Origin of the sequence: Rathayibacter sp. VKM Ac-2856 (genome assembly GCF_013205055.1) — a bacterium.
Classification (GTDB): domain Bacteria; phylum Actinomycetota; class Actinomycetes; order Actinomycetales; family Microbacteriaceae; genus Rathayibacter.
This window is the reverse complement of the sequence record NZ_JABMLF010000001.1, coordinates 448774-562692: the sequence shown is the minus strand read 5'-3', so window position 1 is coordinate 562692 and position 113919 is coordinate 448774. Positions and strand designations below refer to the sequence as shown.

Below are 113919 nucleotides of genomic sequence, written 5' to 3'. Positions count from 1 at the left end.
GTGCATGCGCTCGCTCGTCGGCGAGGACACCGGCGGCAGACTGGTGCGTCGCCCGCCGTTCGAGAGCCCGCACCACTCCGCCTCCGCCGCAGCGATCGTCGGCGGCGGGAGCGGCAGGATCCGGCCGGGAGCCGTCGCGCGCGCCACCAGGGGAGTGCTGTTCCTCGACGAGGCGCCGGAGTTCTCCGCCGTCGCCCTCGACGCACTGAGGCAGCCGCTCGAGTCTGGGGTGATCCGCATCCATCGCGCGAACGCGGTAGCGGAGTTCCCGGCGCGGGTGCAGCTCGTCCTCGCGGCGAATCCGTGCCCCTGTGGGCGGCACGGCATCCGGGGTGAGGTGTGCACGTGCTCGCCGCCGGTGCGGCGCCGCTACCTGGCGCGACTGAGCGGACCGCTGCTCGACCGCGTCGACATCCGGCTGTCGGTCCGGCGCATCGGAGCGGCGCAGCTCGTCGTCCGCCGCGACGAGCCGGGGCTCTCGACGGCACAGGCTCGAGCGCTGGTGGTGGCCGCCCGCGCCCGCGCCCGCTCGCGACTGGCGCGCACCCCGTGGTCCACGAACGCGGAGGTGTCCGGCGCGTGGCTCCGTGCGAGCCCGCAGCGTCCGACGGCCGAGGAGTCGAGCGCTCTGGACCGAGCCCTGGAGCGCGGACTCGTGACGATGCGCGGCTACGACCGCGTGCTGCGCCTCGCCTGGACCCTGGCCGACCTCGACGAGGTCGAGCGCCCGACCGCGGGGCACCTCGCTCGGGCCCTGGTCCTCCGGGGAGGTGCGTCGTGACGGCCGTCGCCGAGCTCTTCGACCGGACCGAGACGAGACTCGTGCGGCAGCTCCTCCCGGACGACAGCGAGTCGGATCCGGTGGAGGCGCTCGCGCGCGCCGCCTGGTCCTCGCTCGCGGAGCCGGGCGACGCGGTCGCGGGCACGCTGATCGAGCGCCTGGGAGCCGGCGGCGCGCTGGCGCAGGTGGTCGGGACGGCCTCGGCGGGAGCGATCCTCGCGGAGGTGGCGGACGCGGAGGCCCGCGCACTCGATCGCACGTCTCCCGAGGACGCCGCGTCGGCAGAACTCGGACCGTCGAGCTGTCCTGGAGGATCCGGAGACGACAGCGGGAGCGAGGACGCCGACCCGCGGGACGGGACGAGGGTCCTCGCCGCCGGTCTCGCTCGCTGGCGTCCGCGCGTGGACCGCGCTCTGCTGCGTCGCCGCCTGGAGATCGCGCACCGGCTCGACGCGCGGCTGCTGCTGCCGGGCGGTGACGGCTGGCCCGTGCCGGTGAACGATCTGGGGGAGCACGCGCCCTTCGTCCTCTGGAGTCGCGGCGATCCGCTCGCCCTGGCCGCGCCGCTTCGGCTGGCCGTCGTGGGCGCCCGAGCGGCGACCGGCTACGGCGAGCACGTCGCCGCGGACCTCGCCGCCGGCACCGCCGAGCGCGGCGTCCTCATCGTCTCGGGCGCCGCCTTCGGCATCGACGCCGTCGCGCACAAGGCCGCTCTCGGTGCGGGCGGGCGCACCGTCGCCTTCCTGGCCGGCGGCTCGGACCGGCTGTACCCGACGGCGCACACCGACCTCCTGCACCGCGTCATCGCCACGCCCGGCTGCTCTGTCGTGACGGAGGTCCCGCCGGGCACCACGCCGACGCGCTGGCGCTTCCTGCAGCGCAACCGGCTGATCGCCGCGTCGACGGCGGCGACGGTCGTCGTGGAGGCGGGTGCCCGCTCCGGCTCGCTGAACACCGCCGGGCATGCCGCGGCGCTCGGGCGTCCTCTCGGTGCCGTGCCCGGTCCGGTGACGAGCGCGTCCTCGGCGGGCTGCCACCGACTCCTCCGGGAGTACGCCGCGACGTGCGTGACCTCCGCGGAGGAGGTCGTGGAACTGCTCGGCATGTCGGAGGCGCTCGCGTCCCCGCCAGTGGTGTCCGAGGCCGTTCGCCGGATGCTCGACGTCCTCCGCGGGGAGGGGCGGCAGGAGACGGAGGTACTCGCGCGGCGCTCCGGGTTGTCCGTCACCGAGACGCTCGACGTGCTCGGGACGTGCCTCGCGAACGGTCTCGTGCACCGCGACGCGGAGGGGCGGTGGCGGCTCACCCCCTGAGGAGGCGGGGTTCCCGATGGCGGAGAGGGAGACGCCGAGCGTGCTCCGCCCTCGCGGTGGGCCGCCGGTCGCCGAGCCGCCGCGGCGCTGTCGGCGGTGCGCCCTACGCTGTCGATCAAGCAGCGAGGGGAGCCGCATGGGTGACGAGACGACGACGAGGACGCAGCCGGAGCATCCGCACCCGGAGCATCCACAGCTCGGGCACTTCCGGGCCGCCGACCGGGTGATCGCGCACCTCAGCGACACCCACCTCCTCGCGGAGGGGGCGCCGCTCTACGGCCGCGTCAACACCGTCTCGCGGCTCGAGCAGGCCGTCGCGCGGCTCGTCGAGCGCGGGGGGCGCCTCGACGCGATCGTGGTGACCGGGGACGTCGCCGACCGCGGTGAGGAGGACGCATACCGGCGGGTGCGGTCCGTGCTCGACCCCGTGGGGGCGCGGTTCGACTGCCCGATCGTCTGGGTGATGGGCAACCACGACGAGCGCGGAGCGTTCCGCCGCGCGCTGCTCGACGAGGAGCCGGGTGACGCATCGGGCGGCGCCCCGATCGACCAGGTCGTCGACGTCGCCGGACTCCGCCTGATCGCGCTCGACAGCGCGGTGCCGGGGTACCACCACGGAGCGCTGACCGGCGAGCAGCTGGAGGCGCTGGCCGCCGAGCTCGCGACGCCCGCCCCGCTCGGCACGATCCTCGCGCTGCACCACCCGCCGCTGCCGACGCCGCTCGGCGCGATGACCGTGCTGGAGCTCCGCGGGATGGCCGAGCTCGAGGAGGTGGTCCGCGGCACCGACGTGCGCGCGATCCTCGGCGGTCACCTGCACTATCCGACGTCCGCGACCTTCGCCGGCGTCCCCGTCCTCGTCGCCGGCGCGACCAGCTACACGATGGACCTCGGCGCGCCGGAGCGCGAGCTCGCCGGGATCGACGGGGCGCAGAGCTTCTCGCTCGTCCACGTGCATCCGGAGACCGTCGTCACGTCGCTCGTACCCAGTACGACCGCGCCGATCGCCACCCGCTTCGGCACAGACCTGATCGAGAGGCTCGAGGGCCTGGACGAGCAGGGCCGCATCGACCTGTGGTCGCGGATGCCCGGGACCGATGGCTGAGACTCCCGAGACAGCGCAGCCCGCGCGGGGCGAGCCGCTCGCGGCGGCCGTCGAGGACTTCCTCCGCTACGTCCTCGACGAGCGCTCGCTCTCACCCGCGACGGCTCGCGGCTACCGCGGCGACCTCTCCACGCTGATCGACTTCGCCGCGAAGAAGGGGCGGCCGATGCTCGCGCAGCTCGACCTCGAGCTGCTGCGCGACTGGCTCTGGCACGAGTCGCAGACCGGCGTCGCCCGCGCGACGCTCGCCCGGCGCACCGCGGCCGTCCGCTCCTTCTCCTCGTGGGCGCAGCGCTCCGAGCGCCTGCCGATCGACGTCGCCGCCCGCCTGCGCACGCTGAAGGGCGGGCGACCGCTCCCGCGAGTGCTCACGCAGCCGCAGACCGAGCACGTGATCGACCTGGTCGAGGCGCGCGGGGCGACCGAGGACCCGGTGGCGCTGCGCGACCTGGCGATCATCGAGCTGCTCTACGCCTCCGGCATCCGCGTCTCGGAGCTGGTCGCGATCGACGTCGGCGACCTCGACCTCGACCGGCTCACCGTGCTCGTCACCGGCAAGGGGCGCAAGCAGCGCGTCGTGCCCTTCGGCGTGCCGGCGAAGGAGGCGCTCACCGCCTATCTGGAGAAGGCCCGCCCACAGCTGCTGGCCGGCACGAAGGCGAACGGGACCGATGAGGCCGGGACGAGCGACGCAGACACGAGCACGCCCGCCCTCCTGCTCGGCCGCCGCGGCGCCCGCCTCACCCCGCGCACCGTGTACGGGGTGGTCGCCCGGCTGCTCGACGGCGGCCAGGGCTCGGGCCCCTCCGGCCCGCACACGCTCCGCCACACCGCCGCGACGCACCTGCTCGACGGGGGAGCGGACCTCCGCGCGGTGCAGGAGATGCTCGGCCACGCGAGCCTCGGCACCACCCAGATCTACACGCACGTCTCGACCGAGCGGATCCGCGAGGCCTACCGCCTCGCCCACCCGCGCGCCTGAGTCGGCGGCCGCCCCGGCCACCCCGGTCACTCCGTCCATCGGCAGCAGCACCGCCCGGGGGATCCCGCCGAGGAACCGCATCGGATTCACGTACTCGCCGTCCTCACGGGCGCCGAGATGCACGCACGCTGCGTCGCAGTGCCCGCCCGCGCCCACCGTGCCGATGACGTCGCCGGCGCGCACCTCCTGGCCCGCCGCGACGGCAGGCTCGACCGGCTCGACGCTCGACACCAGCCCGTCGGCGTGCGCGATGCTGACGACGCCGCGGTCGACGACGCGACCGGCGAAGGACACCCGCCCGTCCGCGACGGCCCTGACCGGCGACCCGGGTGCCGCGGCGAGGTCGATCCCGCGATGTCCCGCGGCGTAGCGGTGAGCCGGTGCACGCCACGGCGCGACGACGGAGAAGCCGTGGACCGGCGGTGTCCAGAGCATCGGCGCGAGCAGGGCGAGCACCAGGAACACGCCCGGGCGGAGGAGGAGAGGAGCGATCATGCGCCCACCCTCGCCGCCCGTCGAGCGCCGTGGGCGACCCGCGGCCCGATCAGGGGAGAAAGCGGCGGAAGGGTCTGCTGGGGAGGAGTGAGAGGTCAACCCCACCGCGCAAGCCGCCCCGGGACATTCGCAGGCGGGAGTAACGTGCCTGTGATCCGGACCGGGCGCGGAGACACCGCACCCACCGGCGGCGAGAATCGGAGACGACCATGACCAGCGGACGATCTGACACCATCCCGAACCCCTCGGCGGCGAAGCTGAAGAGGAAGGTGATCGGTCTCGCCATCGCGGCGGCGGTCGGCGGCTTCCTCTTCGGCTTCGACTCGTCGGTGGTCAACGGAGCCGTCGAGGCGGTGCAGGGGGAGTTCGACCTCTCGGCCGCACTGATCGGCTTCGCCGTCGCGTCGGCCCTGCTCGGCTGCGCGCTCGGCGCCTACCTCGCCGGTCGCCTCGCCGACCGCTGGGGTCGCATCAAGGTCATGCTGCTCGGCGCCGGACTCTTCTTCGTCTCCTCCATCGGAGCGGGCGCGGCGTTCGCGGTCTGGGACCTCGTCCTCTGGCGCGTCGTCGGCGGCCTGGGCATCGGCATCGCCTCGGTGATCGCCCCCACCTACATCTCCGAGATCGCGCCGAAGGCGATCCGCGGTGCGCTCGCCTCGCTGCAGCAGCTCGCGATCACGCTCGGCATCTTCGCCGCCCTGCTCTCCGACACCCTGATCGCGAACGGCGCCGACGGCGCCTCCGAGCCGTACTGGTTCGGCGTCGCGGCCTGGCGCTGGATGTTCATCGCCTGCGCCGTGCCCGCCGTCATCTACGGACTGCTCGCCCTGACGCTGCCCGAGTCCCCCCGCTACCTCGCGACGCGGGGCCGCTCGGAGGACGCCCGCAAGGTGCTCGCGACGGTGACGCCGCGCGACGAGGTGGACGAGGCGCTGGCCGACATCCAGAAGAAGATCGACGAGGACGCCGAGAACGCGAAGCGCTCGAGCCTGCGCGGGCCGGCGCTCGGCCTGCTGCCCATCGTCTGGATCGGCATCCTGCTGTCGGTGTTCCAGCAGTTCGTCGGCATCAACGTGATCTTCTACTACTCCACCTCGCTCTGGAGCGCGGTCGGCTTCGACGAGTCCAACTCGTTCGCGATCTCGGTCTTCACCTCGGTGGTCAACGTCGTCGTCACCTTCGTCGCGATCTTCCTGGTGGACAAGGTCGGCCGGAAGCCCCTCCTGCTCGTCGGCTCCGCCGGCATGGCGATCTCGCTCGCGCTGATGGCGATCGCCTTCAGCCAGTCGACGATCAGCGGCGAGGACGTCTCGCTCCCTGGTGCCTGGGGCCCGATCGCCCTGGTGTCCGCGAACGCCTTCGTCGTCTTCTTCGGCGCGACCTGGGGCCCGCTGGTGTGGGTCCTGCTCGGCGAGATCTTCCCCAACCGGATCCGCGCGGCGGCCCTCGGACTCGCGGCGTCGGCCCAGTGGATCGCGAACTTCGTGATCACGGTGACCTTCCCGATCCTGTCGCAGGACGTCTCGCTGACCCTCGCCTACGGCCTGTACGCGGCGTTCGCGGCGATCTCGTTCGTCTTCGTCTTCATGTTCGTGCCCGAGACCAAGGGCCGCTCGCTTGAGGAGATGGACACGCTGCACATCCGCACCGTGATGAAGTCGGCGCGCAAGTAGCGCCGACGCCTCCCGCTCCGAGCTTTGGCTCGCGAGAACGCCTCCGGCTCGCCGAACCCGCGCGGTTCTGCGAGCCGGAGGCGTTTCCGCGTGCCGGAGTCGCCCCCACGGGCCGGAGGCGGTCGTCCGGGCCGGAGATGGGCTGCGGGCGGAGCGGACGCGCGGCTCGGGCCGACGGGGGAGCGGGCCCTCCGGGTGCTAGTCTTCTCGGAGCACCTCGCTCGTCGGGGTGACTACGCGCGCCCATTCGGCCAACGCTCCCCACGGTCCCCGTCGCCCAGCGCGACGAGGGCGGGAGCGCGCCGGGCGCCAGGGCGACGTGCCGACCGGCCGTCGCAGACAACCGAACGGGAGTTCGGCGCCGTCGTGCGCCCGAGCCCCAGAGAAGGAGAACGACTCATGGCAGTCGTCACCATGCGCCAGCTGCTCGACAGCGGCGTCCACTTCGGGCACCAGACCCGTCGCTGGAACCCGAAGATGAAGCGCTTCATCCTGACCGAGCGCTCGGGCAGCTACATCATCGACCTCCAGCAGTCGCTGGCCTACATCGACAAGACCTACGACTTCGTCAAGGAGACGGTGGCCCACGGCGGCACCATCCTCTTCGTCGGCACGAAGAAGCAGGCGCAGAACGCGATCTCCGAGCAGGCGACCCGCGTCGGCCAGCCCTACGTCAACCAGCGCTGGCTCGGTGGCCTCCTCACCAACTTCCAGACGGTCTCCAAGCGCCTCGCGCGCATGAAGGAGCTCGAGGAGCTCGACTTCGACGACACCTCGAAGAGCGGCTTCACGAAGAAGGAGCTCCTCATCAAGAAGCGGGAGCTCGACAAGCTGCACAAGTCGCTCGGCGGCATCCGCAACCTCTCGAAGACGCCGTCGGCCCTGTGGGTCGTCGACACCAAGAAGGAGCACCTCGCGATCGACGAGGCCAAGAAGCTGGGCATCCCGGTCATCGGCATCCTCGACACGAACTGCGACCCGGACGAGGTCCAGTACCCGATCCCGGGCAACGACGACGCGATCCGCTCGGTGAGCCTGCTCACCCGCATCGTCGCCGACGCCGCGGCCGAGGGCCTCATCCAGCGCCACCAGAAGCCCGAGGCCGAGGGCAACGTCTCCGCCGTCGAGCCGCTGGCCGAGTGGGAGAAGGAGCTGCTCACCACGAGCGACGACTCCGCCGCCTCGACCGACGCCGCCGCGACGAGCGACTCCGACGTCCAGGAGCCCGCCGAGCAGGCCGGCGCCGAGACCGAGAAGGTCGCCGACGCCGAGCTCGCGACCGCCGACGAGGCCGTCGCCGAGGCCGAGGCGCCCGCCGAGTCGACCGACGAGGCTCCCGCCTCCGTTTGACACCCGTCCTGAGTCGGGGGTCGGACGGGGCGCGCGAGCGTCCGTCCGGCCCCCGCTCATTCGGAGCACGTTCACCACGAAGCAGAACCGCCGACACCCCGGCGTGATGGAGTCCTCGACACCGAGGCCCGTCGCCGCGGGACCGGCAGACCACGACGTCCGGCCGGGCGCGGGTGCTCGAAGCACCGCGTCGACCGGACACAACAGAGGAGTTCGCAGAACCATGGCAAATTTCAGCCTCGCTGACGTCAAGACCCTGCGCGAGCAGCTCGGGACCGGAATGGTCGACACCAAGAACGCGCTCGTCGAGGCCGACGGCGACCTGGACAAGGCGGTCGAGATCCTCCGCCTCAAGGGCGCCAAGGGCAACGCGAAGCGCGCTGACCGCTCCACCAGCGAGGGCCTCGTCGCCGCCGCTGAGAAGGACGGCGTCGCCACCCTGATCGAGCTCGCCTGCGAGACCGACTTCGTCGCCAAGGGCACCAAGTTCATCGCCCTGTCCGAGGGCGTGCTCGACGCGGTCGTCGCCGCCGGCGCGACCACGGTCGAGGAGGCTCTCGCAGCCCCCGCGGGCGACAAGACCGTCGCCGACCTCATCAACGACGAGGCCGCGATCCTCGGCGAGAAGGTCGAGCTGCGCCGCGTCGCCGCCGTCTCCGGCGAGCACTTCGCCGTCTACCTGCACAAGACCAACAAGGACCTGCCCCCGCAGGTCGGCGTGGTCCTGGGCTACGCGGGAGACGACGCGGACACCGCCCGCTCGATCGCGCAGCACATCTCGTTCGCCAACCCCTCCTACCTGTCGCGCGAGGACGTGCCGCAGTCGGAGGTCGACAACGAGCGCCGCATCGTCGAGGAGATCTCGCGCGGCGAGGGCAAGCCCGAGGCCGCCCTGCCGAAGATCATCGAGGGTCGCGTCAACGCGTACTTCAAGCAGGTCGCGCTGCTCGACCAGGACTACGCCAAGGACAACAAGCTGTCCGTGAGCAAGGTCCTCGCGGACGCCGGTCTGACCGTGTCGGGCTTCGCCCGCTTCAAGGTCGGCGCGTAGCACGCACAGCGAGGGGAGTCCGGGTCGTTCAGTCGACCCGGACTCCCTTCGCTCTGCCCGGGGGAGGCGCCCGGGCGTGGTCGCGGGGCGTGCTCCGCGCGGGATAGGTTTGTACGGGTCTACGGGAGGAAACGTCGATGACGGAGACGGATGCGAAGACGACGGGCAAGCGCCGCAGGGTGCTGCTGAAGCTGTCGGGGGAGGCGTTCGGAGCCGGCACTCTCGGGGTGAACCCGGACGTGATCAGCGCTCTGGCGCGTGAGATCGCCGATGCCGCGACGGAGGTCGAGATCTCGGTCGTCGTCGGCGGCGGCAACTTCTTCCGCGGAGCCGAGCTCTCGCAGCGCGGCATGGACCGCGGCCGCGCGGACTACATGGGCATGCTCGGCACGGTGATGAACGCCCTCGCCCTGCAGGACTTCCTCGAGCAGGCCGGCGCGGAGACGCGCGTGCAGTCCGCGATCGCGATGACGCAGGTCGCCGAGCCCTACATCCCCCGCCGGGCGATCCGGCACATGGAGAAGGGCCGCGTCGTCATCTTCGGCGCCGGCGCGGGCCTGCCCTACTTCTCCACCGACACCGTCGCCGCGCAGCGCGCGCTCGAGACGCACGCGGACGTCGTGCTCGTCGCGAAGAACGGCGTCGACGGGGTCTACGACGACGACCCGCGGACGAACCCTGACGCGAAGAAGCTCGACACCCTGACCTACCAGGAGGCGCTGCAGCGCGGCCTCAAGGTCGTCGACTCGACCGCCTTCAGCCTCTGCATGGACAACGGGATGCCGATGCAGGTCTTCGGGATGGAGCCGGCCGGCAACGTCGCGGCGGCCATCCGGGGCGCCCGGCTGGGCACCCTGGTCTCCAACTAGGGCACTCCCGTCTCGAACTAGACTGACCACTTCCCTCTCTTAAGGAGCTCCCTGTGATCTCGGATGTACTGGCCGACGCGACCGTCAAGATGGACAAGGCCGTCGGCGTGGCCAAGGAGGACTTCTCCACGGTGCGCACCGGCCGGGCCAACCCCGGCCTGTTCCAGAAGGTGCTCGTGAGCTACTACGGCACGCCCACCCCGCTGTCGCAGCTCGCGTCGCTGCAGAACATCGAGGCGCGCACGCTCCTCGTCACCCCCTACGACAAGGGCGCCCTGCGGGACATCGAGCAGGCCATCCGGGACATGCCGAACCTCGGCGCGAACCCGACCAACGACGGCTCGGTCATCCGCATCAACCTGCCGGAGCTCACCGCCGAGCGCCGCAAGGAGTTCGTCAAGATCGTCCGCACGAAGGCGGAGGACGCGAAGATCGCCGTCCGCAACATCCGTCGCAGCGCCAAGAGCGACCTCGACGCGCTGAAGGGCGACATCGGCGACGACGAGCTCTCCCGCGGGGAGAAGGAGCTCGAGGCCGTCACCAAGCAGCACGTGGACGCCATCGACGAGGCGCTCAAGCGCAAGGAATCCGAACTGCTCGAGGTGTAGTGCCGTGCCCGTGAACCCCGTGGAACCCGAGAGCAGCGACGACGCTCCGGCGCCGCACGTTCCGGGCGCCCGGGGTTCGCGCATGGTCACCCGCGACGCCCTGCGCGCGCGGGCTCAGCAGGGTCGGGCCGACGTCGAGCGCCAGCTCGAGGCGACCCGGGCCCAGCTCGAGGCGACGAACGAGCGCCTTACCGCCCGATCGGGGCGCAACCTCGTCTCCGCGACCGCCATCGGCCTGCTCGGCGGCGGCGCGATGGTGGTCAGCCTGCTGGTCGTCAAAGAGCTCTTCATGGTGCTCGCCGGCGTGCTGGTGCTGCTGGCGGCGCTCGAGCTGTCGAACGCGCTGCGGCACGCCGGGCGCGACATCCCGCGGATCCCCACCGGCGTCGTCGCCGTCGTGGCCGTCCCCGCGGCCTACTACCTCGGGATGCAGGGCGCGTGGTTCGCCGTCCTCGCCGGCTCGGCGCTCGTCGCCCTCTGGCGGCTGGCGGAGCAGCTCTTCCGGCGGACGCGGTCGAGCGGACGCGAGCTGATGCTCGACGTCGGGCTCGGCGCGTTCGTGCAGATCTACGTCACGTTCCTCGGCGCCTTCGCCATCCGCCTCGTCGCGGAGGAGGGCGGGCAGCTCTGGGCGCTGTCCTTCCTGATCCTGGTGATCGTCGTCGACACCGGCGCCTACGCTAGCGGTCTCACCTGGGGCAAGCACCCCATGGCGCCGCGGATCAGCCCGAAGAAGACCTGGGAGGGGTTCGCGGGAGCCGCGGTGGCCGGCGTCGTCGTCGGCGTCCTGCTCGCGCTCCTGCTCCTCGGCCAGCCCTGGTGGGTCGGCGCCGTGTTCGGCGCGGTCATCCTCCTCACCGCAACGCTCGGCGACCTCGCCGAGTCGCTGATCAAGCGCGACATCGGCATCAAGGACATGAGCTCGTGGCTGCCGGGCCACGGCGGCTTCCTCGACCGGCTCGACTCGATCCTGCCGTCCGCCGCCGCGGCCTACGTGCTCTACTTCGTCTTCGCGCACTGAGCTCCGGCACAGCCCTCGGGCGCGACGCGACGCGCCGCGCCGTCGCCCCGCTCGGGGCCACGTGCTCGACGCGTCGATTCCCGGAGCGGGCCGACGTGTTGGCATGATGTCGGGATGGACGCTCCCTTCCCCCGCGCGCGCGAGTCCCGGCCCGGCTACGACACGGACGAGGTCGACTCGTTCCTCGCGTCGGCACGGGAGGCCTACGCCCAGCTCTCGGGCGGCCCGGCGGACCTGCGTGCCGCGGATCTGCGGCACACCGCCTTCTCCCTGAAGAAGGGCGGCTACTCCGCACCCCACGTCGACGCCGCGCTCGAGCGGCTCGAGGACGCGTTCGCGGTGCGCGAGCGCCAATACGCGATCGCCGCGCAGGGGGAGGAGGCCTGGCTGCAGTCCGCCCGGGACACGGCGCAGGAGATCGTTAACCGCCTGGCCCGTCCGGCCCGCGAGCGGTTCACCCGCGCCGGCGTGCTGACCACCGGCTACAACATCCGCCAGGTCGACGCCTTCTCCGATCGGGTGTCGGGCTACTTCCGCGACGGCTCCGTCCTCACCGTCGACGACGTGCGCACGGTGTCGTTCGCGCCGCAGCGCGGCGGCTACTCCGAGCCCCAGGTCGACCTCGTGCTCGATGCCGTGGTCGACGTGATGCTGGCGGTGCGCTGAGGGGTTCCCCCCGCACTGGCGCTGGCGGAGGGTCTCCGTTATACTTTCGTGATCGTGGGTATGCATCAGAGAACGTCCGTCGCGCAGCCACTCGTCTCCCGATCCTCGGTCGAGACCTCGAAGCGCCCTGCGGCCCGCCGCACCCGGACCCGCCTCCCGCTGGCCTTCCTCGCCTTCGCCGCCTCGATCGGCTTCGTCGCCGTCAGCGCGGTCGATCCCTCCAGCGGCGCGGTCGCGTCGCCGTTCTACCAGGCTCCCGAGCGCTTCAACGGCGACCCCGCCCAGCGTCTCGTGGTCGCCGAGGCCGCCGTCGAGCGCACGGTCCAGCGCGACACCTTCGACGCGCAGGCGAAGCCCACGCCGACCCCCACGCCGACGCCGACTCCGACCCCAACCAAGAGCAAGGCCGCCGTGGTCGAGGACGACGAGGAGGAGGAGGCGGTCGCCGCTCCCGTCGCCCGCTCCGCCGCGCCCGACCCCGGGTCGGCGAAGGCGATCGCCTACGACCAGATCGTGCAGCGCGGCTGGGCCGACAGCGAGTACGACTGCCTCGTGCTGCTGTGGAACCGCGAGTCGGGCTGGAACGTCTACGCCGAGAACAAGTCGAGCGGTGCCTACGGCATCCCGCAGGCGCTCCCCGGCAGCAAGATGGCGACCGTCGGTGGCGACTGGCAGACCAACGCCAGCACCCAGATCACCTGGGGCCTCGGCTACATCTCGGGCCGCTACGGCTCGCCGTGCGGCGCGTGGGCGCACTCCGAGAGCGTCGGCTGGTACTGATCCGGGTCCCGATCCGCTGCGGCGGGAGCGGTCCGGTCGCCCGATAGCCTGAGCGCGTGGATTACGCGCTGCTCGGGGTCGTCGGGATCATCACCGTCGTCACGGTCGCGCGCTTCTCGAGCAGACTCGGCGTCGCGGCGCCGCTGCTCCTCGTCGTCATCGGGATCGGCGCGTCCTATCTGCCCGGTGTCCCGGACATCGAGGTCGAGCCGGAGCTGATCCTGGCCGGTGTGCTGCCGCCACTGCTCTACTCCGCCGCGATCCAGGTGCCGCTTGCCGACTTCCGGCGCAATCTCCGCTCGATCTTCGGGCTGTCGGTGCTGCTCGTCGTGGTCACGGCGCTCGTCGTCGGCTTCTTCCTCTACGCGCTGCTGCCGAACCTCAGCCTCCCGGCCGCGATCGCCCTGGGCGCGGTCGTCAGCCCGACCGATGCGGTCGCCGCCACCTCGATCGGCAAGAAGCTGGGGCTGCCCCCGCGGCTCGTGACCGTGCTCGAGGGCGAGAGCCTGGTCAACGACGCGTCCGCCCTCGTCCTGCTGCGCGCGGCCACGGCGGCGACCGCGGTGGTGGGCGCCTCGGTCTCGAGCGACGCGATCGACGTCGGCGAGGTCGGCGTGCTCTTCGTCTACTCGGTCCTGATGGCGATCGCGCTCGGACTCGTGATGGGGGTGCTGACCGTCTTCGTCCGCTCGAAGCTCCGCGACCCCGTCCTCGACACGGCGGTGTCGTTCGCCGTCCCCTTCCTCGCCTACATCCCGGCGGAGGAGCTCGGCGCCTCGGGCGTGCTCGCGGTCGTCGTGACCGGTATCTACACCGGGCACAACAGCGCGCGGTTCCTCAGCCCGCAGTCTCGGATCAGCGAGCGGGTCAACTGGCGGACCGCGCAGTTCCTGCTCGAGAACGGCGTCTTCCTGCTGATGGGCGCCGAGATCAAGGCGATCATCGGCGAGGTCGAGCCGGGCGGGGTCGGCGTCGACACGGCCGTCTACCTGGGCCTCGCGACGGTCGTGATCCTCATCCTGCTGCGGACCCTCTTCGTCTGGCCGCTGCTGCTCTGGCTGCGCGGCTCCGGCCGGCGGGCCGAGCGGATCAACCGGCGGCTCGCGGTCGGCGTGATGCGGCTGCGCAACAGCGCCAGCACCGACGAGCGGTTCGTCCGGCGGCAGCAGCGGGCGGAGCGGCTGTACCAGCGGCGCGAGACCGACCTCGCGGCGACCACGAGCGAGGCGTTCGGCTGGCGCGGCGGCGTCATCCTCTCCTGGTCGGGGATGCGCGGCGTGGTCACGCTCGCCGCGGCGCAGTCGCTGCCGGAGGAGACGCCGTACCGGTCGCAGCTCATCCTGATCGCCTTCACGGTCGCGGTGGTGACGCTGCTGCTGCAGGGGGCGACGCTGCCCGCCCTGATCCGTGTGACGGGGATCCAGGGGAGCGACGGCGACGCGGACCGCCGCGAGCTCGCCACCCTGCTCGACGAGGTGGCCTCGACGGGCATCCAGGCGCTGCCGGAGGCCGTCGACGAGCTGCCGGCGGGCAGCGTGGAGGAGCGGGTGCTGGAGCGGGTCCGCCGCGACACCCTCACCCGCTCGCAGGTGGCGTGGGAGCAGGTCGAGCGGGAGGACGACGCTCCGCTCGGGCCGCAGGGCCAGTATCTGCACCTGCGCCGCGCGGTGCTGGGCGCCGAGCGCGAGGCGCTGCTGGAGGCGCGCGGACGCGGGGTCTACTCGTCGCGGATCCTGCGGCGGGCGCAGCTGATGCTCGACGCCGAGGAGACGCGGCTCGAGATGGACGACTCCTCGCACTGAGGGGTTCGGAGCACTGACGCGCTGCGGCCGGGGCGCTCGTGCCGACCGGCGGACGGCGGCTCCTAGACTGGAGCAATGCCGCGCAGCAATCGACCCCGCGGACGCGGGCGCGAGGACGACGACGAGCAGCGCGACCTCTCGCAGATGCTCGCCGGCTGGCGCCGCACCGAGACGCGTCGCGGCCGGGAGTGGAACGTCCAGCCCGTCTCCTCGGCCCGCGCCGTCAAGAACTACCTCTGCCCGGGCTGCGGCCAGACGATCGACATCGGCCTCGCCCACGTCGTCGTCTGGCGCGGTGACGGCGCTCTCGGCGACGCGGCGGACCTCGCCGGCCGGCGCCACTGGCACACCCACTGCTGGCGGATCGAAGGAGCCCGATGACGCACGAGATCCGCGGAGGCGTCGTCCTCCCCGCCCGCCGCGAGGACGTCGAACTGCGCACCTCCGACGGGCTGACCCTCGTCGGCGAGCTGGCCGTGCCGCTCGACCGCGAGCCGGTCGCCACCCTGGTCACCCTGCATCCGCTGCCGACGCACGGCGGCTTCATGGACTCGCACATCCTGCGGAAGGCCGCGGCGCGGCTGCCCGCGCTGGCCGGTGTCGCGGTGCTCCGCTTCAACACCCGCGGCACGAGCTCGCCGCGCGGGACGAGCGACGGCGCCTTCGACGGCGGAGCGGCCGAGCGCGCCGACGTCGCCGCGGCGATGGCGCTGGTGGCCGAGCGCGGGCTGCCGCACCCCTGGCTGGTCGGCTGGTCCTTCGGGACCGAGCTGGCGCTGAAGTGGGGGAGGGAGCACCCCGTCGACGGCGCGATCCTGCTCTCGCCGCCCCTGCACCGGGCCACCGCCGAGGAGGTCGCGGCCTGGGGCGAGGACGGGCGGCCGCTCGTGGCGCTCATCCCGGAGTTCGACGACTACCTGCGACCGGACGCGGCCGCCGAGCGGTTCGCCTCGGTGCCCCAGCTCGAGCTCGTGCCGGTGGCCGGCGGCAAGCACCTCTGGGTCGGCGAGGCGCAGACGCGCCGCGTGCTCGACGAGATCGTGCGGGTCGTGGCGCCGGAGTCCTCGCCGCTGCCGACGGAGTGGGCGGGCGAGCTCGGCTGAGCCCGCCCGCTCCGGTCAGCTCCGCTTCGCGGTGCCGCTGTCCTTCGAGGCGCCGTTCTTCGAACCCGCGCCGTCCTTCGAGCCGCTGTCCTTCGAGTCGCCGTCGTCGTCCGACAGGCCGTCGATGTGGCCGATCAGGCCGCGCAGGCCCGTGACGTAGCCGGCGATCGCGTCGCGCTCGGTGCGGATCTCGTCGAGGCGGGACTCCGCGGTGTTCTGCAGCTCGCGGGTGCGCCGCTCGGCGTCCGCGATCATGTCGCGGGCGCGCTCGCGGGCGGAGTCGAGCAGAGCGTCCGACTCGTCCTGGGCGTCGCGGCGGAGCCGGGTGACGTCGTCGAGGGCGTCGCTGCGGAGCGCGTCGGCCTCGAGCCGCTTGTCGTTCGCGCGGCGGATCGCGTCGGCGAGCTGCAGGTTGGACTCGTCGAGGTAGCGCTGGGTCTGGGCCACGGCCTCCTGGTGGCGGAGCAGGTAGTCGCGGTCCGCCTCCTCCCGGCGGGCGGCGAGCTCGACGACGAGGTCGATCCGCGCCTGCTCGACCTCGCGCGAGAGCGCGGCGGCCTCGTCCGACGCGGCGGAGCGCAGAGCGGCGAGCTCGGCGTCCAGGAGCGCGACGGCCTCGGCCCGGTCGCGGGCGAGCTCGGTGCGCAGATCGGCGAGCTCGCGGGCGCCCTCGGCGCGGCCCGTCGCCAGCTCGGCGGCGAGATCGGCGCGGGCCGAGAGGACCTCGGCCTCGACGTCGGCGCGGGCGGCCAGGACCTCGGCCTCGACCGCGGCGCGCGCCTCGGCGACCTCGGCGGTCACGGCGGCGCGCAGGCGGTCGACCTCGGAGGCGACCTCGGCGCGCAGCAGCTCGTTGCTCTGCGCGAGGCGGGCGGCCTCGGCGCGGGCGACCTCGACCTCGCGGGCGGCGACGGCGCGCATCTCGGCGGCCTCGCGGCCCGCCTCGGAGCGGATCGCGGCGGCCTCGCGCTTGGCGGTCGCGCGGGTCTCGGCGGCCTCGGTCGCGACGGTGCCGCGGATCGCCGCCGCCTCGCGGACGGCGTCCTGGGTCATCACGTCGCGGTCGTCGGCGGCCTTGCCGAGGGTCGCCGCGGCCTGCGCCTCCGACTCCTCTCGGGTGCGGTCCGCGCGGCGGCGCGCCTCCGTCACGAGCCGCTCGGCCTCGTCGCGGGCGTCCTGAAGCAGGCCGTCGCGGTCGTCGCGGGTCGAGCGGCGCAGGGCCGAGGCGTCGTTCTCCGCCTGCGCGATGATGCGCTCCGACTGCTCCTCCGCCACGCGGAGCGTGTGCTCGAGCTTGGCGCCGAGGCCCGCGTAGGTGGGCGCGCCGACCTGCTGCAGCTCCTTCTCCAGGCCGTCGATGCGGGAGGCGAGGCGCTTGGCCTCGCGACCGCTCTCGGACGCCTGGGTGTTGGCGTGGATGAGCTCGCGGCGCAGACCCTGGATGGCCTTGTCGACCTCGTCCCGGTCGTAACCACGGAACACCTGGGTGAATTCGGCCTCGTCGCTTGCCACGTCGTCTCCTCCGGAACACGGCCGCGGTGGGGTCGCGGCACTCCAGGGAGTTTAGTCAGCGGGTGCCTCCCGGCCCGGGGCGACACCCGCTTCCCGCGCCGCCCGACGGTGCTCTCGGCCGATCCCTGGGTTCGATCCGAGCCATCCGCTAACCTGGACTGTCTTTGTCTGTTGCCGTCGCGCCCCGGTCCGGCCGTCACCGGAGCCGTCCCGGGCCGCCACCCCCGATCCGGCAACGCAGGAGGAGTTCTTTCGTGCGGTTCGTCTTCGCCATCATCGCCACCGTCTTCGCCGCGGCGCTCATCGCGCTCGGCATCGGTCAGCGGACCGTGTGGGCTCCACCCGAGTCGCTCACCGCCGAGACGGCGCTCGACTCCGCCGCCCCCTACGCCGTCATCGACGGCAGCACCCTCGGGGCCAACCCTGGTCGGCAGACGATCACCGTCGAGGGCGAGGGCGACCTCGTCATGGCGTACGCGCCGACCTCCGACGTTCTGGGCTGGGTCGGCGGCTCCGACTACGACCGGATCGACTACACGAGCACCGAGGACGGGGCCGACGCCCTGTCCGCCGAGCAGGAGACCGGGACCGCGCTCACGCTCGCCTCCGACGTCGCCGAGGCGGACGCCGCCGTCGTCGATCCGCGCGGCTCGGACCTCTGGCTCGAGCAGTTCGAGGGCTCCGGCAGCATCACCGTCGCGCTCGACCTCCCCGAGGACGTCTCGCTGATCGTCGCGACCGACGGCACCGCCCCCGCCGCGAGCGACATCCGCGTCAGCTGGCCGGTCGACACGGCCACGCCGCTGGCCGGCCCGCTGCTGCTCGGCGGCGCGGTGATGCTGCTCGTCGGCCTCGTCCTCTACATCTGGGCGTTCCTCCACCTCCGCCGTCAGCACGGCCCCCGGCGCAAGGGACCGCAGGGCAAGGTGCCGCGCGGCGTCCGCATGCCGCGTGCCCGGGCCGGCATCCAGTCGTCGATCGCCGCGCCCGCGCCGACGCGCCGTCGTCGCCTGCTCGTGCTGCCGCTCGCCCTCGGCACGACCGTGCTCCTCGCCGGCTGCAGCTCCGACTACTGGCCCGACCTCGCCGCCGGAGCCACGGGGACCCCGTCGGCGTCGGCCACCGCGACCGCCGGAGCGGACCCCGTCGCGGCCGAGCCGACCCCGGTCGTGACCACTCAGCAGGCGGAGGCGATCGTCGCCTCGGTCTCCGAGGTCGCCGCCGCGGCGGACGCCGCCCGCGACGCGAACATCCTCGCCGAGCGCTTCCAGGGTGAGTCCCTGACGGAGCGGAAGACGAACTACGAGGTCCTCTCGAAGGGCGGCACCATCGACCCGCCGCAGGCGATCCCCGCCTCGCCGGTCAGCCTCGTGCTGCCGCAGGACACCGACAGCTGGCCCCGCCTCGTCACGGCGGTCGTGCAGAACACCGCCGACGCGACCCAGGCGCCCATCGCCCTGATGCTCAGCCAGGCCAGCCCCCGCGTCGACTACAAGGTCGACTACGCGATCTCGCTCGAGGCCAACGCGCGGATCCCCGACGTCGCCCCGGTCACGGTCGGCACCTCGATCGTCGCGCCCGACTCCAAGCTGATGACGCTCGCGCCCGAGATCGTCGGGACCGCCTACGCGGACATCCTCGCGAACGGCGACTCCAGCCAGTACGCCGGCACCTTCTCGGCCGACGGCGACACGCTCCGCGGCCAGGTCGGCGTCGACAAGAAGAACGCCGACCGGGAGGCGCTGCCGGACACGGCGTCGATCGAGTTCACGAACGCGGCCGGCACCTCGCCCACCATCGCCCTCGCGACGAACGACTCCGGTGCGCTCGTCGCCGCGAGCATCGCCGAGACCGCGACCGTCCGCCCCACCGCCGAGGGGTCGACCGTGTCGACGTCCGGCGCCTCGCAGACCCTGCTCGGCATCGACAAGTCGACCACGGGGATCGCGACCACCTACGGTTATCAGTTGCTGTTCTACGTACCGCCCGTCGGATCGGAGGAGAAGATCGTCATGCTCGGATGGAGCCAAGGACTCGTCTCGGTGGTGCAGCTGCCGTGAGCACCCCCCTGCCCCCGCTGCCCGGAAACCTCCGCGGCGCCGTCGACCTGTCCACCCTGGTGAACCGGCGCACCCCGCCGGCCGCACCCGCCGCGCCCGCCGGCGGCGACGCCCCGCAGGGCTCGCCCGTCGCGAACCCGCTGCTGCTGTCGGCCGGTGACGCCGAGTTCGACCAGGTCGTCCAGCTGTCCTCGCGGGTCCCCGTGATCGTGGACCTCCGCGGCTCCTGGTCCGACCAGAGCCTGAGCATGACCGCCCTGCTCGAGAAGGTCGTGATCTCGTACGCCGGCGCGCTCGTGCTGGTCGGGGTCGACGTCGAGTCGAGTCCGCAGCTCGCGCAGGCGTTCCAGGTGCAGTCCGTGCCGACGATCGCCGCCGTCATCGCCGGCCGACCGGTGCCCATGTTCAACGGCCTCATCACCGAGGAGCAGCTGCGCGACCTGCTCGAGCAGGTCCTCCAGCTCGCCGCCCAGCAGGGCGTCACCGGCACCGTCCCGGTCGACCCGGGTGCGGCCGCGGAGCCGGGCGCCGAGCCCGAGGCCGCGCCGCTTCCGCCGCACCACCAGGAGGCGTACGACGCGATCGACCGCGGCGACTACTCCGCCGCGATCAGCGAGTACGAGACCGCGATCGCGCAGAACCCGCGCGACGACCTCGCCGTCGCCGGACTCGCCCAGGTCAAGCTCCTCGAGCGCCTCCAGGGGCGCACCCTCGACGACATCCGCTCGACCGCGGCCGCCGAGCCCGCGAACCTCGACGCGCAGCTCGCCGTCGCCGACCTCGACGTCTCCGGCGGACACGTCGAGGACGCGTTCGACCGCCTGCTCTCGATGTTCCCGCGCCTCGACGCCGACGGGAAGGCCAGCGTCCGCGCCCGCCTGCTCGAGCTGTTCGAGATCGTCGGCACGACCGACCCGCGCGTGAACAAGGCGCGGGCGCGGCTCACTGGGCTGCTGTACTGATCTGAATTACTGGGACGAGCGCGAGCGCTCGTCCCAGCGCAGTTGGCTGGGTCGGTGGGGGCGTTTCGTGGAGCGTCCTGCGGACGGCTCGCGAAGAACGCTGGCACGCGTTCTCCGCCGAACGCCTTGAAGGCGGTCGGCTGGTTCGGGGGACTCCACCTCCGGTGATCGTGCCTCCCGCGGGCGGTGGGTGGCGGGAAGGTCGGATCCCGAGGAAACGACCTCCCGTCTCCGTGAGACGTGACGCTCCTGCCCATGTTGGTCGAGTAGGCCCGGAGGGCCGTATCGAGACCCACGCTGTCGAGGTGGAGCCAGCCGTGGAGCCGATCCTGCTCGAGATCGCGGTGCGTCAGCCGCTGGCGCAGCCGCGGAATGTCAGCTGTGGCAGGGGTGCTCGGAGCGGGGCGCCGCGATGGTGCGGCGGTGCTCGAGGACCTCGCGCGCCGCGGCGGAGAGCTCCAGTCCGGCCGCGTCCGCGTCGTCGCGCAGGGCGAGGAACGCCAGGTCGGCGGAGATCCGCAGAGTCGCGCTGAGGAAGCCGACGGCCTGGAGGATGCTCGCCTCGGCGTCCGTCACGTCCGGCAGGGACGCCACCCAGGAGACGAACACCCCGTCGCGAGGATCGTCAGGCACGGTGACCGTCGCGGCCGGCCGGCGGGCTGCTGATCTGCGGAGACATCGAGTCCAGTGTCACTGAAACGGTGACATCGCGGAAGGCGCCGTGCCGACGAGGATCGGAACCGAGCGCACCCGCGCGCAGGACGCGCGGACCGCTGCAGCTCCCGGCGATCGGCGCGGCGGTCGGCAGACGCACTGCGAGCACCGCGTCGGCTCCGGCCCGCTCCGCAGCAACGGGGCGCTCCGATGAGGGAGGAAGCGCATGGTGGTCGTCCTGTCGCCGGGGTCCTGGGCATGATCGGAAGATGCTGTTCCGACTGAGAACGTAACTTCTCGTCCGATCACTCCGGCTCGCCGTGCTGTCCGTTCAGCGCACACCTGCCGGTCGCGCTCAGTCGTCACCGCCCGTCTCGTCGTCCGGAGCGCCGACCGCCTTCGACTCCGGTGAGCCGCGCTCGCGGAGACGGACCGAGAGAGCGGCCATGCTGCCCACCGCGAGGAACTCGGACTGCCAGTTCTGCAGCGTGCGGTTCCAGAAGTCGGAGCACGCGAGGTACTCGCCCCACGACAGCGGCGCCGACAGGTCCGTCAGCTGCTGCTCGTCGTAGGCCACGTGCCCCGCGACCGACTGGGCGAGCCAGGATCCGACGAAGACCGTGCCCATCACGAGCAGGAGCGAGTGCGAGTACAGCCACCGCCGCAGGCCGCGCGGGAGCTTCGCGGGGCGGGGCGAGGACTCCTCGGCCCACCGTCCCATCCGCTGCTCCTCCTCCGTGGCCCGGCCCGCGTCGTCCGGGGTCTTCGACTCGGAGGAGCCGCGCTGCACGAACCAGACCGTCGCGGCGATGTAGAGGAAGAACTGCAGGTACTCCGACTGCCAGTTCTCGGCGACGTCGGCGGAGAAGCTCGACGAGGTGAGGTACCGCAGGTAGGTCACCGGCTCCAGGCCCGCCACGCGGAGGTCGTCGAGGTACACGAGGAACCCCGCGATCGACTGGCCGGCGACGGACAGCAGGAAGAGGGCGCCGAAGACGAGCGTCAGCCCGTTGTCCCGCAGGAAGCGGCGATCGGCGGAGCGCTCGCGCTCGGCGCCGCGCGGCCGGGTCGCGGTGCTCATCGGTGCAGCAGCCCCACCGCGAGGAAGAAGACGAGCCCGACCGTGAGGAGGATCAGGCAGCCGGCGAACACAGCGCGCATCACGAACCGTCGATCACGCAGTCGTAGGGGGAGTCCTCGCCGGTGGCGGTGCAGCCCGCCGCGCGGATCCGCCAGCCGTCACCGCTCGCCGCGAGGAAGACGGTGTCGCCCTCGAGCGCGACGACGGCGGCCTGCCCGTAGGCCTCGGCGCGGGGGTCGGCGCTCGAGGCGGGATCGAGGCCGAGGGCGAGGATCGCGTCGGCGCAGGTCGCGGCTCCAGCCGCCACGTCGACGACCGCCTCGGCCGCGCGCGGGGTGAGGGCGGCGCAGGCCGCGGCGCCGTCGCCCGCCGCCAGAGCGTCCGCGAAGGCCGCCGCGGTGCTGCCGGCCGCCGTCGTGTCGGGGGTGAGACCGGCGCAGCCGCAGACGGGCAGCACGAGGGCGGCGAGCAGCAGGGCAGCGCTCCGACGCGACGCCGGACGGGTGTGCGTGCGAGTGCGGATGCGGGACAACGGACGACCTCCTCGCCGGGTGTGACTCCGGCGATCAGGACGCTAGCCCTGCCGCGGAGTCGCCCGCGAGGATCTTGACAGCGGCGCGGGGACGGGCTCTCACTCCGAGGAGCGCGTCCTCACGGGCGGTAGAGCGCCCACTCGTCGCGCGGCAGCTCGCGGAGCTCGTCCACCACGCGCAGCCGCCAGATCGCCGGAGTCTGGCTCTCGAGACGACCGTGCACGGTCTCGCTCGTCCAGCCGTCGCGGGTGCGGGTGTACCGGATGAACCGCACGTGCCGACCGTCGAGAGGTGCGCCGCTGATCGCCATTCCCCGATCGTCCCGGATCGGCGGCGCGGTTATCCGCTCTTGACAATCACGCGGGACGACGGGCGATCTGCCGGCCGGCACGACCTTCGGCACAGCGCTCGACGCGGCCTTCGCCGACGACGAGGCGGCGCCCAGCCGCCCGGTACCACTGCGCGCAGAAGACGATCACGACGACAGCCTCCAGCCACGCGCCCGCGGTGTACATCAGCTCGGCGCCCGCGCGCACGTCGGCGGGCGCGAAGACGGCGGGCGGCGTCGCGTAGAGCTGCTTGGCGAGGATCGCGTGCGACGCCATCGCGACGACGAGCGCGACGGCCTGCGTCACCCGGGCCGGCGGGTGCGGGCGGGGATCGATGCCGATGATCGCGGCGGTGACGAGGCAGCCGGCCAGGAGGAAGTGCGCGATGAGCAGGGCGTGCAGCAGCGGCGCCCCGTGCATCGCCTCGAGCACCGGCGTGCGGTGGATCAGCCAGAGTCCGCCCGCGCTCAGGACGGTCGCGGTGATCGGGTGGGCGAGCACGCGGGCAGGCGCGCTGCGGAGCAGGCGAGAGAGGCGCCGCGCGGGGATCGTGCTCAGCGTCCGCAGCGCGAGGGTGACGGGAGCCGCGAGGACGAGGAGGATCGGCGCGAGCATCCCGGCGAGCAGATGCGCCCCCATGTGCGCGGTGAAGCTCGTCCGGGCGGCGTCGGCGAGCGGATCGACCGCGGCGACCGCGGCGCAGGCGACGCCGCCCGTCCACAGCACGACCCGGTGCAGAGGCCAGGAGCGCCCGCGGCGACGGGACACCTCGACGGCGCCGACGTAGGCGAGGACGGCCGCCGCCGCGAGCAGGAGCAGGATCGGCTCGAGCCCGACGCCCGCGCCGTGCGCGTGGGCGGGGGAGTCGACCGCGGGAACGGTCACGACCCGGCGCCGCTGCGGACCGCGACCCTCCTCGCCCGCACGAGCAGAACCGCCCCGGCGAGGATCAGCACGACGGCGACGATGTTCCAGGCCAGGTCGTAGGGCAGCAGGTCGTCGACCGCGCGGATCTGGTGGAGCCCCAGCAGCTTGTGCTGGATGGTGCCGTCGTAGAGCTGGAACGCGCCGGCGCCGACGAGCACCGCCCCGATCCAGCGCATCGGCTCCAGGGCCCCGCGGCGGCGGAGATCGGCGAAGAGGAAGAGCGCGCCGATCGCGGCGAACCAGCCGACGGCGTGGAAGATCCCGTCCGAGACGAGCCCGAGCTCGGTCGTGCCGAGGTCGTAGAAGTGGTGCCAGTGCAGCAGCTGGTGGAAGACGGTCTCGTCGATGAACGCCGCGAGGCCGAGTCCGAAGAGCCCGCCCGACCAGAGGTTCTGCCCGGTGCGCGACCCCCGGGCACGCTCGGGCGGGTCGACTGCTCGGGAGGCGGGAGTGCGCGATGCGGTCATCCCTCGACGATCCCGTGCCCGCGACCCGGCCGGGCAGGGGGTTGCCACCGGCCAGGCCGTCGGGGCGGATCGGCCGCCGACCCCTAGGGTGAGCGGATGAGCACCGCCGCCCTCTCCCCGAGCGCCCGATTCCATCAGCGCTTCCTCGTCGAGCAGCGGGAGATGACGGCGCCCGCCCGCCGCCGTCTGATGCGCGCGGGCGGAGGGTCGGTCGCCGTCGGGCTCGTGCTCTTCGCCGCCCTGATCGTCCAGGTCGCGACGGACTCGGGCCTGGCCGCGCTCGACCCCGCGGTCTCCGAGTGGTTCCGCGCGAAGCGCTTCGCCGAGGGGACCGTCGTGATGGACACCCTGGCCACGGTGTTCGGGCCGGTCTTCCTGCCGATCATCATCCTCGGCGTGCTCGTGCTGTGGATCGCGCTCGCGCGGCACCTCTGGCGCCCGCTCCTGCTGGCGGGCGGCATGGTGACCGGCATGCTCAGCGTCCAGCTCGCCGCGCATCTGGTGCAGCGGATGAGGCCGCCGGTCGAGTACATGCTCCTCGGCGCCGACGGGACGTTCTCCTTCCCCTCCGGGCACGTCACGGGAGTCTCCGACTTCTTCCTGATCACGACGTTCCTGCTCGCGTCCCGCCGCTCCTCGCCGATCTGGGCGATCGGCGGCTTCGCCCTCTCGCTCGGGATGATCGCGGGCCAGGTGGTCGCCCGGCTCTACCTCGGCTACCACTGGCTGACCGACACCCTCGCGTCGGTGGCGCTCGCGCTCGTCATGCTCGGCTCGGTCGTGCTCATCGACACCTGGCGCACGGCTCGCGTGCGCCCCGCCTCGGACTGACCGGCCCCGAGCCGCGCCTCCCCGCGCCAACGACGACGCCCCCGGCCGCAGGACCGGGGGCGTCATCGTCGAGGCAGGGTGTCGTCAGCCGCCGACGGCCTGGCGTGCGCTGTCGAGGCCGGAGGAGAAGGCCTCCGCCGAGCTCACGTTGCTGGACTCCAGCTCGACCAGGGCGCCGGAGAGCGCCGCGCCGATCACGCCGGTGTCGGGTCCGTTCACGAACGAGGGGAACTCCTCGACCGAGCTCGCGATGACGTCGCCGATCCGCGAGTCGCCGAAGAACGGGTCCGTGTAGGCGCGGACGCTCTCGCTCTCGAGGGCGGCGGTCGCCGCGGGGAAGGTGCCGGACGTGGCGAAGTGGTCCTCCTGGCCCTCGGCCGACATCATCGTCTCGATGTACTGCCAGGCCGCCTCCGGGTGCTCGGCGCGGGCGGGGATCGCGATGACGCTGCCGCCCCAGTTGCCGCCGACGCCGGGGACCGTGGTGACCCGCCAGTTCCCGGCGGTGTCGGGGGCGTCGGTCTTGATGCCCTGCAGGATCCAGGAGGGGGCGATGGTCACCGCGAAGGCGCCGTTCGCCCGCCCGGGTCCCCAGCCCGACGAGAACGCGGCGATGCCGGCGCTGATGCCCGCGTCGTGCGCGCGCACGGCCGTGTCGAAGGCCTCCTCGATCTGCGGGTTGCTGTCGTAGACCAGCTCGCCGTCGGGGGAGTAGTACTTCTCGGTCACCTGGTTGACGGTCGCGTAGAAGACGCTCGTCTCGACGTTGTCGACGAACGGCTTCCCGGTCGCGGTGGTGTACTTCTCGCCGGTCTCGACGAAGCCGTCCCAGTCGCTCCAGAGCGCGGCGACCTCGTCGGGGTCGGTCGGCAGCCCGGCCTGCTCGAACAGGTCGGCGCGGTAGGCGAAGCTCAGTCCGCCGACGTCGGTCGGGATGCCGACGACCGAGCCGTCCGCCGCGGTTCCGGCGTCGGCGGCCCACTCCAGATAGGAGGCGTCGAGGTCGCCGCCGCCGAGCGTGCGCAGGTCGACGAAGTTGGCGCTGTTCTCGACGAAGCGGGGGAGGTCGTCGCCCTGGATCATCACGAGGTCGGGCACCTTCCCACCGGCGAGGGCGGCGGTGAGGGCGGTCGCGGTCTCCTGCGACGAGCCGACCTCGGTCAGCTTGACGCTCGCGTCCGGCTGCTTCGCCAGGTACTCGCTGACGTTGTCCTTCGCCTGGATGCCGGTGAAGGACCAGAACTGGACCTCGGCGTTCGGATCGTCGGACGCGCCGCCGCCTCCGCCGGAGGAGCAGCCGGTCAGGGCGAGGGCGACGGTGGCGGCCGCGGCGGCGGCGGTCAGAATTCTTCTTCTCACGGGGGAGTCCTCTTCGTCGGGGAGTCGCGTGGTGTGCCCGCCGGCGGGCGGGAGAACGATCTCTCCGTCGACGCTAGCCCGTGCTCCGCGGACTGTGCAACACGTGTCGGCCTCGTGAGAGTTCGATCTCCCGCGCCGTGTCGGTCGCGTAGCCCCGAAGGGGCGGATTCAGTCCCGCCGCCCCTCCTATGCCGGTCGAGTAGCCCCGCAGGGGCGTATCGAGACCCACCGTCGCCCGTGCTCAGGTCTGCAGGCCCCGCGTCTCTGCTCCGGTGGATCTCGATACGCCCGCTCTGCGGGCTACTCGATCAGCATGGCCGGGGCTCCCGGGCGCACGGGAAAGGCGGGCGGAGGGACGCCTGTCGCGTCCGCTCCGCCCGCCTTCGGGCGTGCAGCGGGGTCAGTCCTGGTGGCGCAGGTAGAGGGCGCCGAGTGGGGGCAGGATGAGCTCCGCCGAGGCGGGGCGGCCCGCCCACGGCTCGTCGCGTGCCTCGACGGCGCCGAAGTTGCCGATACCGGAGCCGCCGTAGATCTCGGCGTCCGTGTTCAGCAGCTCCTCCCAGCGGCCCGCCTCGGGGAGGCCGACGCGGTAGGCGTGCACCGGCGAGCCGGAGAAGTTGACGATCACGGCGACCGAGCGACCGGCCTTGTCCTTGCGGAGGAAGGAGATGACGTTCGGCGCCGCGGCCCCGCCGTCGATCCACTCGAAGCCGGCCTGGTCGTTGTCGAGCTCGTTCAGCGACGGGACCTCGCGGTAGACGCGATTCAGCTCGCCGACGAGGCTCCACAGGCCGCGGTGGCTCGGCTGGTCGAGGATCCACCAGTCCAGCCCGCGCTCCTCGGACCACTCCGAGTACTGCCCGAACTCCTGGCCCATGAAGAGCAGCTGCTTGCCCGGGTGCGCCCACATGAAGGCGAGGTAGGCCCGGACGTTCGCCAGCTGCTGCCAGTGGTCGCCCGGCATCTTCTGCACCAGCGAGCCCTTGCCGTGCACGACCTCGTCGTGGCTGATCGGCAGGACGAACTGCTCGCTGAACGCGTAGACGAAGGAGAAGGTGATCTCGCCCAGGTGGTACTGGCGCCAGAGCGGGTCGTTCGCCATGTAGCGCAGCGAGTCGTTCATCCAGCCCATGTTCCACTTGAGCCCGAAGCCGAGCCCGCCGGAGACGGTGGGCTGGGTGACGCCGGGCCAGCTGGTGGACTCCTCGGCGATCATCATGATGCCGGGGTTGAGCTTGTAGGCGGTGGCGTTCACCTCCTGCAGGAAGCTGATCGCCTCGAGGTGCTCGCGGCCGCCGTACTGGTTCGGCAGCCACTCGCCCTCCTTGCGGGAGTAGTCGAGGTAGAGCATCGACGCGACGGCGTCCACGCGAAGTCCGTCGACGTGGAACTCCTCGAGCCAGAACAGCGCGTTCGCGACGAGGAAGTTGCGGACCTGGGTGTGCCCGAAGTCGAAGACGTACGTGCCCCAGTCCATCTGCTCGCCGCGGCGCCAGTCCGGGTGCTCGTAGAGCGGCTCGCCGTCGAAGCGGGCGAGGGCGAAGTCGTCCTTCGGGAAGTGCCCGGGCACCCAGTCGACGAGGACGCCGATGCCGGCCTGGTGCAGCCGGTCGATCAGGTACTTGAGGTCGTCGGCGGTGCCGAAGCGGCTCGACGCGGCGTAGTAGCCGGTCACCTGGTAGCCCCAGGAGCCGCCGAACGGGTGCTCGGCGAGCGGCATGAACTCCACGTGCGTGAAGCCGAGCGCGGTGACGTACTCGATCAGCGGATCCGCGAGGTCGCGATAGCCGAGACCGGGCTTCCAGGAGCCGAGGTGCATCTCGTAGACGCTGATCGGCTGGACGTGCGGGTCGACGCTCGCGCGCTTCTCCATCCACGCGGTGTCGTCCCACCGGTGGTGCGAGACGGCGACGCGCGAGGCGGTCGCGGGCGGCACCTCGGTCGCGCGCGCCATCGGGTCGGCCTTGCGCACCCACTGGCCGTCCCGCGAGAGCAGGTCGAACTTGTAGGACGCGCCGGGCTCGACACCGGGGAGGAAGATCTCCCAGACGCCGGTGACGCCGAGATTGCGCAGGGCGTGGCCCTCGCCGTTCCAGTCGTTGAAGTCGCCGACGACGCGGACGGCCTGAGCGTGCGGGGCCCAGACGGCGAACGAGGTGCCCCAGACGCCCTCGTGCTCGCGGTGCCGCGCACCGAGCGCCTCCCAGAGGCGCTCGTGCCGGCCCTCGCCGATCAGGTAGAGGTCGAAGTCGCCGACGGTCTTGGAGAAGCGGTACGGGTCCTCGGCGCTCCAGGTGGAGCCGTCGCCGTAGTGCGCCTCGACGGTGTACGCCTGCGGATCCTCGTCGTGGACGCCCTGCCAGATGCCGTCGTGGAGGTGCTCCAGCTCGACGCGGACACCGCCCGCGAGGACGGCCGTCACGGCGTCGGCGAGCGGGCGGCGGACGCGCACGACGGCGCCGCCGCCGGGGAGCGGGTGCTGGCCGAGGACGTCGTGCGGGAGGGCGTTGCTGCCGGTCGCGAGCTGCTGGAGGACCCACTCGGGGAACTCGGGCAGCGCGTCGACGACGGAGTCCTCCGCCGGGGCGGCGGGGGAGTCGACCGGAGCGACGGGCTCGGGCGGCAGGAGCGGCGCGGGCTCCGGAGTCACCGGCTCCGCCGCGTGTGCTCCGGTCGTCGTCGCCGAGCTCGTGCCCGTGGTGACGACGGTCTCCACGCGCGGCTCGACGCCCGCCGACTCGGCCGGGCTCCCGCTCTCCGCGGGCACGGGGTGCTCGGCGGGAGCAGCGGCGTCCGCGGGTCGCACGGTCTCCGCCGGGCGCATGCCCTCGTTCTTGTCCTCGGGAACCGTCATCGTCCGTCCGCCTTCACGCTCAGGATGTGCACGGGCTCGACGAAGGAGTCGAGCCGCACGTAGTTGTCGCTGCCCCAGGTCCAGACGGCGCCGGTGATCAGGTCCTCGACCTCGTAGGTCGCGCTCCAGTCCAGGCCGAGCGACGGCAGATCGATGTGCACCGTCGTCTCGCGGGCCGAGTGCGGGTCGGTGTTGACCACGACGAGGAGGGTGTCGTCCGCTCCGGTGCCCGTGAAGGCGCGGTCGAGGTGCTTGGAGTAGACGATGATCGCGTCGTCGTCGCTGCCCTGCACCTGGAGGTTGCGGCGCTGCACGAGGGCCGGGTGCGCCCGGCGGATCTCGTTGAGCCGCGTGATGTAGGGGGCGATCGTCGCGCCGGACTCGTCCGCCGCGGCCCAGTCGCGGGTCTTGTACTCGAACTTCTCGTTGTCGATGTTCTCCTCGGCGCCCGGGCGCGCGACGTTCTCGATCAGCTCGTAGCCGGCGTAGACGCCCCAGAGCGGCGAGGCCGTCGCGGCGAGCGCGGCGCGCACCTTGTACGCGGCGCGGCCGCCGTACTGGAGGTACTCGGTGAGGATGTCGGGCGTGTTCACGAACAGGTTCGGCCGCATGTAGTCGGCCGTCTCGTGCGAGATGCTCGTGAAGAACTCCTCGAGCTCCTCCTTCGTGTTGCGCCAGGTGAAGTACGAGTAGGACTGCTGGAAGCCGACCTTGCCGAGCGCGCGCATGATCGCCGGGCGGGTGAACGCCTCCGCCAGGAAGACGACCTCGGGGTTCTCGGCGTTGACCTCGTGGATGATCCACTCCCAGAAGTCGAGCGGCTTCGTGTGCGGGTTGTCGACGCGGAAGATCTTCACGCCGAGCGAGATCCAGTAGCGGAGGACCCGCAGCGCCTCCTGGCGGATGCCCTCCGGATCGTTGTCGAAGTTGATCGGGTAGATGTCCTGGTACTTCTTCGGCGGGTTCTCCGCGTACGCGATCGAGCCGTCGGGGAGCGTCGTGAACCACTCCGGGTGGCTGGTCACCCAGGGGTGGTCGGGCGAGGCCTGCAGTGCGAAGTCGAGCGCGAGCTCGAGACCCGCGGCGGTGACCGCGTCGTGGAAGGCGGTGAAGTCCTCCACCGTGCCGAGGTCGGGGTGGATCGCGTCGTGCCCGCCCTCGGGTGCGCCGATCGCCCACGGCGATCCGGGGTCGCCCGGTCCGGCGTTCAGCGTGTTGTTCGGGCCCTTGCGGAAGTTGCGGCCGATCGGGTGGATCGGCGGGAGGTAGAGCACGTCGAAGCCCATCGCGGCGACGGCCGGGAGCCGGTCGATCGCGGTGCGGAACGAGCCCGAGGTGACGGTGCCGTCCTCGTGGCGGACGGCTCCCTCGGACCGGGGGAAGAACTCGTACCAGGCGCCGACGCCGGCGCGGGTGCGCTCGACGTGGACGGTGCGCGGCTCGGAGACGCTCGCGAGGCTCATCACCGGGCGGGCGGTGAAGGCGCCGTGCACGGCCGGGTCCTCGGCGGCGGCGAGGCGCGCCTCGGGGGAGAGCGACTCGTCGGCCACGGTGGCGGCCGCGTCGGTCAGCAGGGAGCGCTCGGCGTCCGAGCGGCTGTCCTGCTCGGCCGCGGTGCGGAGGAGGCCCTCGCCGATCGCGAAGGTGACGGCGATGTCCAGACTCGCGGGGATCTTCACCTCGGCGGTGTGCAGCCAGGTCGCCCAGTCGTCGGCGAACGCGCGGATCCGGTAGGTCCAGTCGCCCTCGTCGTCGAGGAGGACGAGGCGCCCGTAGCGGTCGGTGCCGGTGGCGATGAGCGCCATTCGGTGCTCCGACTCGGCGCCGGCGGGGGAGGTCAGCAGCAGGTCGACGCCGATGAGGTCGTGTCCCTCGCGGAACGCGGTCGCCGCGAACGGGACGACCTCGCCGACGAAGGCCTTGGCCGGCCAGCGGTCGTCCTCGAGCCTGGGCTGCGGGTCGATGATCGGGATGCGCTCGGCGCGCACCCGGTAGCCGGAGCCGGTGGGAGCCGACTGCTCGGCGGCCGGAGCCGGAGCGTCGGGCGACTGCGCCGCCGAGCCCGGAGCGACGGGCGCCTGCGCGGCCGTCGCGGGAGCCGCGGAGTCCTGGGAGGCGGGGGCCGCGGGAGCCTCGGCCGCCGGAGCCGGACTCGGCGGAGTCTGCTCCGCCGGTGTCTCGTCCCGGGCCGCACCTCCCCGAGCCGCTCGTCGTGCGTCCTTGCCCTGCGAAGCCTTGCCGAAAGGTGTCATAGCCACGTCACGACAGTAGCGACCGCCGGTGCCTTTGGCACGCCGGTTGCGGAGCCGCGCGCGCCTGTGCAAAAGGCGCCCGCGCCACCGTCGCCGGCGCTCGCAGGCACTCGGCTACAGTGTCCGAGCGCGCCCCGGCAGGTCGTCGAGATCAGCAGGTCGTCGCGATGAGCAGAGAGTCGAGGAGTGCCGTGAAGGCCATCCGCCGCTTCACCGTCCGATCCGTCCTCCCGCCCGAGCTGTCCGCGCTCGGCGAGCTGGCGGGCAACCTGCGCTGGGCCTGGCACGAGCCGACCCGGCGCCTGTTCGAGCGGGCCGATCCCGAGCTGTGGCGCCGCGGCAAGGGCGATCCGACCGCCCTCCTCGGCGCGATCGCGCCCGAGCGGCTCGCCGAGCTGGCCCGCGACCAGGGCTTCGTCGACGACGCCTGGCGGCTGCGCGACGAGCTGGAGCGCTACCGCACCGAGCCGCGCTGGTACCAGTCGCTGCCCGAGTCGGCGCCGCGCTCGATCGCCTACTTCTCGCCCGAGTTCGGCATCGCCGCCGCGCTCCCGCAGTACTCCGGCGGCCTCGGCATCCTCGCCGGCGATCACCTCAAGGCCTCCTCGGACCTCGGCGTCCCGCTCACCGGCGTGGGCCTGTTCTACCGCTCGGGCTACTTCGCCCAGGGGCTCTCGGCCGACGGCTGGCAGCTCGAGTCCTATCCCTCGCTCGACCCGGACGGGCTGCCGCTGCGGATGGTGCGGATGGCCGACGGCTCCGCGGCCCGCATCGTGCTCGCCCTGCCCGACGGGCGCGCGCTGTACGCCCGGGTCTGGCGGGCGGAGGTCGGCCGGGTGACCCTGCTGCTCCTCGACACGGACGTGCGCGAGAACGAGGACGCCCTGCGGAGCGTCACCGACCGGCTCTACGGGGGCGGCGGCGAGCACCGGCTCCTGCAGGAGCTGCTGCTGGGGATCGGCGGCGTGCGGGCCCTCGAGCTGTGGGCCGAGGTCTCGGGCACGCCGCTGCCGGAGGTGTTCCACACCAACGAGGGGCACGCGGGCTTCCAGGGCCTCGAGCGGATCTCCGGGCTGATCGGCTCCGGTCTCGACTTCGACCAGGCGCTGCAGGTCGTCCGCGCCAGCACCGTGTTCACCACGCACACGCCGGTGCCGGCGGGGATCGACCGCTTCGACCGCGGGATGATCGAGCAGTACTTCACCACCGAGCTGCTGCCCGGCGTGCAGATCGAGGACGTGCTGGCGCTCGGCTCGGAGTCGCCCTCCGGCGGTGCGGGCGACGTCTTCAACATGGCCTACATGGGGCTGCGGCTCGCCCAGCGCTCCAACGGCGTCTCGAAGCTGCACGGCGACGTCAGCCGCTCGATGTTCTCCGGTCTCTGGCCGGGCTTCGACACGGCGGAGGTGCCGATCGGCTCGGTCACGAACGGCGTGCACGCGGCGACCTGGACGGATCCGATCCTGCGCGACCTCGCCCGCGACCGGCTCGGCACCGACGACACCACCCGGGCCGACTGGGCCTCGGGCGCGCTGAGCGACGGCGACCTCTGGCAGGCGCGGCGCTCGATGCGCGAGCAGCTGGTCCGCGACGCCCGGACCCGAGCCGCGCGCTCCTGGCGCGAGCAGAACCCGGGCGGCCTGACCCCGGCGTGGCTCGACGAGCTGCTCGACCCGGACGTCCTGACGATCGGCTTCGCCCGGCGGGTGCCCACCTACAAGCGGCTCACGCTGATGCTGCACGACCCCGAGCGCCTGCGCGCGCTGCTCACGCACCCCGAGCACCCGATCCAGATCGTCATCGCCGGCAAGTCTCACCCCGCGGACGAGGAGGGGAAGCGGCTCATCCAGAGGCTGGTCCGCTTCGCTCAGGAGCCGGACGTGCGCCGGCGGATCGTCTTCCTGCCCGACTATGACATCGCGATGGCGCAGCTGCTCTACCCGGGCACCGACGTCTGGCTGAACAACCCGCTGCGCCCGCTCGAGGCGTGCGGCACCTCGGGGATGAAGGCCGCGCTGAACGGCTCGCTCAACCTCTCGATCCTCGACGGCTGGTGGAACGAGTACTTCGACGGCGAGAACGGCTGGGCGATCCCGTCCTCCGACCGCGACCTCGACCCGGAGTCGCGCGACACGCTCGAGGCCGACGCGCTCTACGAGCTGCTCGAGAGCGAGGTCGTCCCGCGCTACTACGCACGCGATCACGACGGCGTGCCGCGCCGCTGGGTGCGCTCGATCCGGCACACGCTCGCAACGCTCTCGCCGGAGCTGTCGGCGGAGCGGATGGTGCGCCAGTACGTGGAGGCGCTGTACCAGCCCGCCGCGGAGGCCGGCCGGGAGATCTCGGCCGACCACTTCGAGCCGGCGAAGGAGCTCTCGGCGTGGAAGCGGCGGGTGCGCGCGGGCTGGGCGGGCGTGGCCGTCGCCTCGGTCGAGTCCGGCGGGATCGACGCGGTGCCCCAGCGCGGCGACCGCCTCGCGCTGCGCGCGGGCGTCCGGCTGGGCGAGCTCTCGCCGGACGACGTCACCGTGCAGGTGGTCTCGGGCACGACGGCCGCGGACGGCTCGCTCGTCGACGTCCGCCTGCACGAGCTCGAGGTCACGGAGGAGTCGGGCGCGGTGGTGCCCGCCGACGCGGTCGGCCGGGTGCCCTACGCGGGCGAGATCGTCCTCGACCGCAGCGGCTCCTTCGGCTACACGGTGCGCGTCGTGCCGCGCCACCCGCTGCTCGCCCGCTCGGCCGAGCTCGGCCTGGTCGCGGCCGCCGGCTGACGCGGCGGCACCGCGTTCACCCGCGGCCGAGCAGCGCAGCGCCTCTGCATGCTGGTCGAGTAGCGCGCAGCGCGTATCGAGACCCACCTCCTGCAGAACGGTGGATCTCGATACGCCCGCTGCGCGGGCTACTCGATCAGCACGAAGGGCCGCGCACGCACTTCACGGCAATAAGGGGCGCGCACGCGCTCCATCGCCTGGAGGGGCGCGCACGGCGCCCCGACATCGGTCGAGCAGCGCGCAGCGCGCGTCGAGACCCGCCCGCCGTCAGCGCGCGATGTCGGCGAGCAGCGCGTCCGTCGCGCGCACGAGGTCGGCGGGGGAGAGCTCGATGTCGAAGCCGCGCCGCCCGCCGGAGACGAGCACGGTGTCGTAGAGCTCCGCCGTCTCGTCGACCACGGTCCGGTGCCGCGTCTTCTGCCCGATCGGCGAGATGCCGCCGAGCACGTAGCCGGTGCGCCGCTGCGCGAGGGCGGGATCGGCCATCGCCGCGCGCTTGCCGCCGACCGCCGCCGCGAGCTCCTTCAGCCCCAGCGACCCGGTGACCGGCACCACTCCCACGACCAGCTCGCCGTCGACGTCGACCAGCAGCGTCTTGAAGACCCGCTCGGGCTCGACACCGAGCGCCTCGGCGGCCTCCGCGCCGTAGCTCGCGGCTCCGGGATCGTGCCGGTACTCGCGGGGCGCGAACGCGATCCCCGCCGCGGCGAGGGCGAGCGTCGCCGGCGTCCCCGGCCCTCCCGCCATCAGGACGCGGCGGCCGGGCGCGGGCCGTGCGCGGCGAAGAGCTGCATCGAGGTCCCGGCGACGCGGACGACCTGGCCCGGCTCGAACGACTCGCCGTGCTCGAGCGGCACCGCCTCCTCGCTGCTCCACAGCCGGGTGTAGCCCGTGACGCCCGCGCTCTCGGCGAGAACGACCGACGTGTCCGCCTCGACCCCGTGCACGATCAGCAGGACGCGGTCGAACTCCTCCGTCTCCGGGGTGGACGCCGCCAGGTACTGCAGCGTGCGGTTCTCCGCCGAGGCCCAGTCGTGCTCGGACATCGTCCGCCCGTGCGCGTCGAACCACTGCATGCTCGTGGCGCCCGGCGTCACCGCTCCTCCGCGGCCGTAGCGCGAGGGCCGCAGTGCCGGGTGCTCGCGGCGGAGCCGGATCAGCGTCCTCGCGTGCTCGCGCAGCTCGAGCTGCCGGTCGCTTCGCCCGTCCCAGCGCAGCCAGGTGAGGTCCGAGTCCTGGCAGTAGGCGTTGTTGTTGCCGCGCTGACTGCGGCCGAACTCGTCGCCGGCGGTGATCATCGGCACGCCGGCGGAGAGGAGGAGCGTCCCGAGCAGGTTGCGCATGGCCTTCTGCCGGTCGCGGTCGATTCTCTCGTCGGCGGTCGGCCCCTCGAAGCCGTGATTGAACGAGCGGTTGGTGTCGGCGCCGTCGCGGTTCGACTCGCCGTTGCCGATGTTGTGCTTGACGTTGTACGAGACCAGATCTGCCAGGGTGAAGCCGTCGTGCGCCGTCACGAAGTTGACCGACGCCAGCGGACCGCGCTCGAGCGAGAACGTGTTCGACGAGCCGGAGAGCCGGGTCGCGAAGCCGCCGATCCCCACCGGGGCCGTGCCCGCGCGGCGGGCGTAGTCGATGTCCGAGAGCCAGAAGTTGCGGGCGCGGTCGCGGTAGCGGTCGTTCCACTCCGACCAGCCGTCCGGGAAGTTGCCGGTCTGCCAGCCGCCCATCCCCACGTCCCACGGCTCGGCGATCATCTTCACGTCCGCGAGGGCCGGGTCCTCCACGGCCGCGCGCAGCAGCGGGTGATCGCGCTGGAAGTGCGCGATCTCGTCGCGGCCGAGCGTCGCGGCCAGGTCGAGTCGGAAGCCGTCGACGCCGACCTCCTGGGACCAGTAGCGGAGCGAGTCGAGCACGAGCCGCTGCGCGACCGGCCGGCCGAAGTCGATCGTGTTGCCGCAGCCGGTCACGTCGATGTAGTGGCCCTCGTCGCTCTGGCGGTAGTACGACGCGTCGTCGATGCCGCGCAGGCTCGAGCGCGGACCGTTCGGGCCCTCCTCGGCGGTGTGGTTGTAGACGACGTCGAGGATCACCTCGAGCCCGGCCTCGTGCAGCAGCTTGACCATGCCCTTGAACTCGCGCAGCACCGCCGTCGGCCCGCCGCGCTGGGCGGCGGGGGAGGCGTACGCGGCGTGCGGGCTGAAGAAGTTTAAGGTGTTATATCCCCAGTAGTTGGTGAGGCCCTGGCGCAGCAGGCGCTGCTCCGAGACGAAGGCGTGCACGGGGAGGAGCTCGACCGCGGTCACGCCGAGCTCGAGGAGCGACGAGACGGTCGACTCGTGCGCGAGGCCGGCGTAGCTGCCCCGCAGCTCGACCGGCAGCGCGGGATTGAGCTTGGTCAGGCCCTTCACGTGAGCCTCGTACAGCACGGTGCGGTCCAGCGGCGTGCGCGGCTTCACCGAGGTGCCCCAGTCGAACGAGTCGTCGACGACCACCGAGCGCCACTCGTTCTCGGCGACGCGGTGCAGACCGCGCGAGTACGGCTCGAGCAGGGGGACCCGCGGATCGAAGCGGCCCGGGACCCCGGCGGGTCCGTCCACCTTGATCGCGTAGCGGCGGCCGACGGTGAGCTGGGCCGCACGGGCGGACCAGACAGCGCCGTCACCGCGCGTCAGGGGGACCGTGCGGGTGACCCAGCTCGGGTCCTTCTCGTCGTAGAGCAGCAGGTCGATCGCGCTCGCGTGCTCCGACCAGACCCGCAGCTCGCCGCCCTCCGCGTCCACGGTGACTCCGAGTCGGTCCAGGGAGTCGCGTGTCTGCATGCGACCTACAGTAGTGAGGGGCCGGAGACCTGCTCCGCACCCCGGACGCGGGACGGAGGACGCCATGATCTATCTCGATCACGCCGCGACCACCCCGCTCCGGGCCTCGGCGCTCGCCGCCTTCGCCGAGGCGTCCGCGCGGCCCGGCAACCCGTCCTCCGTGCACGGCACCGGCCAGGAGGCGCGGCGCCGCCTGGAGGACGCCCGCTCGGCGATCGCCCTCGCCCTCGGCTGCGAGCCGATCGAGGTGATCCTCACCGCGGGCGGCACCGAGGCGATCAACCTGGGCCTCAAGGGCCTCTACTGGCAGCGGCGTGCGGAGTCCTCCGGGCGCACGCGCATCCTCGTGCCCGGCGGCGAGCACCACGCCACGATCGACACCGTCGAGTGGCTCGCCGCGCACGAGGGCGCACAGATCGAGTGGCTCGAGCTCGACGCGGAGGGGACCCTGCGACCCGAGACGCTCGAGGCGGGGCTCGCCGCGGATCCGGACTCCGTCGCGCTCGTCAGCGCGCTGTGGGTGAACAACGAGATCGGCACGATCGCGCCGGTCGTCGAGCTGGCCGCGGTCTGCGCGCGCGCCGGTGTGCCGCTGCACCTCGACGCGGTCGCGGCGCTCGGCCACGTGCCGCTCGAGATCGCGGAGGTGCGGCGCGCCTCCGGCTCCCGCGACGGCGCGGGACTCGTCGCGGTCAGCGTCTCGGGGCACAAGGTCGGCGGCCCGATCGCGACCGGCGCGCTGATGCTCGCGCGCGACGCCCGGGTCGTCCCGGTCCTGCACGGCGGCGGGCAGCAGCGCGGGGTCCGCTCGGGCACGCAGGACGTCCCCGGCGCTGCGGCGTTCGCGGCGGCCGTGACGGAGGCGGTCGCGGAGCTGCCCGCGGAGGCGCTCCGGCTCGCAGCCCTCCGCGACCGGCTCGTCGCGGGGATCCTGGCGACGGTGCCGGGCGCGACGCTCACCGGACCGGCCGTCGACTCGGGCCGCCGCGTCGCGAGCAACGCACACATCGCCTTCCCGGGCGCGCAGGGCGACTCCCTCCTCTTCCTCCTCGACATGGCGGGCGTGTCCGTGTCGACCGGCTCGGCCTGCACCGCGGGCATCCCCGAGCCCTCGCACGTGGTGCTGGCCCTCGGCCGCAGCGAGGACGAGGCGCGCGGCGTGCTCCGGATGACGCTCGGCTGGACCACCGCCGACGCCGACGTCGACGCCCTGCTGGCGGCGCTCCCCGCCGCGTACACCCGCGCCGCCCGCGCGGGCCTCTCGAGCCGCGCCGTCCTGCCGGGCTGACCCTCGTCCGCTCTGCAGGTCCTCGTCCGATCTGCAGGTCCTCGCCCGTTCTGCAGGTCCTCGCCTGATCTGCAGGCCCTCGTCCGTTGTGCAGGTCCTCGTCTGATCTGCAGGTCCTCGTCCGTTCTGCAGGTGATCTGCGCGAGGCGTCCGATCCTCCCGGGACGTGTGCTCGGCGATCGTGGCATCGCCTGCAGATCGGACACCTGCAGATCGGACACCTGCAGATCGGACACCTGCAGATCGGACACCTGCAGATCGGACACCTGCAGATCGGACTCACCCCGCGCGGGCGCACGAGCCGTGCTGCCGGGCTGATGCTCGTCCGCTGTGCAGGTGCGCGTCCGATCTGCAGGCGATCGTCGCGAGGCGCTCGATCCTCCCGGGTCGTGTGCTCGGGGGTCGCGGCATCGCCTGCAGATCGGACACCTGCAGATCGGACGCACCCCGAGCGGGTGCACGGGCCGTGCTGCCGGGCTGATGCTCGTCCGTTGTGCAGGTGCGCGTCCGATCTGCAGGCAATCGTCGCGAGGCGCTCGATCCTCCCGGGTCGTGTGCTCGGGGGTCGCGGCATCGCCCGCAGATCGGACACCTGCGGAGCGGACGCACCCCGCACGGGCGCACGGGCCGTGCTGCCGGGCTGATGCTCGTCCGTTGTGCAGGTGCGCGTCTGTTCTGCAGGCGATCTGCGCGAGGCGTTCGATCCTCCCGGGCGCGTGTGCTCGGGGATCGCGGCATCGCCTGCAGATCGGACGCCGACCCGTCCGGCATCACCTGCAGATCGGACGCACCCCGCTCGGGCGCCGCCCGCTCGTAGACTCGGACGGTGAAGGTTCTAGCGGCGATGAGCGGTGGAGTGGACTCGGCGGTGGCCGCGGCCCGCGCGGTGGAGGCGGGGCACGAGGTGGTCGGCGTGCATCTCGCGCTGAGCAGGATGCCCGGCACGCTGCGCACCGGCAGCCGCGGCTGCTGCACGATCGAGGACTCGATGGACGCCCAGCGCGCCGCGAACGTCCTCGGCATCCCCTACTACGTGTGGGACTTCTCGGAGCGGTTCAAGCTCGACGTCGTCGACGACTTCGTGGCCGAGTACGCCGCCGGCCGCACGCCCAACCCCTGCATGCGCTGCAACGAGCGGATCAAGTTCGCCGCCCTGCTCGAGAAGGCGCTCGACCTCGGCTTCGACGCCGTCTGCACCGGCCACTACGCCTCGCTCGAGACCGCGGCCGACGGCAGCCCCGAGCTGCACCGCGCGAGCGACGAGGCGAAGGACCAGTCCTACGTCCTCGGCGTCCTCACCACCGCGCAGCTCGAGCACTCGATGTTCCCGCTCGGCTCGACGCCGTCGAAGGCGGTCGTGCGCGCCGAGGCGGCGCGGCGGGGCCTCAGCGTGGCGAACAAGCCCGACAGCTACGACATCTGCTTCATCCCCGACGGCGACACCCGCGGCTGGCTCTCGGAGCGGGTCGCGCCCGAGACCGGCGCGATCGTCGACCGCGACGGAGCGGTGGTCGGCGCGCACGAGGGCGCCCACGGGTACACCGTCGGCCAGCGCCGCGGACTGCACCTCGGGGTGCCCGCGCCCGACGGCCGGCCCCGCTTCGTGCTCGAGGTGCGGCCGAAGACCAACGAGGTCGTCGTGGGTCCGCGGGAGGCGCTGCGCATCGGCGAGATCGCCGGCTCGCGCTTCACCTGGGCGGGAGCGGCGCCCGAGGACGCGGCGACGCCGTTCCGCTGCGACGTGCAGATCCGCGCTCACGCCGACCCGGTCCCGGCCTCCGCCGTGGTGTCGGAGGTCGATGGGAAGGTGGAGCTCGTGATCACCCCCGACTCGCCGCTCGACGGCGTCGCCCCCGGCCAGACGGCCGTCGTCTACCTCGGCACCCGCGTGCTCGGCCAGTGCACGATCGACCGCACGGTCGCGGCCGACCTCGTCGGCGCCTCGACCGGGGCGGTGCTCTGATGGCCGCGGCGCCCGAGGCGGAGGCGGCGCGTATCGACCCGGCGCAGCGCGTCGACGAGCTGCGCGCGCGGATCCGCTCCGCCAGCGAGGACTACTACGCGGCCGACGCCTCCCCGCTCTCCGACGCCGAGTACGACGCGCTCGTCCGCGAGCTCGCCGAGCTCGAGGAGGAGCACCCCGAGCTCGCCACCGACGACTCGCCGACGCAGACCGTCGGGGGAGTGGTCGGCGCCGGCCTCGACCCGATCGACCACGCCGAGCGGATGCTCTCGCTCGACAACGTCTTCTCCGCGGAGGAGCTGCGCGAGTGGTGCGACAAGACGGTCGCCTCCGCGGCGCGACCCGTCGCCTGGCTCACCGAGCTCAAGATCGACGGCCTCGCCATCTCGCTGCATTACGAGCACGGCCGCCTCGTCACCGCCGCCACCCGCGGCGACGGGCGCACCGGCGAGGACGTCACCGTCAACGCCCTGCGCGTGGCCGGCATCCCGGAGCGGCTGTCCGGCGAGGGGCACCCCGCCCTGGTCGAGGTGCGCGGCGAGGTCTTCATCCCCGTCGCCGAGTTCGCGGCGCTGAACGCCCTGCAGGAGACCCTGCGCGACGAGGCCGTCGAGGAGGCGCGCGAGCGCTGGTCGGCGCGGCCGAGCGCCACCCGCAAGCCGTTCGACGAGGAGCGCGCGCGCGAGAGCGCCCTGCGCCGCTTCCCGACCTTCGCCAACCCGCGGAACGCCGCGAGCGGCGGGCTCCGCCAGCAGCTCGACAAGAAGGCGGGTCTCGACCTCCGCGCCGGCGAGGCGCGGGTCGGCTCGCTCGCCCTCTACGTGCACGGCATCGGCGCCTGGCCCGACCCGCCGGTGCGCAGCCAGTCCGAGGTCTACGGGCTGCTCGCCTCCTGGGGCCTCCCGGTCAGCGGGCACAACCGGGTGTCGGAGTCGGTGGAGGAGGTCCTCGCCTTCGTCGAGCAGTACGGGCGCGAGCGCCACTCGGTCGAGCACGAGATCGACGGCGTCGTCGTCAAGGTCGACGAGCTCGAGCTGCACGACGAGCTCGGCGCCACCAGCCGCGCCCCGCGCTGGGCCATCGCCTACAAGTACCCGCCCGAGGAGGTGCACACGAAGCTCCTCGACATCGTCGTCAGCGTCGGCCGCACCGGCCGGGCCACTCCGTTCGCGCAGATGGAGAAGGTGAAGGTCGCCGGCTCCGAGGTGCGCCAGGCGACCCTGCACAACGCCGACGTCGTGAAGGCGAAGGGCGTGCTCATCGGCGACACCGTCGTCCTGCGCAAGGCGGGCGACGTCATCCCCGAGGTGCTCGGCCCGGTGATCGAGCTGCGCGACGGCTCCGAGCGCGAGTTCGTGATGCCGACGCAGTGCCCCGAGTGCGGCACGACCCTCGCCCCGGCGAAGGAGGGCGACGTCGATCTGCGCTGCCCGAACGCCCGCTCCTGCCCCGCGCAGGTGCGCGGTCGCGTGGAGCACATCGGCAGCCGCGGCGCGCTCGACATCGAGGTGCTCGGCGAGGTGACCGCGGCCGCGCTGACCCAGCCGTTCGTTCCCGCGGAGCCGCCGCTCGACACCGAGGCGGGCCTGTTCGAACTGCGGATCGAGGACGTCTTCCCGATCGAGGTGGTCGTCCGCGACAGCGAGACCGGGCTGCAGAAGCTCGACGACAGGGGCGAGGCGAAGGTCGTCGGCCCGTTCAAGCGCAAGCGGCAGAAGCGCGACGGCCCGTACGACCCCGACGCCGAGACGTTCGCCGGCGACGCCGAGTACGTGCCGTCGACCACGGGTCTCGCGCTGATCGCGAACATCGAGAAGGCGCGGACCTCGCCGCTCTGGCGCTTCCTCGTCTCGCTCAGCATCCGGCACGTCGGCCCGGTGGCGGCTCGAGCGCTGGCCGGCCACTTCGGCTCGCTCGACGCGATCCGCGCGGCGAGCCGGGAGGAGCTCGCCGCCGTCGACGGCGTCGGCGGCATCATCGGCGACGCCGTGCTGGCCTGGTTCGAGGTCGACTGGCACGTCGAGATCGTCGAGCGCTGGGCGGCGGCGGGAGTGCAGTTCGCCACGCCCGGCCACCCCGGTCCGGGTGCGGCCGAGGCCGCGGGCGGCGTGCTCGCCGGGCTGACGGTCGTCGCGACCGGCTCGCTCGAGGGCTACAGCCGCGAGGGGGCGCAGGAGGCGATCCTCGCCGCGGGCGGCAAGGCCGGCTCGAGCGTCTCGAAGAAGACCCACTACGTCGCCGCGGGCCCTGGCGCGGGCAGCAAGCTCGGCAAGGCGGAGGCGCTCGGAGTCCGCATCATCACCGCCGCCGAGTTCCACCTGCTGGTCACCGAGGGTCCCGCCGCGATCGCGCTGCCCGAGGAGTCGGCGGCCGACGACGAGGCAGCCGAGGGGACGTCCGCCGCAGCCGATGCTTCCGCGGCCGATGCACCCGCCGCCGATGCACCCGCCGCCGATGCACCCGCCGCCGAGGAGACCACCGCCGAGGAGACCACCGACGCGGATGCCTGATCGGCCCGGCGAGGAGCGGCGGGCGTTCCTCCGCCGCTCCCTCGCCGAGGTCGCCTCGACCGCGCTGGACGCCGCGGCTCGGGCGGCGCCGCTGAGCGCGCGGGAGCGCGCCGCCGCCGCCGCGCTGGCCCGGATCGACCACCTCGTGGTCCTCTCCTTCGCCGGCCGGCCGCGCCGCCAGATCCTCGGCGCCCTGGACGGTGACCCGGGCGTCGACTTCGCCGGCGGCACCGACGAGGTGATGACCGCCCCCGGTCCCGGCACTCCGGGCGACCGGTTCGACCCCGCGATGCTCCCCGTGCACACCCTGCTCGCGCGCTCGTTCGCCCGCGCGGACCACTGGCGCGCGGACGGCCGCGATCCGCTGCGCTCGCTGCTCGACTCGGCTCGGGACGCGGGCACGCCGTGGTCGCTGGTCGTCGACGACCGCCAGGGCGTGTCGAGCACCCTCCTCGGCGATCCCGACTGGCCGCACCGCGATCCCTCCGCGGTCTCGGACGCCGGAGGGGAGCTCGTCGCGCTCTCCGGTCTCGCGGAGGCGGCTGCCGGCGGCTCCCTCTCGCCGGTCGTCCTGATCGAGCCCCGCTCGCTCGTCGACCCCGCCGACTTCGCCGCCTCGGACGACCCGAGCGCCGAGCGGTCCGCGGATGCGCGCAGCGCCGAGCGGCTGCTGCACGAGACCGTCGACGCGGTCCGGGCCGCCGAGTCGGCCGGCCACCGGGTGCTCCTGCTCGTGACCGCGCGCGGTCGGGCGGATCGGCCGGGCGACGTCCCGGTCCTCCTCGTCGCCTCGAGCGCGCGGCCCGGCGACCGCCTGACGGCCCGGCTCGGCCCGACGACCCCCGCTCTCCTGCACCGCGCCCGCTTCGGCGCGGACCGTCGTGCTCTGGCGGACGACGGCGTGCTCGCCGTCGCCGAGGCGCTGTCCGGAGCCGCCAGGCCGCTCTCGCGCTTCCCGCGCACGGCGCCGGCGTTCGCTCCCGAGAACCGTGAGCGCTCGATCGGCCCGGCTCTCGCCTCCGTCCTCGCCGCGGCGGGCGTCCCCGCGGAGCCCGGCGACGCTGATCACGCCCTCATGCTGCTCCGAGCGGCCGTCCCGGGCGCGTCGCTACACTCCCCGCAGGCACGGATCCGCGGCACGCGGGAAGGGCGGAGCGCATGAGCGGCACCGACGGCGGCGACGACACCAGAGCCGACGTGACCATGGGCACCGACACCACAGGCGACGGCACCACAGGCGCCGACACCACAGCCGACGACACCACGGGCGCCGACGCCGCCTCCTCGGACCACGGCCCCCGCTCCCGCTCGCGCCGCCGCTTCCTCGCCGGCAGCGCCGTCGCCGGCACGGTCGCCGCGGCCGGCCTCACCGGCGGCGCGATCGGCGCCGCTGTCGCCTCGGGCCGCGACCGCGAGGCGGAGTCGCCCCTCCCCGAGCGCAGCGAGCCCGGCTTCGACCACGTCGTCGTCGTGATGTTCGAGAACCGCTCCTTCGACAACATCCTCGGCCGGCTCTACGCGGACGCCGCCCCGCCCGGCGGCGGCACCTTCGAGGGCCTGCAGACCGGCGAGCACTCGAACACCACCGCCGCGGGCGACACGGTCGCCGCGCACGTGTACCAGGGCGCGACCGACACGGTGATGCGCCAGCCCGACCCCGATCCGGGCGAGGAGTACCCGCACGTCAACACCCAGCTCTTCGGCACGATCGACCCGCCGTCCAACGCGGGCGCCTCCGTCGGCGACATGACCGCGCCGTTCAACGCGCCCGCCGACACCTCCGCGCCCACGATGAGCGGGTTCCTCGAGGACTACGTGCAGAACCTCCGCCACCTGAAGAAGGGCGAGGAGCCGACGCGGGAGGAGTACAGCACGATCATGGGCGGCTTCTCGCCCGACATGCTCCCCGTCTTCTCGACCCTCGCGCGCGAGTTCGCCGTCTTCGACCACTGGTTCTGCGCGGTCCCGTCGCAGACCTTCTGCAACCGCTCGTTCTTCCACGCGTCGACCTCGCACGGGTTCGTGACGAACAAGCACGGCGGCGGCTACGAGAAGTGGCTCGCCGACGACCTGGCCGACGCGCCGACGGTGTTCAACCGCCTCGAGGAGGCCGGGAGGAGCTGGCGGGTCTACTACGACGCGCTCCAGGTCGTCTCGTACACCGGCTTCCTGCACGCGCCGGTGCTCGAGAAGTACTGGCGGACGAACTTCGCCCCGATGGAGCAGTTCCACGCCGACGTCGCGAGCGGCGAGCTGCCCGACTACGCCTTCGTCGAGCCGCGGCTGGTCTTCGACCACAACGACATGCACCCGCCGACCGGCGTCCTGCACGAGGACGAGGTGGACGGGCAGCCGCTCTACGACAGCGCCCTCTCCGACGTGCGCGCGGGGGAGCTGCTGCTGCACCAGGTGTACTCGGCGATCCGCGAGAGCGCGTCGCCCACCGGCTCGAACGCGGTGAACACGCTCCTGCTGGTGACCTTCGACGAGCACGGCGGGCTGTACGACCACGTGCCGCCGCCCGCTGCGACCCCGCCCGGCGACGGCCGGGAGGGCGAGATGGGCTTCGCCTTCGACCGCCTCGGCTGCCGCGTGCCCGCCCTCGCGATCTCCGCGTACACCCGGGCGGGCACGGTCGTGCACGACGAGATGCACCACGGCGCGCTGATCCGCACCCTCAGCCGCCTGCACGGGCTCGAGCCGCTCACCGCCCGCGACGCGGACGCCCCCGACCTCTTCGGCGTGCTCACCCTCGACACCCCGCGGCAGATCGACGACTGGCCGACGACCGTGCCGCAGTACCTGCCGCCGAACCCGGAGGCGACGCCGCCCCACCCGGCGAACGTCAACCGGGACAAGCCGCTCAGCCCGCCCGCCCTCGGCCTGATGGGGCTGCTGCTCGCGCGCTACGGCGAGCCGGGCGACGACCTGCCGACGACCTACCAGGGTGCCTACGAGGCGCTGCTGGAGCACGGGACGAGTCTGTTCGGCAGCGGCACGGCGACGGCGACCGCCTCTCCGGCGCCGGCGGGCTGAGCGGGGCCGGTGTCGGCGCCGCTGGCTAGACTGGACGCCGATTCCCACGAACCACCCGACGGAGACGCATGTCCGAGATCACGGCCGACACGGTCGCCCATCTGGCCTCGCTGGCCAGGATCGACCTCACCCCCGAGGAGATCGAGAACCTCACCCGGGAGCTCGGTCAGATCGTCGACTCCGTGGCCGCGGTCCAGGCCGTCGCCACGCCCGACGTGCCGGCCACGAGCCACCCCATCCCGCTCGAGAACGTCTTCCGCCCCGATGTCGTGGGCGAGACGCTGACCCTGGAGCAGGCGCTCTCCGGTGCTCCCGAGCACGACGGCAGCCGCTTCCAGGTCTCCGCGATCCTGGGGGAGGAGCAGTGAGCGCCCACGGCGACGAGCTCGTCCGCCTCAGCGCCTCCGCCCTCTCCGAGCGGCTCGCCGACGGCTCCGTGTCCTCGCGCGAGGCGACGCAGGCGCATCTCGACCGCATCGCGTCGGTCGACGGCGCGGTGCACGCCTTCCTGCACGTCGCGGGCGACGCCGCCACCGCCACGGCCGAGGCGATCGACCGCCGCCGCGCCGAGGGCGAGTCGCTGCATCCGCTCGCCGGCGTCCCGCTCGCCGTCAAGGACGTCATCGTCACCAACGACATGCCGACCACCGCGGGCTCGCGGATCCTCGAGGGCTGGCGCCCGCCCTACGACGCGACCGTGATGCAGAAGGTCCGCGCGGCCGGCCTCGTGCCGATCGGCAAGACCAACATGGACGAGTTCGCGATGGGCTCCACCACCGAGCGCTCGGCCTACGGCCCGACGCACAATCCGTGGGACCTCGACCGCATCCCCGGCGGCTCCGGCGGCGGCTCGGCCGCGGCCGTCGCGAGCTACGAGGCGCCGCTGGCCCTCGGCTCCGACACCGGCGGCTCGATCCGCCAGCCCGCACACGTCACCGGCACCGTCGGCGTCAAGCCGACCTACGGCGGAGTCTCCCGCTACGGCGCCGTCGCGCTCGCCTCGAGCCTCGACCAGATCGGGCCGGTCTCGCGGACGGTCCTCGACGCGGCGCTGCTGCACGACGTGATCGCCGGGCACGACCCGCGCGACTCCACCTCGCTCCGCGACGAGTGGCCCTCCTTCGCCGACGCGGTCCGCCGCGCCGACGTGACGGGCCTGCGCATCGGCGTGCTCAAGGAGCTCGACGGGGGAGAGGGCTTCCAGCCCGGTGTCCTCGCCCGCTTCCACGAGGCGCTCGCGGTGCTCGAGAGGGCCGGCGCCGAGATCGTCGAGGTCAGCGCGCCGAGCATCGAGCACGCCGTCGCCGCCTACTACCTGATCCTCCCCGCGGAGGCGTCGAGCAACCTCGCGAAGTTCGACTCCGTCCGCTTCGGTCTGCGCGTGACGCCGAAGGGCGGCGGCACGGTCGAGCAGGTCATGGCCGCGACCCGCGAGCAGGGCTTCGGGCCCGAGGTCAAGCGCCGCGTCATCCTCGGCACCTACGCGCTCTCCGCGGGCTACTACGACGCCTACTACGGCAGCGCGCAGAAGGTGCGGACCCTGGTGCAGCGCGACTTCGACGCCGCGTTCGCCTCGGTCGACGTCATCGCGTCGCCGACCGCGCCGACCACCGCCTACCGCCTCGGCGAGAAGCTCGACGACCCGCTGGCGATGTACCGCGGCGACATCGCCACGATCCCGGCGAACCTTGCGGGGATCCCCGGCATCTCGGTCCCGGCCGGTCTCGCGGACGAGGACGGCCTGCCGGTGGGCGTGCAGTTCCTCGCGCCCGCCCGCCAGGACGTCCGCCTCTACACCGTCGGCGGCGCGCTCGAGGCGCTCCTGGAGGAGCAGTGGGGCCACCCGCTGCTCTCGCAGGCGCCCGATCTCGCCCCCGCCCAGCTCTCCGCTCCCCAGGAAGGTGCCGTCTGATGGCCTCCGCGCACGCCGCCCCCGAGCTGATGGACTACGACGAGGTCTTCGAGCGCTTCGAGCCGGTCCTCGGCTTCGAGGTGCACATCGAGCTCAACACGAAGACCAAGATGTTCTCCGACGCGCCGAACATCGCCGGCTCCGAGCCCAACACCAACACCACGCCGGTCTGCCTGGGCCTGCCCGGCTCGCTTCCGGTCGTCAACGAGCAGGCCGTCCGCTACTCGATCAGCCTGGGCCTCGCCCTCGGCTGCTCGATCGCGCCGTCCAGCCGCTTCGCGCGGAAGAACTACTTCTACCCCGACATGGCGAAGAACTACCAGATCTCGCAGTACGACGAGCCGATCGCCTTCGAGGGCTCGGTCGAGGTCGAGCTCGCCGACGGCACCGTCGTCGACATCCCGATCGAGCGCGCGCACATGGAGGAGGACGCGGGCAAGCTGACCCACGTCGGCGGCTCCACCGGCCGCATCCAGGGCGCCGAGTACTCGCTGGTCGACTACAACCGCGCCGGCGTGCCGCTGGTCGAGATCGTCACCAAGCCGATCCACGGCGCGGGCAAGAGCGCGCCCGAGTACGCCAAGGCCTACGTCGCCACCATCCGCGACATCGTCCTCGCGCTCGGGATCTCCGACGCGAAGATGGAGCGCGGCAACCTCCGCTGCGACGCGAACGTCTCGCTCAAGCCGATCGGCCAGGAGAAGCTCGGCACCCGCACCGAGACCAAGAACGTCAACTCGCTGCGCTCGGTCGAGCGCGCCGTGCGCTACGAGATCCAGCGCCAGGCGGCGATCCTCGCCGCGGGCGGCACGATCACCCAGGAGACCCGGCACTGGCACGAGGACACCGGCCGCACCTCGGCCGGCCGCCCCAAGAGCGACGCCGACGACTACCGCTACTTCCCCGAGCCCGACCTCCTGCCGGTCGTGCCGAGCCCCGAGCTGATCGAGGAGCTGCGCGCCGCGCTGCCCGAGAAGCCCGCGGCCCGCCGCCGCCGACTGAAGGCCGACTGGGGCTTCACCGACCTCGAGTTCCAGGACGTCGCGAACAGCGGGCTCCTCGCCGAGATCACCGAGACCGTCGCGGCGGGCGCGTCCCCGCAGGCCGCCCGCAAGTGGTGGACCGGTGAGATCGCCCGCCTCGCCAACGCCGCGGGGCAGGACCCGGCCGCGCTCGTCTCGCCCCAGCAGGTCGCCGAGCTCGCCTCGCTCATCGAGGCGGGCACCCTCACCGACCGGCTCGCCCGCGAGGTGCTCCAGGGCGTCATCGCCGGCGAGGGCACCCCGCAGGAGGTCGTCGACGCCCGCGGGCTCGCGGTCGTCTCGGACGACGGAGCCCTCATCGAGGCCATCGACGCGGCTCTCGCGTCGCAGCCCGACGTGCTGGCGAAGATCCGCGACGGCAAGGTCCAGGCCGCCGGCGCGGTCATCGGCGCCGTGATGAAGGCGATGAAGGGCCAGGCCGACGCCGCCCGCGTCCGCGAGCTCGTCCTCGAGCGCGCGGCGGGCTGAGCCGGTGCGCGGGGAACGGAGGCCGGCGTGAGCATCCTGCCCGGCGACGCCGCCGTCCCCGCGCGGCTCGACCTGCCGGGCGGGGCGTTCCTCCGCCCGCTGGTCACGAGCGACGCCGATCTGCTCCACAGCGCGATCGGGCAGCACCGCGACTGGCTCGCCGGGCTGCTGCTCGAGGGCGATCCCGCCGGGCTGCCGTCCGCTTCGCCGGGTGACGACCTCCGGGCGCTGCGGCTGCTCGAGGGCGCGGCTCGCGAGCGGAGCGCCTTCGCGTTCCTCCTGGTCGGCGCGGACTGGACCGAGGTGCTCGGCGCGCTCAGCGTCCGCCCCGCGGACGACGAGGCCGCCGAGGCGTCCTGGTGGGTCGTCCCGGCCCTCGTCGGCTCGCGCCTCGAGGAGGAGCTCGACGCCTACGCGCGGCGCTGGCTGCTGCTGCGCTGGCCGTTCGAGCGGGTGGACACCCCCGACAACCACCCCGAGGAGCCGGCCGCGCTCGCGGGCGCGAACCTGCTGCCGCTGATCCCGGAGGCTCCGGAGCGCACCCCGCTGCCCGAGCCCGACCCGGCCGCCGCCGCCGAGCTCTGGGCCGCCTATCGCGCGCAGGAGCCGGGTCTGCCCGAGGAGCCGGCCCTGGTCGAGGCCTTCGGCGACTCCGTCGAGCAGGCCGACGAGGTGCTCGCCCTGGTCCGGCGGGGCGTCAAGACCGCGACGGCGTCCCTGGCGGGCGACGAGCCCGTTCCCCTCGTGGGCGAGCACTGGGTCGTCTGCGACGGAGCGGGAGTCGCGCGCGCGATCCTGCGGACGACCGAGGTCCGGCTCGGCGCGCTCGACAGCGTCGACGACGCGTTCGCCTGGGACGAGGGCGAGGGCGACCGATCGAGGGAGTCCTGGCTCGCGGGGCACCGCCGCTTCTTCGAGCGCCAGTCGCCGGAGGGGATCGGCACCGTCGTCTTCGAGCGGTTCCGACTTGTCTGGCCGGAGGCGGACGTGCAGAGCGCCGCGGGCTTCTCCCGGCGGATCGCCTCCGAGCGCCAGGGCGGCACCCCCTAGTCCGATCCGGGGGGTTTCCCTGATGCTCCACCCAGCACCGCTGCGACAGAGTGGAGTCATGGCTACTCTCGTGCGCCCCCGTCGGGGCAAGATCATCGCCGGCGTCTGCGCCGGCCTCGCCCACCGCTTCGGCTGGAGCCCTTTCCTCGTGCGGCTCCTCTTCGTGCTCTCCTGCCTGCTCCCCGGGCCGCAGATCATCGCGTACATCGTGATGTGGCTGGTCATTCCGAAGCAGAAGTGATCCCCGCACTCCTCCGCTCGCCCTCCTCCTCCGGGAGCGGCGGCGGGGGAGCGTCGTGGTGTGCGCGGTGAACGTTCACGCGTTCCTTCTCCGCCGTTCTTGACGCGGGTCCCGCGACAGCCGTAGCGTCGTGCGTGAACGTTCACGCCGACGACGCCGCGAAGGGGACCGCATGTCCGACTCCACTCCGTCCGCCACCACCACCGCGCCCGCCGCGACCGTGTCCGCCCCCGGCTGGGCGGTGCTCGGCCCCGGCGGCATCGCCCGCCGCTTCCTCTCCCAGCTCCCCGCGAGCGACCGCGGCGCCCGGCTCGTCGCCGCCGGCAGCTCCGACCGCGGCCGCGCCGCCGCCTTCGCGGCCGAGGCCGTCGAGCACGGCTTCGCGGACGCGACCGCCGGCGACTACGCCACCGTCCTCGCCGACCCGCAGGTCGACGCCGTCTACATCTCGACGGTGCACACCGGACACGCCGCCCTCGTCCTGCAGGCGCTGGAGGCGGGCAAGGCCGTGCTCTGCGAGAAGCCGCTCGCCGTCAACCACGGCACGGCGATGGCCCTCGTCGACGCCGCGCGCAGCGCCGGACTCCCGCTCGTCGAGGCGTACATGTACCGCTTCCACCCGCAGACGGCCGCCCTGCTCGATCTCGTCCGCGACGGCGCGATCGGCGACGTCGTCCACATCGACGCCTCGTTCTCCTTCCGCACCGGCTCCCGCGAGGGCCGTCTCTTCGACACGGCGACGGCGGGCGGCGGCATCCTCGACGTCGGCGGCTACACCGTCACCGCCGCGGCGGCCGTGGTGCAGGCGGCCACGGGCGTCGCCGTCGCCGAGCCCGTCGAGTTCGACGCACAGGGCACCCTCGGTCCCACCGGCGTCGACGAGTGGAGCGTCGCCCGCGCGACCTACCGCGGCGGCATCACCGCGACGCTCCGGACCGGCGTGGCGCTCGACGACGTGAACGCGCTGACGGTGCACGGCACCCGGGGCCGCCTGCACGTGGCCGACCCGTGGTTCGGCGCCGCGGAGTCCGGGATCGAGATCAGCGTCGTCGGCGAGGAGCCGCGGATCATCGCCTTCGAGGGGGAGAGCCCCTACGCGATCGAGGCGGACGCGACGACCGACGCCCTCGCGGCAGGCCTCGTCGAGGCGCCGCAGATGACGCTGGACGAGACCCTGGCGACGGCCCGCACCCTCGACCGCTGGCGCGCCGCGGTCGGTCTCCGCTTCCCGTTCGAGACCGAGACGGCCGACATCCCCACCGTCTCCGGCCGGCCGCTGCGCGTCGCCGCGGACGCCCCGATGCTCTCCGGCGAGATCCCCGGCGTCGGCAAGCGGATGTCGCGGCTCGTGATGGGCGTCGACAACCAGCCCGATCTCGCGCACGCCTCGGCGATCTTCGACGCCTTCGTCGAGCAGGGCGGCACCGCCTTCGACACCGGCTACATCTACGGCGGCGGTGTGCTCGAGGGCCGCCTGGGCCAGTGGATCCGGAACCGAGGCATCCGCGAGGACGTCGTCGTCATCACCAAGGGCGCCCACACGCCCTTCTGCGACCCGGACTCGCTCACCCGGCAGCTGCTCGAGAGCCTCGAGCGCCAGGGCACCGACTACGCCGACATCTACCTGATGCACCGGGACAACCCCGACGTGCCGGTGGGGGAGTTCGTCGACGTGATGGACGAGCACCAGCGCGCCGGGCGGATCCGCGCCTACGGCGTCTCGAACTGGACCCCGGCGCGCTTCGACGAGGCCCAGGAGTACGCACGCGCCAATGGCCGGGCCGGCTTCCAGGCGCTGAGCAACCACTTCGGCCTCGCCGAGGCTTACGACGTCCCGTGGGAGGGCTGCGTGCACGTCACCGACCCCGCGTCGAAGGAGTGGCTGGTCGAACGGCAGATCCCGCTGCTGCCCTGGTCCTCGCAGGCCCGCGGCTTCTTCACCGGCCGCGCCCGCCCCGAGGACACCAGCGACGCCGAGCTCGTGCGCTGCTACTACGGTCCCGACAACTTCGAGCGGCTGCGCCGTGCGGAGCAGCTGGCCGCCGAGCACGGCGTCGGAGCGACGGCGATCGCGCTGGCCTACGTGCTGGCACAGCCCTTCCCGACGTTCCCGCTCTTCGGCCCCCGCACGATCGCCGAGCTGCGCTCGTCGATGCGCGGGCTGTCGATCGAGCTGACTCCGGAGCAGACGGCGTGGCTCGACCTCCGCGCCTGAGCGGGTCCGAGGCGGTCGGCCGCGCGACGATCCACGACGTCGCGGCCGCCGCCGGGGTCTCCCGGCAGACCGTCACCCGGGCGATGAACGGGATGCCGGGCATCAGCGAGGCGACGAAGGAGCGGGTCCTCGAGGCGGCGGAGACGCTCTCGTACCGGCCGTCGCGGTTCGGCCGCGGCCTCGTCACCGGCGGCGATCACCAGCTCGGCCTGGTCGTCGACGACCTGCGGAACCCCTGGTCGCCGGAGCTCGCCTCCGCCGTGGTCCGCGTCGCGGCGGCGCGGGGCTGGAACGTCTCGCTCGCGGACGTGGGCCTGGCGGCCGACTCCGACCGGATGATCCAGGCGCTCGGCGCGCAGACCGACGCCGTGATCGGCACGTTCGGCGACCGGGCGGCGGAGTGGATCGAGCGCCTCGGACCTGTGCCCGTCGTCGAGCTCGACCCCGTGGGCGAGCCGCTGCGGGGAGCGGTGCTGCTCGACCACTCCGAGGCCGTCGATGCGCTCGCGGAGCACCTCGCCGGTGCGGGGGTGCGGCATCCGGTGGTCGTCGACGTCTCGCGGAGCGCACTGCCGAGCAGGCGCGCCGCGCTGCTGGTCCGGGCGCTCACGGAGCACGGGCTGGACGCCTCTGTCGTCCGGGCCGACGCTCCGACCGCGCAGGCCGCGGCGGAGGCGACCGAGCGGATCGTCGCCCGCCCACGGACGGCGGACGCGATCGTCGCCTTCAACGACCTCTGCGCCCTCGGCGTGCTGTCGGCCTGCCGCCGCGCGGGGGTCGACGTCCCGGGCGACGTGCGGGTGATCGGCATCGACGGATTGTCGATCGGGCGCATGCTCGCGCCCACGCTGACGACGCTCGCCGTCGACCTCGACGAGCTCGCCCGGCACGCCCTCGACCTCGCGGTCGCCATGATCGCGGGCGAGCTGCCCCGCACCGGACCGCAGGTGCACCGCACCGTCCGCCACCAGCTCGTCCTCCGCGAGTCCGCCTGAGCCCCCTCCGAGTCGGCGTCACGAGACTCTCTCCCTCCATGCTGGTCGAGTAGCCCCGCAGGGGCGTATCGAGACCCGCACCCCCCGCACCCCCGGAACACCGAGCCCGCTCTGAGTGAACCCTCAGCGATCCGCCCGGCCGGAGGCATAGCGTTGCGCTGTGCGCGCGCGTCCTGCCGCGCCGAGGAGGAGATCATGGGATTCCTGGACCGACTGCTGGGCCGTGAAGAGCGCCCCGAGGACCGTCGCCCCGCCGCCGGCTACCCCGCCCCCGCGGCTGCCGAGCGCCGGGCGGACCGCACCCCGCCCGCCTACGGCACTCCGCCCGCACAGTCCGCGCGCAGCCAGGACGAGATCGCGATCGAGCGCTACCGCTACCTGCTGCGCACGGCCCCGCCCGAGGCGATCGAGCAGGTGCACCGCGAGGCGTTCGAGCAGCTCACGCCCGAGCAGCGCCAGCAGGTCTTCCGCGAGCTGAGCGAGGGCGCCCCCGCCGGTGACGCTCCCCGCGCGGACGACCCCCAGTCGCTCGCGCAGTCCGCGACCCGCAGCGAGCTGCGCCAGCCCGGCTTCATGGAGCGGCGCTTCTCCGGCGGCGGTGCCGGCGGCATGGGCTTCGGCGGAGTGCTCGCGTCGTCGATGCTCGGCACCATCGCCGGCTTCGTCATCGGCTCGGCCATCGCCGACGCCTTCCTCCCCGATGCGGGCGGCGAGGCCGTCCAGGCGGAGGGAGCGGACGGCGGCGACGCCGGTGCCGACGGCGGCGACGCCGGAGCCGGCGACGCGGGCGGAGACGCCGGTGGCGGCGACTTCGGTGGCGGCGGTGACTTCGGTGGCGGAGGCGACTTCGGCGGTGGCGGCGACTTCGGTGGCGGCGACTTCGGCGGCGGCTTCGACTTCTGAGCCGTCGGCTCCACCCCTCGCGGGTCCTGAGGCCGCCGGGCCTCAGGACCCGTCGAGCAGCAGCGCCTTCACCTCGCGGCGCAGCACCTTGCCGATCATGCTCCGCGGCAGCTCGTCGACGACGACCAGGCGCTTGGGCACCTTGTAGGGCGTGAGCGCCTCCCGCACCGTCCGGCGGGCCTCCTCCTCGTCGAGGTGGGCGCCCGGCTCCAGCACGACGGCGGCCGCGACCAGCTCGCCGCTGCGCGCGTCCGGCAGCCCGACCACGGCGACGTCGCGGACGGCGGGCAGCCGCCGCAGCACCTCCTCGACCTCCGACGGCGACACGTTGAAGCCGCCCGTGATGATCAGCTCCTTGATCCGGTCGACGATCGTGACGAAGCCGTCCTCGTCGATCGTCGCGATGTCGCCGGTGCGGAACCAGCCCTCGGCGGTGAAGACGGAAGCGGTCTCGTCGGGCTTGCGGTGGTACCCGCGGAAGACCTGCGGTCCACGGACGACGAGCTCGCCGCGCCCGCCCGGCTCGACCTCGGTCTCCGGGTCCTCCGGATCGACGATCCGGACGTCCGTGCCCGGCAGCGGCAGGCCGACGGTGCCCGCGCGGCGCGCGGTGCTGACCGGGTTCGCCATCAGCACGGGCGAGGTCTCCGAGAGGCCGTAGCCCTCGACGAGGGTGCCTCCGGTGAGCGCCTCGAACGACTCGACCAGATCGGGGTCGAGCGGCATCGCTCCCGAGATCGCGATCTCGATGCCCTGCAGCGAGATGCCGCGCTCCTGTGCGCGGAGGGCGAGGCGCTCCGCGATCGGCGGCACGGCCGGCAGGAAGGTCGCGGGGTGCTTGCGGACGACCTTCAGCACCAGGTCCGGGTCGAACTTCGGGAAGAGCACGAGCCGGGCGCCCATGCTCATCGCGAAGGTGAGGCAGAGCGTGAGGCCGTAGGCGTGGAACATCGGCAGCACCGCGTAGACGACGCAGTCGCCGCGGCGCACCGTGGGCACCCACGCGCGGGACTGCGCGGCGTTGGCCGTCAGGTTGAGGTGCGTCAGCTCGGCGCCCTTGGGCGTGCCCGTGGTGCCGCTGGTGTACTGGATGACGGCCAGGTCGTCGGCCGTCGGCCGCGGGTGCGCCGGGTCGAGGCGGCGGCGCAGCAGGGAGTCCCACTCGATCGCCCCGCGCACCTTGCCGGTCAGGGCGGCGCGCGATTCGCGGGCCTTGCGGATCGGCAGGCGGAGCGCGGCGCGCATCGGCGCGGGCATCGCGCGGGTGAGGTCGACCGAGACGATCGTCTGGACGCCGAGATCCTCGGGCAGGTCCTGCACGAGCGGGACGACGCGGTCCCAGGCGATGGCGACGCGCGCACCGTGGTCCTCGAACTGGTGCCGCAGCTCGCGCGGCGTGTAGAGCGGGTTGTGCTCGACCACGACGGCGCCCAGGCGCAGCACCGCGTAGAACGCGACGACGTGCTGCGGGCAGTTCGGCAGGACCAGGGCGACGGGATCACCGGAGCGCACGCCGAGGCGGCGCAGTCCCTCCGCGGCGCGCTCCACCTCGTCGGCGAGCTGCGCGTAGCTGGTCGAGCGGCCGAAGAACTCCAGGGCGACCTGGTGCGGGTAGCGCTGCGCCGACTCGGCGACGATGTCGACGAGCGATCCGGTCGGGAGCTCCAGCTCCTCCGGCACTCCGTCTGCGTAGCTGCGGATCCAGGGGCGGGGCGGGTGAGTGCTCACCCGCCCCACTCTAGGCGCAGGGCTGCGGGCCCCCGATCGACGGGCGCCGGTGCGAGCCGGGGCTCAGGCGCCCGCGGCGACCGCGTCCTCGATGGGCGTCTCGCCCGAGACGATCTCCCAGGTCGCACCGATCGAGGAGGGGTCGGCCAGCACCGCGATGACGGTAGCGGCGACGTCCTCGCGCGGGATGCTGCCCCTCTCGACGCTCTCGCCCAGCGCGATCAGGCCGGTGCCCTCGTCGTTGGTGAGACCGCCGGGACGCAGGATCGTCCAGTCGAGGTCGGTGCCGCGGAGCGCCGTGTCGGCGTCGCGCTTGGCCTCGACGTAGGCGCGCCAGCCCTCCTCCGTGTCGTCGGCGAGCGGCTCGTCCACGCCGATCGCGCTGATCTGGACGAAGCGGCGGACACCGGCGATCGCGGCCGCCTCCTGGCTGAGGACCGAGGCGCCGAGGTCGACGGTGCGCTTGCGCTCCGGGCCGGAGTCCGGACCCGCGCCGGCGGTGAAGACCAGGGCGTCGACGCCCTCGAGCGCGGCCGCGAAGTCCTCGGCGGTGGAGTGCTCGAGATCGTGGACGAGGGGCTCGCCGCCGAGGCGGACGATGTCCTCCGCGTGGTCCGGGTTGCGGATCACTCCGACCGATTCGTGTCCGGCGTCGTAGAGCAGATGGAGGATCTGCTGGCCGACCTTGCCGTGTGCTCCGATGATGGCGACGCGTGTCATGGTCCGTTCCTCTCCTCGTCGGGGCGTGCGCCCCTCTTCCCGGTCCGGCGGTGACGCGGACGCTCCATCCTGCCGCCGGTCGCCTGGACCCGTTCCCAGGCGGGGCCCGTGCCCGTCGTCAGGCGGCGAGGCGGTCGTCGCGGCCGGTGACCGCGAGGAGCCTGCTCTGCAGCGGTGCCGAGGGGTCGATCGGCACGGGAGCGGCGAAGAGCCCGCTCGCGCGCAGCGTCTCCTCCTGCGGGGCGAAGAGCTCCCAGACGGCGGAGACGAGGCCCTCCTCCATCGTCTCCTCGCTGCCGGTGGCCCGCGCGAGGTCCCAGGTGTGCACGGTGACGTCGGCGACCTGCTCCTGCAGCAGCTCCAGGGCGGTGACCGTGTCGCGGCCGAGGCGCAGGGGAGCGTCCGGGTCGATCGCCCGGGAGACCGCGCGCAGCTGCGTGGTGACGCGAGTCCACTCGGTGCGCAGGTCGGCCGCGACGGACTCGAGCCGGATCGGCGACTCGTCGCCTCCGGAGAGCAGCGTGTGCGCCCGCTGCTGCTCGCGGACGACGTGCAGCACGAGCGCGCGGGTGTCCCACTCGGTGTCGGGGGTCGGCGCCGACCAGTCGACGACGGCGTCGAGACGGACCTCGAACGCGGCGTGGGCGCGGGCCTGGAGGTCGAGCCAGAGGCTCAGGTCGGGGTGGTCGGAGGCGGGCTCGTGCTCGTGCGTCATGTCTTCTCCGGGGAGTCGTCGGGGTGCTCGGGTCAACCGCGGGAGCGGCGGAGCCATTCCCGCCGGCGGCCGTCGCCCGCTCCGCTGCGGTGGAGCGGTGCTGACGGGGGCGGTGTCGGTGGTGCGTGCGACCATGATCCTCGGAAGCATCGCGGTGCGGGCGCGGTGCACCACGAGCGGGAGAGCCCGGCGACGGGCGAGCAGGCAGGACGGCACGTGAGCAAGCAGGACGGCAGCGGGCGGCAGATCACCGCCGAGCCCTTCGACGACCCGCGCGCGAGCATCCTGCACGTCGACATGGACGCGTTCTTCGCCTCCGTCGAGCTGCTCGAGCACCCCGAGCTCCGCGGGAAGCCGGTCGTGGTCGGCCACATCGGCTCGCGCTCCGTGGTCACCGCCGCGACCTACGAGGCGCGCCGGTACGGGATCAACTCGGCCATGCCGATGGCCGTCGCGCTCCGCCGCTGCCCGCACGCGATCGTCCTCGAACCGCACATGGACCGCTACCGCGAGGCCTCGCGCCGGGTGATGGCGATCTTCGACTCCTTCACCCCGCTCGTCGAGCGGCTCAGCATCGACGAGGCGTTCCTCGACGTCGCCGGCGCGCGCCGGATCAGCGGGTCGCCGTGGGCCATCGGCACCGAGATCCGCCGTCGCGTGCACGACGAGCTCGGCCTGACCTGCTCGGTCGGCATCGCCAGCACCAAGTTCGTCGCCAAGCTCGCCTCCGGCCGCTCCAAGCCGGACGGCCTCCTCGTCGTGCCCTCCGACGGTGTCCAGGCCTTCCTCGACCCCCTGCCGGTGAGCGCGCTCTGGGGCGTCGGAGCGAGCACGGAGGAGGCGCTGGTGCGGCGGGGCCTGCGCACCGTGGCCGACGTCGCGACCACTCCGCTCGCCTCGCTCGTCTCCGCCCTCGGCGAGGCCACCGGCCGCCGCCTGCACGCGCTCTCGAACGGCGTCGACCCGCGCCCGGTCGACACCCGCCAGATCGAGAAGAGCGCGGGCCACGAGATCACCTTCGCCGACGACGTCGCCGATCCCGAGCTCGTCCGCCGCGAGCTGCTGCGGCTGTGCGACAAGGTCGCCGTGCGGATGCGCCGCTCCGGCGTCCGCTGCCGCACGGTCGCCGTCAAGGTCCGCTTCGGCGACTTCAGCACGCTGACCCGCTCGCGCACCCTCCCCGAGGCGACCGACGTGGCGCGCGTGCTCTACGACGCCTCGTCGGCGCTCCTCGAGGCGGCGAACCCGCTGCGCAGGCCGGTCCGGCTGATCGGGGTGCGCGGCGAGCAGCTGGTCGAGGGCGACGACGTCGCCTTCTCCCTCTGGAGCGACTCGGACGACTGGCGCGACGCGGAGCTCGCCGTCGACGGCGTCTCGGCGCGCTTCGGCACCGGCGCCGTGCGGCCCGCCTCCCTGCTCTCGCGCTCCGCGCCGGAGTCGGCGAAGGGCATCGACATCAGCGACACGCTCGCTACGCGGAGCCGATCGTCAGACTGATCGGCCGGTGGTCCGAGCCGTTCCGCGGCAGGACCTCCAGAGTCGCGGCGGGCACGCCGTCGGCCAGCGCGTGGTCGAGCGAGACGAGCGGGAGCAGTGCCGGCCAGGTCGCAGGGAAGCCGACGCCCGAGGTCCGGACGAGCCGGGCCTGCTCCAGCACCGGCGCCAGCAGATGATCGTCGGTCGCGGTGTTGAAGTCGCCGACGACGAGCCGGCGGTCGGAGTCGTCCTCGGCGAGGGTCGAGGCGAGTCCGCCGAGCATCGTGTCGCGCTCGGCGTGGTCGCCGAGGCGGAACGACGCGAGGTGCACGACGAAGAGCCGCGTCGTCCCGAGCGGCGTGCCGACGTCGACCGCGAGGGCGCGGTTCCAGTCGAGGCCGAGGTCCAGCGGCTCGCCGTTCGAGAGCTCGGTCCGGCTCCAGAGGCCGACGGTGCCGACCACGTACGAGTGCGGGTACTCGTCCGAGAGCTCGGCGTCGACGGCCTCCCGGGCGTCGCCGTCGAGCTCCTGGAAGGCGAGGACGTCCGGCTCCCGGCTCGCCAGCTCGGCGGCGAGGGCGCCGGCGTCGTCGCCGGTGCCGAGGTTCTGGCTGACGACGGTGAAGGAGCCTGAGCGGACGGCCGGAGCGGGCAGCGCCACGGGGAGCACGAGCACGCCGTAGACCGTGGCGAGCACGGTGACCGCCGCCCCTGCGCCGCGCGAGCGGAGGGCGACCGCGCCCGCCATGAGGAGGAGGACGGCGAGACCCGACCAGGGGATCGCGGTCTCGACGACCGACAGCCAGCCCCCGGCGTCGCCGAGCGCCCGGTGGAAGGCGAGGAACGCCGCCAGCAGCAGGCTCGCGGTCGCGACGACCGCGGCGCGGACCGGTCGACGGCGGCGCGGACGGGACGGCATCCGACGATCATCGCAGCAGACCTCGGGGAGGAGGTGGGGGAGTCCTGTGCGCGCCGGTGCGCCGCTTGTCGCCCGTTCGAGGTGCGGAGTAGCGTCGGGCCATGCCCAACATCGCTGTCTCCCTGGCCGACAAAGTGACCTCCGCGGGTGCCGCGACGAGCTACGGGGAGCCGGTCGAGGTCGACGGCGTGTCGCTCGTGCCCGTCTCGCTGCGCTGGTTCGGCTTCGGCGGCGGCAGCGGCTCGGAGGACGGCCAGGAGGGCGGCGGAGGCGGCGGCGGCGGAGCCGTCATCCCGATCGGCGCCTACATCAAGGACGACCTCGGTCTGCGCTTCCAGCCCAACATCGTCTCGGTCCTCGCCGTCGGCATCCCGCTCGTGTGGGTGTCCGGCAAGGCGCTCGCGCGGATCATCCGCGCTCTCAAGAAGTAGGCGGCGGCCGCCCCGGCGCGGTCTCAGCGCTGGGGCCGCGCCGTGAACCAGGTCTTCTTCGTCCGGCCGAAGCCGACGATCAGCCGCTCCGAGTCGTTCGGGCGGCGCGGGTCGTAGATCACCGCGACCGGCTCGCCCGCCATCCACGCGTCGCCGCGGCGCTGCGGGGTCTTCACCGCGCGCCGCTCCTCGCCGTCCGCGAGACGGTAGGAGACGAGCAGGCGCCCGAGGTCGCGGGCCGCCGCGGCGTCCCCGAGGGTCGGGTCCTGCGCGATCACCCGTCCGGGGACGCGCGTCCCGTAGCTGAGCAGCTCGCGGCGGATCCGGAAGCGGCGACGCCAGAGCATCACCTGGAGCAGCACCACGAGGACCGCGGCGAGGACGAGCACCACCGACCACGACATGCTGTCTATGATTGCTGACGAACACGGGAGTCCGGTGCACCGGGCTGAGAGGAAGGCAGCAGCCTTCGACCGTCGAACCTGATCTGGGTCATGCCAGCGAAGGAACGTTTCGATCTCCTCTTCCATACCCGTGCCCTCGTTTCGCTTCCACGAAAGGGCACGTCAGTGCAGAACAAAGCAGCGCAGAACAACGCAGCGCAGAACACAGCAGCGCAGAACACCTCCTCCTCCGCGGGCCGCGGCTCCTCCGCCGGCCGCCCCCGCGACCTCCGCTGGCGCGTCGTCGACATCGTGGTGGCGAGCGTCGTCGCCGTCGCCGCGGGCATCGTCTTCTGGGCCTGGGGCCTCGCGACCAACGTCATCGGCGTCGCGTTCGACTTCCTCCCCGGACTCGGCGGCATCCTCGGCGGCGGCTGGCTCTTCGCCGGCGTGCTCGGCGGGCTCATCATCCGCAAGCCCGGCGCGGCGCTCTACACCGAGCTGCTCGCGGCGGTCGTCTCCGCGCTGATCGGCACGCAGTGGGGCTTCCTCGTCCTGCTCTCCGGTCTCGTCCAGGGCCTCGGCGCCGAGATCGTCCTCGCCCTCTTCCTCTACCGCAGCGGCCGCCCGCTGGTCGCGATGCTCGCCGGCGCCGGCGCCGGTCTCGCCCTCGCGGTCAACGATCTGCTGATCTACTACCCCGCCGTCGACGATCTCTTCCGGACCGTCTACGTCGTGTCGTCCCTCGTCTCCGGCGCCGTCCTGGCCGGCCTCCTGCCCTGGTTCGCCGTGCGCGGCCTCGCCGCCTCCGGAGCACTGGACCGCTTCGTGTCCGGCCGGGAGGGCCGTGTGGTCGAGGGGGCGGGTGCGGGCGCTCGATGACCGGCGCCTCGATCCGGGCCCGTGGCTGGAGCTGGCAGCACGCGGGCCGGTCGAGTGCGGCCGTCCGAGGTCTCGACCTCGACGTGCAGCCGGGCGAGCGCGTCCTGCTGCTCGGGCCCTCCGGCGCGGGCAAGAGCACGCTGCTGCACGCGCTGGCCGGCGTCCTCGGCGGTGAGGAGGACGGCGCCGACGACGGCGAGCTGAGCATCGACGGCGCGGGCCCCCGCGAGCGCCGCGGTGTCGCCGGTCTCGTGCTCCAGGACCCGGACACGCAGGCCGTCCTGGCCCGCGTCGGCGACGACGTCGGCTTCGCCTGCGAGAACCTCGGCGTCCCGCGGGCGGAGATCCCGGCGCGTGTGAGGCGCGCCCTCGACGACGTCGGGCTCGATCTCGCACTCGACCGGTCGACGTCCGCGCTGTCCGGCGGGCAGAAGCAGCGGCTCGCCCTCGCGGGTGTCCTCGCGATGCAACCGCGGCTCCTGCTGCTCGACGAGCCGACCGCCAATCTCGACCCCCGCGGTGTCGAGGAGGTGCGCTCGGCGGTCGAGCGGACCACGGCCCGCACCGGCGCCACCCTGATCGTGGTCGAGCACCGCGTCGACGTCTGGATCGACCTCGTCGACCGGATCGTCGTGCTCGGCTCCGACGGGACGGTCGTGGCCGACGGCGAGCCGCGGCCCGTCCTCGAGCGCGCGCGCGAGGTCCTCGTCGCCGCCGGTGTCTGGCTCCCCGGCGGGCACCCCGGTCGGCGCTCCGAGGCGGCCGGCCCGTCGTCCCCCGCGCTCACGGCCGAGGCCCTGGACCTCGCCCGCCCGGTCTTCGGCCGCCGCACGCCGCCGCTGATCGCCCGCGGTCTCGACCTCGCGATCGAGGCGGGCCGGGTCACCGCCGTCCTCGGTCCGAACGGCGCCGGCAAGTCCACGCTCGCCCTGACCCTCGCGGGACTGCTGCCGCCGGCCGGCGGCGAGGTCGTCGCCTCTCCCTCAGTGCGCGACGGCGCGTCGCCGCACCCGCACCGGTGGAGCTCCCGGCAGCTCGCCGACCGGGTCGCGATGGTCTTCCAGGAGCCCGAGCACCAGTTCCTCACCGCGCGCGTGCGCCAGGAGCTGCACCTCGGCGTCCGCGACGAGCTGGAGCGCCGCCGGGCGGACGAGCTGCTCGAGCGGCTCGGTCTGGCGCACCTCGCCGAGGCGAATCCCTTCACCCTCTCCGGCGGCGAGAAGCGGCGGCTCGCCGTCGCCTCGGCCCTGGTGCGGCGTCCGGCCGTCGTCGTGCTCGACGAGCCGACGTTCGGCCAGGACCGGCGGACCTGGGACGTGGTCGTCGATCTCCTGGCCGAGCTGCGGGACGAGGGCCGCGCCGTCCTGGCAGTCACCCACGACGAGCACCTGGTGTCGGCCCTCGCCGACGCCGTCGTGCGCCTGGGCGAGCCCACGGTGGTGACCGGATGACGCTGCTCGACGCCGTTCCCGCCCGCGGGCGCATCGCGCGCGCCAACCCGGTCGCGAAGCTCGTGGCGAGCCTCGTCATCGCCGTCGTCCTCGTGCTGACGGTCGACGTCGTCTCGGCCGCGACCGCGCTCGTCCTCGAGCTGCTCGTGCTGCCGTTCGCCGGTCTGCGGCTGGGCGATCTGGTGCGGCGCACCGCCCCGATCTGGATCGCGGCGCCGCTCGCCGGCGTCACGACCGTGCTCTACGGGCGCGACAGCGGCGCGGTGCTCGGGCAGTTCCTCTTCGTCTCGGTGACGGAGGGATCCGCCGCGCTCGGCGCCGCGATCGCCCTGCGCGTGCTCGCGATCGGCCTGCCGAGCGTGGTGCTGATCGCGACGACCGACCCGACCGACCTCGCGGACGGCCTCGCGCAGATCCTGCGACTCCCGGCGCGGTTCGTCCTCGGCGGACTCGCCGGCATGCGCCTCGTCGGCCTGCTCACCGAGGACTGGCGCACCCTCGCGATGGCCCGGCGCGCCCGCGGCGTGGCCGACGGCCGCGGACCGGTCGCCGCCCTGCGGAGCCTCGGCGCCCGCAGCTTCTCCCTGCTCGTGCTGGCGATCCGGCGCGGCAGCCGCCTGGCCACCGCGATGGAGGCGAAGGGCTTCGGCGCGGACACGCCGCGCAGCTGGGCTCGCGAGTCCCGCCTGGGCGGCTTCGACGTACTGCTGATGCTGGGTGGAGTCGGGATCGCGGCCGTCGCGGTCGCCGTCTCCGTCGCCACAGGGGCCTGGAGCTTCGTGCTGCATGGCTGAGTCGCGGCCGCAGCCGCTGACCGCGGCGACCGTCCGGACGCTCGCGCGCCGCCTGCTCGGCCGTCGGGCGCGCACGGTACTGCTCGACGGCCCGAGCGGCTCGGGGAAGTCGACCTTCGCTCTGGCTCTCCTCGCGGAGCTCCGGCGCACGGCCGGGGCCCCCGAGGCGGCGCTGGTGCGGATGGACGACGTCTACCCGGGCTGGAGCGGCCTGGAGCGCTCCGTCGTCATCGCGACGGAGCGGATCGTCCGTCCGCACGCCCTCGGGCTCGGCGCGCAGTGGCAGGCCTGGAACTGGGCGAGCGGGACGACCGCCGGGCCGCGCGCGGTCCGAGCCCCGCTGCTCCTGGTGGAGGGCTGCGGCGCGGCGGGGGAGCGGAGCCGGCGCCTCGCCGATCTCACGATCTGGATCGAGGCGGACGACGCACAGCGCAAGCGCCGCGCACTCACCCGCGACGGCGCGCTCTTCGAGCCGCACTGGGACTCCTGGGACGAGCAGTTCCGGCGCTACTGCGCCCGGGAGCGGCCGCGGGAGGGCGCCGACCTGATCCTCGACTCCAGCGACCCGGAGGGCGCACCGCGGGACTGACGCCCGTGCTCAGGCCCAGCCGAGCTCGTGCAGCCGCTCGTCGTCGATGCCGTAGTAGTGGGCGATCTCGTGGACGAGGGTGACGTGGATCTCGTCGCGCAGCTCGTCGAGCGTCTCGCACGCCGCGAGGTGCGGCTCGCGGTACAGGATGATCCGGTCCGGCATCTCGCCGAACCCGTAGCGCTCGCGCTCGGTCAGTGCCACGCCGTCGTAGAGCCCGAGCAGATCGAGCGAGCCGTCCTCGGGGCGGCCCTCGACCACGAAGACGACGTTCTCGAGCCCGTCGACCATGTCGTCGGGGAGCTCGTCGAGCTCGGCGACGACCAGCGTCTCGAACTCGGACTCGTCGAGGGTGAGCATCGGCGGCCTCTCGTCGTCGGTCGGTCTCGTCGTCGGTCGGGCGCAGCGGCAGGAAGACGGAAGGCCCGGAGTCGACGACTCCGGGCCTTCCGAACTGGGGTGAGTAACGGGGCTCGAACCCGCGACCTCCTAGACCACAACCAGGCGCTCTGCCAACTGAGCTATACCCACCAGGACGGTGTTCCGCGGGGCGAACCCGCGAAGCAACTGTACGAGAGTACTACATCCGCGAGGCGAACTCGTCCACGACGGCGGCTGAGACGGCCTGCACCTCGGCCGTGGTGGGGCCGGGCTCGCTGACGAAGACGGCCCGTCGGTAGTAGCGCAGCTCGCGGATGCTCTCGAGGATGTCCGCGAGGGCGCGGTGCCCGCCGTGCTTGGCGGGAGCGTTGAAGTAGATGCGCGGGAACCAGCGGCGGGCCAGCTCCTTCACCGTCGACACGTCGACGTTGCGGTAGTGCAGGTGCGAGTCCAGCCGCGGCATGTACTTGACCAGGAAGGCGCGGTCGGTGCCGATCGAGTTGCCGGCGAGCGGCGCCTGCTGCTCGGCGGGCACGTGCTTGAGCACGTACTCGAGGACCTCGTACTCGGCCTCGGCGACGCTGACGCCGTTCGGGATCTCCTCGAGCAGGCCCGAGGTCTCGTGCATCGTCCGGACGAAGTCGCCCATGTTCTCCAGCGCCGTGGCGTCGGGGCGGATGACGATCGACAGTCCCTCGTCGAGGGGCTCGAGATCGAAGTCGGTGACGATCACGGCGATCTCGACGAGTTCGTCGACGGCGAGGTCGAGTCCCGTCATCTCGCAGTCGATCCAGACAAGACGGTCGGGCGCGCTACTCATGCGCCGAAGTCTAGCCGCGGCCACCGACACGGCCGCGGCGGCGGGGGAGCGCCTCCTAGACTCGATCCCCGTGATGATCCTCGTCTGCGTGCTGCTGATCGCCAACGCCGTCTGGAACGCCGTCGTCTGGCCGCCGTTCCTCCGCCGGGTGCGGAAGGACCCGCGGGCCCGCGACGCCTCGGGCCGCGCGACGACCTTCCTCCGCGTCCACACGATCCTGATCGGGATCTCGCTGGTGCTCGCCGCGGTGTCCCTGGTCGTCGGCGTGCTGGGGCTCGTGCAGGGCGCCTGACGCCCTCCGGCCACCGGCGCCGTGGCGACGCCGCCCGCCCGAGGCCCCGTAGTACCCTGGCGGGACGCCCCCGTAGCTCAGCGGATAGAGCAGCAGCCTTCTAATCTGACGGTCGCAGGTTCGAGTCCTGCCGGGGGCACTTCCGTGCCGTCGACGTCCTCGCCGGCGCTCGTCGGCTCCTCTCTCACGAGCGCGAGACGCAGATCGGCGCTGCTCTGAAGTGTCCGCTCCGTCGTCCCTCGGAAGCGGGGCACCTCGTCCCCCGGACGCGGGCTCGCGACTCCTCGGCCGCTAGCACACGTGATTTCGCTGAGCAACACCGGCGTGTTTGCCCGCATCCGCCGTTCCGCCCGTGCAGCGGCCCCTAAGCTGACCCTGCACCGGAATTACAACGACGTAAGAAACGGAGGTACGACCATGTTGCTCCTCGCCATCCTCGGCGGAATCGCCGTCGCGTGGACGATCATCGCGGCGCCCCTCGCTGTGCTGGTCGGTCGAGTCGCTCGTGCTCGAGATGCGCACGTCTGAGACGTGCGGACTGCACCACGGAGAAGGCCCCGATCGCACTCGCGATCGGGGCCTTCTCTCCTGGACGGCTCGGCCGTCCGGGCTGCTCTACTCCGCGGGCCGCGCGGCGGGGGTGCCGGACTCGCGCTCCGCAGGGGCCTCATCGGGCTCCTCCGCGGGCGCTGACGGCGTGCTCGACGCGGGCTGCTCGACGGGCGGCAGCTCCTCGACCGGGCGCTCGCGCGACGGCACGTCGAGGCGGTCCACGTCCGCCAGAAGTCGGCGCGTTTCGTCGTTGTGCGAGCCCTCCGCGACGGGCGGCAGCACGATGGTCGGCGTGGACGAGCGCTCGAAGGCGACGGTGGGCTCTCCGGACCCGGACTTCGACCCGGACCCCGAGCCGGCGCCGACGACGACCGGGGTCGACGCGGCGGCCGCGGGGGCGGGACGGGCGGGCTCCGTGGAGCGCTCGCTCGAGCCCTCCGTCGAGGCACTCGACTTCGGCGTCTCGGGGCGCGAGGTCTCCGAGAAGCGCCAGCGCTCGAGGTCGGCGAGGAAGGCCTTGCGGGCGCGCCCGGGCTTGTCGCGCCAGAGCACGAGGCGGTCGCGGAACTCGCCGACGCTGGCCTGGGTCTGGTAACCGCCGGTCGACGAGGTGTGCTTGAGGTCGGCGAGCTCGTGCGCAGCCCAGTTGGCGGCGACTCCGGAGCCCTTGACCGGCAGCAGCCGGAGGTGCGTCTCGGCCTGTGCCGCGGCACGGTCGCTGAGGATGCGCTCGGACTGGCTGAGCACGTTCCACGCCGAGGCGTCGACCGCCGCGTCGATGAGCGTCGCGATGACGGCGTTCTTGCGCTCGTGCTCCTGCTGCCGGATGAGGCGCGCGATCGCCGAGCGGAGCACGAGCGCGGCCACGATCACCCCGACGATCAGGGCGAGGAGGACGAGTGCGGCGACGAACGCCGACTGGCGCCCCTCGGCCGTCTGGACCCAGGTCACGAATTCGTTCCACCACTGCATGAGCCGAACGTTAGCCCGGGCTCCGGCGGCGGGAGGGTCAGGCGCGCCGACCCCGGGGGGATCGGCGCGCCGACCAGCCGCTCAGGCGACGCGGAAGACCTCGATCGCGTCCTCGACGCTCCAGAACTCGCCGATCTCGGGGCCGGAGGGCATGCCCGCGCGGAGCAGCCGGGCGCGGTACCTCTCGCCCTGCGGGCCCTCGACGAGCTCGACGTGGCCGACGATCGAGCCCTCGCCGGTGGACACCCGCCAGAGACGGGCGTTCACCCGGGTGAGGGTCGGCGGGACGCGGGTGGCGTGAAGGGTGGTGAGGGACACTGCTTCCTCCTGCTGGTCGCTGCTGTTCGAGCCGCACCCCGGGACGGGGGCGGGAGCACCCACCGGCCGAGTGCTCTCGCAGACTACGAGCGACCACCGACATCGCTGCCGGCCCGTCGGGGTCAGGTCAGCGACGTCCCGTGCACCGCGAACTCCTCGATGGCGGCGGTCTCCGACTCGGTCAGCGGACCGGCCTCGAGGGCCGCGACGTTCTGCTCGAGCTGCGCGACGCTCGACGCGCCGATGATCGCGCTGGTGACCGTCGGCACCCGGAGCACCCAGGTCAGCGCGAGCTGCGCGAGGGTCTGCCCCCGGCCCTCGGCGATCGCGTTCAGGCCGCGGGCGCGCTCGAGGTACTTCTCGTCGATCCGATCGGAGGAGAGGAAGCGCGAGGTCGCCGCGCGGGAGCCGGCCGGGACCGTGCCGTCGAGGTAGCGGTCGGTCAGCAGCCCCTGGGCCAGGGGGGAGAAGACGATGCAGCCGGTGCCGATCTCGTCCAGGACCGGGAACAGGCCGTCCTCGATGTGGCGGTCGAAGAGGGAGTAGCGCGGCTGGTGCAGCAGCAGGTGCACCCCGCTGCCGGCCAGGGCCGCCTCGGCCGCGCGCGTCTGCTCGGGGCTGTAGTTCGAGATGCCGACGTAGAGCGCCTTGCCCTGCTCGACGGCCGAGACCAGCGCGCCCATCGTCTCCTCGATCGGCGTCTCGGGGTCCGGCCGGTGCGAGTAGAAGACGTCGACGTAGTCGAGACCCAGGCGGGTCAGGCTCTGATCGAGCGAGGAGAGCAGGTACTTGCGCGAGCCCCCGTCGCCGTAGGGGCCGGGCCACATGTCGTAGCCGGCCTTCGAGGAGATGATCATCTCGTCGCGGTACGGGCGGAAGTCCTCGGCGAAGAGGCGGCCGAACGCGGTCTCCGCGGCGCCGTAGGGCGGGCCGTAGTTGTTCGCGAGGTCGAAGTGGGTGATGCCCAGATCGAAGGCGCGGCGCAGGATCGCGCGCTGCGTGTCGAGGGGGCGGTCGGATCCGAAGTTGTGCCAGAGGCCGAGCGAGAGGGCGGGCAGCGTCAGGCCGCTCCGTCCTGCACGTCGGTAGTCCATGGCGTCGTAGCGGGTGGGGACGGCGTCGTAGCTCACCCGGCGACTCTATTCCAGGGGTCCGCCCGGTGGAATGCGGACGGCCCGGAGGGTGTTGGATCGAGTGACGTGCCCGGCACCCCGGCCGCGTCGATGCGACAGGAAGTGAGTCACACGCAATGCGCACATTCGTACTCGCCGGAGGATGCTTCTGGTGTCTGGACGCCGTCTACCGCGTCCTCGACGGCGTGACCGACGTCGTCTCCGGCTACACCGGCGGCTCCACCCCGAACCCCGACTACGAGGCCGTCTGCACGGGCCGCACCGGGCACGCGGAGGCCGTCGCCGTCACCTTCGACCCCGAGGTCATCCCCGAGCAGGTCATCCTCGACGTGTTCTTCACCCTGCACGACCCGCGCCAGCTGAACCGCCAGGGCAACGACGTCGGCACCCAGTACCGCTCGGCGATGTACTACTCCTCCGAGGAGGAGAAGGAGCTGTTCGAGGCCGCTCGCGACCGCGCGTCCGAGTGGTGGGACGGGTCGATCGTCACCGAGATCTCGCCGCTGGGCGTCTATCACGAGGCCGAGGACTACCACCAGGACTTCTTCGCCAAGAACCCCGGCCAGGGCTACTGCCTCGCCGTGGCGCTGCCCAAGGTGAACAAGATCCGCAAGTCGTACTCGAAGTACATCCTCGCGTCCTAGCGCTCCTCCCCAGGCGATGATCTCGCCGGGTCTCCACCGAAGGGCCCGCCTCCACCCCGGAGGCGGGCCCTTCGTCGCGATGCTGTCCCTGCGTCGCCCGGACGGCTCCAGCCCCTTCCGTCCGGGCGGCGTCCCGACCGCACTCGCGGCGGGGAGGAGGGCGCCGCGGACCGCGGCGACCGAGGAGAGGACAGCAGCATGACCGACACCCTGACCGTCATCGGAGTCATCGGCACCGAGCCGCGGAGCATCGGCACGACGAGCGGCACCGCGATGACGACGTTCCGGCTCGCGTCCGCTCAGCGGCGCTACGACCGCGCGACGCAGCGCTGGGTCGACGGAGCGACCAACTGGTACACCGTCACCGCGTTCAACGGCCTCGCCGGCAACGCTCTCGCCTCGCTGTCCCGCGGCGACCGCGTCCTGGTCACCGGCCGGCTCTCGATCCGCTCCTGGGAGTCGGGAGGCAAAGCGGGGACGGAGGTGGGCGTGATCGCCGAAGGGCTCGGCCACGACCTGGCGTGGGGCACGACGAGCTACACGAGGGCGGCGGCGCGGTCGACGACGGCGGCTCCCGAGACGGTCGCGGCGGAGCCGTCCGGGTGGAGTCCGGAGGCGCCGGCGAGCACCGAGGGGTCGTCCGGCGCCGACTGGGCGACGGGTCCCGCCCCGGCGCCGAGCGCGACCGAGCCGTCGTTAGAATCGGCGGACACCCCGTTCTGATGCGGTGTCCGGCGTGCGTCCTGCCGCCGTGGGAGGGATTCGAGTGAGCGCAGTCCGAGTGAGCCCGGATCGACAGGGAACGAGGTCCGTCGTCCGCGTCGGCCTCCGAACGGGTGCGGTGCTCGCACTCCTGGCGGGGCTGAGCGGCTGCACGGCTCCCGCCGCGCCGCCCACGAGCGAGAGCCCGTCCGCCTCCTCCGCCCCCGCCGCACCGGAGTCGGCCGCGCCCGTCGTCCTCGTGCCCGGAGGCACCGCCGAGGAGAACCTGCCCTACTTCCGCCAGATCGTGACCGCGACCGCCGGCTCCGACCCCGAGACGACCGGCCGCAGCGTCGTCGACGCCCTCGTGGCCGGCGGCTTCGCGAAGGAGTCGATGCAGCTCACCGCCGACGAGACGTCGGTCGGCCTCGAGGCCGACTCCGTGCAGGTCTCGGTCAAGGCGAGCGACGCGTGCCTGATCGGCCAGTACGGCCCGAAGGTGGAGGGCGTCCGCGCCGTCGTCGCGGCGCCGATCGCGACCGGCGCCTGCCTCATCGGCAGCACCGTCCCGCTCGACGGCTGAGCCCGCGGCACCCGCTCCTGCGCGGGGCCGAACGCGCGGCGCGTCCAGCCGGTATCCTCGGAACCGGCCCGGCCTCCGACCTTCCCGCCCGCGCTCCCGCGTGCGGTGGTCGATCACCGGCGACATTCCGGCCGAGGGGCACCCGACGAACGGGACGCCCCCGGCGGAGAGCGGGGCTCCGAGAACGTACGAGCGGTTGAGGGACTGAAGTGGCTGAATACATTTACTCGATGGTGCGCGCCCGCAAGGCGGTCGGCGACAAGCTGATCCTGGACGACGTGACGATGTCGTTCCTGCCGGGGGCGAAGATCGGCGTGGTCGGCCCGAACGGCGCCGGCAAGTCGACGATCCTCAAGATCATGGCGGGGCTCGACACGCCCAGCAACGGCGAGGCGCGGCTGAGCCCGGGCTACACCGTCGGCATCCTGATGCAGGAGCCGGAGCTCGACGAGACCAAGACGGTGCTCGAGAACGTCCAGGAGGGCGTCGGCGAGATCAAGGGCAAGATCGACCGGTTCAACGAGATCTCGCTGGCGATGGCCGACCCGGACGCCGACTTCGACAGCCTCCTGGCCGAGATGGGGACCCTGCAGGAGGCCATCGACGCCGCCGACGCCTGGGACCTCGACTCGCAGCTCGAGCAGGCGATGGACGCGCTGCGCACCCCGCCGGGCGACTCGCCCGTCACCAGCCTCTCCGGTGGTGAGAAGCGCCGCGTCGCGCTGACCAAGCTCCTGCTGCAGAAGCCCGACCTGCTGCTGCTCGACGAGCCCACCAACCACCTCGACGCCGAGAGCGTCCTCTGGCTCGAGCAGTTCCTCTCCAAGTACCCCGGCGCGGTCCTCGCCGTGACCCACGACCGGTACTTCCTCGACAACGTCGCGGAGTGGATCGCCGAGGTCGACCGCGGTCACCTCTACCCCTACGAGGGCAACTACTCGACCTACCTCGAGAAGAAGAGCGCCCGCCTCGAGGTCCAGGGCAAGAAGGACGCGAAGCTCGCCAAGCGCCTGACCACCGAGCTCGAGTGGGTGCGCAGCAACGCCAAGGGCCGCCAGACCAAGTCGAAGTCGCGCCTGGCGCGCTACGAGGAGATGGCGGCGGAGGCCGAGAAGACGCGCGTGCTCGACTTCGAGGAGATCGTCATCCCCGTCGGCCCGCGCTTGGGCTCGCAGGTCATCGACGCGAAGAAGCTGCACAAGTCTTTCGGCGACCGCGTCCTCATCGACGACCTCAGCTTCACCCTGCCGCGCAACGGCATCGTCGGCGTCATCGGCCCGAACGGCGTCGGCAAGACCACGCTCTTCAAGACGATCGTCGGCTTCGAGCCGCTCGACTCCGGCGACCTCAAGATCGGCGAGACGGTCGACATCTCCTACGTCGACCAGACCCGCGGCGGCATCGACCCGAACAAGAACCTGTGGGAGGTCGTCTCCGACGGGCACGACTACATCCAGGTCGGCAAGACGGAGATCCCCTCGCGCGCCTACGTCTCGCAGTTCGGCTTCAAGGGACCGGACCAGCAGAAGCGGGCCGGCATCCTCTCCGGTGGCGAGCGCAACCGCCTCAACCTGGCGCTGACGCTCAAGCAGGGCGGCAACCTGCTCCTGCTCGACGAGCCCACCAACGACCTCGACATCGAGACGCTGGGCAGCCTCGAGAACGCGCTGCTCGAGTTCCCCGGCTGCGCCGTGGTGATCACCCACGATCGCTGGTTCCTCGACCGGATCGCGACGCACATCCTGTCCTACGAGGGCACCGAGGAGGACCCGGCGAACTGGTACTGGTTCGAGGGCAACTTCGAGTCCTACGAGCAGAACAAGATCGAGCGGCTCGGCCCCGACGCCGCGAAGCCGCACCGCTCCGCGTACCGCAAGCTCACCCGCGACTGATGCGCCTGCACGTCGCCATCCCGCTGCGCTGGTCGGACTTCGACGCCTACGCGCACGTCAACAACGCCGAGATGCTGCGCCTGCTCGAGGAGGCGCGCATCCAGGCCTTCTGGCGGCCCGACTCCCCGGAGACGGCCGGGATGGCGACGGCGGTGCTCGACGCCCGCCCGGGCGCTCGGACCATCAGCCTGATCGCCCGGCAGGAGATCGAGTACCTGGCGCCGATCCCGTACATGCGGGCCCCGCTCGACATCGAGATGTGGATCGGGCGGATCGGCGGCGCCAGCCTCGAGGTCTGCTACGAGCTGTACTCGCCGGCCGGAGTCGCGCCCCGCGTGCTCTACACGAAGGCCGCGACGACGCTCGTCATGGTGACCGCCGCGACCGGTCGGCCCGAGCGCATCCCGGACGAGCTCCGCGAGGTGTGGACGCCCTACGTCGAGGAGCCCGTCGCCTTCTCCAAGCGCAGCTGACGGCGCCCCCGTCCGGCGGGTGGACCGGTGGGCGGGCCTCGGCCCTCCCGGTCCGTCCGCCCGCCGGGCGATCCGCTCAGCCGAGCGGGACGCGGACCATGCCCTCCTGCGCGACGCTCGCCACCAGGCGGCCGTCGCGCGAGTAGATGCGTCCGAGTGACAGGCCGCGGCCGCCCGAGGCGCTCGGCGACTCCTGCACGTAGAGCAGCCACTCGTCGACGCGGGCCGGACGGTGCCACCACATCGCGTGGTCGAGGCTCGCGATCCGCAGCCCGGGGGTGATCCAGGCCGCACCGTGCCGGCGCAGCGTCGACTCGAGGATCGTGTAGTCGCTCGCGTAGGCCAGCGCGGCGCGGTGCAGGAGCGCGTCGTCGGGCAGCGGGCCGAGCGCGCGCATCCAGACGCACTGGTGCGCGGTGCGGCTCGGATCGGCACGGAGGTAGACCGGCTGCTCGACGTGCCGGACGTCGAAGGGCCGCTGGGTGGCCCAGAAGCTGCCGACGGGGTGGTCGACGCCCTTCAGGACCTCGGCCGTGCTGGGCAGCGACTCGGGATCGGGCACGCCCTCGGGCATCGGCGTCTGGTGGTCCAGGCCCTCGTCCTCCGTCTGGAACGAGGCGATCATCGAGAGGATCGGCGCGCCGTTCTGGTAGGCCTGCGTGCGACGGGTGGCGAACGAGCGGCCGTCGTGGATCCGGTCGACCGAGAAGGTGATCGGCAGCGACACGTCGCCCGGCCGGAGGAAGTAGCCGTGCATCGAGTGCACGCTGCGGTCCTCGACGGTGCGACCGGCGGCGATCAGCGACTGCGCCAGCACCTGCCCGCCGAACACCCGCCCCTCGGGCATCCACTGCGACGGACCGGTCGAGATGTCCTCGCTGGTGCGGGCGCCCGTGTCGACGAGATCGAGGGCGGTGAGGAAGGACGAGAGGGGATCGGACACGGTGCCTCCGGGGTGTCTGCCGTTCAGGGGAGCGGCCTCGGGTAAGTTTATCGACGCGATGATGTCGTCCTTCTCCCTGGCGGATCCGCCCAGCCTCTCCGATCTCCGCGTGTTCCTCGGCCGGTCCGCGCGCGTCGAGGACGGCGCCGTGCGCCTCCTCGCTCAGGACCACGTCCTGGCGGCCTACACGGCGATCCTCCAGCCGCGCGGCCTGCTCGACCGGTCCTCGACGGTGCTGGGCCTGCGCGTCTTCGCGCTCGACCAGCCCGCCGGCTTCGATCGCGTGGTGCCGATCCGCGCCCTCTCCGACCGGCTCGCCCGCCTGCAGTGGGAGCCGGGGGGAGCCGACGGCAAGCCGGTCGTGCTGCCCGACGGCGACGACGCCACGGCGGGCGCCTGGGCGGGCATCTCGCCGCCGCGCGGAGGCTGGGCCCGTCGCGAGCCGGTCGACCCGGCCTTCCTCGAGCGGGTCGCCCGCGAGGGCATCGACGAGATCGCGGCCGCGGTGGGCTCCCAGACCGGCGAGCAGATCGTCGGGCGCGTGCGCTCCTCCGTCTGGGGGCGCCCGCTCGACGGCCTCGAGGACGTGCCGGCCGGCGCCGCCTTCGCGCTCTTCGCGCTCGGCTTCCTCGGCGCCGACGACCCGGTCGCCCTGCTCGAGAGCGGGCAGTGGCGGCGGCTGACGTCCAAGCGCGGCCACGTGCTCGTCCGCACCCCCGCCTGAGCGGGAGAGGCCCCGGGGCGAACGTCGGCGCTGCGCCTCGGCTACTCCTCGAAGGTGTTGACCATCGCGTGCGCCGCGCGCTCCAGGTAGTCCCAGAGCATCGCGTCGTCCGCCGGGGCGAGCTCGAGCTCGTCCACCGCGACGCGCATGTGCGCGAGCCAGTGGTCGCGGGCCTCCGGGTTCACCTTGAACGGCTGGTGGCGCATCCGCAGTCGCGGGTGCCCGCGCTCCTGACTGTAGGTGCCGGGGCCGCCCCAGTACTGCTCGAGGAAGCCGGTGAGCCGCTGGATCGCACCCTCGAGGTCGTGCTCGGGATACATCGGCCAGAGGACCTCGTCCTCGCGGACGCCCTCGTAGAAGCGGCGGACCAGGCGCTCGAAGGTGGGCCGGCCGCCGAGGTGCTCCCAGAAGGAGCGCATCGGGGGAGTCCCGCCGATCTGCAGCCCGCTCACGAGCGCGGTCCCTGCTGGGGCGGCACGGAGCCGCCGCCGTCCTGGGGACGCTGCTCCGGAGGCGCCGACGGCTCTGCCGCCTTCGGCCGGCGCAGGGTGCGCGGCAGGCGCACGGGCTTGCCGTGCTCGGTGGTGACGGTGGCGGTCGGCGTGGTGCGCGGACCCTTCACCCCGCCGACGCTCGTCGCGCCCTCGAAGCCGCTGAGCACCACCGCGCTGAGCGAGGGCAGCTTCACGTCGAGGGAGTCCAGAGCGCGCTTCAGGCGGATGCGGAGCTCGCGCGCCACGTCGTCCTTCGCCGTCGTGCGGGTCTTCAGCACCACCCGGATGACCAGCGCGTCGTCGGCGATCGACTCGAGGCCCCACAGCTCGGGCTTGTCGATGATGCGGGCGCGCCAGCGGCTGCTCGAGGCGAGCTCGTTCGCGGTGCTGAGAACGGTGCTCTGGACCGACTCGAGGTCGGTCTCGTAGGGCACGGCGAGGTCGATGATGACCCGCGACCAGCCCTGCGACATGTTGCCCACCCGCACGATCTCGCCGTTCCGCACGAACCACAGGGTGCCGTTCACGTCGCGGATCTGGGTGATGCGGACACCGACGTTCTCGACCACTCCGGTCGCCTGCCCGGTGTCGACGACGTCGCCGACGCCGAGCTGGTCCTCCGCGACCATGAAGAGGCCGTTGAGCACGTCCTTGACGATGTTCTGCGCGCCGAAGCCGAGGCCGGCGCCGAGCGCGGCCGTCAGCAGCGCGAACGAGCCGATCAGCGTGTTGTCGATGGTGTTCACGATCATCACGACGGCGATGACGACGATCAGGATCGAGCTGATGTTGTTGAGGATCGAGCCCAGGGTCCTCGTGCGCTGGACGACCCGGACCGCAGCCAGGGGAGAGGCGGCGATCGCCTGGGTGTCCTCGACGCGCTGGCGCCGCTTCACGCCGGAGACGATCTGATCGACGACACGGCCCACGACGAAGTGCGCGATGACGCGCGCCAGCAGCGCGCCGAGCACGATCGCGAGGACGGCGACGCTCTTCCAGAAGAGCTCGGAGTCGAAGAAGGAGATGGTCGCGGCGACGGGGTCTGGGGTGGAGGTGTCGAGAAGCAGCATCCCGTCCAGGCTAAGGGACGCCCGCCTGCGAGTCCCGGCGACGCCGCCGCGCCACCGCCCGGTCGCGGGGGATAGATTCGACGAGGGCCTGCCCGGGCCCCGAACTCCGCACCAGGGGAAGGACGCCCGAATGCTCCACTCCACCCGGACTCCCGCCGAGAAGCGCCGCCTCTTCCGCGAGCGGCTCGCGACGGGCGAGCTGCTGCAGCTGCCGGGGGCGTTCACCCCGCTCTCGGCGCGGCTGATCGAGGAGAAGGGCTTCGACGGCGTGTACGTCTCGGGCGCGGTGCTCTCGGCCGAGCTCGGCCTGCCGGACATCGGGCTGACCACGTTGAGCGAGGTCGCGGGGCGCGGCCAGCAGATCGCGCGGATGACCGATCTGCCCGTCCTGATCGACGCCGACACCGGCTTCGGCGAGCCCCTCAACGTCGCGCGCACCGTGCAGATGCTCGAGGACGCCGGAGTCACGGCGCTGCACATCGAGGACCAGGTGAACCCCAAGCGCTGCGGGCACCTCGACGGGAAGGCCGTCGTGGACGAGAAGACCTCCGTCCGGCGCATCGCGGCCGCGGTCGACGCCCGCCGCGATCCGGGCCTCGTGATCATGGCCCGCACCGACATCCGCGCCCTCGACGGGCTCCCGGCCGCGATCGACCGGGCGAAGCGGCTCGTCGACGCCGGAGCCGACGCGATCTTCCCCGAGGCGATGCGCGACCTCGGCGAGTTCGAGGCCGTCCGCGACGCGATCGACGTGCCGATCCTGGCGAACATGACCGAGTTCGGGAAGAGCGAGCTCTTCACGGCGCGCCGGCTCGCCGACGTCGGCGTGAACATCGTCATCTACCCCGTGTCGCTGCTGCGCATCGCGATGGGCGCGGCGATGCGCGCGCTCGACACGCTCAAGGCGGAGGGCTCGCTGCAGTCCGAGGTGGCGGGCATGCAGACGCGCGCCGAGCTCTACGAGCTGCTGGACTACTCCGCCTACAGCCGCTTCGACGAGGGAGTCTTCGACTTCAGCCTCGACGGCCACCACGGCGCCTGACCGACCTGGGACAGACCGACCCGGGACCGATCCACCCAGGATCGGACCACCCCTGGCACCGCCCTCTCGGGAGGCGCCGCCGCCGGCACGATCGCGAAGGAGCGAGCGATGAGCACCACCGAGCAGGACATCCGCAAGGGACTCGTGGGGGTCGTCGTCGACACCACGGCGATCTCGAAGGTCGATCCGGAGTCGAACTCGCTGCTGTACCGCGGCTATCCCGTGCAGGAGCTCGCGGCGGACCGATCGTTCGAGGAGGTCGCCTGGCTGCTGTGGAAGGGCGAGCTGCCGACCGAGGCGGAGGCGGAGCAGCTGCGCGCCTTCGAGCGGGCCCACCGCGAGCCGGCGCCCGAGGTGCGCGCGGTGGTGGACATGCTGCCGGTCACCGCGCATCCGATGGACGTGGTGCGGACGGCGGTCAGCGTGCTCGGCGCGCTCGAGGCCGACCCGGACGACGAGTCCCCGGAGGCGGTGCTGGAGCGCTCGATGCGGCTCTGGGCGGTGCTGCCCGCGGTGGTCGCCTCGATCCAGCGCCGCAGGCACGGGCAGGAGCCGATCGCTGCGCGCGACGATCTGGACTACTCCGAGAACTTCCTCTGGATGACGTTCGGCGAGCTGCCTGATCCCGTGGTCGTCGACGCCTTCCGGGTGTCGCTCGTGCTGTACGCCGAGCACTCCTTCAACGCCTCGACCTTCACCGCCCGGGTCGTCACCTCGACGCTGTCGGACGTGCACTCCGCCGTGACGGCGGCCGTCGGGGCGCTGAAGGGTCCGCTGCACGGCGGCGCGAACGAGGCCGTGCTGCACGTCTTCGACGAGATCGGGATCGGCGCGGACGCCGGGCCGCGCGCGCGGACGTGGTTGGCGGAGGCCCTCGCGGGCAAGCGCAAGGTGATGGGCTTCGGGCACCGCGTCTACAAGTCCGGCGACTCGCGCGTGCCGACGATGGACGCCGCGCTCCGGCGCGTGGCGGAGCAGGCCGACGCGGCCGACATGCTCGAGCTCTACGACGCGCTGGCGGCCGAGATGGCGGAGCGGACGGGGATCCTGCCGAACCTCGACTACCCCTCCGGACCGGTGTACCGGCTGATGGGCTTCGACACGGAGCTGTTCACGCCGCTCTTCGTCGCGGCCCGCGTCGTCGGCTGGACGGCGCACGTGCTCGAGCAGCGCGCGGCGAACGCGCTGATCCGCCCGCTGTCGGCCTACGACGGCCCGGCGCGCCGCTCGGTCCCCGAGCGCTGACGACGGCGGATCTCGATACGCCGGCTGCGCATGCTGGTCGATCAGCATGGTGCGCCTCCGGCGAGCGGCGCATGCAGAGCATGCTGGTCGAGCAGCCGCGGAGCGGCGTATCGAGACCCGCCCTCCCGGTGGCGGCGGATCTCGATACGCCGGCGTCGCCGGCTACTCGATCAGCATGTCGTGCCGGCCGCGCCGGCTACTCGATCACGTGAGGCGCCGGCAGGCCGTGCTCAGAGCGCCGCGTCGCGCTCCTGTGCGCGAAGGGCGCGCTCGACACCGGCAAGGTTCTCGATCACGAGGCGGCGGAGCGCCGGGACCTCCGGGTTCGCGTCGAGCCAGGCGCGGGTGGCGTCGACGATCGCCTGCGAGGGGGTCGCCGCCGGGTAGAACCCGACGACGAGGTACTCGGCGATCTTGTAGCTCTTCGCGTCCCACAGCGTGCGGAGGGCGCCGAAGTACACCGGCACCATCGCCTCCAGCACGGCGGGGTCGCTGGTGCGCTGGAAGCCGAGACCCGTCGCGCGCACGATGGTGTTCGGCGCGGAGTCGTCCAGTGTGACCGAGTCCCAGGCGGCGCGCTTGGCCTCCGCCGTCGGGATCGCGGCGCGGGCGTTCGCCGCGGACTGCGCTCCCGTGGCCGTGTTGTCGGCCGCGAGCGCGGCGTCGATCTCCGACGCGTCCGCGCGCCCGCCGGCGACGAGCGCGATCAGCAGCTCCCAGGAGAGGTCGGTGTCCACCTCGAGACCCGCGAGGGTCGTCGTCCCGTCACGCAGCGCCTGGATCGCGTCCAGGTGAGCCGGGGTCGACGCCACGGCGGCGAAGACCTTGACGAACTGGAACTGGGCGTCGCTGCCGGCCTCCGCGCCCTGCGCGAGCGACCAGAGCCGGTCGCCCACCTCCTCGAGCACGGCGTCGCGGTGCTCGGGCGCGACGTACTGCGTGGCCGTGCTGACGAGCTGGCCGAGGACCGTGCGCAGCGTCGTCGACTCGGTCTCGGTCGCGATGTTGCCGAGGACCAGGCGGACGAAGTCGCGCGGAGCCGACTCGGCGTCGCGGGTGGCGTCCCAGACCGAGCCCCAGACCAGCGAGCGCGCGAGCGGGCTGGAGATGCTCGCGAGGTGCTCGATCGCGACGGCGAGCGAGGCGTCGTCGAGGCGGATCTTCGCGTAGGCGAGGTCGTCGTCGTTGAGCAGCACCAGCGCGGGGCGGGTGCGGCCGATCAGCTCGGGCACCTCGGTGCGCTCGCCGTCCACGTCGAGCTCGAGCCGGTCGACGCGCACGAGGCGGTCGCCCTCGAAGTCGTAGAGGCCGATCGCGAGGCGGTGCGGGCGGATCGTCGGGTGCTCCGCGACCGCGGACTGCACGATCGCGAACGAGGCGATCGCGCCGTCCTCGTCGACCGCGATCTCGGGACGCAGCGTGTTGACGCCGGCCGTCTCGAGCCACTGCGCCGACCACTCGGTCAGGTCGCGCCCGCTCGTCGCCTCGAGCTCGACCAGCAGGTCGCTGAGCTCGGTGTTCGAGAAGGCGTGCTTGACGAAGTACTCGTGCACGCCGGCCAGGAACTCCTTCTCGCCGACCCAGGCCACCAGCTGCTTGAGCACCGAGGCGCCCTTCGCGTAGGTGATGCCGTCGAAGTTGACCTGGACGTCCTCGAGGTCGTTGATCGTCGCGACGATCGGGTGCGTCGAGGGCAGCTGGTCCTGGCGGTAGGCCCAGCTCTTCTCCATCGCGGCGAAGGTCGTCCAGGCCTCGGTCCACTCGGTCGCCTCGGCGGTCGCGAGGGTGGAGGCGTACTCGGCGAACGACTCGTTCAGCCAGAGGTCGTTCCACCACTTCATCGTGACCAGGTCGCCGAACCACATGTGCGCGAGCTCGTGCAGGATCGTGACGACCCGGCGCTCCTTGACCGCGTCGGTCACCTTGGATCGGAAGACGTAGGTCTCGGTGAAGGTGACGGCTCCCGCGTTCTCCATCGCGCCCGCGTTGAACTCGGGGACGAAGAGCTGGTCGTACTTCGCGAACGGGTACGGCACCCCGAACTTCTCCTCGTAGAAGGCGAAGCCCTGCTTGGTCTTCTCGAAGACGTAGTCCGCGTCGAGGAACGGCGCGAGCGAGGCGCGCGCGAACACTCCGAGCGGGACGGTGCGGCCGTCGGAGGAGACCAGCGAGTCGGTCTCGACGACGTAGGGGCCGGCGATGAGCGCGGTGATGTAGGAGGAGATCCGCGGGGTGGGCTCGAAGCTCCAGGTCGCGACGCCGTCGCCCGCGGGGACGGGCTCGGGGGTCGGCTGGTTCGAGACGACCTGCCAGGAGGCGGGCGCGGTCACCGTGAAGGAGAAGGCCGCCTTGAGGTCGGGCTGCTCGAACACCGCGAAGACGCGGCGCGAGTCGGGGACCTCGAACTGCGAGTACAGGTAGACCTCGCCGTCGACCGGGTCGACGAAGCGGTGCAGGCCCTCGCCGGTGTTCGTGTAGAGCGCGTCGGCGTCGACCCGCAGCTCGTTCTCCGCCGCGAGCGAGTCGAGGCGGATGCGCACGCCGTCGGCCACGTCGGCCGGGTCGAGCTCCACGCCGTTGAGGGTCACGGAGTGCACGGTCTTCGTGATCGCGTCGATGAAGGAGGAGGCCCCCTCCTGCGCGGTGAAGCGCACGGTCGTCGTGCTGCGGAAGGTCTCGGCCCCCCGCGTGAGGTCGAGGGCGACGTCGTACGCGTCGACCTGGATCAGCGAGGCGCGCTCCTGCGCTTCGCTCCGGGTGAGGTTGTCTCCAGGCACAGGGTGCTCCATCCGTTCGTCTCGGCACTGCCGCTTCGGCGCCGGGGTGCGGGCGCCACCGATCCACCCTAGGGCCGCGTCGGGCCCGCGCACCCGGGAGGCTCCGAGAGGCGTAGCGTGGCCTTCATGACCGCCGTTGACTTCTGGTTCGATCCCTCCTGCCCCTGGGCCTGGATGACCTCGCGATTCGTGGACGAGGTGACGGAGGGGCGCGACCTCGACGTCACCTGGCACATCATGAGCCTCGCCGTGCTCAACGAGGACCAGGACGTGAGCGACGACTACCGCGCGTTCTTCCCGCGGGCCCTGCGCTACACCCGCCTGGTCGCCGCCGTCGCCGAGCGCGCGGGCCAGGAGAAGGTCAAGCCGCTCTACGACGCCCTCGGCACGCGGATCCACAACGGCGGACGCACGGACGTGGACGCGGTCATCGCCGAGTCGCTCGCCGAGGTCGGTCTCGACGCCGGTCTGGCCGCCTACGCCGACACCGACGAGCACGACGCTCCGATGCGCGCCTCGCACTTCGACGGCATCGGCCGGGTCGGCCAGGACGTCGGCACGCCCGTCATCGCGATCGGCGACGTCGCCTTCTTCGGACCGGTGATCTCCCCGATCCCGCGCGGCGAGCAGGCGCTCTCGCTCTGGGACGGTCTCGTCGCCGTCGCGTCCTACGACGGCTTCTTCGAGCTCAAGCGCTCGCGGACCCGCGACCCGATCTTCGACTGAGCAGCGATCCGCGGACGGGCGGCGGCCACCGGCCGCGGCCCGTCCGTCGGCCGAGCCCCGATCCTCGGCCGATCACCGGGGTGCCGCGCGGGCGGTACCCTGACTCCCGGCCCCGGATCCACGGGCCACGAACGGCATTCCGGAGGACGAGCGCGTGCGCATCCACATCGCAACGGACCACGCCGGGCTGGACTTCAGCCGGCACCTGATCGAGCACCTCGGTGCCGCCGGGCACGAGGTGCTCGACCACGGCCCGACCTCGTACGACCCGCTCGACGACTACCCCTCGTTCTGCATCAACGCGGCCGCCGCGGTCGTGCGCGACCAGGAGGCCGGCGTCGAGGCGCTCGGCGTCGTGTTCGGCGGGTCCGGCAACGGCGAGCAGATCGCCGCGAACAAGGTCGCCGGCGTCCGCGCGGCCCTGGTCTGGAGCCTCAGCACCGCCGTGCTCGCCCGCCAGCACAACGACGCCAACGTCATCTCGATCGGTGCCCGCCAGCACTCGGTCGAGGAGGCGACGGAGTTCATCGACGCCTTCGTCGCCGAGCCGTTCTCGTTCGAGGAGCGCCACGTCCGCCGCATCGCGCAGCTCGCGGAGTACGAGGCGACGGGCGACATCGCCGGCCGCGCCGTCGACTCCGCCGCGAACGGCCGCTAGGTGCCCGAGGGCCACTCCGTCCACCGCATCGCGCTGCAGTTCGAGCGCGACGTCGTCGGCCACCGCGTCGCGACGAGCAGCCCGCAGGGCCGCTTCACCGAGGGCGCCGCGCTGCTGGACGGGCGCACCGTCCTCGAGTCGACCGCGGTCGGCAAGCACCTGCTGCTGCGCTTCGAGGGCGACGCGACGCTGCACGTGCATCTCGGCCTCTACGGGGCCTGGGACTTCCTCGGCCACGTCTCACCGCTGTTCGACGACGGCAGGGCCGGCAGCAGCATCGGCGCCCCGCGGCGTCGCCGCGCCGTCCGGCTGTCCGAGACCGAGCACGAGACCGACAGCGATCTCGAGGAGTTCCCGCCGCCGCCCGTCGGCGCCGTCCGGGTGCGCATCCAGACGGAGGAGACGGTCGCCGACCTGCGCGGCCCGACCGCCTGCGAGGTGATGGATCCCACTCAGGTGGAGGCGCTGCTCGCCCGGCTCGGTCCCGACCCGGCCGCGGACGACTCCGACGAGGCGCGCGACCGCTTCGTGAACCGGCTGCGCAAGACGGCCACTCCCGTCGGCCTGGTGCTGATGGACCAGTCGGTGGTCAGCGGCATCGGCAACATCTACCGCGCCGAGCTGCTCTACCGCGCCGGGCTCGACCCGCACACGCCGGGCAAGCTGGTGCCGCTCGAGCTCGCCCGCGAGCTCTGGGCCGACTGGGCGCTCCTGCTCGAGGACGGCATCCGGACCGGGATGATGATCACCCGCCGGGGCCTGACGAAGACGCAGCGCTCCGCCGCCGTCCGCAGCCGGGCCGAGCGCAACTACGTCTACAAGCGCGAGGGGCTGCCCTGCCGCGTCTGCGGCACGAACGTCCTGCTCGAGGAGATCGGCGCGCGCAAGCTCTACTGGTGCCCGGTGTGCCAGTCGTGACCCCCTGACCGGGACGCCGATCGTCCGATGACCGAGAGGACGCCGTGCGCGTGACTCCCACCCTGCTGCTCCGCACCGCGCGGCTCCTCGGCCGCGACGAACCGGTGTCGGTGCTGATCCGCGACGGGCGGATCGACGCGATCGCCCCCGACGGCGCCCCGGAGGTGCGCGACCCGGGCGGAACCGAGGTGCGCGACCTCGACGGGCGCTGGCTGCTGCCCGGCCTCTGGGACGAGCACGTGCACTTCTCCCAGTGGGCGATGACGGCGCCGCGCCTGGACGTCTCCACGGCGTCCTCGGCGGCGGAGACGGTCGAGGCGGTCCGCGCGCGGCTCGCCCTCGCGCCGGACTCGCCGGCGACCCTCGTCGGCTTCGGCTTCCGCGACGGGCTCTGGCCCGATCTGCCGACGACGGCTCTGCTCGACGCGGTGGCGCCCGAGCGGCCCGTGGTGCTGGTCAGCGGCGACCTGCACTGCGCCTGGGTCAACTCGGCCGCGCTGCGCCGCTACGGCTTCGACCCGCAGGACGACATCCTCCGCGAGGAGCCCTGCTTCCGTCTCGTCACGGCGCTCGGCGCCCTCACGGACGACGAGCTCGACGACCTGGCCGACGAGGCGGCGCGGCGCGCGGCCGCCCGGGGAGTCGTCGGAGTCGTGGACCTCGAGATGCGCTGGAACACCGGTGACTGGACGCGGCGGATCGCCCGCGGCACCCGCTCGCTCCGCGTCGACGCGGGCGTCTACCGCGACCACCTGGACCGGGCGATCGCCGAGGGGCTGCGCACGGGGGACGAGATCGCCGGTGGGGAGGGGCTGCTCCGGATGGGCCCGCTCAAGGTGCTGATCGACGGCTCCCTCAACACCAGGACCGCCTACTGCGCGCACCCCTACGACGGGCACGACGGGCGCGGCGTCCTCACGGTCGATCCGGCCGAGCTCGACCGGCTGCTCGCCCGCGCGGCGGCGGCGGGGATCCGCCCGACGGTGCACGCGATCGGCGACGCGGCCGCGACGGTCGCGCTCGATGCGCTCGCGAAGGTGGGCGGCGGACGGATCGAGCACGCGCAGCTGCTCTCCGACGCGGATGTGCCGCGCTTCGCCGCGCTCGGTGTCGTCGCGGGGGTGCAGCCCGCTCACGCCCTGGACGACCGGGAGGTCGCCGACCGCTACTGGTCGGGCCGCACGGGTCGGGCCTTCGCGCTGCGCTCGCTGATCGACTCCGGGGCGACGGTGGTGCTCGGCTCGGACGCCCCGGTCGCCCCGCTGGACCCGTGGGTGGCGATCGCGGCGGCCGTCGCGCGCGCCCGGGGCGGCGACGATCCCTGGCACCCGGAGCAGCGCGTCACGGTCGAGGAGGCGCTCGTCGCCTCGACGCGGGTCCGTCGGCCGGCCCCCGAGCCGGGCGACGCCGCCGACCTGGTCGTCGTCGAGCGCGATCCGCTCGCCTCCGACGGGGAGCAGCTGCGCTCGATGCCGGTCGCCACGACGCTGCTCGCGGGTCGCGTGACGCACGGGGACTGACCCGGCGCGCCGGCCGGAACGGGAGACGGCCCGTCGGATCCGGGGATCCGACGGGCCGCCGCTGCGCAGTGGGCGCGTGCTCAGCTCTCGCTGACGTGGGCGAAGAGGAACCAGCGGTCCTTCTCGAGGCTGCGGCCGATCTCGATCGCGACGTCCTGGCTGCTCGCGTCGATGTCGGCGAGCTCGGCGATGGCGGTGTTGACCGTGGTGATCGCGACGTCCATCAGGCCGATGACCTCGACGATGGCGTTCTCGGAGCGCTGGAAGCCCGGGGTGAGCGGGGCGGTCTGCGTGGCCGACGCCACGGTCTGGATGCGGGCGTCGACGGGGAGGCCGAGGGCCACGACGCGCTCGGCGGCCAGGTCGGCCCACTCGATCGCGTGGCCGACGACGACGTCGAGCAGCTCGTGCACGCCGATGAAGTTGGCGCCGCGCACGTGCCAGTGCGCCTGCTTGCTGTTGACGGCCAGGGCGGTCATCTCGACGACGACCGGGCTGAGGAACTGGGCGACTCCGGATGCGACATCCGGGTTCGACGAGGTGAGCGACGTGACGGATGCAGTGGACATCGTCTGTTCCTTTCGAGAGGGGGTGACTGATCGTCAACACTACGCCGCAGCCCAGTCCTCGCAAGGAAGTGCAGGCTCGGCTAAGGCGGGCGAAGGGCAGCCTGGCCTGTGCCGGAGGGGCGTCCGCGGGGCCTCCCGAGCAGCGCTTCCGGCTCCTCGATCCGGGGGTCAGCCCCCGCGTCGCGATGGGTCCGCGCCGGTAGTCTCGAGACGATGTCCGCCAGCGCGGCGGGCCGGGGGAGGAGGCTCGCGTGGCCGCAGCGCCGACCGCCCTCAGCGAGGCCTCCGCCGCCTACCTGCGACTCTGGCGCGATCTGCCCCGCGAGGCGCTGTCGCTCCTGCTCGCCGTGCCGCTCGCCCTGACCGGCGCGTTCGCGACCGGTATCGCGCTCGCGCTCGGGCTCGGGCTGATCGGCGTGCTGATCGGGGCGGTCTTCCTGCCGCTGGCGCTGCACACCGCCCGCGGCTTCGCGAGGGCGTCGCGCGCCCTGGACCGTCTCGCCGGGCGTCCGCGGATCGCCGAGCCGCAGTGGCGGCGCCCGCCCGCGAGCGTCGCTCCCGCCACGTTCGCGCTCTACGGTCCCGTCGTGGACGGGCACTACTGGCTCGCGCTCCTGCACGCACTCGTGGTCGCGCCCCTGCTCTCCCTCGTCTTCGGCGCGGTCCTCGGGGTCTGGGGCTGGGCCGGCATCGGCTCGCTGCTGGCGCTGATCGGCGGGGAGCCCTCCGGGATCGTCCGCCTCGTCTCGGGGCAGTCCCGTGCCGTGCTCGGCGTCCCCGGGCCGCCGGCCGCGCTCCTCGTGCTGGCCGACGTCGCGCTGCTCGCCCTGTTCGTCTCGACGCTGCCGTTCGTCACCCGCGGGCTCACCCTCGCCCGCTTCCTCGTCGATCGTCTCCTGCTCGGGCCGTGGGGGTCGGAGGCGCTGCAGCGGGAGGTGGCGGAGCTCAGCGCGTCCCGCGGCGCCGCGGTGGCCGCCGAGGACCGGGCGCTGCGCCGCCTGGAGCGCGACATCCACGACGGGCCGCAGCAGCGGCTGATCCGGGTGCAGATGGACCTCGGGTCGGCGCGGAACCGGGTGCGGTCCGATCCGGAGTCCGCGGCGGCGCTGATCGAGGAGGCGCGGGAGCACGTCGGCGCGGCGCTCGACGAGCTGCGCGCGCTGTCCCGGGGAGTGGCGCCGCCGATCCTGCAGGACCGCGGCTTCACGGCGGCGGTGCACTCGCTCGCGGTGATGAGCCCGGTGCCGGTCGAGGTGCTCGTCGAGCACCCGGTCGCCGACGTGCCGCCGGAGGTCGAGCGGAGCGTCTACTTCGTGGTGGCGGAGCTGCTGGCGAACGCGTCGAAGCACTCCTCGGCCCGCTCGATCCGCGTGCACCTCGACGTGCGCGCCGCCGGAGGTGCGGGGGAGCGCTGGCTGGACGTCTGGGTGATCGACGACGGCGTGGGCGGAGCGTCCGCGGTGCCGGGTCACGGTCTGGAGGGGATCGCGGGTCGCGTCAGCGGACTGCGCGGCCTGCTCACCGTCGAGTCGCCTCCCGGCGGGCCGACGACGATCGGCGTGCACGTGCCGTTCCGCCCCTCGGCGCCGCCCGCCCTAGTCTGAAGGCGTGCCGCCCGCCTCACCGATCCGCGTCGCCCTCGCCGAGGACTCCGTCCTCTTGCGCGAGGGCCTGGTCCGACTGTTCGAGGACGCCGGGTTCGCCGTCGCCGGAGCCTTCGGGGACGCGGAGGGGCTCCTCGCGGCGGTCGACGCCGACCCGGCCTCCGTCGATGTCGCCGTCCTGGACGTGCGGATGCCGCCGACGTTCCGCGACGAGGGCGTCCGCGCGGCGCTCGACCTGCGGCGCCGGCACCCGCGCGTCGCCGTGCTGCTGCTCAGCCAGTACGTCGAGGTGACCTACGCGCACGAGCTGCTCGGCTCGGGCGAGGGCGGCATGGGCTACCTGCTCAAGGACCGGGTCGCCTCGGTCGAGGAGCTGCGGGACGCCGTCGAGCGGGTCGCCGCGGGCGGGACCGTGCTCGATCCGCAGGTCGTCGCCTCGCTCCTCCAGCGCAACCGCGATCCGCTGGCCCTGCTGACCCCGCGCGAGCGCGAGGTGCTCGAGGCGATGGCGGAGGGCCGCACGAACGCCGGGATCGCCGCCTCGCTCTTCATCGGGGTCGGAGCGGTCGAGAAGAACGTCACCTCGATCTTCCAGAAGCTCGGCCTCGAGGACTCCGGCTCGGACCACCGCCGCGTCCTGGCCGTCCTCACCTGGCTCCGCGCGGGCTGAGCTGCTGCGGGCCCGCTCGCTCTCGCGACCGGGCTCGCTCCGTTCTCCTCGTTCCTCGTCGAACGTCGCGCGGTCGGCCTCTCGAGACGGTGCGGCTCACTTCAGGGCGGTGCGCTCCGAGTCGTAGAGGGCCTTGACCTGGTCGGCGGTCAGCGCGCGGTCCCAGACCCGGATCTTCGCGAAGGTGCCCTTCGCGTAGTTGCCGGGGCCCGAGGTCAGCTCGACCGCGCCGACGGTGAAGTCCCCGGCGTTCGGGTTCAGTCCCTCGGTGAACAGGTACGGGTTCTTCGCGTAGGTCGCACCCTTGTTGTCGACGAAGCGCGGGTAGGCGACCGAGGTGCCGTTCAGGTACGAGATCGCGTAGGTGCCGTCGTACGTGCCGACGTGCAGCTGCCAGGTGTACCGGGCGAATTTGTCGCCCGAGGCGGAGTAGTCCCGCGAGTAGGGGTAGCCGGGGGTCGGGCCGCCGGTGCGCGAGACGTGGAAGTTCGTCCGCTCGTCACCGCCGTAGAGGCCGAGGTCGTAGAACAGGCCGTAGGAGCGGCCCGCCCGCTCGCCGTGCTCGTTCCAGGCGCCCGCGACGTAGCCCGTGCTGTCGTCGGTCATGTAGACCCAGCTCGCCACGGTGACCGCGTTGCCGGTCGCGCCGATCGTCAGTCGTCCCGCGGACTCGAGCGGCACCCGGAGGAAGCTCGAGCCGGTCATGGTGATGCCGGAGCCCCAGGGGGTCGAGGCGGTCGTGGCCTTCGTCTTGCCGGCCTGCAGCAGCGGGAGGTCGTTCGCCGTGGAGTAGTACGGGGCGGCCGGCTGGGTGAAGTCCCACTGCGCCAGCGGTGCCGGGATCCCGGGGACCGTCGGCGGAGTCGTCGGCGGCGCGGTCGGGGTCGGAGTGGCGGTGGGAGTGGCGGTCGGCGTCACCGTGGGAGTCGCGGTGGGGGTGGCGGTCGCGGTCGGCGTGGGCGTCGGGGTCGCGGTGGCCACCGGCGGCGTCGTCGGCGCGGTGGCCGAGACGGTGAGCGCGATCGAGCCGCTGCTGCCGATGTTGCCCACCGCGTCGCGCGCCTTCGCGATCACGACGTGGGAGCCGAGGGCGAGGCTGGAGGTGGTGAGCGCCCAGTCGCCGGACGCCTGCTGCACCGCGTTGCCGATCCGGGTGGTGCCCGACCAGAACGAGAGGTTGGTGACGGCGACGTCGTCCGACGCGGTGGCGACGAGCGTGACGGTCCGCGGGACGGTGCTCCCGGTGGCGGGCGAGGTGATCCGCGCGGTCGGCTTCGCGGTGTCGGGACGCGGCGAGCCGGTGGCGGTCGGCGTGGCGGTGGGGCTCGGCGCGGTCGTCGGCTGCGCCGTCGCCGTGGCGGTCGCGGTGGGCGTCGCCGTCGGGACGGGGGTCGACGTGGGGGAGGGGCTCGCCGTGGGAGTGGCGGTGGGCGTGGGGGTGGCCGTGGGGGTCGGCGTCGTGCCCGAGTTCTGCACGGTCACGCGGGAGGCCGCGCTGTTGCCGATGTTGCCCGCGGCGTCCTTCCCCTTCGCGACGAAGACGTGCGAGCCCTCGGCCAGGGTGCGGGTGTCGAGCGGCAGCGACCAGACGCCCGCCTGCACGGTCGCGTAGCCGAGGCGCCGGGTGCCCTCCCAGAACGAGAGCTGGGTCGTCCCGACCGCGTCGGTGGACGTCGCCTGCAGGGACACCGTGCCCGAGACCGTGGATCCGCCGACCGGAGCCGTGAGCACGACGACCGGCTTGACGGTGTCGGCGGCGGCGCTCGCCGCGCTGCTCGGTGCGGTGACCGCCATCGGCACCAGGAGCAGCGCCGCGAGCCCGCCCAGCATCGATGCCCGTGTCGTTCGTCGTCCCATTGCGTCCCCCGGATCCGTCGCCACGGAGATCCCCCCTTAGCGGGGACAGCCTAGGACGTGGTGTCTCCTCCGCGCGTGCCCCGGACGGGGACACTTCGCTCCCGGGCCTCGACGTTCCGCCAGGATGCGCCCTCCCGTGGCGATCGAGAGCCCTGCGAGACTGGACGCCGGTCGCCGTCGACGGCACGGTGCCGAGGAGGAGGACCGATCGCCATGACGCCAGGAGCGCACCCGGACGCCCGCCTGATCACCCTGCCGGGAGGAGCCGCTCCCGTCGTCGCCGACTCGGCCTGGGTCGCGCCGGGCGCGACTCTCGTCGGTGCGGTCGAGCTCGAGGAGGAGTCGAGCGTCTGGTACGGCGCGGTCCTCCGAGCGGAGAAGGCGCGCATCCGGATCGGGCGGGGCAGCAATCTGCAGGACGGCGTGATCGTGCACGTGGACGAGGGCTTCGACGCGATCCTCGGCGAGGGGGTCTCGGTGGGGCACAACGCCGTGCTGCACGGCTGCACCCTCGAGTCCGACGTGCTCGTCGGCATGACCGCGACCGTGCTCAACGGGGCCGTGATCGGCTCCGGATCGCTCGTGGCGGCCGGCGCCGTCGTGCTCGAGGGCACGGTCGTGCCTCCGGGGTCGCTCGTCGCCGGGGTTCCGGCGAAGGTGCGCCGAGAGCTCTCCGAGCAGGAGCGCGACGGGATCCGGGGCAACGCCGCCTCCTACCTCGAGCTGTCCGCGCTCCATCGGGGAGCGACGGCGGTCGACGGCGCGGCCTGAGGCCGTCCCACGCGGTCGTCGGGAGCGGCCGAGACGTGCCAACGGACTGATCGACGCCAGAAACTTCGAAGGCGGCGAGGGCCGCCCCTAGGGTGCGGGGACAGGTTCCACCGACGCCGTGCGTGCTCGGTCGCCGCCCTCGGACCGGAGAGTCACGTCTCGGTCGGACACCTCAGACCCCTGCCCCCGTCGTCGCTGCTCCGCGGCGCCGTTCCTGAGGAGATCCATGTCCGTCCTCCGTCCCCGCCGGCTCCGCGCGAGCCTTCTCGGTTCCGCACTGGCGCTCGTCGCCGCTCTCAGTGCAGGTGGCGCGGTCGCGCCCGTCGCCGCAGCCGCCGACAGCGCTCCCACTCCCGTGCTGTCCTACGCCGCCTTCGGTGACTCCCTCACCCGCGCGGCCGCGACCTGCGGGCACTCGGAGGCCGACTGCCCCGAGAACTCCTGGGCGACCGGGACCTCGCCCCAGGTGCACTCGATCGCCGCGCGCCTCCAGCAGGCGAACCCCGGTCGGATCGTGCAGGCCGACAACTTCGCGAAGTCGGGCAGCCGGATCGCCGACGTCGCGGAGGCCGTCGACCTCGCGCGGGCGTCGGGGGCCTCGCCCGAGCTCGTCACCGTGCTCGTCGGCGGCAACGACCTCTGTAGCCCCGACGTGCCGGCCGGTCCCGACGGCTACGCGATGACCCCCGCGGCCGACTTCTCCGCCTCGGCCACGCGCCTCCTCGAGCAGATCACGGTGACCTGGCCGAGAGCGAAGGTGCTCGTCGCGTCCGTCCCGGACATCGCGTCCGAGTGGCAGGCGGTGAAGGGCGGCTCCGGTGAGCTGATCTGGCGCCTGTTCTCGGTCTGCCGGACCACTCGTGGAGCGGATGCGGCCAACCACGCGCAGACCGGCGCCGCCTACACGGCGGCGGTCGGCGCCGCTGCGGAGAGGACGACGCAGTACAACGAGGCGCTCGCCGACGCCTGCTCGGCCGCGGGTCCGCGCTGCGTCTGGGACGGCGGCGCCCTCGCCCGCACCGCGATCTCGAGTGACCTGCTCTCGACGGTCGACTGGTTCCACCCGAACGTGCGCGGTCAGGCTCTGATCGCCGAGGTGGTCTGGGGTGCGAGGGCGGTGCGCGACTGGGCGGTCCCGCCCTCCTCCTCCGCTCCGGCCGCGATCCGCGGCGCGGCCCCGGCCACCGATCCGGACGTCGACGCGTCACCCGAGAAGCGACGCGAGATCGGCATGCCGGAGAACGTCACCGAGAGGGTGAGGCTCGGCCGCCCCTCGGTTCCGGCGGTCGATGCCGGCTAGCCCCCGGCGGGCAGGGCGACGGCGGGCGCGCGCCGGCTGTCCACTCGTCGATTCGTGACAGACCGTCAGTGAGCGACAGAAGAGCAAGTCACGCCAGGTGATTGATCCGTGCCAGTTGATGGAGCGCGGCGGAGGGGCGGAATTACCGTTCACCACGAGGTTCCGCCGCCGCACACGGTCGTCGGTTCCGTGGTCGTTCGACCGATCGAGCCGAGGATCCACCGATCCCGCTCGGCCCTCCTTCCTCACCGCCCTGAGATGAGCCATGTCACTCCGTTCCCGCCTGTCCACGATCGCCCTCACCGCACTGCTGCTCGCCGGGGTCGCTGCCGCGCCGTCCGCGTCGGCGGCGGAGTCGCCCGCGCTCTCCGTCGCCTCCTTCGGCGACTCGATCACGCGCGCCGCCACGACCTGCGGCGGACGGGGGGACTGCCCGGTCAACTCCTGGGCGACCGGCTCCGCACCCGCCGTGCACTCCATCGCGACCCGCCTGCAGGAGCTGGACCCGGATCGCACGGTCACGGCGTCGAACTACGCGAAGTCCGGCAGCCGCGTCTCCGGCGTCGCCGCCGCGGTGATGGCGGCAGCGGCAGCGGGGGCTCGACCCGACGTCGTGACCCTGCTGATCGGCGGCAACGACCTGTGCCACCCCGACCTCCGAGCGGGAGCCGACGGCTACGCGATGACGTCCGCCGAGTCCTTCGCCGCCTCCGCGACGACCGCGCTCCAGCGGATCAGCGCGGCGTGGCCGGACGCCACCGTCCTCGTCGGCTCGGTCCCGGACGTCGCGTCCGAATGGGACGCGGTCCGGACCGGCGCCGGCGGGAGGATCTGGCCCGCGAACAAGCTGTGCCGGACGACCCGCGGGGCGCTGGCGGACAACGTCGTGCAGACCGGCGATGCCTCCACCGCCACGGTGGCGGCCGCGGCCGAGCGCTCGCAGCAGTACGACGCCGCCCTCGCGTCCGCCTGCGCCGCGGTCGGCCCGCACTGCGTCTGGGACGGCGGCGCCCTCGGCAGGACGACGATCCGACCCGAGATCGTCTCGAGCGTCGACTCCTTCCACCCGAACGTGCAGGGCCAGGCACTGATCGCCGGGGTCTTCTGGGGCCCCGACGCGGTGCCGGCCTGGGCCGCTCGCCTCGGCTCCGCTCGCGTTCCGACGGGAGCGACTCCGGCGGCGACCAGCACGGCACCGACCGTCGCGCCGGCACCGACCGTCGCGCCCGCACCGACCGTCACGCCGGCACCGACCACCACGCCTGCGCCGTCCACGGCCCGCCGGGCGCCGACGCCCGCGGCGTCCGCTCGTCCCGCTCCCGCATCCCCCGCAGCACCGTCCTCCCGCCGGACGCCGGTCGCCGTGAAGGACACGACCGCTCCGACCGTGCGGATCACCGGCCCGGTCGACGGCGGCGCCGTAACGGGGAGGGCCTCGCTGACCGCCGTCTCGGACGCCGACTCCGCCTCGGTCGTCTTCTCCAGCGAGGGCGTCCGCCTCGGCTCGGCGAAGCCTGCCGCGAACGGCGCCTGGTCGCTGACCGTCTCGACGCGCGGCTTCCCCCGCGGCCAGCACGAGCTGGTGGCCACCGCCGTCGATCGGGCGGGCAACACCGGGACGAGCGACGCGATCACCGTCACGGTCCGCTGACCCCTCCCGGTCGGCGACGCCCACCCGGGGCGCGCCGGTCCTCGGCGTGAGCGGGCGGATCGAGGTGCCGAAGGATTCGAGCCGCCCGGCGCCTCACCAATGGGGGGCCCGACGGACCCGTCACGCCACCGTGCGCCCGCCACCGGTCGGCCAAGCTCGGATCAGCCGGCCCCGCCGGACGGAGCAGGCCACGCGGTCGACTCCTCACGGATGGGATCGGGTCCTTTCCCCTCCCCGTCCCTCGGCCGCCCGGACCGAGCCCGCGCCCGTCGCGGTGCTCGTCGTCCGCGGCGCCCCGTCGCCCCACGAGAGCAGTGTCATGCCCCCGCGCCCGGCCCGCCGTTCCCCTCTGTCCACCCTCGTCCCCCTCCTCGTGCTCCTGCTCGTCGGCGGCGCCGCGACCCCCGCCGCGGCCGCCGAGCCCGTCCCCACCCTCTCGGTCGCCTCCTTCGGCGACTCGATCACCCGCGGTGCCTCGAGCTGCGGCACGCGGGCCGACTGCCCGATCAACTCCTGGTCGACCGGCTCCGCCAGCACCGTGCGGTCGATCGCCACCCGGCTGCAGGAGGTGAATCCCGGAAGCGTCGTCACCACGTCGAACTACGCGAAGTCGGGCAGCCGGATCGCCGCCGTGGCCTCGACGGTGACGGCCGCGGCCACCGCGGGCGCCGACCCCGACGTCGTGACCCTCCTCATCGGCGGCAACGACCTGTGCCACCCCGACCTCACCGCCGCGGCAGACGGCTACGCGATGACCCCCGCCGCCTCCTTCGCCTCGTCGGCGTCGAGCCTGCTCCGGCAGATCGGCTCGACCTGGCCCGAGGCGACCGTCCTCCTCGGCTCGATGCCGGACATCGCGTCCGAGTGGGCAGGCCTGCGCGGCAGCCCCGCGGAGGCGGGCTGGCCGGCGAACCGGCTCTGCCGGACCACCCGCGGCGCCACGGCCGACAACGTCGTGCAGACCGGCGACGCCTACACCGCGGCCGTCGCGGCCGCCGCCCTGCGCACCCAGCAGTTCAACGACTCCCTCGCCTCCGCGTGCTCGGCCGTCGGCCCCCGCTGCGTCTGGGACGACGGCGCCTTCACTGCTGCGACCGTCCCCGTCGACATCGTCTCGACCGTCGACTACTTCCACCCCAACGTCCGCGGGCAGGCCATGATCGCCGACATCCTCTGGGGCCCGGAGCCCGTGCCGGCCTGGGCCGCGCCGGACGCGACCCCGACGCCGAGCGCCACGCCGACACCACTGCCGACTGCGACTGCGGCGCCGAGCGCCGCGCCGGCGCCGACCGCCACGCCGACGCCGACCGCCACGCCGACGCCCGCGGCCACCACTGCGCCGATCGCGACACCGGCTGCCACGCCGACCGCTACCGCTGCTCCGAGTGCGACACCGACGGCGTCGCCCTCCTCCACGCCGACGCCGACGCCGACGCCGACCCCGACGCCGACGCCCACTGCGACGCCGACGCCCACCGCCACACCGGCGCCGACCCCCACCGCCACGGCAGCGCCGACCCCCACGCGCACGCCCACGCCGACCCCCGCCCGCGACACGTCGGCACCGTCGTCGCGGATCACCAGCCCGACCGCGGGCAGCACCGTCGTCGGGACGACCACCCTGATCGCGGTCGCGGACGCAGACACCACGGCGCTCGTGTTCTGGACGGGCAGCACCCGGATCGGCACGGCCAAGCAGGCCGCCGACGGCACCTGGAGGCTGACCGTCTCGACCAAGGGCTTCCCGAAGGGCGAGCACCAGGTGGTGGCGAAGGCGTCGGACGCCGCCGGCAACACCGGGACGAGCGCCCCGGTCCCGGTCACGGTCCGCTAGGCCGCCGATCGGGCGGCAGGCTCCCGAACGCATCGGGATCCGCGGTCACCGCCGCGTCGGCCTCGGGCCGTCGTCGGCGGGACCGCGGATCCCGGCGCGCCCGGTCACCAGCGGCAGAGGCCACCGGGGATGCGCTCGATCCGCCGGATATAGGCGGAGAGCGGAGTGAGAAGTATGGAGGGGCTGACGAGAATCGAACTCGCATCATCTGTTTGGAAGACAGAGGCTTTACCACTAAGCTACAGCCCCGAATCGGCGGCTCCGGTGCTTCCGCACCCCGCCTCGGGCCGCTCTCGCGAGCGGGGCCCGTCGTCTCGACCGGGCACCAGGACACTGTAGTACACGACGGGAAGCGGCGGCGACGTCGGGCACCCCGCGCGCCGCGCGAGCGTGTTCCGGCCGCAGGAGTGCGGTGCAGTACACTTGCGAAGGCCATTTCGGCGTGTCGCGCCAGTGACCGTGCAGGAAGGGCTCGACGAGAGTCCTCATCGGCACGGTGCACAGCCCGCGCAACCGGGGCGTAGCTCAGCTTGGCTAGAGCGCCCGCTTTGGGAGCGGGAGGTCGCAGGTTCGAATCCTGTCGCCCCGACCACGAGTACTCATCGTGACGACATCGACCCGTGACGACCGGTCACACGGCGCCGACACCAACCAGCACAGGAGATCCCCTCACGTGAAGACCACGGTAGAAAAGCTGAGCCCGACCCGCGTCAAGCTCGCGATTTCGGTCACCCCGGACGAGCTCGGCCCCAGCATCACCCACGCCTACGGCCACATCGCCGAGCAGATCAACGTCCCCGGCTTCCGCAAGGGCAAGGTCCCGCCGGCGATCGTCGACCAGCGGGTCGGCAAGGCCGCCGTACTCGAGCACGCGGTCAACGAGGGGCTCGACGGGTTCTATCGCGAGGCCGTCCGCGAGACCGAGGTGCGCCCGCTGGGCCGCCCGCAGGCCGACATCGTCGCCTGGCCGAGCGACAAGGACTTCACCGGCGACCTCGAGCTCGCCATCGAGGTCGACGTCCGCCCCGAGATCACCGTCCCGGACTACGACGGCCTCGAGCTCACGGTCGATGCGGCCGAGGTGACCGACGCCGACGTCGACGCCGAGCTCGACAAGCTGCGCAGCCGCTTCGGCACGCTCGTCACGGTCGACCGCCCCGCCACCACCGGCGACTTCGCGCAGATCGACCTGGTCGCCACCATCGACGGCGTCGAGGTCGACACCGCGAACGCCATCTCCTACGAGCTCGGCTCGGGCGAGCTGATCGAGGGCATCGACGAGGCGCTCGAGTCGCTCACCGCCGGTGAGAGCACCACCTTCACCGCGCCGCTGCTCGGTGGCGACCACGCCGGCCAGCAGGCCGAGATCGCCGTCGCGCTCACCGCCGTCAAGGAGCGCGAGCTCCCCGACGCCGACGACGACTTCGCGCAGATCGCCAGCGAGTTCGACACCATCGCCGAGCTGCGCGACTCGCTCAAGGAGCAGGCCGCCCAGCAGAAGACCTTCGGTCAGGGCGGGCAGGCGCGCGAGAAGCTCGTCGAGGCCCTCCTGGGACTCGTCGAGGTCCCCGTCCCCGCCTCGCTCGTCGAGGACGAGGTGCACCGCCACCTCGAGGGCGAGAACCGCCTCGAGGACGCCGAGCACCGCGCCGAGGTCACCGAGGCGAGCGAGAAGACCTTCAAGACCCAGATCCTCCTCGACCACGTCGTCGAGCAGGAGAAGGTCCAGGTCAGCCAGGACGAGCTCACGCAGTACCTCATCCAGGGTGCGGCGCAGTACGGCATGGAGCCGAACGAGTTCATCAAGATCCTGTCCGAGAACAACCAGATCGGCCAGATGGTCGGCGAGGTCGCCCGCAACAAGGCGCTCGCGATCGTTCTCGGCAAGGCGAAGGTCACCGACACCGAGGGCAAGGCCGTCGATCTGACCGCCTTCACCGCCGTGCCCGGTGACGACGCCGACGAGACCGCGACCGACGACGCCGCGGCCGACGAGGCCGCGACCGCCGAGGTCGACGCTCCCGCCGCCGAGGCCGTCGAGGAGGCCGTCGCCGAGGAGGCGCCCGCCGCCGCCGAGGAGCCCGTCGTCGCCGAGGAGCCCGCTCCGGCCCCCAAGAAGAAGCGCGCCCCCGCGAAGAAGAAGGCTCCGGCCGCCGAGGAGACCCCGGCCGCCGAGTAGTCCTCGACGCAGAACGACCAGAGCCGCTCCCGGATCACCGGGGGCGGCTCTCGTCGTCCGGGCCCGAGTCCGCCCCCGGCGAACACGGACCGCTCCGGCTCCGCCCCCGGCGAACACGGCGGAGTCGCCCGGGTGCCGTCCGATAGATTCGCCTCCGAAGCGACAACTGAAACGGAGCGACACATGGCCGATATGGCGATGCCCAACAGTGTTTTCGACCGCCTGCTCAAGGACCGGATCATCTGGCTCGGTTCTGAGGTGCGCGACGAGAACGCGAACGAGATCGCAGCGAAGCTCCTGCTCCTCGCGGCCGAGGACGCCGAGAAGGACATCTTCCTGTACATCAACTCGCCCGGCGGCTCGATCACCGCGGGAATGGCGATCTACGACACGATGCAGTTCGTCCCGAACGACATCGTCACGGTCGGCATCGGCATGGCGGCGTCCATGGGTCAGCTCCTGCTCACCGCGGGGACCCAGGGCAAGCGCTACATCACGCCGAACGCCCGCGTCCTGCTGCACCAGCCGCACGGCGGGTTCGGCGGCACCGCGTCCGACATCCAGACCCAGGCGCAGCTCATCCTCGACATGAAGAAGCGCCTCGCCGAGATCACCGCGAAGGCGACCGGCAAGACCGTCGAGCAGGTCAACGAGGACGGCGACCGCGACCGCTGGTTCAGTGCCGAGGAGGCACTCGCCTACGGCTTCGTCGACCACATCCGCTCCTCGGCGACCGACGTCGCCGGCGGCGGCGGAACCGCCACCGACAGCTGAGCCACCGACGCGCCGAGAGATCAGGAAGAGACAATGAACACACCCACCTTCGGCGGGACGGCCTTCGGCTCCGGAGCCGCGCCCTCCTCCCGCTACATCCTCCCCACGTTCGAGGAGCGCACGGCCTACGGCTACAAGCGCCAGGACCCCTACGCGAAGCTCTTCGAGGACCGCATCATCTTCCTCGGCGTGCAGGTCGACGACGCGTCGGCGGACGACATCATGGCCCAGCTCCTCGTGCTCGAGAGCCAGGACCCGGACCGCGACATCGTGATGTACATCAACTCGCCCGGTGGCTCCTTCACCGCGATGACGGCGATCTACGACACGATGCAGTACATCCGCCCGCACATCCAGACGGTCGTCCTCGGTCAGGCCGCGTCGGCCGCAGCGGTGCTCACCGCCGCCGGCACACCGGGCAAGCGCCTGGCGCTGCCGAACGCGCGGATCCTCATCCACCAGCCCGCCGTGCAGCAGGGCGGGGGCCAGGCCTCGGACATCGAGATCCAGGCCGCCGAGATCATGCGCATGCGCGAGTGGCTCGAGAAGACGCTGTCCTTCCACTCCAACCGCTCCCCGGAGCAGGTCAAGAAGGACATCGACCGCGACAAGATCCTCGGCGCCGACGACGCGCTCGAGTACGGACTGATCGACCAGATCCTGACCAGCCGCAAGGGCGTTCCCGCCCTCACGGTCTAGGCCGGGAGACCGACCGATCGTCGAAGGGCCGGGAGGCGGAGCGATCCGCCGCCCGGCCCTTCCGCGTGCCGGGGGCCGATCCGCGCCCCCGTCACGTAGCAAACCGACACGCGGGAGGCAATGGCCCGCCGATCCGGCCCGCCTGCCGAGCCCTCTCTCCTCAGCGGCTAGGCTCGGACACGAGTTCGGTGGTTCCGCATGACCGTCGGCGCTCTGCGAGTCGCCCGGGGGCACCGTCGCCCGAGGGCCGTGGAATCCGCCGGAATCGACGCGCGACACGACCGAGGCACGACAAGACCGACGCACGACAAGGAAGTGGGGCATCCCCGTGGCACGTATTGGCGAAAGCGCCGACCTGCTGAAGTGCTCGTTCTGCGGCAAGAGCCAGAAGCAGGTCCAGCAGCTCATCGCCGGTCCCGGCGTCTACATCTGCGACGAGTGCGTCGAGCTGTGCAACGAGATCATCGAGGAGCGCCTCTCCGAGTCGAGCGAGGAGACGAGCCACGAGTTCGACCTCCCGAAGCCGAAGGAGATCTTCGGTTTCCTCGAGGAGTACGTGATCGGCCAGGAGCAGGCCAAGCGCGCCCTCGCCGTCGCGGTCTACAACCACTACAAGCGCGTGCGGGTGCGCAACACCATCACCGCCGCGGATGCGATCCACGACGAGATCGAGATCGCCAAGAGCAACATCCTGCTGATCGGCCCGACCGGCTGCGGCAAGACCTACCTGGCGCAGACGCTCGCCAAGCGGCTGAACGTCCCGTTCGCGGTGGCCGACGCGACCGCGCTGACCGAGGCGGGCTACGTCGGCGAGGACGTCGAGAACATCCTCCTCAAGCTCATCCAGGCCGCGGACTACGACGTCAAGCGCGCCGAGACCGGCATCATCTACATCGACGAGGTCGACAAGATCGCCCGCAAGGCCGAGAACCCCTCCATCACCCGCGACGTCTCGGGCGAGGGCGTGCAGCAGGCGCTGCTCAAGATCCTCGAGGGCACCGTCGCCTCGGTGCCGCCGCAGGGCGGGCGCAAGCACCCGCACCAGGAGTTCATCCAGATCGACACGACGAACGTGCTGTTCATCGTGGCGGGCGCCTTCGCCGGCCTGGAGGACATCATCTCCTCGCGCGCCGGCAAGCGCGGCATCGGCTTCGGCGCCCCGCTGCACAACAAGCAGGACGAGATCAACATCTTCAGCGAGGTCCTCCCCGAGGACCTGCACAAGTTCGGTCTGATCCCGGAGTTCATCGGTCGCCTCCCCGTGGTCACGACGGTCACCCAGCTCGACCAGGTCGCGCTGATGCAGATCCTGACCGAGCCGCGCAACGCGCTGGTGAAGCAGTACCAGCGGATGTTCGAGATCGACGGCGTCGAGCTCGAGTTCGACCGCGGGGCGCTCGAGGCGATCGCCGACCTGGCCGTCCTCCGGCAGACCGGTGCCCGCGGCCTCCGCGCCATCCTCGAGGAGGTGCTCGGGCCGATCATGTTCGAGGTCCCGTCCTCTGAGGAGGTGGCCCGCGTGGTCGTCACCCGCGCCGCCGTGCTCGACAACGCCGCGCCGACGATCGTGCCTCACGCGCCGCGCCGCCAGGAGAAGAGCGCCTGAGCTTCGTGCTCTGACGCTGCGGACTGACGCGGCGCGCGACCAGTTCGCGCGGATTGGCCCGGAGTTCCGGCGCTCGGCCGAGGCGGGGTTCCCTACTCTGGCGGAGCGCGTCGCCGATGCGCCCACCGGGGTCGTTCTCCGGGCGGATCAGCGACCGGAGGCACTCCCATCGTCCAGCCGCTCCTCGCCGGGATCGTCGCCGCGCTCACCGGCTTCTCGTCCTCGTTCGCGATCGTCCTTGCGGGGGTCGTCGCCGTCGGCGCGACCGACGCGCAGGCGGCGTCCGGCCTCCTCGCCGTCTGCGTGCTGCAGGGCGTGCTCTGCATCGTCCTGAGCCTGCGCTACCGCGTGCCGATGACCTTCGCCTGGAGCACCCCGGGCGCCGCGCTGCTCGCCGCCACCGCGACGCTGCCGGGCGGCTTCGATCGTGCGGTCGGCGCCTTCCTCGTCGCGTCGGCGCTGATCGTGGTGACCGGTCTGTGGCCGGCCCTCGGGAGGCTCGTGGCGCGGATCCCGCGGCCGCTCGCCAACGCGATGCTCGCGGGCATCCTCTTCCCGCTCGTGCTCGCGCCGGTGCGGGCCGCCGTCGCCATCCCGCTGCTCGCGCTGCCGGTCATCGCGCTCTGGCTGATCCTGCTGCGCCTCCTGCCGCGCTGGGCGGTGCCGGCGTCGATCGCCCTCGCGATCGTGCTGCTGCTCGTCACGGACGGCGCGGCGCTGGCGGGAGCGCCGCTGCTGCCGGTGCCCGAGTTCGTGCCCCCGGTCTTCGAGATCGGCGCGATCGTCGGCATCGGCCTGCCGCTCTACGTCGTCACGATGGCGGGGCAGAACATCCCGGGGATCGCCGTGCTGTCGAGCTTCGGCTTCGAGACGCACTCGCGCCCGGCGATCGTCTCGACCGGGTTCGCGTCGGGCGTCTCCGCGGTGTTCGGGGGAGTGCCCGTCAACTACGCGGCGCTGAGCGCGGCTCTCACCGCGGGGCCGGAGGCGTCCCCGGAGCCGGAGCGGCGCTGGATCGCCTCGGTGTCGGCGGGCGCCTCCTACCTCGTGCTCGGCGCCGTCGCCGGGGCCGCCGCGGCGCTCGTCTCGTCGGCGAGCCCGCTGCTGATCGAGGCGGTCGCGGGGCTGGCTCTGCTCGGCGTGTTCGTGTCGTCGGTCCAGGCCGCGGTCGAGGACGCGCGCCTGCGCCTGCCCGCGGCGGCGACCCTGCTCGTCACGGCGTCGGGCATCGCGGTCGCCGGCATCGGCTCCGCGTTCTGGGGCCTCGTGGTGGGACTGATCGTCCTGGCCTGGCTGCGTCCGCGCCGGGCCGCCCGGCATGGCTGACCCGACGAGGGCCGCCATTGCGCGGCCTGTCAGCGGGACGGTGCTCCTCGCGCCCGGCTAGGCGAGACCGCGGCGCCGCAGCAGCGGCTCGGTGCGCGCATCGCGACCGCGGAACTCGCGATAGGCGACGAGCGGATCGCGCGAGCCGCCGATCTCGAGGATCCGCCGCCGGAACCGCTCGCCGGCCGCGCGGTCGAGCCCGCCGTTCTCGGCGAACCACTCGACCGTGTCGGCGTCGAGGATCTCGCTCCAGATGTAGGAGTAGTAGCCCGCCGAGTAGCCGCCCGAGAACACGTGCTTGAAGAAGGTGCTGCGGTAGCGCGGCGGGACGGCGGAGATCAGCAGTCCGGCGGCGTCCAGTGCTCCCGCCTCGAAGGCGGTGACGTCGACCCGGGGCGCCGAGGCCGGCGTCTCGTGCCAGGCCAGGTCGAGCAGCGCGGCCGCGAGGTACTCGGTCGTCGCGAAGCCCTCGCCCCACAGCGCTGCTGCCTCGAGCCGCTCGATCACGGCGGTCGGCAGCGGCTCGCCGGTGTCGATGCGGCGGGCGTAGGCGGGCAGGAGCTCCGGGTGCCGGATCCACATCTCGTTGACCTGGCTGGGGAACTCGACGAAGTCGCGGAACACGCTCGTGCCGCCGAAGCGGGGGTAGCGCGTGGTCGCGAAGAGCCCGTGCAGCGCGTGCCCGAACTCGTGGAAGAGCGTCTCGACCTCGTCGAAGCTGAGGAGCGCGGGCTCGCCCTCGCCCGGTGCGGAGATGTTGAGGGTGTTCACGACGACGGCGGAGTCGCCGAGGAGCGTCGTCCGCGTCCGCAGCGAGTTCATCCAGGCGCCGCCCCGCTTCGAGTCGCGCGTGAAGGGGTCGAAGAGGAAGAGGCCGAGGGGCGTGCCGTCCTCCTCGGCGACCTCGAAGACGCGCACGTGCGCGCTGTGCCCGACCAGGTCGGTCCGCTCCGTGAAGCCGATGCCGTAGAGCCCGGTGGCGGCGGCGAAGACGCCCTCGTGCAGGACGCGCTCGAGCTCGAAGTACGGCCGCAGGGCACTGGAGTCGACGGAGTAGCGGGCGGCGCGGACGCGCTCCTCGTAGTAGGCGCGATCCCAGGCCTCGAGCGCGAAGCGCGGCTGCCCCGCCGCGTCCTGCTCCGCATCCGCCTGCTCCTGCATCTGCTGCAGCTCGGCGCGGGCGTTGCGGGCGGCCGGCACGGCCAGCTCCTCGAGGAGAGCGCGCACGCGCTCGGGGGTGCCGGCCGTCTGGCCGGAGATCACGAACTCCGCGTGCGAGGAGAAGCCCAGCAGTGCGGCCCGCTCAGCGCGCAGGGCGACGATGTCGAGCAGGAGCTCGCGGTTGTCGTGCGGTCCGCCCTCGCCGGCGCGGCCGAGCGAGGCGCGCAGGATCCGCTCGCGGACGGAGCGGTCGTGCAGCCGGGCGAGCCACGGGTGCCCGGAGTAGAGCGGGAGGGTCACCAGGAAGCCGTCGACGCCCCGGTCGGCCGCGGCCCGGGCGGCGGCGGAGACCTCGGAGGCGTCGAGCCCGTCGAGCTCCTCGGGGTGCGCCAGAAGCACGGCCCGCTCGTTGGTGTCGGCGAGCAGTTTCTTGTCGAACCGCGTGGTGAGGCTGGAGAGCTGCTCGTTCAGTGCGCTGAGCCGCGACTTGCCGTCGTCGTCGAGGAGCGCGCCGGCGCGCTCGAAGCGCAGGAGCACGCGCTCGAGCAGGTACGCGGTCTCGTCGTCCAGGGCGAGCTCGGCGGCGCGGTCAGCCAGGGCGCGGACTCGGGCCGACAGGCGCGGATCGAGGGTGATCGCGTCGTCGTGCGCGGCGAGCAGGGGAGCGAGCTCCTCCTCCACGGCGTCGGTCAGGGGAGTGCGGTCGGACGCGGCGACGGTGAAGAAGACCCCGCTGACCCGGCGCAGCTCACGGCCCGAGCGCTCGAGGGCGACCAGCGTGTTCTCGACGGTCGGCTCGTCGGGGGAGGAGGCGATCGCCTCGATCTCCGCCCGGTGGCGGCGCAGCGCCTCGTCGAACGCGGGGCGGTAGGCCTCCGGATCGACGGCGGCGAAGTCCGGCAGCCCGTGCGGCAGGCCGCTCGGCTCGAGGAGGACGGCGACGGCGGCGGAGGTGCTCATCCTGCGAGCCTAGGCGCGGGGGACCGGCACGCTCGTCGTGCTCGCGTCGCGTCGGCGGGTCTCGATACGCCCCTGCGGGGCTACTCGACCAGCATGGACCGGACACCGCTCGCGCGGTGACGACCCGGTCGAGCCGGTCGAGCAGCCCGCGCGGCAGGCTCCTCCATGCTGATCGAGTAGCCCGCGCAGCGGGCGTATCGAGATCCACCCGCCCGACTACGCGGACCGGAGCGTCAGCCCCAGTCGTCGTCCTCGCCCTCGACCCGGCCCTGGGGCTGGGTGATGTAGGCGGCGTCCTCGTCCGGGCGGTAGGTGATGGTCGTGCCGTCGTCCAGCTCGAGGACAGGCTTGCCCTCGAGCCAGGTGAGCGTCCAGCGCCAGTTCCCGGTGTCCGTCCCCGCGGTGGCGAGCTCGCCCTCCACGTCGCGGACGGCGGTGACGACGATCTCCGGCAGGGTGGTCGGCGTGTCCCCGCCGACAGGCCAGCGTGTTCCGAGCTGCATGGTGGTGGTCCTCTCGAGGGAAGGGCGGGAGCGGGCCTGCGCCCGCTCCCGGGGATGTCAGGCGGTCGGCTCGGTCTCGAGCTCGATCCGCACGGCGAGCGCGTCGCCCTCGGCGAAGTCGAGCGTGGCGATGCGGCCGACGGCGGCGAGGTCGCCCGCGGCGAGCCGCAGCGACGCGACGAGCTCGGCAGGCGCGGTCACGACCGCCGAGCGGGCCGGCGTCTTCTGCGAGGCCTTCGCATCCGTCTTCGCGCGGCGGATCGCGGTGAGGACCGTGCTCGCGGCGGCGAGGACCGCCGGGTCGCCGCCCAGCGCGCCCTGCTCCGGCCAGGGCTGCACGTGCACCGAGCCCTCGTGCGACCAGGACCAGGTCTCCTCGACCGCGAACGGGATGAACGGCGCGAAGAGCCGCTGCAGCACGTCGAGGGCCCGGTGCAGGGCGGCGGCCGCGGAGGCGCCGTCCTCGCCGTAGGCGCGCTCCTTCACGAGCTCCAGGTAGTCGTCGCAGAACGTCCAGAAGAACGCCTCGGTCGTCTCGAGCGCGCGGGCGTGGTCGTAGTTCTCCAGCGCGGTCGTCGCGTCGGCCACCACGCCGTCGAGGGCGGCGAGCATGCTCAGGTCCAGCGGGTCGGTCACCTCGGCGCCCTCGGGCAGCGGGAAGCCGTGGATGAACTTCGCCGCGTTGAGGACCTTGATCGCCAGGCGGCGGCCGATCTTGATCTGCGTCGGGTTCTGCGGGTCGAACGCCGCGTCGGTGCCCAGGCGCGAGGACGCGGCCCAGTAGCGCACCGCGTCCGAGCCGTGCTGCTCGAGCATCCCGGCCGGGGTGACGACGTTGCCCTTCGACTTCGACATCTTCTTGCGGTCCGGGTCGACGATGAAGCCGGAGACGGTGGCGGTGCTCCACGGCGCGCGGCCGTCCTCGAGCTGCGAGCGGAGCAGGGTCGAGAACAGCCAGGTGCGGATGATGTCCTGACCCTGCGGGCGCAGGTCGTAGGGCGCCACGAGCTGCCAGAGCTCGTCGTCGCGCTCCCAGCCGCCGGCGAGCTGCGGGGTGAGCGACGAGGTCGCCCAGGTGTCCATCACGTCGAGCTCGCCCTGGAAGCCGCCGGCGACGCCGCGCTGGTCCTCCGAGTAGCCGGGAGCCGCGTCCGAGGACGGGTCGACGGGCAGCGCCGACTCGTCGGGCACGATCGGCGCGTCGAACACCGGGTTGCCGTCGCCGTCGAGCGGGTACCAGACCGGGATCGGCACGCCGAAGAAGCGCTGGCGCGAGATCAGCCAGTCGCCGGCGAGGCCGTTCACCCAGTTCTCGTAGCGCACGCGCATGAACTCGGGCACGAACCGCACGTCGCGGCCGAGCTCGAGCAGGCGCTCCTTCAGCGCGGCGTCGCGGGCGCCGTTGACGATGTACCACTGGCGGGTCGACACGATCTCGAGCGGCTTGTCGCCCTTCTCGAAGAACTTGACCGGGTGCACGATCGGGCGGGGCTCGCCGACCATCTCGCCCGACTCGGTGAGGAGCGCGACCACGGTCTGCTTCGCCGAGAACACGGTCTTGCCGGCCAGCTGCGCGTAGGCGGCGCGGCCGGCCTCGCTCTCGATCGCGGCGGGCGCCTCGGAGATCAGGCGGCCGTCGAAGCCGATGACGGCGCGGTTGGGCAGGTCGAGCTCGCGCCACCACACCACGTCGGTCAGGTCGCCGAAGGTGCAGATCATCGCGATGCCCGAGCCCTTGTCCTTCTGCGCGAGGTGGTGCGCGAGCACCGGCACCTCGACGTCGAAGAGCGGGGTGCGCACGGTGCTGCCGAAGAGCGCCTGGTAGCGCTCGTCGTCCGGGTGCGCGACGAGGGCGACGCAGGCGGGGAGCAGCTCGGGGCGGGTGGTCTCGATGAAGACGTCCTCCGCGCCGTCGCGGTGGAAGCCGATCCGGTGGTAGGCGCCGGGCTGGTCCTTGTCCTCCAGCTCGGCCTGCGCGACCGCGGTGCGGAAGGTGATGTCCCAGAGCGTGGGCGCCTGCGCCTGGTAGGCCTCGCCGCGGGCGAGATTGCGCAGGAACGCGCGCTGGGAGGCGGCCTGCGACTCCTCGCCGATGGTGCGGTAGCTCTGGGTCCAGTCGACCGAGAGGCCGAGGGTGCGCCAGAGGTCCTCGAACTGCTTCTCGTCCTCGACGGTGAGCCGCTCGCAGAGCTCGATGAAGTTGCGGCGCGAGATCGGCTTCTGGTCGGCCGCCTTGCTGCTCTTGTTGTCGCCGCCCTCGAACGGAGGGACGAAGTCGGGGGTGTAGGGGAGCGTCGGGTCGCAGCGCACGCCGTAGTAGTTCTGCACGCGGCGCTCGGTGGGCAGGCCGTTGTCGTCCCAGCCCATCGGGTAGAAGACGCTCTTGCCGCGCATGCGCTGGAAGCGCGCGACGACGTCGGTGTGCGTGTAGGAGAAGACGTGCCCGATGTGCAGCGAGCCGGACGCCGTCGGCGGCGGGGTGTCGATGGAGTAGACGTCCTCGCGGGCGAGCCCGGTGCGATCGAAACGGTAGGTGCCGTCCGTCTGCCAGACGAGGCCCCACTTGCTCTCGAGGCCCTCGAGGGCGGGCTTGGCGGGGAGGCGGTCGGCGACGGTCATGGTTCTCCGGTTCGATATGGGCGGCACCGCGTCGGTGGTGATGATGCCTGGATGGGGGCGCTCGGAGCTGATCGCTCAACGGCCGCGACGATCCTACCGCGGGGGCGGACCCGCCCGGCGGAGGGCGCCGGTCAGGCGAGGACGGGCGCGAAACCGCGGCAGACCGGCGTGAGCGCCTCGTCGAGATAGGGCACCAGCTCCCCGCGGGTGGGTCCGGCGGCGGCCCAGGCCTGCACGGCCGACACCGCCGCGCCGACACTCGCGTAGGCGGCGGCGTTCGCCACGTGCGCGGGCAGCGGGCGCGAGGACCGGGCCACGACGAAGTCCGCGAGGATCGCCGCCTGCCGCGTCAGCCGCGACAGCGCGGAGGCCTGCAGCTCGTGCACGCTGCCGATCAGCTCGCTCTGGGTGAGCGCCCACGGCACGCTCGACGGACCGAAGCCTGCGCCGACCGCGAGCAGGGCGCCGCGCAGGGCGTCCATCGCGGGCGCGTCAGGAGCCGCCGCCGCGAGCGCCGCGGGCAGCTCGGCCAGGCGGTCGTCGACGAGCACCCAGAAGACGTCGCTCTTCGACGAGAAGTAGTTGAAGAAGGTGTTGCGCGAGACGCCGGCGCGCTGGGCGATCTGCTCGATCGTGGTGCCCGCGTAGCTCTGCTCCACGAAGAGATCGAGGGCCGCGTCCTCGAGCATCGACCGGGACGACGCGCGGGGCCGGCCGCGGGTCGCCGCCCGCGCGCCCTGCGTCCCGGCTCCTGCTGCCTGCGCCATGACCGCCTCCACCCTGCCCGGCGACCGCCGACGCGCTAGGATATCGGCTGGACGACTTCGACCCGGCCATCACCGGTGAGTCTCCGGAAGAACAGCCCGGCTCCGGCCGCGGCCCAGTAGACCCGGACGGGTACGGCCCGTGACAGCCGATCGAGTGGGAACGACCAGGGTCAGCCCGACGAGGGCCGGCCGTGGGCGGTTCAAGCGAGGTGGTACCGCGACCCGGCCCGGGGTCTGAGATCCGGGCGGGCCGTCCTCGTGCAGACCAGCAGCACTGCCAGGAGACCGCACGTGACCTACCCCCTGACCCCGCCGACCCCCCGCGGCCCCGAGAGCACCGACCCCGAGAGCACCGGTTCCGCCTTCGGCCGCGGCGTCCCCGCGTCGCCGCGCTTCCCCGAGATCGAGGAGAAGGTCCTCGCCTACTGGAAGGCCGACGACACCTTCCAGGAGTCGATCCGCTCCCGCGAGGGCGCGCCCGAGTGGGTGTTCTACGACGGCCCGCCGTTCGCCAACGGCCTGCCGCACTACGGGCACCTGCTCACCGGCTACGCCAAGGACGTCTTCCCCCGCTTCCAGACCATGCGCGGCAAGCAGGTCCACCGCCGCTTCGGCTGGGACACGCACGGCCTGCCCGCCGAGCTCGAGGCGGAGCGGCAGCTCGGCATCACCGACAAGTCCCAGATCGAGGAGATGGGCGTCGCCGCGTTCAACGCCGCGGCGAAGGAGTCGGTGCTGCGCTACACGGGGGAGTGGCAGGACTACGTCACCCGCCAGGCGCGCTGGGTCGACTTCGACAACGACTACAAGACCCTCGACCCCTCCTTCATGGAGTCCGTCATCTGGGCCTTCAAGCAGCTCTACGACAAGGGCCTGGCCTACGAGGGCCACCGCGTCCTGCCCTACTGCTGGCGCGACCAGACCCCGCTCTCGAACCACGAGCTGCGGATGGACGACGACGTCTACAAGATGCGCCAGGACCAGACGGTCACGGTCACCTTCCCGCTCGTCGGCGAGACCGCCGAGGCGCTGAGTCTGACCGCCGTCCGCGCGCTGGCCTGGACGACGACCCCGTGGACCCTCCCGACCAACGCCGCGCTCGCCGTCGGCCCCGACATCGAGTACGCCGTGCTGGCCGCCGGGCCGAACGGCGCCGCCGACGGCAAGGGCGAGCCGGAGGAGCGCGAGCTCTCGGCCGAGTACCTCCTGGCGATCGACCAGGTCGGCGCCTACGCGAAGGACCTCGGCTACGAGGACGCGGAGTCGGCGCTGGCCGCCGTCTCGCGCACGCACCGCGGCAGCGAGCTCGAGGGCATCAGCTACGACCGCCTCTGGGACCACTACGCCGACGCCGAGCAGTGGGGCACGCAGAACGCGTGGCGCATCCTCGTCGCCGACTACGTGACCACGAGCGAGGGCACCGGCATCGTGCACCAGGCCCCCGCCTACGGCGAGGACGACCAGAAGGTCTGCGAGGCGGCGGGCATCCCCGTCATCATCTCCGTCGACGACGGCGGCCGCTTCCTGCCGCAGATCAGCGAGGTCGCCGGCCTGCAGGTCTTCGAGGCCAACAAGCCGCTCACGCAGCTCCTGAGGGCGCAGCACCGCCTGCTGCGCCAGGCCAGCTACGAGCACAGCTACCCGCACTGCTGGCGCTGCCGGAACCCGCTGATCTACAAGGCCGTCTCGAGCTGGTTCGTCCGCGTGACCGCGATCCGCGACCGGATGGAGGAGCTCAACCAGGAGATCACCTGGGTCCCCGAGAACGTCAAGGACGGCCAGTTCGGCAAGTGGCTCTCCGGCGCGCGCGACTGGTCGATCAGCCGCAACCGCTACTTCGGCTCGCCGATCCCCGTCTGGAAGAGCGACGACGCGGAGTACCCGCGCATCGACGTCTACGGCTCGCTCGACGAGCTGGAGCGCGACTTCGGCGTGCGTCCGGAGGATCTGCACCGCCCCTTCATCGACGAGCTCACCCGCCCGAACCCCGACGACCCGACCGGCCGCTCCACGATGCGCCGCATCAGCGACGTGCTCGACGTGTGGTTCGACTCCGGGTCGATGCCGTTCGCGCAGGTGCACTACCCGTTCGAGAACTCGGACTGGTTCGACTCGCACAACCCGGCCGACTTCATCGTCGAGTACATCGGGCAGACCCGCGGCTGGTTCTACACGCTGCACGTGCTCTCGACCGCGCTCTTCGACCGGCCCGCCTTCCGCAACGTCGTGAGCCACGGCATCGTGCTCGGCAACGACGGCCAGAAGATGTCCAAGTCGCTGCGCAACTACCCCGACGTGGCCGAGGTCTTCGACCGCGACGGCTCGGACGCGATGCGCTGGTTCCTGATGTCGAGCCCGGTGCTGCGCGGCGGCAACCTGGTCGTGACGGAGGAGGGGATCCGCGAGGGCGTGCGCCAGGTGCTGCTGCCGCTGTGGAACACCTGGTACTTCTTCTCGCTCTACGCCAACGCCTCCGCGGACGGCGAGGGCTACAGCGCCCGGCGCCGGACCGACTCCGAGGACGTGCTGGACCGCTACCTGCTGGCCAAGACGCACGATCTCATCGAGACGGTCACCGGCCACCTCGAGGCGCTCGACTCCACCCTCGCGGCGGCGGCGCTGCGCGACTTCGCCGACGTGCTGACCAACTGGTACGTCCGCCGCTCGCGCGACCGCTTCTGGCAGGGCGTCGATGCGGAGGGCCGCGGCACCGACGCGTTCGACACGCTCTTCACCGTGCTCGAGACCGTCTGCCGGGTGGCCGCGCCGCTGCTCCCGCTGATGACCGAGGAGATCTGGCAGGGCCTGACCGGCGGGCGCAGCGTGCACCTGGCCGACTGGCCCGACGCGGCCGAGTTCCCGGTGGACGAGACGCTGGTGCACGCGATGGACGCCGTCCGCGGCATCTCGTCGACGGCGCTCTCGCTGCGCAAGCAGGCCGGCCTCCGCGTCCGCCTGCCCCTCGCCCGGCTCACCGTGGTGGTCGACGACGCCGCCGAGCTGGCGCCGTTCGAGGCGATCCTCCGCGACGAGCTGAACGTCAAGGAGGTGACGCTGGTGCCGCTCGTCGAGTCCAGCGCCGCCGACTACGGCGTCACCTCGCGCCTCTCGGTCAACGCGCGTGCCGCCGGCCCCCGACTCGGCAAGGGCGTGCAGACGGTCATCAAGGCCGCCAAGGCGGGCGACTGGAGCGAGAGCGACGGCGTCGTCACCGCCGGCGGCGTCGAGCTGGCCGAGGGCGAGTACGAGCTCATCCTCGAGGTCGGCGGCGCCGGAGCGGACGACCGCGCGATCGCACTGCTCCCGCGGGGCGGCTTCGTGCTCCTCGACACGGCGACCACTCCGGAGCTCGAGGCCGAGGGCCTGGCCCGCGACCTCATCCGCGCCGTCCAGGACGCCCGGAAGGCCGCCGGACTCGAGGTCAGCGACCGCATCGAGCTCGAGATCGTCCTCGACGAGATGAGCATGGCGGCCCTCGAGCCGCACGCGCTGTGGATCGCGGAGGAGACCCTCGCGACCGGCTTCGCGTTCGCCCCGCTCACCAGGGCGCTGGAGGGCGGCGAGGGTGCGATCACCTTCGGCCCCGCCGGCACCGCCATCATCCGCGTCGAGAAGGTGGAGGCCTCCGATGTCTGATCCGAAGGACCACTCCGACGAGGACGCCGAGCTCGCGCGCGCGGCGGCCGACGCCGTCTACGCGAGCCTGCTCGAGCGCCTCGGCGAGGCGAGCCCCCGCCCGCGTCTCGCGCCGACCCGCCGGGCCGTCGAGTACCTCGGCGACCCGCAGCGGGCCTACCCCGTCATCCAGGTCGCCGGCACCAACGGCAAGACCTCGACCAGCCGGATGATCGAGAGCCTGCTCCGCGCCCACGGGCTCCGGGTCGGCCTCTTCACCAGTCCGCACCTCGAGCGCTTCAACGAGCGCATCGTGATCGACGGCGAGCCGATCTCGGACGTCGGCCTCGCGACGAACTGGATCGACGTCGAGCCCTACCTCGCCCTGACCGACGCCGAGCTCGTCGAGCAGGGCGAGAGCCCGCTCTCGTTCTTCGAGGCGATCACGGTGCTGGCCTACGCCGCCTTCGCCGACGCACCGGTGGACGTCGCCGTGGTCGAGGTCGGGATGGGCGGCGAGTGGGACTCGACCAACGTCGCGGACGCGCAGGTCGCGGTGTTCACGCCGATCGCGCTCGACCACACCCGCCAGCTCGGCGCGACGATCGAGGAGATCGCGCGCACGAAGTCCGGCATCGTGAAGCCGCTCGCCGCCGTCGTCTCGGCGAAGCAGTCGAGCGAGGCGGAGGCGGTGCTGCGGAACGCGGCCGAGGCCACCGAGTCGACCATCGTGTTCGAGGGCACCGACTTCGACGTCGAGTCGACCACGGTCGCCGTGGGCGGCCAGCTGATCTCCGTCCGCGGGCTCGTCACCCGCTACGAGCAGCTGCTGCTGCCGTTCTTCGGCGACCACCAGGCCGAGAACGCGGCGGTCGCGATCGCTGCGGTCGAGTCCTTCCTCGGCGGCGGCACGCAGGAGCTCACCGGGAACGTCCTCGACGAGGGCTTCGCCGCGGCGACCTCGCCCGGCCGCCTCCAGATCGTGGGCCAGTCCCCGCGCACGGTCGTCGACGCCGCGCACAACCCGCACGGCGCCGCCTCCCTCGCCGCCGCGATCGAGCGCTACTTCGACTTCGACCGCGTCACCGCGGTGATCGGCGTCCTCGCCGAGAAGGACGCGGAGGGCATCCTGCGCGCCCTGCTCCCGGTCGTCGACGAGCTGATCGTGACGACCGCGCCGAGTGATCGCGCGGTCCCGGCGACCGAGCTCGCCGAGCTCGCCCGCACCGTGTTCCCGGCCGAGTCCGTCCGCGTCGCGGACGACCCGCACGGCGCGCTCACCGCCGGCCGCCTGCTCGCCGCCCGCACCGACAAGGGCGCGCTGCTCGTCACGGGCTCGATCACCCTCGTCGGCCGGACGATCACCGTCGCGCGCGACGAGAACTGGCTCGGCGCGTGAGGGCCGGTCGTCCCCGCCGGACCAGGACCGTCCGCGAGAGCCTCGGCTCGATCGTCCTCGGCTTCGAGGCGGTCATCGTCTTCCTCGCGACCCTCGTGGCGTTCGGGCTCAAGGTCGCCGACCCGGTCGTCGTCCTCGTCGGCGGCGCCGTGGTCTGCCTCGCCCTCGTCGCGACCCTCGGCCTGCTGAACCGCCCCGCCGGCTTCCGGATCGGCTGGGTCCTCCAGTTCGTTATCGTGGCCACCGGTGTCCTGGTCCCGATCATGTTCGTCATCGGAGCGGCGTTCGTCGCCCTGTGGACGTACTGCATGGTCACCGGCACCAAGCTCGACACCCAGAACCGCCGCGCGGCGGACGGGCCCACCGATCCCACCCCCACCTAAGGAGACCGCTGAACCATGGCCATCCAGGAGACCCTCGTCCTCGTCAAGCCCGACGGCGTCGCCCGCAACCT

Annotated in this window: 98 protein-coding genes, 4 tRNA genes, 1 pseudogene and 1 riboswitch (2 of these 104 cut by a window edge); of the genes and pseudogenes, 68 read left to right on the top strand and 35 right to left on the bottom strand. The window is 72.9% G+C overall.

Annotated features, from left to right (window positions below; genetic code table 11):
• The 4 genes from HQQ82_RS02590 to HQQ82_RS02575 all read left to right on the top strand — a co-directional run.
• Positions 1–781 carry the 3' portion of a YifB family Mg chelatase-like AAA ATPase gene (locus HQQ82_RS02590; RefSeq protein ID WP_173231517.1) on the top strand. It extends 755 nt beyond the left edge of the window, so 781 of the gene's 1536 nt are visible here — the last part of the coding sequence; the start codon falls outside the window, past its left edge; the stop codon is at positions 779–781.
• The gene (dprA, locus tag HQQ82_RS02585) at positions 778–2094 is read left to right on the top strand and encodes a DNA-processing protein DprA (RefSeq protein ID WP_367947781.1); all 1317 of its coding nucleotides are present in this window, start codon (positions 778–780) and stop codon (positions 2092–2094) included. Before HQQ82_RS02590 ends, dprA begins: the two co-directional genes overlap by 4 nt.
• 136 nt (positions 2095–2230) lie before the next feature.
• A complete protein-coding gene (locus tag HQQ82_RS02580) occupies positions 2231–3199 on the top strand; it encodes a phosphodiesterase (protein ID WP_173231516.1) in 969 nt (322 codons plus the stop codon).
• On the top strand, positions 3192–4181 hold the full coding sequence (locus HQQ82_RS02575; RefSeq protein WP_173231515.1) for a tyrosine recombinase XerC: 990 nt from the start codon (positions 3192–3194) through the stop codon (positions 4179–4181). Before HQQ82_RS02580 ends, HQQ82_RS02575 begins: the two co-directional genes overlap by 8 nt.
• A gap of 93 nt (positions 4182–4274) precedes the next feature.
• On the opposite strand, the pseudogene HQQ82_RS19715 reads toward HQQ82_RS02575, so the two are convergent.
• Positions 4275–4616 (bottom strand): annotated as a pseudogene (locus HQQ82_RS19715) (murein hydrolase activator EnvC); the annotation flags it as partial.
• Between the two features lie 269 nt (positions 4617–4885).
• Here HQQ82_RS19715 and HQQ82_RS02565 point away from each other — a divergent pair.
• The 11 genes from HQQ82_RS02565 to HQQ82_RS02515 all read left to right on the top strand — a co-directional run bounded on the left by HQQ82_RS02565 (position 4886) and on the right by HQQ82_RS02515 (position 15599).
• Complete coding sequence (locus HQQ82_RS02565; RefSeq protein ID WP_173231514.1) at positions 4886–6349, top strand: sugar porter family MFS transporter; 1464 nt, start codon at positions 4886–4888, stop codon at positions 6347–6349.
• A gap of 399 nt (positions 6350–6748) precedes the next feature.
• Positions 6749–7699: a 30S ribosomal protein S2 gene (rpsB, locus tag HQQ82_RS02560; RefSeq protein WP_173231513.1), complete on the top strand. Its 951-nt coding sequence runs from the start codon at positions 6749–6751 to the stop codon at positions 7697–7699.
• Positions 7700–7922: 223 nt separating this feature from the next.
• On the top strand, positions 7923–8750 hold the full coding sequence (gene tsf / locus HQQ82_RS02555) for a translation elongation factor Ts (protein ID WP_173231512.1): 828 nt from the start codon (positions 7923–7925) through the stop codon (positions 8748–8750).
• Positions 8751–8887: 137 nt separating this feature from the next.
• Positions 8888–9619, top strand: coding sequence for a UMP kinase (gene pyrH / locus HQQ82_RS02550; RefSeq protein WP_173231511.1), 732 nt, complete (start codon positions 8888–8890; stop codon positions 9617–9619).
• A gap of 53 nt (positions 9620–9672) precedes the next feature.
• On the top strand, positions 9673–10227 hold the full coding sequence (frr, locus tag HQQ82_RS02545) for a ribosome recycling factor (RefSeq protein WP_123732204.1): 555 nt from the start codon (positions 9673–9675) through the stop codon (positions 10225–10227).
• Between the two features lie 82 nt (positions 10228–10309).
• Positions 10310–11248, top strand: a complete 939-nt coding sequence (locus tag HQQ82_RS02540; protein WP_173231510.1) for a phosphatidate cytidylyltransferase — start codon at positions 10310–10312, stop codon at positions 11246–11248.
• 114 nt (positions 11249–11362) lie between these two features.
• Positions 11363–11914 (top strand): DivIVA domain-containing protein, encoded by a 552-nt coding sequence (locus HQQ82_RS02535; protein ID WP_173231509.1) that lies wholly within the window; start codon positions 11363–11365, stop codon positions 11912–11914.
• A 60-nt stretch (positions 11915–11974) separates the two neighbouring features.
• Positions 11975–12694, top strand: coding sequence for a lytic transglycosylase domain-containing protein (locus tag HQQ82_RS02530; protein ID WP_173231508.1), 720 nt, complete (start codon positions 11975–11977; stop codon positions 12692–12694).
• Between the two features lie 56 nt (positions 12695–12750).
• Positions 12751–14496, top strand: a complete 1746-nt coding sequence (locus HQQ82_RS02525; protein WP_173231507.1) for a sodium:proton antiporter — start codon at positions 12751–12753, stop codon at positions 14494–14496.
• Between the two features lie 75 nt (positions 14497–14571).
• A complete protein-coding gene (locus HQQ82_RS02520; protein WP_173231506.1) occupies positions 14572–14877 on the top strand; it encodes a hypothetical protein in 306 nt (101 codons plus the stop codon).
• The gene (locus tag HQQ82_RS02515) at positions 14874–15599 is read left to right on the top strand and encodes an alpha/beta hydrolase (protein WP_173231505.1); all 726 of its coding nucleotides are present in this window, start codon (positions 14874–14876) and stop codon (positions 15597–15599) included. Before HQQ82_RS02520 ends, HQQ82_RS02515 begins: the two co-directional genes overlap by 4 nt.
• Positions 15600–15614: 15 nt before the next feature.
• On the opposite strand, the gene HQQ82_RS02510 is transcribed toward HQQ82_RS02515, so the two are convergent.
• Positions 15615–17111, bottom strand: a complete 1497-nt coding sequence (locus tag HQQ82_RS02510) for a DivIVA domain-containing protein (RefSeq protein WP_173231504.1) — start codon at positions 17109–17111, stop codon at positions 15615–15617.
• A 254-nt stretch (positions 17112–17365) separates the two neighbouring features.
• Here HQQ82_RS02510 and HQQ82_RS02505 point away from each other — a divergent pair, with 254 nt between their 5' ends.
• Complete coding sequence (locus HQQ82_RS02505; protein ID WP_173231503.1) at positions 17366–19171, top strand: hypothetical protein; 1806 nt, start codon at positions 17366–17368, stop codon at positions 19169–19171.
• The gene (locus tag HQQ82_RS02500; RefSeq protein WP_367947780.1) at positions 19168–20133 is read left to right on the top strand and encodes a tetratricopeptide repeat protein; all 966 of its coding nucleotides are present in this window, start codon (positions 19168–19170) and stop codon (positions 20131–20133) included. Before HQQ82_RS02505 ends, HQQ82_RS02500 begins: the two co-directional genes overlap by 4 nt.
• A 375-nt stretch (positions 20134–20508) precedes the next feature.
• On the opposite strand, the gene HQQ82_RS02495 is transcribed toward HQQ82_RS02500, so the two are convergent.
• The 6 genes from HQQ82_RS02495 to HQQ82_RS02470 all read right to left on the bottom strand — a co-directional run bounded on the left by HQQ82_RS02495 (position 20509) and on the right by HQQ82_RS02470 (position 24124).
• Positions 20509–20766 carry a hypothetical protein gene (locus HQQ82_RS02495; protein ID WP_173231501.1) on the bottom strand — a complete coding sequence of 86 codons (258 nt, stop codon included), beginning with the start codon at positions 20764–20766 and terminating at the stop codon, positions 20509–20511.
• A 376-nt stretch (positions 20767–21142) separates the two neighbouring features.
• Positions 21143–21868 (bottom strand): DUF6766 family protein, encoded by a 726-nt coding sequence (locus HQQ82_RS02490; protein WP_173231500.1) that lies wholly within the window; start codon positions 21866–21868, stop codon positions 21143–21145.
• A 79-nt stretch (positions 21869–21947) separates the two neighbouring features.
• Positions 21948–22400, bottom strand: a complete 453-nt coding sequence (locus tag HQQ82_RS02485; protein WP_173231499.1) for a hypothetical protein — start codon at positions 22398–22400, stop codon at positions 21948–21950.
• Between the two features lie 119 nt (positions 22401–22519).
• The gene (locus HQQ82_RS02480) at positions 22520–22711 is read right to left on the bottom strand and encodes a hypothetical protein (protein WP_173231498.1); all 192 of its coding nucleotides are present in this window, start codon (positions 22709–22711) and stop codon (positions 22520–22522) included.
• A 46-nt stretch (positions 22712–22757) separates the two neighbouring features.
• A complete protein-coding gene (locus tag HQQ82_RS02475; protein WP_173231497.1) occupies positions 22758–23615 on the bottom strand; it encodes a cytochrome c oxidase assembly protein in 858 nt (285 codons plus the stop codon).
• Positions 23612–24124: a DUF2243 domain-containing protein gene (locus tag HQQ82_RS02470; RefSeq protein WP_173231496.1), complete on the bottom strand. Its 513-nt coding sequence runs from the start codon at positions 24122–24124 to the stop codon at positions 23612–23614. The genes HQQ82_RS02475 and HQQ82_RS02470 overlap by 4 nt, the downstream gene beginning before the upstream one ends.
• 96 nt (positions 24125–24220) lie before the next feature.
• Between HQQ82_RS02470 and HQQ82_RS02465 the strand changes: the two genes are divergently transcribed.
• Positions 24221–24955 carry a phosphatase PAP2 family protein gene (locus HQQ82_RS02465; protein WP_173231495.1) on the top strand — a complete coding sequence of 245 codons (735 nt, stop codon included), beginning with the start codon at positions 24221–24223 and terminating at the stop codon, positions 24953–24955.
• 84 nt (positions 24956–25039) lie between these two features.
• Here HQQ82_RS02465 and HQQ82_RS02460 read toward each other — a convergent pair whose 3' ends face one another.
• The 3 genes from HQQ82_RS02460 to HQQ82_RS02450 all read right to left on the bottom strand — a co-directional run bounded on the left by HQQ82_RS02460 (position 25040) and on the right by HQQ82_RS02450 (position 31420).
• Entirely contained in the window at positions 25040–26314 is a 1275-nt protein-coding gene (locus HQQ82_RS02460) for an extracellular solute-binding protein (RefSeq protein ID WP_173231494.1), read from the bottom strand.
• A 400-nt stretch (positions 26315–26714) separates the two neighbouring features.
• Positions 26715–29168 carry a 1,4-alpha-glucan branching protein GlgB gene (gene glgB / locus HQQ82_RS02455; protein ID WP_254071165.1) on the bottom strand — a complete coding sequence of 818 codons (2454 nt, stop codon included), beginning with the start codon at positions 29166–29168 and terminating at the stop codon, positions 26715–26717.
• On the bottom strand, positions 29165–31420 hold the full coding sequence (locus tag HQQ82_RS02450; protein ID WP_173232291.1) for an alpha-1,4-glucan--maltose-1-phosphate maltosyltransferase: 2256 nt from the start codon (positions 31418–31420) through the stop codon (positions 29165–29167). The genes glgB and HQQ82_RS02450 overlap by 4 nt, the downstream gene beginning before the upstream one ends.
• Before the next feature lie 191 nt (positions 31421–31611).
• On the opposite strand from HQQ82_RS02450, the gene glgP reads away from it, so the two are divergent.
• A complete protein-coding gene (gene glgP / locus HQQ82_RS02445) occupies positions 31612–34191 on the top strand; it encodes an alpha-glucan family phosphorylase (protein ID WP_173231493.1) in 2580 nt (859 codons plus the stop codon).
• A gap of 267 nt (positions 34192–34458) precedes the next feature.
• On the opposite strand, the gene ybaK is transcribed toward glgP, so the two are convergent.
• Positions 34459–34938: a Cys-tRNA(Pro) deacylase gene (gene ybaK / locus HQQ82_RS02440; RefSeq protein WP_173231492.1), complete on the bottom strand. Its 480-nt coding sequence runs from the start codon at positions 34936–34938 to the stop codon at positions 34459–34461.
• On the bottom strand, positions 34938–37010 hold the full coding sequence (gene glgX / locus HQQ82_RS02435) for a glycogen debranching protein GlgX (RefSeq protein ID WP_173231491.1): 2073 nt from the start codon (positions 37008–37010) through the stop codon (positions 34938–34940). The genes ybaK and glgX overlap by 1 nt, the downstream gene beginning before the upstream one ends.
• A gap of 64 nt (positions 37011–37074) precedes the next feature.
• Here glgX and HQQ82_RS02430 point away from each other — a divergent pair, with 64 nt between their 5' ends.
• From HQQ82_RS02430 to HQQ82_RS02370, 13 genes are all read left to right on the top strand, one after another.
• The gene (locus HQQ82_RS02430; RefSeq protein WP_173231490.1) at positions 37075–38298 is read left to right on the top strand and encodes a cysteine desulfurase family protein; all 1224 of its coding nucleotides are present in this window, start codon (positions 37075–37077) and stop codon (positions 38296–38298) included.
• An 826-nt stretch (positions 38299–39124) separates the two neighbouring features.
• Positions 39125–40261 carry a tRNA 2-thiouridine(34) synthase MnmA gene (gene mnmA, locus HQQ82_RS02425; protein ID WP_173231489.1) on the top strand — a complete coding sequence of 379 codons (1137 nt, stop codon included), beginning with the start codon at positions 39125–39127 and terminating at the stop codon, positions 40259–40261.
• Positions 40261–42771, top strand: a complete 2511-nt coding sequence (gene ligA, locus HQQ82_RS02420) for an NAD-dependent DNA ligase LigA (protein ID WP_173231488.1) — start codon at positions 40261–40263, stop codon at positions 42769–42771. Before mnmA ends, ligA begins: the two co-directional genes overlap by 1 nt.
• Entirely contained in the window at positions 42764–43933 is a 1170-nt protein-coding gene (locus tag HQQ82_RS02415) for a hypothetical protein (RefSeq protein ID WP_173231487.1), read from the top strand. The genes ligA and HQQ82_RS02415 overlap by 8 nt, the downstream gene beginning before the upstream one ends.
• Positions 43930–45807: an alkaline phosphatase family protein gene (locus tag HQQ82_RS02410; protein ID WP_254071164.1), complete on the top strand. Its 1878-nt coding sequence runs from the start codon at positions 43930–43932 to the stop codon at positions 45805–45807. The genes HQQ82_RS02415 and HQQ82_RS02410 overlap by 4 nt, the downstream gene beginning before the upstream one ends.
• A gap of 68 nt (positions 45808–45875) precedes the next feature.
• Positions 45876–46175, top strand: a complete 300-nt coding sequence (gene gatC / locus HQQ82_RS02405) for an Asp-tRNA(Asn)/Glu-tRNA(Gln) amidotransferase subunit GatC (RefSeq protein WP_173231486.1) — start codon at positions 45876–45878, stop codon at positions 46173–46175.
• Entirely contained in the window at positions 46172–47719 is a 1548-nt protein-coding gene (gatA, locus tag HQQ82_RS02400; RefSeq protein WP_173231485.1) for an Asp-tRNA(Asn)/Glu-tRNA(Gln) amidotransferase subunit GatA, read from the top strand. Before gatC ends, gatA begins: the two co-directional genes overlap by 4 nt.
• Positions 47719–49230: an Asp-tRNA(Asn)/Glu-tRNA(Gln) amidotransferase subunit GatB gene (gene gatB / locus HQQ82_RS02395; RefSeq protein ID WP_216848150.1), complete on the top strand. Its 1512-nt coding sequence runs from the start codon at positions 47719–47721 to the stop codon at positions 49228–49230. Before gatA ends, gatB begins: the two co-directional genes overlap by 1 nt.
• 27 nt (positions 49231–49257) lie before the next feature.
• Complete coding sequence (locus HQQ82_RS19710; RefSeq protein WP_367947779.1) at positions 49258–50280, top strand: ASCH domain-containing protein; 1023 nt, start codon at positions 49258–49260, stop codon at positions 50278–50280.
• A gap of 58 nt (positions 50281–50338) precedes the next feature.
• Positions 50339–50521 carry a PspC domain-containing protein gene (locus HQQ82_RS02385; protein WP_173231484.1) on the top strand — a complete coding sequence of 61 codons (183 nt, stop codon included), beginning with the start codon at positions 50339–50341 and terminating at the stop codon, positions 50519–50521.
• Positions 50522–50693: 172 nt separating this feature from the next.
• Entirely contained in the window at positions 50694–52736 is a 2043-nt protein-coding gene (locus HQQ82_RS02380; protein WP_173231483.1) for an aldo/keto reductase, read from the top strand.
• A complete protein-coding gene (locus tag HQQ82_RS02375; RefSeq protein WP_173231482.1) occupies positions 52715–53731 on the top strand; it encodes a LacI family DNA-binding transcriptional regulator in 1017 nt (338 codons plus the stop codon). Before HQQ82_RS02380 ends, HQQ82_RS02375 begins: the two co-directional genes overlap by 22 nt.
• 195 nt (positions 53732–53926) lie before the next feature.
• Positions 53927–54634: a hypothetical protein gene (locus HQQ82_RS02370; RefSeq protein ID WP_173231481.1), complete on the top strand. Its 708-nt coding sequence runs from the start codon at positions 53927–53929 to the stop codon at positions 54632–54634.
• Between the two features lie 42 nt (positions 54635–54676).
• Here the strand turns inward: HQQ82_RS02370 and HQQ82_RS02365 are convergent, their stop codons facing one another.
• The 3 genes from HQQ82_RS02365 to HQQ82_RS02355 form a co-directional block, all read right to left on the bottom strand.
• Positions 54677–56362: a long-chain-fatty-acid--CoA ligase gene (locus HQQ82_RS02365; RefSeq protein ID WP_173231480.1), complete on the bottom strand. Its 1686-nt coding sequence runs from the start codon at positions 56360–56362 to the stop codon at positions 54677–54679.
• Positions 56363–56425: 63 nt separating this feature from the next.
• Entirely contained in the window at positions 56426–57082 is a 657-nt protein-coding gene (locus HQQ82_RS02360) for an SDR family oxidoreductase (RefSeq protein ID WP_173231479.1), read from the bottom strand.
• A gap of 118 nt (positions 57083–57200) precedes the next feature.
• Positions 57201–57797, bottom strand: a complete 597-nt coding sequence (locus HQQ82_RS02355) for a TIGR03086 family metal-binding protein (RefSeq protein WP_173231478.1) — start codon at positions 57795–57797, stop codon at positions 57201–57203.
• Positions 57798–58013: 216 nt separating this feature from the next.
• Between HQQ82_RS02355 and dinB the strand changes: the two genes are divergently transcribed.
• Positions 58014–59294 carry a DNA polymerase IV gene (gene dinB, locus HQQ82_RS02350; protein ID WP_173231477.1) on the top strand — a complete coding sequence of 427 codons (1281 nt, stop codon included), beginning with the start codon at positions 58014–58016 and terminating at the stop codon, positions 59292–59294.
• Here dinB and HQQ82_RS02345 read toward each other — a convergent pair.
• Positions 59269–60192, bottom strand: a complete 924-nt coding sequence (locus HQQ82_RS02345) for an endonuclease/exonuclease/phosphatase family protein (RefSeq protein WP_173231476.1) — start codon at positions 60190–60192, stop codon at positions 59269–59271. The two genes, dinB and HQQ82_RS02345, sit on opposite strands and share 26 nt — an antisense overlap.
• 101 nt (positions 60193–60293) lie before the next feature.
• On the opposite strand from HQQ82_RS02345, the gene HQQ82_RS02340 reads away from it, so the two are divergent.
• Positions 60294–60623, top strand: coding sequence for a hypothetical protein (locus HQQ82_RS02340; protein WP_173231475.1), 330 nt, complete (start codon positions 60294–60296; stop codon positions 60621–60623).
• A gap of 23 nt (positions 60624–60646) precedes the next feature.
• On the opposite strand, the gene HQQ82_RS02335 is transcribed toward HQQ82_RS02340, so the two are convergent.
• Positions 60647–61027 carry a DUF3592 domain-containing protein gene (locus HQQ82_RS02335; protein ID WP_173231474.1) on the bottom strand — a complete coding sequence of 127 codons (381 nt, stop codon included), beginning with the start codon at positions 61025–61027 and terminating at the stop codon, positions 60647–60649.
• 14 nt (positions 61028–61041) lie between these two features.
• Positions 61042–61149, top strand: a riboswitch (TPP riboswitch).
• A 43-nt stretch (positions 61150–61192) separates the two neighbouring features.
• Here HQQ82_RS02335 and HQQ82_RS02330 point away from each other — a divergent pair.
• From HQQ82_RS02330 to HQQ82_RS02315, 4 genes are read left to right on the top strand one after another with little or no spacing between them, the layout of a single operon-like run.
• Positions 61193–61888: an ECF transporter S component gene (locus tag HQQ82_RS02330; RefSeq protein ID WP_367947778.1), complete on the top strand. Its 696-nt coding sequence runs from the start codon at positions 61193–61195 to the stop codon at positions 61886–61888.
• Positions 61885–63339 (top strand): ABC transporter ATP-binding protein, encoded by a 1455-nt coding sequence (locus HQQ82_RS02325; protein WP_173231472.1) that lies wholly within the window; start codon positions 61885–61887, stop codon positions 63337–63339. Before HQQ82_RS02330 ends, HQQ82_RS02325 begins: the two co-directional genes overlap by 4 nt.
• Entirely contained in the window at positions 63336–64133 is a 798-nt protein-coding gene (locus HQQ82_RS02320) for an energy-coupling factor transporter transmembrane protein EcfT (protein ID WP_173231471.1), read from the top strand. Before HQQ82_RS02325 ends, HQQ82_RS02320 begins: the two co-directional genes overlap by 4 nt.
• Positions 64126–64722 carry a hypothetical protein gene (locus tag HQQ82_RS02315; RefSeq protein ID WP_173231470.1) on the top strand — a complete coding sequence of 199 codons (597 nt, stop codon included), beginning with the start codon at positions 64126–64128 and terminating at the stop codon, positions 64720–64722. The genes HQQ82_RS02320 and HQQ82_RS02315 overlap by 8 nt, the downstream gene beginning before the upstream one ends.
• Before the next feature lie 9 nt (positions 64723–64731).
• Here HQQ82_RS02315 and HQQ82_RS02310 read toward each other — a convergent pair whose 3' ends face one another.
• The 3 genes from HQQ82_RS02310 to orn all read right to left on the bottom strand — a co-directional run bounded on the left by HQQ82_RS02310 (position 64732) and on the right by orn (position 65923).
• Positions 64732–65082 (bottom strand): metallopeptidase family protein, encoded by a 351-nt coding sequence (locus HQQ82_RS02310; RefSeq protein ID WP_173231469.1) that lies wholly within the window; start codon positions 65080–65082, stop codon positions 64732–64734.
• Between the two features lie 95 nt (positions 65083–65177).
• Positions 65178–65253, bottom strand: a tRNA-His gene (locus HQQ82_RS02305).
• A gap of 49 nt (positions 65254–65302) precedes the next feature.
• Positions 65303–65923 (bottom strand): oligoribonuclease, encoded by a 621-nt coding sequence (orn, locus tag HQQ82_RS02300; RefSeq protein WP_173231468.1) that lies wholly within the window; start codon positions 65921–65923, stop codon positions 65303–65305.
• Between orn and HQQ82_RS02295 the strand changes: the two genes are divergently transcribed.
• Together HQQ82_RS02295 and HQQ82_RS02290 are read left to right on the top strand one after the other, a co-directional pair.
• Positions 65922–66215: an SCO4848 family membrane protein gene (locus tag HQQ82_RS02295; RefSeq protein ID WP_367947777.1), complete on the top strand. Its 294-nt coding sequence runs from the start codon at positions 65922–65924 to the stop codon at positions 66213–66215. The genes orn and HQQ82_RS02295 overlap by 2 nt on opposite strands.
• A gap of 66 nt (positions 66216–66281) precedes the next feature.
• Positions 66282–66354: transfer RNA gene (locus HQQ82_RS02290), tRNA-Arg, on the top strand.
• Positions 66355–66830: 476 nt separating this feature from the next.
• Here the strand turns inward: HQQ82_RS02290 and HQQ82_RS02285 are convergent.
• From HQQ82_RS02285 to HQQ82_RS02275, 3 genes are all read right to left on the bottom strand, one after another.
• The gene (locus HQQ82_RS02285; protein WP_173231467.1) at positions 66831–67739 is read right to left on the bottom strand and encodes a hypothetical protein; all 909 of its coding nucleotides are present in this window, start codon (positions 67737–67739) and stop codon (positions 66831–66833) included.
• 81 nt (positions 67740–67820) lie between these two features.
• A complete protein-coding gene (locus HQQ82_RS02280; protein ID WP_173231466.1) occupies positions 67821–68057 on the bottom strand; it encodes a hypothetical protein in 237 nt (78 codons plus the stop codon).
• A 122-nt stretch (positions 68058–68179) separates the two neighbouring features.
• Positions 68180–69187: an aldo/keto reductase gene (locus tag HQQ82_RS02275; RefSeq protein ID WP_173231465.1), complete on the bottom strand. Its 1008-nt coding sequence runs from the start codon at positions 69185–69187 to the stop codon at positions 68180–68182.
• A 119-nt stretch (positions 69188–69306) separates the two neighbouring features.
• On the opposite strand from HQQ82_RS02275, the gene msrA reads away from it, so the two are divergent.
• From msrA to HQQ82_RS02250, 5 genes are all read left to right on the top strand, one after another.
• A complete protein-coding gene (gene msrA, locus HQQ82_RS02270) occupies positions 69307–69834 on the top strand; it encodes a peptide-methionine (S)-S-oxide reductase MsrA (protein ID WP_173231464.1) in 528 nt (175 codons plus the stop codon).
• Positions 69835–70032: 198 nt separating this feature from the next.
• Positions 70033–70557 (top strand): single-stranded DNA-binding protein, encoded by a 525-nt coding sequence (locus HQQ82_RS02265; protein WP_173231463.1) that lies wholly within the window; start codon positions 70033–70035, stop codon positions 70555–70557.
• 118 nt (positions 70558–70675) lie between these two features.
• Positions 70676–71119, top strand: a complete 444-nt coding sequence (locus HQQ82_RS02260; RefSeq protein ID WP_173231462.1) for a hypothetical protein — start codon at positions 70676–70678, stop codon at positions 71117–71119.
• Between the two features lie 209 nt (positions 71120–71328).
• Positions 71329–73011, top strand: a complete 1683-nt coding sequence (gene ettA / locus HQQ82_RS02255) for an energy-dependent translational throttle protein EttA (RefSeq protein ID WP_173231461.1) — start codon at positions 71329–71331, stop codon at positions 73009–73011.
• Positions 73011–73484 (top strand): thioesterase family protein, encoded by a 474-nt coding sequence (locus tag HQQ82_RS02250; protein WP_173231460.1) that lies wholly within the window; start codon positions 73011–73013, stop codon positions 73482–73484. The genes ettA and HQQ82_RS02250 overlap by 1 nt, the downstream gene beginning before the upstream one ends.
• A gap of 76 nt (positions 73485–73560) precedes the next feature.
• Here HQQ82_RS02250 and HQQ82_RS02245 read toward each other — a convergent pair whose 3' ends face one another.
• Positions 73561–74427, bottom strand: a complete 867-nt coding sequence (locus HQQ82_RS02245; protein ID WP_367947776.1) for an acyl-CoA thioesterase — start codon at positions 74425–74427, stop codon at positions 73561–73563.
• A 61-nt stretch (positions 74428–74488) separates the two neighbouring features.
• On the opposite strand from HQQ82_RS02245, the gene HQQ82_RS02240 reads away from it, so the two are divergent.
• A complete protein-coding gene (locus tag HQQ82_RS02240; RefSeq protein WP_367947775.1) occupies positions 74489–75151 on the top strand; it encodes a hypothetical protein in 663 nt (220 codons plus the stop codon).
• Positions 75152–75192: 41 nt separating this feature from the next.
• Here the strand turns inward: HQQ82_RS02240 and HQQ82_RS02235 are convergent, their stop codons facing one another.
• Together HQQ82_RS02235 and HQQ82_RS02230 are read right to left on the bottom strand one after the other, a co-directional pair.
• Positions 75193–75570 carry a globin gene (locus HQQ82_RS02235; protein ID WP_123446018.1) on the bottom strand — a complete coding sequence of 126 codons (378 nt, stop codon included), beginning with the start codon at positions 75568–75570 and terminating at the stop codon, positions 75193–75195.
• Positions 75571–75599: 29 nt separating this feature from the next.
• A complete protein-coding gene (locus HQQ82_RS02230; RefSeq protein WP_173231458.1) occupies positions 75600–76715 on the bottom strand; it encodes a mechanosensitive ion channel family protein in 1116 nt (371 codons plus the stop codon).
• A 130-nt stretch (positions 76716–76845) separates the two neighbouring features.
• On the opposite strand from HQQ82_RS02230, the gene prpB reads away from it, so the two are divergent.
• Both prpB and HQQ82_RS02220 read left to right on the top strand, forming a co-directional pair.
• A complete protein-coding gene (gene prpB / locus HQQ82_RS02225; RefSeq protein ID WP_173231457.1) occupies positions 76846–77757 on the top strand; it encodes a methylisocitrate lyase in 912 nt (303 codons plus the stop codon).
• Between the two features lie 108 nt (positions 77758–77865).
• On the top strand, positions 77866–79002 hold the full coding sequence (locus HQQ82_RS02220) for a bifunctional 2-methylcitrate synthase/citrate synthase (protein WP_173231456.1): 1137 nt from the start codon (positions 77866–77868) through the stop codon (positions 79000–79002).
• Positions 79003–79232: 230 nt separating this feature from the next.
• Here the strand turns inward: HQQ82_RS02220 and pepN are convergent, their stop codons facing one another.
• Positions 79233–81779 carry an aminopeptidase N gene (gene pepN / locus HQQ82_RS02215; RefSeq protein ID WP_173231455.1) on the bottom strand — a complete coding sequence of 849 codons (2547 nt, stop codon included), beginning with the start codon at positions 81777–81779 and terminating at the stop codon, positions 79233–79235.
• Positions 81780–81905: 126 nt separating this feature from the next.
• On the opposite strand from pepN, the gene HQQ82_RS02210 reads away from it, so the two are divergent.
• The 4 genes from HQQ82_RS02210 (at position 81906) to HQQ82_RS02195 (ending at position 85601) form a co-directional block, all read left to right on the top strand.
• On the top strand, positions 81906–82505 hold the full coding sequence (locus HQQ82_RS02210; RefSeq protein WP_173231454.1) for a DsbA family protein: 600 nt from the start codon (positions 81906–81908) through the stop codon (positions 82503–82505).
• A gap of 154 nt (positions 82506–82659) precedes the next feature.
• Positions 82660–83163: a ribose-5-phosphate isomerase gene (locus HQQ82_RS02205; protein WP_173231453.1), complete on the top strand. Its 504-nt coding sequence runs from the start codon at positions 82660–82662 to the stop codon at positions 83161–83163.
• Entirely contained in the window at positions 83164–84081 is a 918-nt protein-coding gene (locus HQQ82_RS02200) for an Fpg/Nei family DNA glycosylase (RefSeq protein WP_173231452.1), read from the top strand.
• A gap of 50 nt (positions 84082–84131) precedes the next feature.
• A complete protein-coding gene (locus tag HQQ82_RS02195) occupies positions 84132–85601 on the top strand; it encodes an amidohydrolase (RefSeq protein ID WP_367947774.1) in 1470 nt (489 codons plus the stop codon).
• Positions 85602–85681: 80 nt separating this feature from the next.
• On the opposite strand, the gene HQQ82_RS02190 is transcribed toward HQQ82_RS02195, so the two are convergent.
• Complete coding sequence (locus tag HQQ82_RS02190; RefSeq protein WP_173231450.1) at positions 85682–86170, bottom strand: Dps family protein; 489 nt, start codon at positions 86168–86170, stop codon at positions 85682–85684.
• Between the two features lie 251 nt (positions 86171–86421).
• Here HQQ82_RS02190 and HQQ82_RS02185 point away from each other — a divergent pair, with 251 nt between their 5' ends.
• Together HQQ82_RS02185 and HQQ82_RS02180 are read left to right on the top strand one after the other, a co-directional pair.
• On the top strand, positions 86422–87774 hold the full coding sequence (locus HQQ82_RS02185; protein WP_173231449.1) for a histidine kinase: 1353 nt from the start codon (positions 86422–86424) through the stop codon (positions 87772–87774).
• A 4-nt stretch (positions 87775–87778) separates the two neighbouring features.
• Positions 87779–88444: a response regulator transcription factor gene (locus tag HQQ82_RS02180; protein ID WP_173231448.1), complete on the top strand. Its 666-nt coding sequence runs from the start codon at positions 87779–87781 to the stop codon at positions 88442–88444.
• 96 nt (positions 88445–88540) lie between these two features.
• Here HQQ82_RS02180 and HQQ82_RS02175 read toward each other — a convergent pair whose 3' ends face one another.
• Positions 88541–90274, bottom strand: coding sequence for an Ig-like domain-containing protein (locus tag HQQ82_RS02175; RefSeq protein ID WP_173231447.1), 1734 nt, complete (start codon positions 90272–90274; stop codon positions 88541–88543).
• Positions 90275–90514: 240 nt separating this feature from the next.
• On the opposite strand from HQQ82_RS02175, the gene HQQ82_RS02170 reads away from it, so the two are divergent.
• The 4 genes from HQQ82_RS02170 to HQQ82_RS02155 all read left to right on the top strand — a co-directional run bounded on the left by HQQ82_RS02170 (position 90515) and on the right by HQQ82_RS02155 (position 95857).
• Positions 90515–91072 (top strand): gamma carbonic anhydrase family protein, encoded by a 558-nt coding sequence (locus tag HQQ82_RS02170; RefSeq protein WP_173231446.1) that lies wholly within the window; start codon positions 90515–90517, stop codon positions 91070–91072.
• A 226-nt stretch (positions 91073–91298) separates the two neighbouring features.
• Positions 91299–92372, top strand: a complete 1074-nt coding sequence (locus tag HQQ82_RS02165; RefSeq protein WP_173231445.1) for an SGNH/GDSL hydrolase family protein — start codon at positions 91299–91301, stop codon at positions 92370–92372.
• A gap of 265 nt (positions 92373–92637) precedes the next feature.
• On the top strand, positions 92638–94023 hold the full coding sequence (locus HQQ82_RS02160) for a GDSL-type esterase/lipase family protein (RefSeq protein ID WP_173231444.1): 1386 nt from the start codon (positions 92638–92640) through the stop codon (positions 94021–94023).
• A 319-nt stretch (positions 94024–94342) separates the two neighbouring features.
• Positions 94343–95857, top strand: a complete 1515-nt coding sequence (locus HQQ82_RS02155; RefSeq protein WP_173231443.1) for a GDSL-type esterase/lipase family protein — start codon at positions 94343–94345, stop codon at positions 95855–95857.
• A 175-nt stretch (positions 95858–96032) separates the two neighbouring features.
• Here HQQ82_RS02155 and HQQ82_RS02145 read toward each other — a convergent pair.
• A tRNA-Gly gene (locus HQQ82_RS02145) sits at positions 96033–96106 on the bottom strand.
• Positions 96107–96371: 265 nt separating this feature from the next.
• Here HQQ82_RS02145 and HQQ82_RS02140 point away from each other — a divergent pair.
• The 6 genes from HQQ82_RS02140 (at position 96372) to HQQ82_RS02115 (ending at position 102441) form a co-directional block, all read left to right on the top strand.
• Positions 96372–96449 (top strand) — tRNA-Pro (locus tag HQQ82_RS02140).
• Positions 96450–96530: 81 nt separating this feature from the next.
• Positions 96531–98036, top strand: a complete 1506-nt coding sequence (gene tig, locus HQQ82_RS02135) for a trigger factor (RefSeq protein ID WP_173231442.1) — start codon at positions 96531–96533, stop codon at positions 98034–98036.
• A 132-nt stretch (positions 98037–98168) separates the two neighbouring features.
• A complete protein-coding gene (locus tag HQQ82_RS02130) occupies positions 98169–98810 on the top strand; it encodes an ATP-dependent Clp protease proteolytic subunit (RefSeq protein WP_260300538.1) in 642 nt (213 codons plus the stop codon).
• 33 nt (positions 98811–98843) lie between these two features.
• Positions 98844–99509 (top strand): ATP-dependent Clp protease proteolytic subunit, encoded by a 666-nt coding sequence (locus HQQ82_RS02125; protein WP_123445811.1) that lies wholly within the window; start codon positions 98844–98846, stop codon positions 99507–99509.
• Between the two features lie 328 nt (positions 99510–99837).
• On the top strand, positions 99838–101115 hold the full coding sequence (gene clpX, locus HQQ82_RS02120) for an ATP-dependent Clp protease ATP-binding subunit ClpX (protein ID WP_173231441.1): 1278 nt from the start codon (positions 99838–99840) through the stop codon (positions 101113–101115).
• A 168-nt stretch (positions 101116–101283) separates the two neighbouring features.
• On the top strand, positions 101284–102441 hold the full coding sequence (locus tag HQQ82_RS02115) for a benzoate/H(+) symporter BenE family transporter (RefSeq protein ID WP_173232284.1): 1158 nt from the start codon (positions 101284–101286) through the stop codon (positions 102439–102441).
• Between the two features lie 57 nt (positions 102442–102498).
• Here HQQ82_RS02115 and HQQ82_RS02110 read toward each other — a convergent pair whose 3' ends face one another.
• From HQQ82_RS02110 to HQQ82_RS02095, 4 genes are all read right to left on the bottom strand, one after another.
• Positions 102499–104562: a M3 family metallopeptidase gene (locus tag HQQ82_RS02110; RefSeq protein WP_173231440.1), complete on the bottom strand. Its 2064-nt coding sequence runs from the start codon at positions 104560–104562 to the stop codon at positions 102499–102501.
• 233 nt (positions 104563–104795) lie between these two features.
• Positions 104796–105065 (bottom strand): hypothetical protein, encoded by a 270-nt coding sequence (locus HQQ82_RS02105; protein ID WP_173231439.1) that lies wholly within the window; start codon positions 105063–105065, stop codon positions 104796–104798.
• Positions 105066–105122: 57 nt separating this feature from the next.
• Entirely contained in the window at positions 105123–107684 is a 2562-nt protein-coding gene (gene valS, locus HQQ82_RS02100) for a valine--tRNA ligase (RefSeq protein WP_173231438.1), read from the bottom strand.
• A gap of 131 nt (positions 107685–107815) precedes the next feature.
• Entirely contained in the window at positions 107816–108451 is a 636-nt protein-coding gene (locus HQQ82_RS02095) for a TetR/AcrR family transcriptional regulator (RefSeq protein ID WP_173231437.1), read from the bottom strand.
• Positions 108452–108742: 291 nt separating this feature from the next.
• On the opposite strand from HQQ82_RS02095, the gene ileS reads away from it, so the two are divergent.
• The 4 genes in view from ileS to ndk are tightly spaced (at most 15 nt apart) and all read left to right on the top strand, a layout consistent with a single transcriptional unit that may run on beyond the window.
• The gene (ileS, locus tag HQQ82_RS02090; protein ID WP_173231436.1) at positions 108743–112087 is read left to right on the top strand and encodes an isoleucine--tRNA ligase; all 3345 of its coding nucleotides are present in this window, start codon (positions 108743–108745) and stop codon (positions 112085–112087) included.
• The gene (locus HQQ82_RS02085) at positions 112080–113465 is read left to right on the top strand and encodes a folylpolyglutamate synthase/dihydrofolate synthase family protein (protein WP_173231435.1); all 1386 of its coding nucleotides are present in this window, start codon (positions 112080–112082) and stop codon (positions 113463–113465) included. The genes ileS and HQQ82_RS02085 overlap by 8 nt, the downstream gene beginning before the upstream one ends.
• Positions 113462–113848, top strand: coding sequence for a DUF4233 domain-containing protein (locus tag HQQ82_RS02080; RefSeq protein WP_367947772.1), 387 nt, complete (start codon positions 113462–113464; stop codon positions 113846–113848). Before HQQ82_RS02085 ends, HQQ82_RS02080 begins: the two co-directional genes overlap by 4 nt.
• Positions 113849–113863: 15 nt before the next feature.
• Positions 113864–113919, top strand: partial view of a nucleoside-diphosphate kinase gene (gene ndk, locus HQQ82_RS02075; RefSeq protein ID WP_173231434.1) — the beginning only. Its footprint extends 361 nt past the window's final position; only the first 56 of its 417 coding nucleotides appear in the window; it begins with the start codon at positions 113864–113866; its stop codon lies beyond the right edge, outside the window.

Excerpts from the sequence above, each read along its gene's own strand:
- HQQ82_RS02580 (WP_173231516.1), top strand. The coding sequence starts at position 2,231 with ATGGGTGACGAGACGACGACGAGGACGCAGCCGGAGCATCCGCACCCG.
- HQQ82_RS02575 (WP_173231515.1), top strand. The coding sequence starts at position 3,192 with ATGGCTGAGACTCCCGAGACAGCGCAGCCCGCGCGGGGCGAGCCGCTC.
- HQQ82_RS02565 (WP_173231514.1), top strand. The coding sequence starts at position 4,886 with ATGACCAGCGGACGATCTGACACCATCCCGAACCCCTCGGCGGCGAAG.
- rpsB (WP_173231513.1), top strand. The coding sequence starts at position 6,749 with ATGGCAGTCGTCACCATGCGCCAGCTGCTCGACAGCGGCGTCCACTTC.
- tsf (WP_173231512.1), top strand. The coding sequence starts at position 7,923 with ATGGCAAATTTCAGCCTCGCTGACGTCAAGACCCTGCGCGAGCAGCTC.
- pyrH (WP_173231511.1), top strand. The coding sequence starts at position 8,888 with ATGACGGAGACGGATGCGAAGACGACGGGCAAGCGCCGCAGGGTGCTG.
- HQQ82_RS02540 (WP_173231510.1), top strand. The coding sequence starts at position 10,310 with ATGGTCACCCGCGACGCCCTGCGCGCGCGGGCTCAGCAGGGTCGGGCC.
- HQQ82_RS02535 (WP_173231509.1), top strand. The coding sequence starts at position 11,363 with ATGGACGCTCCCTTCCCCCGCGCGCGCGAGTCCCGGCCCGGCTACGAC.
- HQQ82_RS02530 (WP_173231508.1), top strand. The coding sequence starts at position 11,975 with ATGCATCAGAGAACGTCCGTCGCGCAGCCACTCGTCTCCCGATCCTCG.
- HQQ82_RS02520 (WP_173231506.1), top strand. The coding sequence starts at position 14,572 with ATGCCGCGCAGCAATCGACCCCGCGGACGCGGGCGCGAGGACGACGAC.
- HQQ82_RS02515 (WP_173231505.1), top strand. The coding sequence starts at position 14,874 with ATGACGCACGAGATCCGCGGAGGCGTCGTCCTCCCCGCCCGCCGCGAG.
- HQQ82_RS02490 (WP_173231500.1), bottom strand. The coding sequence starts at position 21,868 with ATGAGCACCGCGACCCGGCCGCGCGGCGCCGAGCGCGAGCGCTCCGCC.
- HQQ82_RS02480 (WP_173231498.1), bottom strand. The coding sequence starts at position 22,711 with ATGGCGATCAGCGGCGCACCTCTCGACGGTCGGCACGTGCGGTTCATC.
- HQQ82_RS02470 (WP_173231496.1), bottom strand. The coding sequence starts at position 24,124 with ATGACCGCATCGCGCACTCCCGCCTCCCGAGCAGTCGACCCGCCCGAG.
- HQQ82_RS02465 (WP_173231495.1), top strand. The coding sequence starts at position 24,221 with ATGAGCACCGCCGCCCTCTCCCCGAGCGCCCGATTCCATCAGCGCTTC.
- glgB (WP_254071165.1), bottom strand. The coding sequence starts at position 29,168 with ATGACGGTTCCCGAGGACAAGAACGAGGGCATGCGCCCGGCGGAGACC.
- HQQ82_RS02450 (WP_173232291.1), bottom strand. The coding sequence starts at position 31,420 with ATGACACCTTTCGGCAAGGCTTCGCAGGGCAAGGACGCACGACGAGCG.
- ybaK (WP_173231492.1), bottom strand. The coding sequence starts at position 34,938 with ATGGCGGGAGGGCCGGGGACGCCGGCGACGCTCGCCCTCGCCGCGGCG.
- glgX (WP_173231491.1), bottom strand. The coding sequence starts at position 37,010 with ATGCAGACACGCGACTCCCTGGACCGACTCGGAGTCACCGTGGACGCG.
- HQQ82_RS02430 (WP_173231490.1), top strand. The coding sequence starts at position 37,075 with ATGATCTATCTCGATCACGCCGCGACCACCCCGCTCCGGGCCTCGGCG.
- ligA (WP_173231488.1), top strand. The coding sequence starts at position 40,261 with ATGGCCGCGGCGCCCGAGGCGGAGGCGGCGCGTATCGACCCGGCGCAG.
- HQQ82_RS02415 (WP_173231487.1), top strand. The coding sequence starts at position 42,764 with ATGCCTGATCGGCCCGGCGAGGAGCGGCGGGCGTTCCTCCGCCGCTCC.
- HQQ82_RS02410 (WP_254071164.1), top strand. The coding sequence starts at position 43,930 with ATGAGCGGCACCGACGGCGGCGACGACACCAGAGCCGACGTGACCATG.
- gatC (WP_173231486.1), top strand. The coding sequence starts at position 45,876 with ATGTCCGAGATCACGGCCGACACGGTCGCCCATCTGGCCTCGCTGGCC.
- gatB (WP_216848150.1), top strand. The coding sequence starts at position 47,719 with ATGGCCTCCGCGCACGCCGCCCCCGAGCTGATGGACTACGACGAGGTC.
- HQQ82_RS02385 (WP_173231484.1), top strand. The coding sequence starts at position 50,339 with ATGGCTACTCTCGTGCGCCCCCGTCGGGGCAAGATCATCGCCGGCGTC.
- HQQ82_RS02380 (WP_173231483.1), top strand. The coding sequence starts at position 50,694 with ATGTCCGACTCCACTCCGTCCGCCACCACCACCGCGCCCGCCGCGACC.
- HQQ82_RS02370 (WP_173231481.1), top strand. The coding sequence starts at position 53,927 with ATGGGATTCCTGGACCGACTGCTGGGCCGTGAAGAGCGCCCCGAGGAC.
- HQQ82_RS02360 (WP_173231479.1), bottom strand. The coding sequence starts at position 57,082 with ATGACACGCGTCGCCATCATCGGAGCACACGGCAAGGTCGGCCAGCAG.
- HQQ82_RS02355 (WP_173231478.1), bottom strand. The coding sequence starts at position 57,797 with ATGACGCACGAGCACGAGCCCGCCTCCGACCACCCCGACCTGAGCCTC.
- HQQ82_RS02345 (WP_173231476.1), bottom strand. The coding sequence starts at position 60,192 with ATGCCGTCCCGTCCGCGCCGCCGTCGACCGGTCCGCGCCGCGGTCGTC.
- HQQ82_RS02340 (WP_173231475.1), top strand. The coding sequence starts at position 60,294 with ATGCCCAACATCGCTGTCTCCCTGGCCGACAAAGTGACCTCCGCGGGT.
- HQQ82_RS02335 (WP_173231474.1), bottom strand. The coding sequence starts at position 61,027 with ATGTCGTGGTCGGTGGTGCTCGTCCTCGCCGCGGTCCTCGTGGTGCTG.
- HQQ82_RS02325 (WP_173231472.1), top strand. The coding sequence starts at position 61,885 with ATGACCGGCGCCTCGATCCGGGCCCGTGGCTGGAGCTGGCAGCACGCG.
- HQQ82_RS02320 (WP_173231471.1), top strand. The coding sequence starts at position 63,336 with ATGACGCTGCTCGACGCCGTTCCCGCCCGCGGGCGCATCGCGCGCGCC.
- HQQ82_RS02315 (WP_173231470.1), top strand. The coding sequence starts at position 64,126 with ATGGCTGAGTCGCGGCCGCAGCCGCTGACCGCGGCGACCGTCCGGACG.
- HQQ82_RS02310 (WP_173231469.1), bottom strand. The coding sequence starts at position 65,082 with ATGCTCACCCTCGACGAGTCCGAGTTCGAGACGCTGGTCGTCGCCGAG.
- HQQ82_RS02295 (WP_367947777.1), top strand. The coding sequence starts at position 65,922 with ATGCGCCGAAGTCTAGCCGCGGCCACCGACACGGCCGCGGCGGCGGGG.
- orn (WP_173231468.1), bottom strand. The coding sequence starts at position 65,923 with ATGAGTAGCGCGCCCGACCGTCTTGTCTGGATCGACTGCGAGATGACG.
- HQQ82_RS02285 (WP_173231467.1), bottom strand. The coding sequence starts at position 67,739 with ATGCAGTGGTGGAACGAATTCGTGACCTGGGTCCAGACGGCCGAGGGG.
- msrA (WP_173231464.1), top strand. The coding sequence starts at position 69,307 with ATGCGCACATTCGTACTCGCCGGAGGATGCTTCTGGTGTCTGGACGCC.
- HQQ82_RS02265 (WP_173231463.1), top strand. The coding sequence starts at position 70,033 with ATGACCGACACCCTGACCGTCATCGGAGTCATCGGCACCGAGCCGCGG.
- HQQ82_RS02250 (WP_173231460.1), top strand. The coding sequence starts at position 73,011 with ATGCGCCTGCACGTCGCCATCCCGCTGCGCTGGTCGGACTTCGACGCC.
- HQQ82_RS02240 (WP_367947775.1), top strand. The coding sequence starts at position 74,489 with ATGTCGTCCTTCTCCCTGGCGGATCCGCCCAGCCTCTCCGATCTCCGC.
- HQQ82_RS02235 (WP_123446018.1), bottom strand. The coding sequence starts at position 75,570 with ATGCGCTCCTTCTGGGAGCACCTCGGCGGCCGGCCCACCTTCGAGCGC.
- HQQ82_RS02230 (WP_173231458.1), bottom strand. The coding sequence starts at position 76,715 with ATGCTGCTTCTCGACACCTCCACCCCAGACCCCGTCGCCGCGACCATC.
- prpB (WP_173231457.1), top strand. The coding sequence starts at position 76,846 with ATGCTCCACTCCACCCGGACTCCCGCCGAGAAGCGCCGCCTCTTCCGC.
- HQQ82_RS02220 (WP_173231456.1), top strand. The coding sequence starts at position 77,866 with ATGAGCACCACCGAGCAGGACATCCGCAAGGGACTCGTGGGGGTCGTC.
- HQQ82_RS02210 (WP_173231454.1), top strand. The coding sequence starts at position 81,906 with ATGACCGCCGTTGACTTCTGGTTCGATCCCTCCTGCCCCTGGGCCTGG.
- HQQ82_RS02190 (WP_173231450.1), bottom strand. The coding sequence starts at position 86,170 with ATGTCCACTGCATCCGTCACGTCGCTCACCTCGTCGAACCCGGATGTC.
- HQQ82_RS02175 (WP_173231447.1), bottom strand. The coding sequence starts at position 90,274 with ATGCTGGGCGGGCTCGCGGCGCTGCTCCTGGTGCCGATGGCGGTCACC.
- HQQ82_RS02170 (WP_173231446.1), top strand. The coding sequence starts at position 90,515 with ATGACGCCAGGAGCGCACCCGGACGCCCGCCTGATCACCCTGCCGGGA.
- HQQ82_RS02165 (WP_173231445.1), top strand. The coding sequence starts at position 91,299 with ATGTCCGTCCTCCGTCCCCGCCGGCTCCGCGCGAGCCTTCTCGGTTCC.
- HQQ82_RS02160 (WP_173231444.1), top strand. The coding sequence starts at position 92,638 with ATGTCACTCCGTTCCCGCCTGTCCACGATCGCCCTCACCGCACTGCTG.
- HQQ82_RS02155 (WP_173231443.1), top strand. The coding sequence starts at position 94,343 with ATGCCCCCGCGCCCGGCCCGCCGTTCCCCTCTGTCCACCCTCGTCCCC.
- HQQ82_RS02125 (WP_123445811.1), top strand. The coding sequence starts at position 98,844 with ATGAACACACCCACCTTCGGCGGGACGGCCTTCGGCTCCGGAGCCGCG.
- HQQ82_RS02110 (WP_173231440.1), bottom strand. The coding sequence starts at position 104,562 with ATGAGCACCTCCGCCGCCGTCGCCGTCCTCCTCGAGCCGAGCGGCCTG.
- HQQ82_RS02105 (WP_173231439.1), bottom strand. The coding sequence starts at position 105,065 with ATGCAGCTCGGAACACGCTGGCCTGTCGGCGGGGACACGCCGACCACC.
- valS (WP_173231438.1), bottom strand. The coding sequence starts at position 107,684 with ATGACCGTCGCCGACCGCCTCCCCGCCAAGCCCGCCCTCGAGGGCCTC.
- HQQ82_RS02095 (WP_173231437.1), bottom strand. The coding sequence starts at position 108,451 with ATGGCGCAGGCAGCAGGAGCCGGGACGCAGGGCGCGCGGGCGGCGACC.
- HQQ82_RS02085 (WP_173231435.1), top strand. The coding sequence starts at position 112,080 with ATGTCTGATCCGAAGGACCACTCCGACGAGGACGCCGAGCTCGCGCGC.